Source organism: Paenibacillus alkalitolerans, from assembly GCF_016482785.1.
GTDB lineage: Bacteria > Bacillota > Bacilli > Paenibacillales > YIM-B00363 > Paenibacillus_AE > Paenibacillus_AE alkalitolerans.
Map to the genome: position 1 here is coordinate 1 of NZ_JAEMXM010000003.1, position 115,343 is coordinate 115,343.

Sequence of the window (115,343 nt, forward strand, 5' to 3'; positions counted from 1 at the left end):
CTTTCACGGAGGTAACAGGGGTTCGAATCCCCTACGGGTCACCACTCAAGAATAATGCGTATTAATGTAGTGAATAATAATGGACGCTTAGCTCAGCTGGGAGAGCATCTGCCTTACAAGCAGAGGGTCGGCGGTTCGATCCCGTCAGCGTCCACCATCCTTATGACATGCTAAGCTAAGCGCCGCTGTAGCTCAATTGGTAGAGCAACTGACTTGTAATCAGTAGGTTGGGGGTTCAAGTCCTCTCGGCGGCACCATGTAATTATTGGGGATTAGCCAAGCGGTAAGGCAACGGACTTTGACTCCGTCATGCCTAGGTTCGAATCCTAGATCCCCAGCTTTTAAGAGCCATTAGCTCAGTCGGTAGAGCACCTGACTTTTAATCAGGGTGTCGAAGGTTCGAGTCCTTCATGGCTCACCATTTTGCGCGTATGGCGGAATTGGCAGACGCACCAGACTTAGGATCTGGCGGGAGACCGTGGGGGTTCAAGTCCCTCTACGCGCACCATATTTTCACTTGAATGGCAGTATAATTAAGTTGCAATCGTACTGTGGTTTTGGTAAACTAGTTTTTGTCTCCGCGGACGTGGCTCAGTGGTAGAGCATCGCCTTGCCAAGGCGAGGGTCGTGGGTTCGAATCCCATCGTCCGCTCCAAATATGTGCCCTTAGCTCAGCCGGATAGAGCGTTTGACTACGAATCAAAAGGTCGGGAGTTCGAATCTCTCAGGGCACGCCATTTTTCAAAAACTAAGTTATTTACCTGGCCCACAGGCCGTGTCATCGGGACGTAGCTCAGCTTGGTAGAGCACCTGGTTTGGGACCAGGGGGTCGCATGTTCGAATCGTGTCGTCCCGACCATGTATGCGGGTGTAGTTCAATGGTAGAACTCCAGCCTTCCAAGCTGGTAGCGTGGGTTCGATTCCCATCACCCGCTTAATAAGCAGAAAAGCCGAAACCCCTTGTCGGACAAGGGGTTTTTGTTTTGCCTGAATTTCCTCATCCTAGTCGGTTACGGCCCTAAATACCCTCATTGTTGACGACTTGTTGACAAAAGGCTTCTGTTAGGGTCAAATTTATCCAGCTTTGAGGCAGTTTCCTGCCTGATCTTCTTGGTAACATGGGCATAAAGATCGGCTGTCGTGGAATACTTAGTGTGACCTAATCGCTCCTGTACGGCTTTAAGGTCGGTTTCAGATTCAATTAACAATGTAGCCGCTGTATGCCTCAAATCGTGTAGGCGGGCCTTGGGCAATTTGTGCCGGGCTATGAATCGCCGCCAAGTGAGTGAAGGGGTATTGTGGAAAAACGGCTGCCCATCTCCGCCATGGAATACATATTGCCGGTCGCCGCCGCGCCAATTCTCCCCCAACTGTAATCGTTCCTCCAGCCACATGAACCGGTACCGACGCAATTCATCCATTAACCATCTAGGCATATCCACAATCCGTTCTGAACCTTCCGTCTTTGGGGCCTTCTCACATGCCTTGCCGTTTTGCGTAATCGATATGGATTTACGAATGCAAATTGTGGCGGCTTCAAAATCGACATCGGGCCATTCAAGGGCAACTAGCTCCCCGCGTCGGAATCCTCCGAGCATGGCGGCAAGGAAGAACATCCTCCACTTAGGGGGTTCGTGTTGCAGTGCAGCAATGACCTTCTGGGCGTCAGCCTCGTCGTAATACTGCGCCTTCTTACTCTCCACCTTCGGGCGTTCTGCCCCGTCAACAGGATTCGCCGCGTGTACCTTCCACTTAACCGCTTGATTAAATACACTTTTTAATACCTTGAATATGTACAGCTTTGTGCTCCCTGATAATTCTGACTTGTCCAGATCATCGAAGAAGGTTACGATGTGCATGGTCTTGATATCATGGAGAACGTAGTGCCCGAATGCCGGTAAAAGGGTACGGTCTAGATGATCGATGTAATTTCGATACGTGAGCGGGCTCATGATCTTCCTGCTGTATTTGGGTATCCACTCATTCCGGACGAACTGTTCGAATGTCATTTTAGCTGGCTTGACATATGTGCCAGCCTCCACCTCCATTTTGAAGCGCAACAATTCGTCATTAAGATGTTCCTTTAGTTTCTTTGGACTTTTCAGAATCCGGTCGTCCTCAACTCGGATTGTCTTAGTCCTTTTCTTACGCTTCTCGTTGGCGTCACTGCCAATTTCAACGACCAGTAACCATGAGCGCTCGCCGCGTTTTTGAATGCTTGGCATCTGATTCATTGCCTCCTTTGATTGTTGACGAGAAATTTTACGCATTCATTGAATCATTGGCGTTATATTTCTGTCAATTATTTCCATTTACAGCCTGCCGTCCTCCCTGTCGCGCAGATTGACGGTAAACGCCCTGTGTGATTTACTGGAATTGGGAAAATATGGTAACAGTGGAGGGCAGGGGAGATGGCTAAGTTGAAGTCAGCCGAAGAAGCATTCCGGGGAATGGTTAGGAACTTCATGACGCCGAAGGTTCTGGGATATTACGAGGCGGGGCTGTATGCCGCTGAGCTATCCGAGGGAACCGGCGTCGATGGAGAACCGATCTTTGGGGTCTCGGTCATGAGAAGGGATTTGGACAGGCGGGACAAAGAAACGGCCAGCCTTTCTAGGTTTTGCTGTACTCGGGAAGAGGCAGAGGAATACATAGAACAGCTTCGCCAGAGGGGAAAGCAATGGTGGAAGCTGATGGACATTCGTAGCAAGGCATAGGGGGAGGCCACTTTGGATACCCAAAGATTGATTGAACTGGCTCAAAGGAAGGGGCCAGAAGGTAAAGCAGCCGCCAATGAATTGCTGTACTACATAGCTGAAGAACACCGTGATCGCAAGCTACAGCGATACTTCGCACCCGGAATGTCCTACGCCGACCGCGATGATATTCGTCAGGTTTTCTTGATTGGCTGTTATCAGGCAATACTGGAGGCTCGTCTGGACATTGGCGACCCAATGGCTTTTATCCTCAACAAAGGGCTGTGGGCCGTGGCCGATGCAATCAGAAGGGAGGGCAAGAAGGAGTTACAACAAGAATGCTCAAATTGCCAGACCGTCAGCAGACCAAACCGAGTACGCGGCCAGTACGTTTGCCGCCGTTGTGGCTCTCAGGCCGGCCTACTGCGGAGGGTCATTCCTCACAGCGAAACAATCGAGGGCGCTGGCTGTCATCAGGAGGACAGACTGACAATTAAGGATTTCCGCGATCAACTCACCGGACGTAAACGAGATGTGTTCGATCTCATTATGCTGGGGTACGACCAGAATAACTGCCGGAACTTTCTTAAGGAAATCGGCCAGATACTCAACATATCCAGCGCCAATGTGAGCCTACGACTTAATCAAATTCGGGTGGCTTGGGTGCAATATCAGACTGCTGCTGGCTACTATTCCCCATGAGTCCTCCTCCAATATATAGAACGCCCCCAATAAACCTTAGCCGGTGGTTGGGGGCGTTCGCTTATGTCGGCGGCTGTCTCCGTTGGGTTTCCCTTGCGTTCTGGACCCTTCCCGAAACATCTAATAGCGGGGAAGACATCCAGAGGACGGGAGAGCCCATTCCGGGGCTCTTACGCCGCCTGCGATGCTGACATCATGGGCCCATGGGTAAATTAGGGTGCCGTCCCTGCGGAGTTTTACCGTGAATGCCTTGTATTTGAACTTGTGACCCGGCTTATTGCGCACAGTATTGACTATTATGCCTACTTCACGACGACCGCCCACTCTAACTACTGCCCAGCAACCAAACGGATTGTCTGGCTCGACTATTGTTGATTTCAACCGCCTCACCTCAGCTTCCCTTAGTTCCGCTAGCTCCTCTGCAATATTCTGCAGTGATTCGGACTTTCTCCCAAATTCCGTTAGGGTCTGTAGCGATTCGACCATTTCCTCCATTTCCTTTAGGTTTTGTGCAATAAAGTGTAGCACTTCGACCACTTCCTCAAGCATCTTTAGGTCCTTTTGTTGCATCTCATGTTCCTCCTTATGGTTTTGAAGTATTTTACCCACCCCATATATCGTCAGTAGCTTAAGCTGAGCCAAACCCCAAAAGGGAAAAATTTTTAGGTTCAAATCGGAAACACGAAAACACGCGGAAACAACCGATTGTTTCCGGCAAAATCCGCGTCGTGACGGGCCTGATTGCATACGGAAACAACGGTAACAACACTGGGAAGTTTAAGAAGACCTGATTGAATTTAGGCTACAGGGTGTTGCATCATGGCTGAGCTGATTGACTGTTTAAGGCAAGGGCACAATGAGAGGCCCGAACCTGACAGGAGGGGGTAACCTTGGAATATTGCAGCATCAAGGAAGCAGCCAGAAGAATCGGCATCAATCGCGTCACGTTGTACCGCTCATGGATAAACCGCGGATTGGTCAAAGTAGAGACGATAGCAGACCGACCAGCGATTAGTGCCGACGAGATCGAACGGATTAAAGCTATACGTGCCCAAAAGGCAGGTGGTGGCAATGACAAATGAACTTGACATACTGAGAAATGTACTTGGAGGGATTGAGTTTTTTAAAGCCTCGAATGACAAGCAGATCTATGCAAAGGTCAAAACGGTAAAAGGCTGTAAGACCCTTCCAATAAAGAGCGATGAATTTGGGTTTGAGGTTAAGGGGAAGTATTTTGAAATTGTTGGAAAGTTGCCACCGAAGATTCGGTTCGAGGAAGCAATAGAGGAAGTCACAGTCAAGGTAAGCCAGCAACATGAACTAACGGAAATGCACTTGAGAGTGGCCAGACATGATGACGCTGTTTATGTTGACCTTTCGAACGAAGGAAAAGCAGTCGAAATTACCGCGCATGACTGGAGAGTGGTGGGGCAAGCACCAGTCATATTCAAGACGCCATGCACGGCGAAATCGCTGCCAGAGCCGCAAAAAGGTGGCGACATCAGTCTTCTTCGTAAATACGTCAACATCAATGACTGGGATTTCATACTGTTAGTTGCATATCTGTTGGGTTCATTCCGACCAAGAGGGCCATACCCAATTTTGGTGTTGGAGGGACAACAGGGGTCGGCAAAATCCACGCTCTCACGGATAGTCAAAGATATTGTTGACCCGTCATTGGCACCGCTGCGATCATTGTACACCGATGAGAAGGAGATGCTCATCGCCCTTCAGAATTCGCACCTGCTAGTAATGGACAACTTGAGTGGGATGCCAGCCAAGATATCGGACATCGTTTGTCGGGTAAGTACAGGTGGCGCAATCTCTTCCCGGACCTTATACACGAATGCCGATGAATTTGTGCTTGATGCCATGAGACCCTTGGTGCTGAACGGTATCGACTCAATTGCCAAGCGCGGGGACCTAGCAAGCCGTTCGATTGTTCTTGAATTGCCAAAGATCGATAAGGATAAACGCAAGACCGAAGAGGAAATTTTCTCTGAGTTCTACCAAGACTTACCCCACATCTTAGGTGCGATCATGGATGGGATTTCATGCGCATTCAGAAATCGCGATCAAAAACCGATCATCGAGGGCAGGCTTGCGGACTTCGAGGCATGGGTGCAAGCTGGGATTGAGGGTTTGGGTCTCAGTAAGGAAGAGTTCATTGAGGCATATAGAGCCAACATGAAGCAAGTCACCTTAAGTAATGCTAATGAAAACCCGGTCGTCCAAGCAATCCTTGGCATACTCAGAACTGAATCAATCAATTCTGTGACAAAGGGTAAGAACTCGGTCGAGTGGAAAGGTACTGCCACCACCTTGATGAACAAGGCAAGAGAATGTTATAGCGACTACAAGGACGGAAGCCATGAGAGGTATAAGAACACTCGTTCAATATCATGGGCTGCATGGCAGGGCATCAAGGAATTGAGTAATCCAGCTGCATTCGGTAAGGCAATAAACAGGGCAGAATCCGAACTGGCAGAGTTAGGCATTACGATCGTGAAGAACCGAAAGAAGACTGGTGTGGAATATGTTATAAAATCCTCACTTGACGCCTTAATTGATATGAAATTTAAGGGTGGTGTAGGGGTGTAGGGTTGGTGTAGGGTTTCGAGACAAATCTACACCATTCACGAAACCTGTCGTGACGCCGTTCGTTGGGTGTTGGGTGTAGGGGTGTAGGGTTTTCTCATTCTCTAAAATAAAGAAAAAGAAAAAGAAAAAGAACGGATTAGCACCACTCAAACCCTACACCCCTACACCCAGATTTAAAGAAGCCCGTCGTGACGGGACCGAAGGCAAGTGTAGATTCGGTCCACTACCTACACCTTACTGTACACCCTACACCCAAACTCTATACACCTTGGCTGACGCAGACATACACAGATGCGCCTTTTGCGTTAACTATTTGGGTTGAAGCTGGAGGTGATCAGGGAATTGAACACAATGATAAGTACGGGAAAGGCGGCAGAACTGCTGGGATTGAGGCCGAGGACAATTCAGGCATGGTTGAAGTCGGGGAAATTGAAAGGCATCAAGCTTGGGTCGGTTTGGCGGATTCAGGTAGAAGAAGTCAACCGGCTGTTGTCGGCTGGAGGGTCCCCGAGTCCGAAATTAAACCGGATTCCGGAGCCGTTGTTGCGTTTGAAGTTAGAAGATGGCCGGGCGGTGTCTTTCGTGGAATCGACGGACGGATTCATACTGGTGGCGGTGGATGGTAAGCCCCGAGCAACGATTCAACCGGAGGAACTACCTGCACTGATTAGGTCACTAATTCAAAACAGCGGCTCTAATCGGGCTACAGCCGAACTGGCAACCGGGGTGTGATCGGATGAGGGAGACACGGGAACACATCGAAGCATTCGACTACTACTACAGCCTTGGTGAATCCCGGAGCCTTGGCAAGGTTGCGCAAAATTTCGGCAAGGCAGATTCAACAATCAAGCGGTGGTCATCCGAATTCGCATGGGCGGATAGGGTCCAGCAACGGGACCATGAGTTGGGTTCGGAGATAATTGCCCGGACGAATGAAGGCATACTCGGATTCCACGAGATGAACCGGGAGATAGCTACCAAACTGGTTCGTGACCTGCTTGCTCGAGTAAATGCAGGTAAGTTCAAGTTGAATTCGATTGCTGACTGGAAGCGTGTCGCGGAGATTGTGCAAATTAGTGGCGAACCCGAAGAGGGGGAAGACGGCGACAATATTAGATCGCTGGCCGCCGTCCTGAGGCAATCGGCTGAGTCTATTTTGAGACAGGGAAGCAACCAACAAAACCAATGGGGGATGGTATCGGATGAATCAGCACATGGCAGAGGTTAACGGATTGCTGGAGCAGTTGAATCAGGCAGCAGCAGCAAGGGTATCCAAAAATGTGAAGCTGCAAGACCGGTTGGACGGTGTGGCGCAGCATATCGCAGACTTGAAAAAGAAGCTAGACGCGGCGATTCTGGGCGATCAGGAAGAAGAGGAAAGTCGGTTAATGGTCGAGCTTCGTCAAGCGCAAGTACTGATGACCGATATTGAGGGCATCAACGAGCGGACGAAGGCAGCGAAGATCGAGCACGTTGTAAGCCCCAAGGCCCTGATAGCTGCCTTTGTAAAAGTCTATCAAGCAACTCGCGAGGACATGGATGCATCAATCCAGAGAGCAATGGAAGCCAAACAGGAATACGAGGCAGCTTTGGCTGATATGGAGGAAATCAGTAAACAGTACGGCCAAGAAGCTGGCCGAGTAGCCCATGCGATTCAGTTCCATTTCAATCAATCCATGACCGGCCAGCTTCCGAAGCTGAAACCGCCGAGCGATCCCTACCTTAGCCGTGAACATTACAACGAACGAGTCTAATAAACCAATCTAGGGGAATTCAAAATGCCAAGAATAACAATTAGCAGTGTCGCCAAAGTCGGAATGTCCAGATTTGCAACAGCGCCAGTCATGGTGGCCGCAGATGCCACAAACGGTATGGCCGTGGAGGCAGAATATGACGGGGCAATTCTGGTTGTCCAGAATGGAGCAGCTTCACCGGTCACGGTCAAAGTCCTGAGCAATTCGAAATTACCTGTTGACCCAGACCCAGCCGTACAGGCTTCTGCGGCTTGGCAGTTGGCCAACTTACACCGCAATTACGAGGTACCGGCTGGACAGTTAGCAGCAATCAAATTGGATGACTCGGCTAATTACCGGCAGGATGATGGGAAATTCCATCTGGATTTCTCCAGTTCGGCCAGCGTAACCGTGGGAGTAATTGATACAAGGATAGCTTAATTCAATAGCTATGCCTTAATGTTGAATTAAGACCAAAAGTAAACCGCCTTCTCAGGAAGGCGGTTAATGAACTATCGAACTTCGTTTTTATCACAGGTGAAATTGTATTTCTAACAAGCTGTTCGCCCTGTTTTGCACATCTTGATTCTCACGTACATCTATTAACCACACACTAATACTATCTCTAATATCTGAACAAAAAGTAGCAACATCAATTAGCAGGGTATTGTTTGATTTGCTGCAATGTATAGCGCCGCCTGTGACTACAAATCGAAAATCATCTAGGACATTTCTAGCTCTTTGATGCAAAATTGAGTTATTTCCTTCGTGTAGAAAGGAGCACCTTAATGCATAACAATCATTTCCATTTAGAAAGACGACCTCTCCATAATTCACACCAACCCGGTGTGTGTACTTTGGACTCACGTAATTATCAAACCACACGGCATAGCGCTGTTGTGAACCCTGAGTAGGCGACTCCAGTTTTCCACAAATATCCGGTAAAGTAAGCGCTAGAGCTAGAGCCGCATACCAGTTTTCTGTGGTAAGGGCTATATCGATAGCGTTCAGATAATTATTCATTTTTCTATTCAACATGGTATCATCTCCTCCTAAATGATAATTCCACATTCAGGAAGGAAGTCCTTTCCCGTGATTTTTATTTTCAGGCAAGCAATATTTTAACAACTTCCGATAGAGCATCGCCACCCAAAAACTCATACAATGCTGGGCCGACAACCATGCTACCGTAACGTGAATCTGGGCCGTAAACATTCGTGACGACCTATATGATACTGGCAGGAGGAATCTGGAGAATGGAAGAATGGAAGTGGATTGAGGGGTATGAAGGGCACTATGAGGTCAGCAATCATGGTCGGGTGAGAAGCTGGAAGAGTGGCAGGGCGAGGTTATTGAAGCCGGGACGTGATAAGGACGGCTACCCTAAGGTATCACTATCATTGAACGGCAAGCATAAGACCAAGAGGGTGCACCGCCTAGTGGCAGAGGCTTTCATACCGAATCCGGAAAATAAACCTGAAGTCAATCATAAAGACGGTGTCAAGACGAACAACCGGGCCGGCAACCTTGAATGGTCCACCCAGAGCGAGAATATTAGGCATGTATTCGACACCGGACTATACGACATTGAAAAAGCGGTGCAGAGGGCGTCTAAAGGTGGCCGGGCATCAGTTGCATCCGGTGCGACAGCCAAGAGTTTAGCATCTGCAACAGCTAAACTTAGCAAAGCTATCGCCCAGATTGACCCATTGACTGGTTTGACTGTGCGTCATTGGTTATCAATCAGAAAGGCAGCACGCGAGTTGCGTTTAGCACACGGTGATATCTCTCGGGTATGTCGTGGCAAGGGACGGACTGTTGGCGGATTCGAATGGCGCTTTGTTCAAGATTGACTGGCTCGGCCAATTTCCGGCAATTTTAAGATCAAAAGTAAACCTCCTTCTCAGGAAGGAGGTTAATTGTATTATCGTACCCGTCGTTGAGCGACTACATCTTTCAGCTATGAACGGTTCTCCGCGCTGTCTGTAACGGCAAGTTTTGATTTGAAAAGCCGCTCAAAATTGACCGGCTTTTCGATCTTATTCAGCTAGCTTAAAATCTTGACACCACAAGTAACCGCTCTTCGCATTTTGTTTCAAATCATTACTGAAAATTTCCACCGCTCTTGTACGTTCAATAGCACCATGATAGAAGGCAGTGGCTAAGTCAAGCATAAGAAGAGCACCTCTGACTCCACCTTCTTTATGATATTTTTTAAGGCGCGTCTTCCCTTTATCGTGTACTGCTCCTTGTATCAATGCTCTTCCTAATCGTTCCAACTCTGACCTAGAAACAGTGAAATATACATTTGATGGTAATTTATTCTCTTTATCTTTTTGTTTATTTTCAGTTTCATTCTTCTTGTTTCTCCGAGAGATACGGTTAATTATATCATCTAAAACAACAAAATCTTCATGGAGTAATTTATTCTGAGCTAGGATTTGGTTTGAGACAACAACGTTAACTCCCTCTTCAATATCCCTGATAGATATTTTCTTTTCATCTGCTGAGGCAGCCCCACCTACTCTTTGACACAAGTTATCGTAGGCATGTTTTAAAATTTCAATGTATCTTCTTACTATACCGTTGCTCAGATAAGCGGCTAGTATAAACGCTCTTTCATTTTCAAATATCTCCAAGTAAGAATTTGCATTGTATTGCTTCTCATGAATCTTTGAATACCTCTTTCCAGTAAGTTCTTGGAAAAATGGTAAGTATTCTTCCGATAATTCGTCTAAGTGCAGGTACTCCATTATGGCGTCATGACCACAATCAAAATTGAATGAATCTCCACGTAGTTTTGACGGGTAGTAAGTAACAGGTGTCGGATAAACCGTTGCACAGAAATAGGCTGTATTTTCAGTTGGATTTTGTGTGAAAGCTCCTCTGATAAGTTTAAGAAGTCGGAAGACCTCAATCTGAGCATCTTTTGAGACTTCAGAACATTCATCGAGCAATATTAGTGTGTATTTATGGTTTAGAATCTCTTTCAACTGATTAAAAAATTGAATGATAAATGAAGATGCATTTTCGTGGGCAAGGCTCCTCCCAACAAACTTCACTTCATTTTCTTCAATTGTTTTATACAAATCGTCAAATGTAAGCTGAAGGGGTTGAAGCGTAGCCCTACCCGAAATTTTCTGTTCAGTAGTTGCTGAATCTTTCTGCAAAAGATGCTCAGAGTTATATGTCAAACGATTTAGCAAGGCAGTATGAATGTTTTTAATCTCTGATAATATATTTTCAAAACTTGTATCACTTGATAAACCAAACATTTGAGAAATAAGTTTCATTGCTCTTGTAAACCCGTTAGAGGGTTTGACATCAATTTTATCCTTATTATTCTCAATAACTCCAACAGTAGTGACAACAATATTTGCATAAAGATGCATACGGAAGAGAGCCATATCTTTTTCGATCCATTCTGAAACTCCAGCCAAGGATACATAGACGGGAAGAACTTTATTTTTCTGATAATTGTCTAAACACCATTGATTTATCATTTTTAATATGTGCGTTTTGCCAGTTCCTCTAATACCTTCGATTAAATAATTTTGACCAGTATCACCAACAAATTTTTCAATTTTTATACCTTGATTTGCATGAGTCTCCGGAAAGAATCCACCAGCTTGAGCGTCATGGTTAAAGAATTCACTTTTAATTTTAATAACGGACATTAAGAGCACCTCACAATCTTATCGACAAAAGAATACTTTCTACACATAGGATAATAAACCCTTTTTTTACCACAAGGAAATGAACCATTTTTGAAACGTATATTATGTCCTTGAAGTTCCTGCCTGCGAGGGATCTACATCGACGGGTCGACTCCATCGTAAATCTGGGCTGTCAACATTCGTGACGACCCTTTACTGTGTAATCATAGGGAATTGTTGACAGGTTGTTGACCAATGGCGTCAACAATGGTACTATAGTACCAGACCCGAACGGTAGTCGCTCAGAGGTAAAAATGCTGAATTATCAAGGGTTTTCGGGTTTTTAGCGAGTGTAGTTCAATGGTAGAACTCCAGCCTTCCAAGCTGGTAGCGTGGGTTCGATTCCCATCACCCGCTCCATTATGTTTCGTGAGAAAAACTTCGTACATGCGAAGTTTTTCTCTTTTCTCCTCTTTGATTTACTTGCAGGACCCAATCCCATACCTTAGGCTGTCGATGCGTGTGTGAGCGCATCGGCGGCCTTTTTTAATTGAGTACGGTGCAGCGGTAATTTGTACCGCTGCATTCGACAAAACGTGCACAATGGAAGATTGGACACTTGTACAGAGGCAAATGTTGCCTCTAGAGAGCCGCGAAAATTATATTGTCTGCTGCAGCGGCACAAATTACCTCTGCATACGCGGCTAGCTAAGTGCGTGGCAGAGAATGCCGAGGTAGGCCAGTTCTCTACATGCTCATTGAGGCGGATAGGGCGGCAATGGCGCATTGGCAAGGTTCATTCTTACGTATTTCATTGCCGAGTACCCGCCGTTATGGTTACACTATACTTACCAAGCACCTCTCGGAGGAGAAGATCCACTTATGGCGGGAACATTTTCGAATCAATATCTTCAACAGCTTATTCACGATATACGTCCGTATACCAAGGAAGGAAAGGTCGCCGATTACATTCCGGAGCTGGCGTACGCCAACCCCCACGCGTTGGGCATCGCAGTGGCCGCTCCCGACGGAGCGCTGTGGGCGGAAGGCGACGTACACACACCATTCACTCTCCAAAGCATATCCAAAATTATTACTCTGATGGTGGCGCTGTCGGAATACGGCCCGGAACGCGTATTTCAGAAGGTCGGAATGGAGCCGAGCGTCGATCCGTTCAATTCCATTGTCAAGCTGGAGACCGTGGACCATAAGAAGCCGCTTAATCCGATGATCAACGCCGGCGCAATCGTCATTGCGTCGATGCTGCCCGGACGGACCAAAGAAGACCGGCTGCAGCGCATTGTCGACATGATTAGCGCCATTACAGGCAATGCGAATATACAATTGAACGAAAAGGTGTTCCTCTCCGAACGAAACACAGGCGACAGAAACCGGGCATTGGCTTATTTCATGAAAAGCACCGGCGTCATAGATCCCGATGTAAATGTTGAGGAAATGTTGGATTTGTACTTTCAGCTTTGTTCGCTTGAGGTCAGTTGCATCGATCTGGCGCGAATCGGACTGTTTTTCGCCCAGTGGGGCTTGCGCCGCAACGAGCAGGGTGAAGCCGTGCAGCTTGTGCAGCCGGATATCGTGCAAATCGTGACTACAATCATGGTTACATCCGGAATGTATAATCATTCGGGCGAATTTTTTCTGAAAGTGGGATTGCCCGCAAAGAGCGGCGTAAGCGGAGGGATCGTGTCGTTCGCACCCAATCGCTTCGGATTCGGCATATTCGGACCTGCGTTGGACTTTGCCGGAAACAGCGTTGCGGGTGTGCGGATGCTTCAGACGATATCCGGAAAGTTCCAGCTCCATTTGGTTTCCCCAAACTGTCCGCCTTGCAGCTGAAAAATTATTCCGTTTTTCAGAAAATACGAGATTTTCTAACGGTTATTTAGTACAATGAAAAGATATACAGACCGGCTGCATATGCCGGATTTAACGGGGTGAAACCAAGCGATGACAGAGACGACGACCGCTGTTGCAGCAGGACATCAACAGCATTCCAACCACCAATTGTTGCGCAGGGACGTACGCTTCCTCGGGAACATTCTCGGAGAAGTGTTGGTACATCAAGGCGGAAACGAACTGCTCGAAATCGTGGAGAAAATTCGCGAGATGAGCAAGACGCTTCGCGCATCTTACGTTCTTGAGATTCATGAAGAGTTTAAGTCCATTGTCGATACTCTTGATCCGAAAATAAGACTTCAAGTGATCCGCGCATTCGCGGTATATTTCCAGTTGGTCAATATCGCCGAACAAAACCACCGGATACGCCGCAAGCGCGATTACGAGCGGAGCGCGGCGGAGACCGTTCAGCCCGGTTCCATCGAAAGCGTCGTTCTTGAACTGAAAGAACGCGGCGTTTCGGCCGGAGACATCGAGCATATTTTAAGCGGAGTTTCCCTTGAGCTGGTCATGACGGCGCACCCTACGGAAGCGATGCGCCGCGCCATACTCGATATTCATAAGCGCATAGCCGACGATATGATGCAGCTGGACGACCCTACCCTAACGTATCGGGAGAGGGAGCGGCTGCGCCAGAGACTGCTGAATGAAGTGCTGACGCTATGGCAGACGAACGAGCTTCGCGACCGTAAACCTACCGTGATGGATGAAGTGCGCAACGGATTGTATTACTTCGACGAGACGCTGTTCGATGCGCTGCCCGACGTATACGACGAGCTGGAGCGGTGCCTGGAGAAATATTACCCGGAAGGCAATTGGCACGTTCCGACGTTCTTGCGCTTCGGCTCTTGGATCGGAGGAGACAGGGACGGAAACCCGTCGGTCAGATCGAACGTTACGTGGGACACGCTTGGCATGCATCGCCAATTGGCGCTTAAGAAGTATGAGGAGAAATTGAAAGAAGGCCTTAAATTGCTCAGCTTCAGCACGACATTGGTGGAGGTCACTCAAGAATTGCTTGACTCCATTGAAGCGGACCGCAGGCAATTAGAGCTGAAGTCTACAGACGCATGGCGCAACGACACCGAACCGTACCGAATTAAGCTGACATACATGTTGGAGCGCATCCAGAATACCCGGACCGGCGGAGCCGGCCTGCAAGCCCGATACGCTTCGCCTGAAGAATTCATTCGTGATTTATATATTATTGACCGGAGTTTGCGAAATCATTTCGCCGATTATTCCGCCGATTCGTTCATTCGGAAACTTATACGCCAAGCTGAGCTGTTCGGATTTTATCTTGCGGCGCTTGACGTGCGCCAGCACAGCAAAGAGCACGAAGCCGCCATGCAGGAAATCCTTAATAATATGGGAATAGCAGAAGATTATTCCAAGTTGACCGAGGATGAAAAGGTTCCGCTTCTTCACAAACTATTGGAAGATGCGCGGCCGCTTACTTCGCCATACGTGCAATACTCGGAGTCTACCGAAGAATGTTTGAACGTATACCGTACGATACAACGGGCGCAGCAGGAGTTCGGTCCGCGCTGCATCCGGAGTTACCTGATCAGCATGACTCAAGGCGCCAGCGACATACTTGAAGTGATGGTGCTCGGCAAAGAGGCGGGTTTGTTTAGAAGAAATGCCGACGGCACCGTTCACGCGGCGTTCCAGGCCGTTCCGTTGTTCGAGACGATCGAGGATCTGCACGCGGCCCCGGACATTATGCGCAAGCTGTTCGCAGTGCCTACGTACCGCCAGGCGGTGGACGTTCTGGACGGCATACAGGAGATCATGCTCGGCTACTCCGACAGCAACAAGGATGGCGGTATGCTGACGGCGAACTGGGAGCTTCGCTTAGCGCTCCAATCCATTACGAGCGCGGCAAGCGACTTCGGCGTGAAGCTGAAATTTTTCCACGGACGGGGCGGCGCTCTCGGACGGGGCGGCATGCCGTTGAACCGGAGTATCCTGGCGCAGCCTCCGCATACGCTCGGCGGCGGAATGAAGATTACGGAGCAAGGCGAAGTGCTGTCATCCCGCTACTCGCTGCAAGGTATCGCGTACCGAAGCCTCGAACAGGCGACTTCGGCGCTCCTGACGGCGGCGGTTCAGGCACGCAACCAGCAAAGCATGCCGGAAGAACGCCGTTACGAGCAGTTCATGAAGCTGATGTCGGAAGCGGCGCAGAAGAAATATCAGGATCTCGTATTCCGCGATCCGGATTTCCTTATGTTCTTCCGCGAATCGACGCCTCTGCCGGAAATCGGCGAGCTGAATATCGGATCGAGACCGTCCAAGCGGAAAAACAGCGACCGCTTTGAGGATCTTCGGGCGATTCCTTGGGTATTTGCGTGGACGCAAAGCCGTTACTTGTTCCCGGCGTGGTACGGAGCGGGGACAGGACTCCATACGTTCGCCCGGAGCAGACAGGACGGAATGAAGACGCTGCAGGAAATGTACGAGAACTGGTCTTTCTTTAAAGGACTTATCGACAATCTGCAGATGGCGCTCGCCAAGGCGGATCTGCTCATTTCGAAAGAATACGCAGGCATGATCCGGGACGAAACGGTGCGCAACCGCATATTCACCGAAATTGAGAACGAATATAAACTGACGTCTGATATTATTTTGCAAATTACGGGACAGACGGAAATTCTCGACAATGTGCCGATCATCCAAGAATCGATCCGCTTGCGCAATCCGTACGTGGATCCGCTCAGCTACTTTCAGGTCAAGCTGCTTACGGAATTGCGCTCCATTCGGGACCGCAACGAGGATAATCCGCAGCTGCTCCGGGAAGTGCTTCTGACCATTAACGGAATTGCCGCAGGCTTGCGCAATACCGGATGATAAATTTAATGATAAATGGATAATAACTCCTGCCGGGCATACCAACACCAGCGTATGAAGCGTTCCCGGCCTTTTTCTTTTGTCGCGAGGGGAGTGCTCGGCATTACATGGACATGCACAATATCGAAACGCGCTTGGCGAAGCTTGCGAAGACGGGCGACCGGGGCGCTTTCGCGGATATAGTGGAGCTATATAAAGATAAATTGTACCATCTGGCGTACCGAATGGTCGGAAACCGCCAGGAAGCCGAAGACATCGTGCAAGAAACATTCTTGCGCGTCTTTCGCAACCTCGATCGTTACGACGAGACGATGAAGTTTTCCACCTGGATTTACCGGATCGGGACCAATCTGTGTATAGACAAGCTGCGCAAACGGAAAGCTTCCTATTCTTTGGATGCCGACGTGGCGGACGGCGAAGGCACAGACTGGTACGCTATGCTTCCAAGCGACGAGCCGACACCGGAAGGCCGTGTTATGTTGTCGGAAACTCAGCGGCGCATACGCGAGGCCATTGATACGCTGCCCGAGAAATACAAATCCGTCGTTATATTGCGGTATCTGCACGACATGTCGCTGCAGGAAATCGGCGACGTGCTGGACATGCCCGTAACCACCGTAAAGACCAGAGTGCATCGGGGTCGTGAGTTTTTGCGTAAAAAAATGGAGCTGGAAGACATTCTATGAACGTAAAAATGAAACATCGCGCGAACTCGTACGTATTGTATATTCAGACGCATTCTTGTAAGGAGAAAGGAGTGGCTGGACGTGCAATGTAAAGAAGCCCTCCCGTTGATGCACGACTATTTGGACGGACAACTGAATGCCACACGGCAGCTTGAGCTTCGATATCATTTGCGCGATTGTCCTGCGTGCTCGAGCCGCTTTCGGGCGCTCGAGAAGACGGAAGCGCTTGTCAAGGTTTTGGAGCGTCCGCAGACGCCCGACGATTTAACGGCGAAGATTATGGCGAACCTTCCTCCCGCTCCGGTACGCCGCAGCTGGGTGAGTTGGGTGCGCCGCCATCCTGCGGCGACGGCCGCCGCCGCGTTCCTCATTGTGATGATCAGCAGCTTCTTATCGATGTGGAATCAGGGCACACAGCTGATCGTTAAGGGAGACGATCTGGACGGGGTGTTCATTGAAGGGCGCAACGTCATCGTTCCGGAAAATTCGACGATGAAAGGCAGTCTTGTGGTGGAGAACGGTACGGTGCAGGTTGACGGGGACGTGAAAGGAAATCTCACCGTCATAGACGGCAAAGCGGTACTCGCTTCAACCGCGCATATATCGGGGCAAGTGACCGAGGTGGACCGGGCGTTGGATTGGATTTGGTATAAATTCGGAGAATGGTACACATTGCTGGTCGGGCAGCCTCAACCGCAGAGCTAAGTTTTGGAAATGCAATTGATAGCGGAATATCGTGTGCATAAACTGCCCAGTAGTGGACACGATTTACAGGTTAGCGGAATTTCGTGTGCTTAATCGCCACTGTTCGAGGGAAATTCATAATTTCCGACCACTTTTAAGCACATAAAATTCCGCTAAATTATGCTCACCCCGAAACAAGTGAAAGTTTAAATACACGAATTTCCGTTAAACGTTTGGCACAAGACTCTGATGCGAATATGACCGGGACAAGGACTACGGCTCATCGCAAAACGAGTCTTTCTTTGCGTCACCAAAATGCCCCTTTGCCGTCCTGCGCATCCTTTACATGAATAGTGATATTCCTGACTTTGAGAAAAGTACGGCACACGGCCATTTTTTCCTGTTATATAGCGGAAAGTGTTTCTCCTTGGGGATGTTCCCCCTTTTGTGGTATGATGTTGTCAACTGCTTGTCTTGCACACGGGATACGTTCGGGGGGACGAAACCGGTGAACTTCTTTGAAGATTGGACTTGGACGACCGTTATTAAAGAAATTATAGACGTAACGATCGTCAGTTACATCATATATAAATTAATATTGCTTGTACGCGGCACCCGTGCGGTTCAATTGCTGAAGGGCATAGTCGTGCTTGTCGCGGTGTGGGCGGTCAGTTATATTTTCGGACTGCTGACACTCCAGTGGCTGATGAATCAGCTTTTTACGTTTGGGGTTCTGGCGGTGTTCATCATCTTCCAGCCGGAATTAAGACGCGCGTTGGAGCAGCTCGGCAGAGGCAAAATATTTACGATGCCCGCGACCGAAGAAGATCAAGCGATGAACGACCGCATCGAGCAGGTGATTCGCGCGCTGAACCATATGTCGTCCCGCCGGATCGGCGCGCTTATCGTGTTCGAACGCGAAACCGGCTTGTCCGAATATATCGAGTCGGGCATCAAGCTCGAGTCGCAGATCAGCACCGAGCTGTTTGTGAACATCTTTATTCCCAACACGCCGCTGCATGACGGAGCCGTCATTATTCGAGGCAACCAAATTATGGCCGCGGGCTGCTATTTGCCGCTGTCGGAAAATCCGTTCATCAGCAAGGAGCTAGGTACCCGGCACCGGGCCGCGATCGGCATGAGCGAAGTGTCCGACGCCATCACGGTAATCGTGTCGGAAGAGACCGGGCAAATTTCGCTTGCGATTCACGGGCAGATGGTGCGAGGAGTCGATCAAGAATCGCTCATATCGAAGCTGCATGAAGAGCTGAATCCCCGCTTAAAGAAGAAACCGCGCGAGCGCACGTCTTTCTTCACCAGATGGAGGGGGGATCAGCATGGATAGATGGCTCGGAAACGTGTACGTCATCCGCGTCGTCGCCGTGCTGCTGGCGGTGATGCTTTGGCTTATCGTCCGCTTCGATATGGATAATTCCGGGGCGGTAACGAAGCCCGCAACGGAATCCCTGAAATATACGGACGCAAGCATCAGCATTACCGGGTTGGATGAAAACCGGTATACGTTATTGTCGATCGAGCCGCAGAAGGTCAATCTGGAAGTGAGCGGCACGGCTTCGGCGCTGCGCAAAATAAATACGCGCGATTACAAAGTGGTGTTGGATTTGACCGGCGCCAAACCTGGTGAGCAGTTGATGCCGCTGAGTCACGCCGGCTTTCCGGGCGGTGTGGAGGTTAGCATCGATCCGCCGAATGTATACGTAACGCTTGAGGAGAAACAACGCAAGGAAATACCGGTAACTGTCAATATCACAGGCGAGCCGGCCGACGGATATAAAGCGGGAGAGCCTGTCGTGGAACCGAACCGGGTGAACGTGACGGTTTCAGGAAGCGTTGCGGAAGAGATTCGGTCCATCGTCGGGGTGGTCAGCGTAGCGGGGGCGACGGCAACCGTGAAAGATCAGGTAAGGCTTGTCGCTTTGGACGGGCAAGGACAGCCTGTGGACGTCGCGATTTCACCGCCGGTGGTCGATGTCGAAGTGCCGGTGACGAGTCCGTTCAAGACCGTTCCGCTGCAGATTAAATTGAACGGCGCTCCGCCTCCGGGGCTTGCGGTCGGCTCATTCGAGCAAAGCGCAGCGGAAGTGACCGTGTACGGCGCTGAATCGTTCTTGAATTCGCTCGAGTTTTACGACGGGCTGGCGGTCGATTTAGGCTCTTTGACGCAAACGACAGACTTCAATTTCGATATTCCGTTGAAGGACGGGGTCGAACGGGTGAGCCCGGATAGCGTAACCGCGAGAATCACGATCGTCAACGCAATGACCGCAACGGTGAAGGACATACCGCTAACGATTAACGGGAAGAGCGATGAGTATAGTTATAGGGTTATTTCTCCGGCGGATACTTCGTTTGACGTTTCCGTCGAAGCGGCGCCCGATATTGTGCAGAATTTATCATCGGACGATGTAAAGGCGATTGTGAACGTAAGCAATATGCCTCCCGGCACTCATGAGCTGCCGGTAGAATATAATTTGCCGTCGTTCGTTAAAACCGTACCGGGCAACGTGAACTATGTCACCGTGGAAATCGCGGCTAAAGCCGAGGACGCCGCCGCGGCTCCGGCTCCGGCAACGGATGGAAGCTCGGAAGAGAACCCGGTACCGCCCGAGCAGGCAAGCGAGGGTGAAGCTGCGGCGCCGGACGAGGCCGGCGGAGCCGGTACAGGCGCCGATCCGTCCTCCGCCGGAGGAAGTGACGATGCAGGAAATGCCGCCCAAGGGAATGAAGGCCAAGGGAATGGCGCCGGGGGGAATTAGCGGAGTAACATTTTGGCGGGGAATTGCGTTTTATAACATACCAGAAAAATTAACTTGAACAGTTACGCAACCAGATCATGAGTGGATGAAGGAGACGGGAACGGGTTATGGGGAAATATTTCGGAACAGACGGCGTACGCGGTGTCGCAAACAAAGAGCTGACGGCCGAGTTGGCGTACCGGATCGGACGCTGCGGCGGCTATGTGCTGACCCGGCAAAGCGGGCGTGGCGAACGTCCGGTGGTAGTGATCGGACGCGATACGCGAATTTCCGGACCGATGCTGGAATCGGCGTTGGTGGCGGGCTTGCTTTCGATCGGCGCGGATGTCGTTAGACTCGGAATCTTATCGACGCCCGGTGTGGCCTATTTGACAAGAAAATTAGGCGCGGATGCGGGCGTCATGATTTCCGCTTCGCATAACCCGGTGGAAGATAACGGGATTAAATTTTTCGGCTGCGACGGCTTTAAGCTAAGCGATGAGACGGAGCTGGAAATCGAGCGCTTGATGGACGCGGAAAGCGACGACCTGCCGCGTCCGGTCGGCAGCGGATTAGGGTTCGTCCGCGACGACGAAAAAGCGAAATGGGTGTACGCGGACTACTTGCGGTCGGTGACGCCGGTTCGTCTGGACGGCTTGAAGGTTGTCCTCGATTGCGCGCACGGAGCGGCGTATGAATTGGCGCCGCGCATATTTGCCGAGCTTGGCGCGGAGGTTGTAACGGTAGGAGCATCTCCCGATGGGCTTAACATTAACGAAGGTGTCGGTTCGACCCATACGGAGCTCATCCGGGCTGAAACGGTGCGCCATGGAGCGAATTTAGGGCTGTCGTTCGACGGCGACGCCGACCGGTTGATTGCCGTGGATGATAACGGTGACGAAGTGGACGGCGACTTTATCCTCTGCATCTGCGGTGATGCGATGCGGCGGGAAGGCCGTCTGAAAGCCGACACGGTCGTTACGACAGTGATGAGCAACATCGGCTTCTTTAAAGCGGCTCGCGAATTAGGGTTGAACACCGCTCAGACGGCCGTTGGCGACCGTTACGTGATGGAGGAGATGCGAAAGGGCGGTTACAACCTTGGCGGGGAGCAATCCGGCCACGTCATCTTCCTCGACTACAATACGACCGGCGACGGTATTCTTACTGCGCTGCAGTTGGCGAGCACGGTCGTAAAATCCGGGAAGCCGCTGAGCGAGCTGCGCGGAATTATGCAGAAGTTCCCTCAAGTTCTTGTGAACGTTCGAGTAGCCGACAAGAGCAAGTTTAAGGATAACACTGCGATTGAAGCGGCCGTCAAGGCGGTTGAAGATGAGTTCGGCGATAACGGCCGCGTGTTGGTGCGTCCGTCCGGTACGGAGTCGCTTATTCGCGTCATGGCCGAAGGTCCGGACAAAGACGTCATCGAAGCGCACGTTGCGCGCATCGCCGATGTCGTCCGGGCTGAGCTCGGGGCGGAGGATGCCGCTTCTTCCGCTGCCTCAGGGAATTGAAAATATTGAGTGAGGAGGCCGGCTCCGCGGTTGCAGCGCGGAAATCCGGCCTTTACGATTTGTGACATTGGAGCAAAACTACACGTTGGTCTTAGACCAATTTGTCCCATTTTGGCTGATCTCAGCAAATATAAGTTGCCATTGGGGGGCGAAATGAATAATATAGGGATATGACTTTGAGACAGAAAGAGAGGGCAGACGTTACTGCAGCATAAGCGCCAGAACTTGTGCGGCGCACGGAGCGAGGTTTCGTCAAGCGGGAGCTTGCGAAACGACGGGGGGCTTTTTAAGCCGCGGAAACCCGATATGTGCGAAGTGCGCGCCAAGTTGACGAGGTGGAGGTGTTCGAGGAACCGTTCGGCGGGGACCTCCCGGCAGCGCCGCTAGGCCGAGATTGGGCAATGAAAACGAGAGGGCGACCTCTCCGACAAATTTCCCAGAAGGCGGCATGATTTGTATTGTTTAAAGAGTACGGGATTCGAGCGTCTTTTTTTCATTGTACGATTATATGATTTTCACCTTGTTTTCTTTCGAGACATGGTTAGTTTCGTGTTGTCTCTTTTATCAAGTTTCGGCAACAGCCGAGGCTATGGTTTCATGCGCTATTTTTCCAAAATCTAATTATTTCGGAGGTTTTTTATAAATGTGCGGTATTGTTGGATATATTGGTCATAGAGATTCGCAAAATATATTGATTGAAGGCTTGAAGAAGCTGGAGTACCGCGGATACGATTCCGCCGGTATTGCAGTGTATACGGATAAAGGGCTGCAAGTGAAGAAAGCGAAAGGCCGCCTCGCTGTGTTGGAAGATCAGTTGACGGGCGCGCCGCTTAGCGGTTCGATCGGGATCGGGCATACGCGTTGGGCTACGCACGGCAAACCGTCCGACGTCAATTCCCACCCTCATACGAACGTTCAGAAGAAGATTTCCGTCGTGCATAACGGCATCATCGAGAACTACATCCAACTGAAAGAAGAGCTCATCGCGAAAGGCTACGTGTTCGAATCGGAGACGGACACGGAAGTGATCGCTCACCTGGTTTCCGATTTGTACGAGGGCGATATCGTTGCGGCTGTCCGCAAGGCGGTCAAGCGGATTCACGGCGCATACGGCTTGGGCGTGCTCGCCGAGAACGAGCCGGATAAATTGGTGGCGGTGCGCATGCATTCTCCGCTCATCATAGGAGTGGGAGAAAACGAGAACTTCATAGCGTCCGACATACCGGCGATTCTTGAATATACCCGCGAAGTATATATTTTGAACGACGGCGAGATGGCGGTGTTGACGAAGGACGGCGTCACGCTGACGGATTTGGAAGGCGGCCCGGTGTCCCGGGATACGTATCGCGTAGACTGGGATATGCAGACGGCGGAGAAGGGCGGCTTCGACCACTTCATGCTGAAGGAAATTTACGAGCAGCCGAAAGCATACCGCGACACAATGAATCCTCGCATTGACGGCGGGCGGGTCGTACTGCCCGAGGTAGGCATGACGGCAGACTACATTCGCGACATTCGCCGTGTGCACATCGTGGCGTGCGGTACGGCGTATCATGCGGGTCTTGTAGGGAAAACGGTAATCGAACGGTTAACGCGCATTCCGGTGGAGACGGATGTCGCTTCTGAATATAGATACCGCGATCCGATCATAAATAAGGATACGTTGGTTATCGTCGTATCCCAGTCGGGGGAGACGGCGGATACGTTGGCGGCTATGCGCGAAGCGAAGCGCCAAGGCGCACGCGTGCTCGCGATCACGAACGTAGTCGGCTCATCGGTGGCGCGCGATGCGGACGACGTGATCGTCACGCTGGCGGGTCCGGAGATTGCGGTCGCTTCCACGAAGGCGTACACTTCGCAGCTTATCGCGTTTTATCTTCTTGGGCTGTACTTTGCTCAAACGCTGGGTACGGTGGACGCCGGTACGGTTTCGGCAACGATCGATGCGATGGAGAAGCTGCCGGAGCAGGTGGAGCGGGTATTGGATCAAGCCGATGTGATCAAGCGCGTGTCGGAGCAAATCAAAGACGTTGACAATTTGTTCTACATCGGACGCGGCCTCGACTATACGGTTGTTCAGGAAGGATCCTTGAAGCTGAAGGAAATTTCGTATATTCATTCCGAAGCGTATGCGGCCGGCGAGTTGAAGCATGGTACGCTCGCGTTGATCACGGAAGGCGTGCCGGTGATCGCTCTTGCCACGCAAGAGGCGCTGTTCGAGAAGACGCTGAGCAACATCGTCGAAGTGAAAGCTCGCGGCGCCCGGGTGCTCGGCATCGCGAACGAAGGCGACGCGGAGATGGCGAAGTCGGTGGACGACGTGCTGTACATCCCGCGCACGCTGCCGCTGCTTACTCCGGCATTGTCGGTTGTGCCGCTGCAGCTGCTCGCGTACTACGTCTCGCTCGCCCGCGGCAACGACGTCGACAAGCCGCGCAACCTGGCGAAGAGCGTGACGGTGGAGTGAGGAGTTTGCGGGTAAACAAGGTTCTTGATAAATTACAATAAAGTTTTGTTCTAAACAATAAAGTGTTGTTCTGAGGAAAAAATTACAATAAAGTCTTGTTCTGAAGCGACAAAACATACTGAAGTGCTAATTGTCCCTAGAATGTCCCGATGATTGTTTCCATCGGGACATTTTTTTCACTCGAAAGGAGAGATGGCGTTGCAAGCAAGCTTAGGAGATCGTATCAGAGTCATTCGTAAAACAAACCAATTAAATCAAAATGAATTCTCAAACTTAATCGGAATTTCTCAAGCAACTCTAAGTGAACTGGAACAGGGCAAGTACAATCCATCTTTAGAAACAATTCTATCGAAAATGCTTATACTGCGACTTGATTACATGAATTATAATCATCGTGGTTCGTGAATGAAAACTCTTCCCTCTAAAAATCCTTTGAAAATATGGATCAACTGATCTAAAAATCTAAATCCTGTTGAATAGGTTTCATTCGGTGGTCCGTTTTGAATTTTTGCAAACCTATCACCCGGAAGTTCTGTGGTGGATATATTCCAAATCACCAAACAAAACATAACACAAACGAACCCAAGACGAACCCAGCAGAGAATTTTGTTTTGTTTGATGGGTAAAAGCATAATAATCATTGTGACAATCAGTAATATTCCTGATGTTACTTTATCACCGCCTAACAACACCACCCCACACAAGCCGGTAAGGATAATTCCAATCCACTTCATCGTTTTGTTTTTTAATAAATTTTTAGCTGCTTTTTTCAGTAGATACATAGCTATTCACTCCTTTATATTTGATGTACTCAGAATAGCAGTTGTTCCTTACGCCAATCTTACAAATCATATGATTGCGAAAAAAAATACCGACGGTTTTCGTCCGCCGGTAAAGTTGTATTTATATTTTTTCATCTTTCATTGCAATTAGGTAACTCCATCCAGAAGAGAACTCCCTCTGGCGTGTTTTCAAGTGAGTAGGCCACTTGGATAAGCTCCAGGGTTTTCCCCACAATGGTAAGGCCCAACCCGCTCCGGCTCTGGCTCCTGCTTCTTGCCTTGTCCACCCTGAAAAACGGTTCAAACAGTTTCGACAGGATTTCTACGCTAATATGCACCCCCGTATTCAGAACGCATAACCGTACCACATGATTTTCTCTATCTTCACTCCAAATCTGAATTTTCTCCTTTTCAGGGGTATTCTGCACAGCATTCATAATGACATTGGAAAGTGAGCGGCTGAGCATATTCCTGTCAGTATGGCAGACCAGCGAATCCGGCAAATCAACTGTTACGCTCAACTCCTTCGCGTCAATCAGCAACTGGTGGGAGCCCAGCACGGACTCTACGATAGACCGTACATTGAAGCTTTCGTATTGCAACGGTGTTTTCCCATCGGCTAAACGGACGATTTCCAGCATCTCTGATATAATTCTGCTTTGCGTATTCATTTTGTCAATGCATTTGCGCAGATATTTGGAGTGGTCTTTATAATCCCCGATGTTATCCAGCATTCCCTGTAACAATACCATTGCTGAGGCGACGGGTGTTTTGAGCTCGTGGGAGGCAGCCGAAAAGAAATACCGCTGGTTCTCCTCAATTTCCTTCACGCGTTCTATTTCTATTTTCAGCGAAGAATACATTTTGTATACATCATTTGTCAGCAACCCGATTTCGTCATTTCGTTCCTTCGGGATTGGCACGTTCTCCATTCTTGACATTTTTTCGGTAACCTCAGTGAGAGTTACTATCGGTTTTGTAATGTAGCGTGCAAAAACAAAGGAGACAAAGATGCTGATCAGCAGCATTACCAAAAGCGCTATAACAATTTTGCCTGCGAGAGAAAAATCTATGTCGTTCTCTGTCAACAGATTAATCACATATAGCGTCATACCGTTGGAAAGTGGAAAGGTTATATACTCGGGCATTATTTTCATTATTTCATCATTGTTTATCCCAGGATTCAAATTTGGTACATCTTGTTTTTGTACATCGTTACCCTCGTATTTGAACCATAAAACAGGCGTTTCGTACAGCAGCTCACCATCACTTTTCATGATATAAAATTGTAAATATATGTTCTGTTCGTGAAATACTTTGGCTAAAGCCTTGATTTCGGTTTCTGACTTTCCGTTAAGCTGCTCAACAAGCGGCCTGACATTGTTTGTGACAAACTGATTTCTTCCTTCTTCAAAGATATTTTCAAATTGCTGTGCGAATAAAAGTGCTGTCAGTCCGATGACCGCGATGAGAAAGGATAAGGTATATAGGAAAACTTTCCAGAAAATTCCAATCTTTTTTCTCTTCATATTGTGCCTACCTCCAGACTATAGCCCACTCCTTTGACGGTTCTTATGATATTGACGGGAAATTTATCGCGAAGCCGTTTGATATTAACATGTACAACCCCTTCCGTCATATCGGTATTGTAGCCCCAAATCCGTGTGAGCAGTGTTTCGTGTGGAATGATTTTCCCGTTGTTGTACGCCATAAGCATAAGGATTTCAAATTCTTTTGGTGTAAGCGGAATGTCCATCCCGTTATAATCAACTCTATAGAATTCTGGATATAATGTCAGACTTCCTATACGGATTTCTTTTTGCAGCACACCGCCCCGACGCAGCAGAGCCTCGATTCGTTTTAGCAGCACTTGCATGTCAAAAGGCTTTGTGACATAATCGTCTGCATCATTGGTAAATGCCCTTATTTCATTTTCAGTATCATCCAGCGCGGTCAGCATGAGTACAGGTGCGTCCTGGAGTTTTCTGAATTCCTTTAAAAGCTCATGCCCGTTCATTCCGGGAAGCATGATATCCAGAATTACAAGGTGGTAGTTTTTTTTATAAAAAAGATTTAGCGCGTCATCGCCGTTCGAGCAAGCATCCACCTTGTATCCAGCATCAAGCAGATATGCACTCACTGCTTCGCGGATATCTTCGTCATCTTCTACAATCAAGAGTTTAATATCCATATTGTCACCTCTAGATTACTGTAACTTATCAATCTTACATTTACATTACGTCAGGAAAATAGCTTCTTCGCTGTTACTAATTGAAACACCTGTCAATACTGGAATTTAAGAGACCAGTAGACGAGAGGTGTTTTCATATGTTTGCAGTAACTTTCACAGAAGGACAACTCGAAGAGCTCCTTCACATTCCGGAACCATGGTATATTGATTGGGTCAGTTTTAGTCTTGAGTTAAAACAACTGGATGTGTATGTAAAATTCCGTAAAAAGGGCTCTCTTTACCTGCTCGGATTGTGGAGCAACCCATCAGCCGGTGAAAGACATAGCAGATCGTGATCGTATATGGCGGCACCCTAACTTCTTTGAATATCCTTGTTATATCCATGCCGAACTTCCTCGGACGGATTGCGGAAATTGCAACCGGATGATGCGGGTGAATGTTCCGTGGGCGCTCGATAAACCCAAACACTACTTTACCCTCTACTTCGATGCGCTCATCATGAAGTTGGCCAAAGATATGCCTATGAATGCCGTAAGCCGCTTAGTGGGTGAGCATGATACAAGGCTATGGCGAATTCTCCATCATTATGTAGATAACGCGATCGCGGCACAAGACTTGTCCTACGTGACGAAGATTAATACGGATGAAACGTCAGCCAAGCGGGGCCATAATTACATTACGATCTTCATGGATCCCGAACAAAAGAACGTCATCTTCGTAACTAAAGGAAGAGACTCGGGCACTGGGCGGAATGCAAGAAACAGTTTGAAGCCCATGGTGGCAAGGTAGAGAATGTGACGGAGGTCTGCATGGATATGTCTCCGGCGTTCATTAAACACCGAAGAGAATTTCCCGAAGGGGCTGCGAATGAAGCAGTAGATGAAGTGCGCCGCAAGGAGCGCAAAAGCAGCGCATTATTGAAAGACACTCGTTACCGGTGGTTAAAGAATCCGGAGAACCTGACCGAATCTCAACAAGAAACCATCGCCAAACTGAAAGACTGCGATCTAGACACAGCCAAAGCCTACCGGATGAGATTGATCTTGCAAGAGGTCTACCGTTATCCAGCTTCGATTGCCCCAATGGTGCTTCAAGATTGGATTCAGTGGGGGTTGCGTTGCCGTTTGACTCCGATGGTAGAGGTCGCAAAAATGCTACAGAAGCATTATGACGGCGTCGTTCCCTGTATTCCCCTTCAATATCTTGTCCGATCTTACCTTTCCTCGATTTCTTTCTCTTGTTTCCCTTCAACCCTGTTCCCTTAATCCCTGCTTTCCCCCTGCCTCAGCGTCAACTATTTTGCTGTTGGGATTAGGGGGAAGGGAGGAGAAATCGCTGGGAATCGTTTCAAACCGTCGGACAGACTCCTAGAATAGAAAAATTTATTACAAAAATTCATTTAAGATAATCCATTTTATTAATAATTCATGTGAGTATACTTAGTTGCATGAGATACCCTTATAAGATCTTTATCGCAAATTATTCTTATTCAAAGAGGAATGATATTAATGAAAGCGGTTTTAGACAACTATAGAGACAATATCACAATAAAAAGAAAAAACAGTATCGTACATATCATAAAAAGAGATGCTCTATTATATTTACTCTTACTGCTGCCAATGGCGTACATCATCATATTTAAATATGCTCCAATATATGGTGTATTGATGGCTTTCCAGGATTATAACATTTTCGAGGGAATTAGCGGGAGCGAGTGGGTTGGGCTTGACGTCTTCAAATTCATTTTTGAGCAAAATAGCTTTTACCGTGCTCTTAAAAATACACTTGTTTTAAACTTTCTGGATTTGGTGGCGGGTTTCCCGGCACCAATAATTCTGGCAATTTTGTTGAATGAACTCCGGTATGTAAGATTTAAAAAAGCAACCCAAACTGTTCTATATTTACCGCACTTCTTATCCTGGGTCATTATTGGAGGCATGGCATACCTGATGTTTTCTTCAGGAGGTATGGCGAATACTGTCTTAACTAGCCTTGGTTTTGATAAAGTTGAGTTTCTTTCTCAAAATAGTAACTGGATAATAATGTATGTGGTTATTGGGATATGGCAAAATGCAGGATGGGGCACAATATTATATTTAGCGGCAATGACTGGAATAAATAAGGAGTTATACGAGGCTTCAGATATTGACGGGTGCAGCAGACTTCGTAAAATATGGCATATTACCTTGCCTGGAATTAAGGCTACAATTATGATTTTGCTTATCCTACAAATTGGAAGGATGGTCTCGATAGGGTTTGATCGGCCATATGTTTTGGGGAATTCACTGGTTAGTGAATACTCCGATGTAATCAGTACATATGTATACAGGATAGGAATTGGGTCTGGGGATTTTTCACAGGCAACAGCAGTTGGACTATTTCAATCTGTTGTAGGGTTGGTATTTTTAGTGGGAGCAAATTTTATTGCTAAAAAAATTGGTGAGCAGGGAATTTGGTGAGGAGTGTGAATTTGTTGAGTAGAACGCGAAGAACTAATTTAGTTGATATATCGATTATATTATTCATTACTGGAGTATCAATTACCTGTATTGTTCCATTTTTATATATGATTGCCCTTTCTTTAAGCTCAAATAGTGCAATTATTTCTCAGAAGGTTACTCTTTGGCCGGTAGACTTCACAATTGAAACATATAAAACTATCTTAAGCGATATAGACATGATTTATTCACTTGGGTACACGATTGTGCTTACTATTTTATACACAATAATAAGTATGTTTTTAACAATTTGTGCAGCGTATCCGCTTACAAAGAAGAGATTAAGAGGAAGAGACTTTATTTTGACAATCATGATAATAACCATGTATTTTAGCGGGGGTTTAATACCTGACTATATTCTGGTGAAAAACCTGCACTTGATAAATACGATGTGGAGCTTAATTTTGCCTGGCGCTTTGAGTGTTTTCAATTTGATAATACTAAAAACCTTTTTTGAATCACTTCCGGAAAGCTTGGAAGAATCCGCAGCTATAGATGGTTGTAATGACCTGGGGACACTTGTACGGATTGTTCTTCCGTTATCTTTGCCTTCTATAGCAACTTTAAGCCTCTTTTACGCGGTTGGTAGATGGAATGGTTTTCAGGATGCGCTTTTTTATGTGACAGAAAAGAATTTGTATCCGATTCAATTAAAACTGTACCAAATCATTACTGCAAATCAACTGCTAGATGGTGAAGGCAGCATTGGTGCCTTTATTGTTCCAGAGTCATTGAAAGCTGCAAGTGTAATGTTTGCAACAGTTCCTATATTACTTGTTTACCCCAAACTTCAAAAATACTTTGTTGATGGTGTAATGATGGGGGCAATTAAGGGATGAAGGAGCCCCGATCAAGGGATTAGAGCTTGGAGAGAGCTTTCACATATTGCTTGTCAATAAACTTGTCGGCTAGAAAGGGGTGGTATTTTACCAATCAGGAGGCGCTAGTACCAATGGCTATGACTTTTCGAAATGACTAAGTGAAAAGGTGAGGTTAAAAAATGAAAACTAAAAAAATGTTGTCTCTATTACTGGTTTTGACGCTAATAATGAGTGCATTGGCAGGATGCAGCGGCGATAAATCAACAGAAAGCAATACAAAAGAAAGCAATACAACGTCAACGGGAGATGCAACGCCTTCAGAACCGCCGGTTACATTAACGGTTGAAGTATTTGACAGAGGAATACAGGGACAGCCGGATTTGAACAATAATACTTGGACAAGGTATATCAATGATAATTTTGGGAAACAGAACAATGCTATTGTGAAATTTGTTACGGTACCCCGGTCGCAGGAAATTGACCAGCTCAATGTATTAATGGCAGCTGGTGAGGCGCCTGATCTCGCATTTACTTATGACAGCGCTACCGTATCGAGATATGCTAAAGTTAATGGCATTATGCAACTGGATGATTTATTGGCCGAGCATGGAAAGGAATTAACGAATTATCTGGGCGAGAAAGTTCTTTCTTATGGAGTTTTTGACGGAAAACAGATGGCAATACCTGCTAAAAGGACTGCACTAGCATGGACTGGTTCGTTTATTAGAAAGGATTGGCTCGATAAATTGGGGATGCCGCTTCCTACTACCCGAGATGAATTATATAATGCTTTAGTTGCATTCAGAGATAAAAATCCTGGAGGCGTAGATGGAGTTATCCCTTGGGGATTGGCAGCAACCGGTATGAACTATGGCACCGGTAATTTATTCGAATCATTCTGGGAGGAGCAGTCGGAGGAAGAATTCGTTACAGCTCCGAGTTGGCTAAGACCCGGAAACAAGGAAGCACTAAAGTTCCTCAACAAGCTCTATCATGAAAAATTAATCAGCCCTGATTTTGCTTTGGACAAAACAATGCAGCAAGCGGATGCTGACGTTACAAACGGTAAAGTCGGATTCTTCAGTGCAAACTGGGATTATGCATTTAGGCAAAATATTAGTGATCCGTTAAAAGCAAATGTGCCTGAAGCAAACTTTGTTCCGATTGACACTTTTATGAATTATGAAGGCAAATACAAGAAAATCGCGTACAACGAAAATGGAATTTTTGTTTTTATCCCCAAGAGCAGTAAAAATGCAGAACTAGCCATTAAATACCTGAACTGGATGTCCAGCCCCGAAGTGTTATTCTTCCTGCAATACGGTGAGGAAGGGGTTAATCACAAGATGGTTAATGGTATTCCGCAGGTTATCAATCAAACAGGGGACAATATGCATACCGTCTATCTGAATCTTGATTATACATTGGTTGTCAATGGTCCGGAGCTGGGAGACCCTGAGAAGAATATTAAGGCTTTAGCTTCAGTGTTTCCGGGATTGGAAGAGGTTGCAGAACAATCATACAAAATCAATACTACGGACGCTTACACAGAATACTTCTTCGATACGCCAAATGAGTCCAAAATTAAGTTTGGCAAAACACTTGGTGATTTGAGCAAACAAATGACTGATAAACTTATAGTCGTTAAGCCTTCAGAATTCGACAGTTTGTATGATAAGCTGGTTAAAGAGTATATGGCAGCAGGCGGACAGGCGGTTATGGATGAAAATGTGAAAATTTACAAGGCAATGCAAGCACAAAAGAAATAATAAATAAGTTATAATCAATTCATAAAGGCCGATGACATGTCATCGGTCTTTATGATGGAACGCCTAGCCGTCTTGTTAGGTAAAACAAAATCAGCTATCAAGGGGGTTACTTTTATGTATAGTGTGATTATTGTAGATGATGAACCGTGGGCGATAAAAGGAATACGGAATGCATTTAACTGGAATAAATACGGGTTCGAAATAACAGGCCAATTTACAAGCGCCCATAAGGCATTTGAGTTTATATGCGAGGAGTGTCCTGATCTGGTTATTACAGATATAAGAATGCCTGAAATTTCCGGCCTTGACCTTATCAGGATGACCAAAGAAAAGGAACTGGATGTTGAGTTTATTATTGTAAGCGGTTTCGCTGAGTTTGCGTATGCGCTGGAGGCCTTAAGGTATGGTGCGCTGGACTATTGCCTAAAGCCCATTGATATTGAGATGGCAGATCCATTAATAGAAAAGCTGGCATTGCATTTTTCCAAAAAGAGAAGTATTAGAAATAACCTTATATTAGAAGCTCTAACCTCAACTGATAAAAGTGAATTAAAACGATTAACTCACCTTTTTGATCATTCATCGGACTATTATTTTCGTGTAATTATAATTTATTCAAATAGTGAGAATAAGGATTATAATAATATAAAGTTTTTCGATACTAAAAATACATTGGAAGTTGAACTTGGCTCAAAAAAGACACTATATATTCTCAAAAGTGAAAAAAGAATTGATTTGGATGATGGATTTGATTTTGCAGTTTTTGCTGGTTCAGATATAAAAATAGTAGGAATTAGCAGAATTTCAAATAATTATGGAGATATCGCAAAACTTATCAAGGAATCGGATATCGCAGCATCAAAAATATTTTTATATGAAGAAAAAGGTATATTTGAATATGACCAAAAGCTTAATTTGGTCAAGCCGTTTATAGATGAAATAACTTCTATTATTCAAGAGAAAAGGTTTGAAGAAATGGATGACATAATGAAAAGACTTATGTATTTCTTCAAACATAATAACTTAGGTATGGGAGAGGTGGTTTATTTATGGAATCAAGTGGTCAGTGTACTGATTGGCACATATTACGAAGAGTTGAGAGACTTGGAACTTGATTTCCTAAATTATTCTGAACTGAAGGAGCGCTTTGAAAACTTTGAATCATTATGCAGCTTCTTATATGACATATTTACATACATTAAGCAACTGAGTTACCAGTCTATAAATGAAGGTGATATAAACTCTTGTTTTAAGCAGATGGTTAAATACATCGACAATAATTATCAGTACAAGCTATACCTTAAAGATTTATCCGTAAAATTTTTTATAAACCAAGTATATTGCTGCCAACTTTTTAAAAAAAAATTGGGTAAAACCTTTTCGGAATATGTAACTGAATTGAGGATAAAAAAAGCTCGCGAGCTATTGATAAGTACAGAATTGTCAGTTGAAGAAATTGCAACAAAAGTAGGATATATTGATTACTATTATTTCAATAAAGTATTTAAGAAACAATGTGGGATAACTCCTGCGAAATTCAGGAAAAGTTGATGTACGATCGGAGTGGGGAATTTGCAAATTGGTAGACTGAAACTAAAACATCAGATATTACTTATATTTCTATTTTCGGTTCTAATATTTACAACAATGGAGTTCTATTTCTATTATAGCTTTAATAATCTGACGCAGAATAGAGCTGCAAATTATGGAGATAAAATGATAGAACAATCACGCCAAAAGATAGATTCAGTTCTAAACGAGATAAAAATCAGTACAAACATAGCTGTTAATAATAAAATAATACAAGAATTTACCGTTGCAGATGATGATTATAAGAGGAGTTTTGAAATAGGCACTTATGTAATTGATTTAATGGAATATATGAGGTCCTTTAATTCTTATGTGAATGGAATCGTTATTAATGACAACCTAGGAAGACGAGTTTACAGTTTATCTCCTGCAAACGGTGATATTTTTTTTTTTAAATCAACATGATGAATTTATCAATAAATATAAAAATGATAGTGAGTCTGATAAAAAAGGAGAGTTTACAAACATATTAACAAACGAAAAAACAGGAAAGAAATATTTCTTTTACATAGCACCAATTATTGAATCTATTGGCGGGGTTAATTTTTCTCGAAAAACAGGCTATTTTTCAGTTATGGTTAATTCGGAAAAGATGCAAGAACTTGTTGAAAATACTGAATTGACGCCTAACTCTACTTTGTATATACTAAACAGCCGAAATGAGGTCATCGCATCAAATAATGCAAATTTCCGTGGCATTTTATTCAAGGATATACTTTCAGTAGATAGGAATAGTTATACCATTGGGGTAAAAACAAAAATAAATGGGGAAGACGTAATCGTTCAGGAAAAAGGCTTGGAGCAGGCGGATGGGTGGCGTATAGTAAGTATTATTCCGGTGCATGAACTGACAAATGACATGAATGCTATTAAAAATATTAGTATTGTAGCAGGAATTGGTATAATTCTAAGTATGATTATTCTGGGGTATTTTTTCTTAAATAGTCTGACTCGACCTGTGATGGGTCTTGTAGCAGATATGAGAAAAATTGGTGGAAGAGACATGGGCTTTAGGGTAAAGGTGCGCTCAACAAATGAAGTTGGCGTATTGGCATATGATATAAATAGCATGATTGACAAGATGGAAGAGATGACAAGAAGTATATTTAATACTCAGGCAAGATTATATGAGTCAGAGTTGAGCAAAAAGCAGGCTGAATTTTCTGCGTTACAAAGTCAAATAAACCCGCATTTCCTTTATAATACATTAAATTGCATAAGCAGTATCGGACTTGAATACGGCAGCAAGGAAATAGCGCAGATAACTTCATGTATGTCAAAGATATTTCGATATAGTATTAAAAAAGACGAACTTGTTTTGATAAGTGAAGAAATTGAGTGTATTAAGGCATATATGAAAATTATCTCGATTAGATATGAAGACAAGTTTTCTATGGAAGTAGATGTTGATGAAAAGCTATTGGAAATGAGAACACCTAAAATGATATTGCAGCCCATCGTTGAGAACTCCGTATATCATGGACTTGAAAGTATTGACGCAGGAGGACATCTTCGTGTGAGCGGTAAAATAGATGCTAATGGAGATGTATGTTTTCAAGTATCGGATTCTGGAAAAGGGATAGGTAAAGTTGAACTCGAAAGCATTAAAGCGAAACTGAATATGGAACATTCGGAGAGAGTGAAAGACAATTTTGATGGGAACAGTATCGGTCTTTCCAATATAGATAACAGGATAAAGCTGCTGTTTGGAGAAGGTTATGGGGTAGGGATAGAAAGTCAGATTGGTTTTGGAACTACAGTGATAGTTAAGATCCCATATATTTGAAGTATTCTATTATTCCCCATGGAGGTTAATTAAATTCCCTAAGGCAGCTGAACTATGTTTGAAGACACATGAAGTGGCGGTAAGAATTCAATAGATTTATGCTAGCATGCGGATATGTACAATGCAAAGCTTCGGTTTCCAGGACGAGATTTTCTGGTTGAATATTTCAGTGCGGTAGAGCCACTTGGTTAATTAGTGAGAGCCACTATGTTAACGAAAAAGAGCAAGCAAGTTAATAAGGAGAGCCATCAGAATATGAGGGCTCTCCCATTTACATTTTTCAACTTTCGTCTTCGTTAGTTCAACAGATCAAATGACTACTCGGGTACCTTCAATTTTATTAAATTGCACCTGCATCTCTTGCCGTATAGAACGACGGGTAAATCGGTCGATAATGTAATTCGTCTCTTATACGCGTAGTATCGACGATCATGTCCCATGGATTAAATTCCTGCTGCTGCGCTTCTGACGAAATTTCGCTATTATGAAGCTGAAACAACTCCGCAACGGAGATCGGTGCATCGTCAGCAACATTATAGATTCGGCCATCAATACCTGGTGTGGAAGCTGCGAGCATCAGGGCTTGACTTACGTCCGCATGGTGTACCATATGGATTCGTTTGGCTGGATTCCAATTACGAAAAAACGGCAGACTTTCCGTGATGTGGGGATCGCGCTCGCCATAAACAAATGGAAGCCGAACGATGCGCACTCCCAATCCCTGTTCGCGATGAAGCCGTAGCAGCGCCTCTTCGGCCTCAACTTTGCTTTGAGGATAAGGAAAAACGGGGCTGAGCTCGTCATCTTCACGGTTTGGTCTCGAACGGTCCACCGAACCGTACACGTTATTGGTACTGGAAAAAACAAACCTTGGCACATCCGTTTCTAACGCAGCACGAGCTAAAGCTATAGTACCATCGAAGTTTGCCGTTCTGGTGGTGTTCTCGTCTACACCACGGAACTGTGCTGCTAAGTGAACCACAACATCAGTGCCCCGGAGAGCGTCAACATAATTGTCCGGCTGCAAAAGATCGCCTTCAATTACTTCAGCGCCTTGCTGGTGTAGCCACTCTGCTTTTGCAGCGTCCCTTACCAACAGTTTAGCTTGATGACCGCGCTGTAACAAACGCGGAACAAAACGGCTTCCTACTTTACCTGTGGCTCCTGTTACAAAAACGTTCATTTTTCAAATCCTCCTAAGTTTTTTTAGACGCTACACTGGCAGTATAATAAAATGTGCAAGCAGCTTCCTTCCTGCGTTTATCGTATGATTGGAAGTGTCAGGATAAGGAGGGGCAATAATGGAAAATATTTCCTACAGAATGTTGTTAGGTGAATTTTTACGTTCGCGTCGAGAACGTCTTACTCCGGAAGATGTAGGGTTAGTATCCTATGGACGACGACGGACCCGGGGGCTTCGAAGGGAAGAAGTAGCCCAGCTTGCCCATATCGGAACATCATGGTATACCTCTCTGGAGCAAGGCAGAAGTGTCAATCCATCAGAGGATGTACTAAATAATATTGCAAAAGCGCTGCGATTGACTGAGGATGAACGTCACCATCTCCATCTTCTTGCAAGACCGGTACAACTGAAAAAGGTAGAAGATCAGCAATTAAATGTAGGTTTGGAACGGACGATAAGGGCGCTTGAACCGAATCCGGCATTTGTTATTGGGCGATATTGGGATTTGTTGTTATGGAACAAAGCAGCTGAGTTCATTTTCCGATTACCGTCATTTTCAAATCATATGCAGCATAGACCCAATTGGATGAGACATCTTTTGACGGACGCCAGGCTAGGATCGAACCTTAAGGAGTGGGAAGCACGAGCACTGATTGCACACTTTCGTGCGGATTACGCACACTTCCCTAATGATGCAAGGTTTAAGGAGCTTATTGAGGAATTAATGCAGATCAGTCAGCTGTTTCGCGAGATATGGCCGCTGCATGACGTTCAGGTCGTAATAGATCGCCACAAACGCAGGTACGATCCTCGTATCGGAGAGATTGAATTTGAACATGTGACCTTGCAACCGCCGGCCAATCCGGATCTGAAGATCATGATTTATACCGCTTCAACGGATACGGCTGCGCGTTTGCGAAGTTTAATGAGCACACGGGAGAATTGATAAGTCACTTGTGACTTACGTTAGGGACATCACTCAAGAACCGTGATTGCTATCCTCCCGTTAGTTTAGTCCCATTTTGGCTCTGTACATTAACATCGTGGCTCTATTTTATTAACGAAGTGGCTCTCACTCATTAACTTAATGGCTCTATGGGTCTGAAATATTCACTTTCCGAGTTTTTTACAAAGGGACAATAAAAAGGTTAAACATCAAGAAGAGTCCCGAATGTAAATTTGTATTGGGGCTCTTTCCTTTTTTGGAGGCTTGAATGGAAAACATCGGTGAGCGAGTTAGACAGATTATTAAGAAAGATACATAATATGAATCAACAAATGACTCCACAGTCGCTTTTCGAATGATTCAAAATGGAGGTATTCAGAAAATGGACATCAAAAGAATTGGTTCACAACCTTCCGGCAAAGGACCGTCCGAGTATTTTACCGGCACGGTACGCATTGATCCGCTGTTCGAGGCATCCCACCCTGCACGCGTGGTCGGAGCCAGTGTTACGTTCGAGCCCGGCGCTCGGACAGCATGGCACACCCACCCGCTTGGCCAGACCTTAATCGTGACGGCTGGCTGTGGCCGGGTACAACGCTGGGGTGGTCCGGTCGAGGAAATTCGTCCAGGTGACGTGATCTGGTTCGCACCGGGTGAGAAACATTGGCACGGCGCTACGCCGACCACGGCCATGACGCACATCGCCATTCAGGAACGTCTCGACGGCAAGACCGTTGACTGGATGGAAAAGGTCAGCGAAGAACAATACCAATCCTGATCGTGAAAACCACACGGCCACGAGTTCGTTGGTGTGGTTGGGCAGGATGGGGCAGAGTTGCATGAAATTTTAGAGAACCTAAATAACAAAGCAGCATGATAAAAGTACACCAGAGGGTCGCCTTATAAATTCCTCAATTGAGAAAATAAGCTTTTGCGCTGAATACAGTCATTCTTTTATAATAAATATATCCAGATTAAGGAGGGGAAAATATGGACGATGAGCCGGAGGAACCGGACGAACCGGGCAACAGCATTCATGCTGTAATGACGATTAGAGTCAGGTGCAATTTGAAAACAACCTATTATCGCAGGCTATAAATTCTCTCCATCGTTTTTTAATTTATCATCTTTTAAAAATGATGGAGGTTGAGAATAAGTTGTTAACAGCAATCATGGTTCTACTCGTACTTATCGTATTGAACGCCTTTTTCGCCGCTTCGGAAATCGCTTTGATCTCATTAAACGATAACAAGATCAAAGTAATGGCGGAAGCAGGGGACAAGAAGGCGAGGCTGCTGCATCATCTTCTGAGCGAACCGAGCCGTTTCCTAGCCACGATCCAAATCGGCATAACGCTTGCGGGTTTTTTGGCGAGCGCCTTTGCCGCCGAGAGTTTTTCCGGTCAATTGTCTGAATTTTTATACGCAGCCGGAGTACCTTTATCCAAAGAATGGCTTGAAAATATTTCGGTCATTGTCATCACATTGATCTTATCCTATTTTACATTGGTGCTTGGCGAACTTGTGCCCAAAAGACTCGCAATGCAAAAGGCCGAGCCCATATCCAGAATTGCTGCAGTCCCGTTAAATGCTTTGTCGATCGTTACATCTCCATTCGTGAAATTATTGACGTTATCGACCAACCTGTTGGTTAGATTATTCGGCGTAGATCCTCACGCGAAAGAAGAGGAGATAACGGAAGAAGAAATTCGGATGATGGTGGATGTAGGGAAGGAAAAAGGGACGATTCAAGAAGCTGAAAAGATGATGATCGACAATATATTCGATTTCGACAATAAGATTGTGTTCGACATTATGACGCATAGAACGCACGTCGTCGGTATTCCGATCCATGCCACTTTAAAGGAAATAACCGCGTTGATCAATGCGGAACAATATACAAGGTTTCCGGTTTATGAAGATCACATGGATAATATCGTCGGGATATTGCATGTAAAGGACCTGCTTCGATGTATGGAACGAAGCGATGAAGAGGTTTTCGATGTAATGAAATTGATCCGAGCGCCGTATCTGGTTCCATTCTCCAAGAAGACCGACGAGCTGTTCAAAGATTTGCAAAAGAACAAAGTTCATATGGCCGTTGTTATCGATGAGTACGGTGGAACAGCCGGTATCGTCACCATTGAAGATTTGCTGGAGGAAATCGTCGGAAGCATTCTTGACGAGCATGACGAGGAAGAGCGAGCGGTCGAAAAGCTCGATGAGAATACGTATCTGATGGAAGGAACAATGAGCCTTGACGAAGTCCAAGAATACTTGAAGATTGATTTGCCGACGGAAGAATACGACACACTAAGCGGCTTCATAATAAATCAGTTGGGAAGGATCCCAGGCATAAACGACCGTCCTTCCATTGAGTTCAATGGCGTTGTGTTTAAAGTTGAAGGAGCGAATGAGAAGCGTATCGAATTAGTAAAAGTGTCCAGGGCAGAATTATAATATCAATTAACACCCACCTCCATTTATCGGTTTCAGATGAGTGGAGGTTTTTCATTGTCTACATTGAGACGCAGCTTCATCCGAACATCCATCCATATGATACTTGCAAAATACAAATAAATACTGTATAACAAAGTAAGAGGTGAACCACAGTGGAAAGCGTCCGCGAATTACTTCAAATCATGACCCGACGTTTTGGGTTTCTGAATAAAAATTGCTGTTCGATCGGCGGCTTCGACATATCTTTAGTCCAAAGCCATATTCTTTACGAAATTGATCGTCAGCATAAACCGTCCATTCAGAAAGTAGCGGAGGCGTTGGGGACCGATATCACAACCTTTAGCCGACAAATCCAATCCTTGATCAAAATGAAGTTAGTGAAAAAAATTCCCGATCCGGACGACCGCAGGGTGTATATCCTTTCGTTAACGACGGAAGGAAAATATGTGGCCGCGACAATAGACCAGCAAATGAACGCGTATTTAGAGGAAGTTTTCTCGCACATGAACGATTTTGAAAAAGAGACCGTCATTCGCTCCATTCGACTCTTAAACCAAGCGATGGCGAAATCCAGCCCTTGTTGTTCTACCCCAATGGGGTAATTTTTATTCACGAATACTTGCAATTTACAAATAAAGTGGAGGGTCTTGAAATGAACGAGATGCTTGATGCCATTGTCATTGGAGGCGGTCAGGCGGGTGTAGCCTCCGGTTACCACTTAAAAAAGAAAGGACTTCAATTTTTAATTTTGGAGGCAAGCGACCAGTCAACCGGTTCGTGGTCAAGTTATTACGATAGTCTTAAACTGTTCTCGCCGGCTCGCTTCTCATCGATGCCCGGGTTGAAGTTCCCCGGCCAGCCAAATGGTTATCCCACGAGGGATGAAGTCATTCGTTATTTACAGGATTACCGGGCAAAGTTTCAATTGCCGGTTATGAGAAACCAGCGTGTGGAATCGGTTGAAATGGATGAGAGAGGTTTTACGACACGCACAACGGCAGGGGATACGTTTCGGTCCAGAACCGTTATTAATGCAACCGGTTGGTTTCATAATCCGTATACGCCGGCAATAACCGGACACGAGATGTTTCAAGGACGCACGCTCCACTCTTCCGAATACCGGAATCCGGAGCCATTTCGCAATCAGCGGGTAGTGGTGGTGGGGCGCGGGAATTCTGCCGTACAGATCGGCGTTGAGTTGGCCGAGGTAAGTAAGACTTCATTAGCGGTGTTGAAGCCGGTTCAATTTGTGAATCAGAAGTTATGGGGAAAGGATTTGCATTTTTGGGTCCGGCTGATCGGATTTGACACCTTCCCTTTTTGGAGATTCGGGAAGACTGCGCCGATTTCAAGTGCTGTAAACGATACGGGAAGGTACAAAGAGCGGGTAGCGGCCGGAAAGCCGGATCAACAGCCGATGTTCACGTCCTTTTATCAAGACGGCGTCATATGGCCGAACGCGACAAAAGAACCGGTAGATACAGTGATTTTCGCGACAGGCTACCGGCCTCATCTTCCTTACCTTCAAGCGATCGGTGCGTTAGATTCGCAAGGCAGGCCGCTGCATAGTGCAGGTATCAGCATCGTTCCAGGTCTTTATTATGTAGGGCTCGAAGGACAGCGTTCCTTTGCTTCCGCTACCTTAAGGGGGGTGGGGCCGGACGCCAAGTTTGTTGTGAAAAAGCTCTTGAAGCATCTTAAGCAGTGAGTAATCGTGTATGTGCAAATTATGATCTTTGGGAAAGAAGTGAGTACTATGAATGTTCTTGTGTTGATTGCTCACCCTCATCTAAAACAGTCGCGTGTGAACAGAAGGTGGAAGCAGGAACTTGAAGGCGTGCCGAACGTGACGATACATGACCTCTACGAGCAATATTCTGACGAAAGTATAGATATCAGACGCGAACAGGAGCTCTTGCTTTCACATGAAAGGATCGTGTTTCAGTTCCCGTTTTATTGGTACAGCACGCCTCCGCTCTTGAAAAAGTGGTTGGACGAAGTGTTTACCTACGGTTGGGCATATGGACCCGGAGATAAAGCACTGAGGGGCAAGGAACTCATGTTAGCTATATCGGTTGGCGGACCGGAGAATTCGTACCGCGTTGGCGGGTACAACCACTACACGATCAGTGAACTGACTCGACCGCTCCAAGCGACAGCGAATTTGACCGGTATGTATTTTCTTCCTCACTTTGTCCTGTATGGCGCTGTCTCTGCCGGTGAGGAAACCGTCAACCGCAGCGCTGCAGACTATGTGCAGTATATTAACACGCCGCAGGCGCGACGATATCGGATGGCTCCTTAATCAACCGGTATGTTGTGTTGCAGCATGCTGATAAAGATAATTAATATCACAAGGAGTGATCTAATATGAATCAAGTAAATAACGATCAAATTCGTCAAAATGTTCGCGGGCGATACAAAGAAATTGCTATACAGCCGGTAGAGAACAGTTCGTGCTGTACGCCGGTTTCAACTAATTCCAGTTGCTGCGAATCGCCGGTGGATTTCGGGGATATCTCTGCCAAGCTTGGTTACTCAAGCGAAGAATTAGCATCTGTTCCGGACGGCGCCAATCTTGGTCTCGGTTGCGGCAATCCGCAAGCGATCGCCAATCTGCAGCCGGGGGAAATCGTGCTCGATCTTGGCAGCGGCGGCGGCTTCGACTGTTTCTTAGCATCGCGCCAAGTAGGGGATACCGGCCGCGTGATTGGCGTCGATATGACGCCGGAAATGGTAAGCCGCGCGCGTTCGAACGCCATGAAAGGCGGGTTCGCCAACACCGAGTTTCGGTTAGGGGAAATTGAACATTTGCCGGTCGCCGATCAAACGGTAGATGTTATTATTTCGAACTGCGTGATCAACCTTTCGCCGGCAAAGCAGCAAGTGTTTGACGAAGCATTCCGGGTCCTGAGTCCTGGCGGCCGCTTGGCTATATCTGATATTGTTACCACAACGGAGCTTCCTGCGGAAATAAAGAATGACCTGGACGTTATGTATTCAAGTTGTATTTCGGGCGCTTCTTCCGTTGAAGAAGTTAAAGCTATGTTGACGAAAAGCGGATTTACGAATGTGGCGGTTGAGCCAAAGGATGAATCGAAAACATTTATCAAAGATTGGATACCGGGGACCGAAATACAAAACTACATCGTCTCAGCGGTGATTACAGGAATAAAACCGTAATCGCTGAAGAGATGCCAGATTGATCAGCTCCGTCTCGAGTGGGATGGAGCTTTTGTGATCGACTTTTTCCTTTACATATTCTTAACAATATAATCAATTGCTTATATAAATAAATTGTTATATTATCATGTTGATTAATAGTAAGAAAGGAGCGCTGTATCCTTATCATGATGAAGAAATCGGAGGAGGACGTGCAATTATTAGAGGGGATGTCTTCTTTGGATAATGTAATCGAGATGGCCGAGAAGCTTAAACTTTTGGGCGATAAAACAAGATTAACGATGCTCATCCTCATGAAATCAAGGGATTTATGTGTTTGTGAATTCGTGGAAATATTAAATATGTCACAGCCAGGCGTCAGCCAGCACCTTAGAAAGCTGAAATCCCTCGGGTTAGTCAACGAAACAAGAAAAAGCCAGTGGGTATATTATTCCCTTAATGTTGAAGATAAGCCCTATATTAAGGCGGTCCTTGACCATGCACCCGATTTGAGTACATTGTTAAAGACCATGGAGGAAAGAGGACGCCCGGTTTGTGACTAGTACTGGAGGTTCGTTATGTCGCCTGATATCATCGCGGCCGTTGTTATTTTTCTGCTCACGTTAACGTTCGTCATATGGCAGCCAAGAGGACTAAATATTGGTTGGTCGGCTACGGGCGGAGCTGTCTTGGCTTTATCGTTCGGTGTAGTAAATTTTGATGATGTCATCACGGTAACCGGTATAGTCTGGAACGCGACGCTTGCGTTTGTTGCGATCATTTTGATCTCTCTCATATTGGACGAAATCGGTTTTTTCGAGTGGTCCGCGCTGCATATGGCTCGGCTTGCCAAAGGGAACGGCAACTTAATGTTTGTTTACGTCGTTTTGCTGGGAGCGGCTGTCGCAGCGTTGTTTGCAAATGACGGAGCCGCATTAATTCTTACTCCCATCGTACTGGCAATGGTGCGGGCTTTAAAGTTTCCCGACGCCATGGTATTACCGTTCATAATGGCCAGCGGATTTATTGCGGATACGACATCGCTGCCTCTGGTTGTCAGCAACCTTGTGAACATCGTCTCTGCGGATTATTTTGACATTGGTTTCGTGGAATATGCTTCAAGAATGATTGTTCCGAATTTCTTCTCATTATTTGCAAGTATTATGGTTCTTTATTTGTTCTTTAGGAAAAGCATTCCGAACAACTACAATATGGCGCAATTAAAGCAACCTAAAGACGCGGTTAAAGATCCTGCGCTGTTTAAGATGTCGTGGTTCATATTGGCGATACTTCTGATCGCTTATTTAACCAGCGAATTTGCACGCATTCCGGTTTCTTTCGTCGCCGGCGCCGTTGCAATCATTTTTATATTGGCAGCGAGAAGAAGTCCGGCAATCCAAACCAAGAAGCTTATTTTTGGCGCGCCGTGGGCGGTTGTCGTATTTTCCATCGGGATGTATGTCGTTGTTTACGGTTTGCGAAATGTCGGGTTGACGGACATGCTTGGCGAAGCGATTCAAGTCGTTGCCGATCAAGGATTGTTTGCGGCAACAATCGGGATGGGGTTCTTGGCGGCGATCCTCTCCTCGATTATGAATAATATGCCTACGGTTATGATCGATGCAATCGCAATCAAAAGCACGGCAACCGAAGGGGTTATTAGGGAGAGTCTCGTTTATGCAAATGTGATCGGCTCCGATCTCGGGCCTAAAATTACGCCGATCGGTTCTCTGGCCACGCTGCTGTGGCTGCACGTTTTGTCTAAAAAAGACGTCAAGATCACATGGGGATACTATTTCAAGATTGGCGTCATTTTAACGATTCCAACGCTGTTTATTACACTTATAGGGCTTTATTTATGGCTTTACTTTATCAATGCATTCAATACAAGTATCTGGCTGTCCATCGCCGTCATTGCTTTGGTGCTGCTCCTTATGATTGTTATTGTTAGAAGTATTCAGGTTTACAGACAGGCTAAACGAGGACAGGAAACGGGATAATCCCGAATCAGCAAGGTTTTTTAGGTTATACAGCATACGAAAGAGGAGAGGTTAACGTGGAGAAAAAACCTTTAGTTTACTTTTTGTGTACAGGAAATTCTTGCAGAAGCCAAATCGCCGACGGGTTCTTGAAGGCGTTGGGCGGGGACAAGTTTGAGGTGAAAAGCGCCGGCCTTGAAGCTCACGGATTAAACCCAAGAGCCGTACAAGTGATGAAAGAAACAGGTGTTGATATTAGCGGCCATACGTCGGACGTTATTGACCCGGAGATTCTCAATAAAGCCGATTATGTCATTACCCTTTGCGGTCATGCAGACGAGCATTGCCCTGTTATCAGCAACAAAAATGTCGTCAAATGGCACTGGGGCTTCGAAGATCCCGCCAAGGCGACAGGCAGCGAAGAGGAAATCATGGCTAAGTTCCGTGAAGTAAGGGACAGCATTAAAGAGCGGATATCCGCTTTTGTCAGGGAAGGGAAATAAGCGGAATGAACGGCGAAAAACAGTATCAGGCGTTAGTTGGAGAACAGATTTTCTTTGGCGGAGCGAATGACGTTGAACAAATGATCAAAGACGACAACTGCGAAATTATCGTAGATCTTAGGGCCGAAGCGGAGCAATGCGCCTATCCGGCCGGCGGCGTTCAATGGATCAAAATCCCGATCGGGGACGATTCCGGCGAAAACTTGGATGAGTTATTCAAAGATGCGGTAGATGCAATAACGACAGCTTACTCCGATAACAAGAAGGTCGGCTTTCATTGCGGCGGAGGAAAGGGCCGCACCGGCGCTGTCGCGATTGCAACGCTGTTGGCTCTGGGGTTAGCTTCCAATGTGGAAGAAGCCGAACAAAAGGTAAAGGAGATCCGCCCGGTTGTAAACGTAAAACCTTTCCAAAAAGAAGCGCTGTTACGCTTGGCGTGCTCAATTATCTTGGCTTCTAGGTGAATGACACGGAACAAGTGTTGGCCATGGGAGAACAAAGGTGACACGTAGTTGTCCGCAAGAAACTATTATGACTCCTATGAAAAATGCTATGCGGTTGCTTCGGCAACCGTTTATTTGTTTTTTTGGGTCATATTTTCGTTATGTTTAAAAACTGATGAAAATTATCATTGACTTGGAGTTAACTCCAAGTTGTAAACTCCTTAGAGAGGAGGATCATACAAGGGGACGCCACCTTTCAAAAATAGAGCGAAGGAGTAGAGAAAAAACATGTGTGAGACCCATGTTCTAAGTGTATCAAGCGCAAAAGCGCCGTTTGAAAAGACCACTATTGAGCGTAGAGAATTACGAGCGGACGACGTCTTAATCGATATTAAGTTTTGCGGTATTTGCCACTCCGACATTCACAATGCTTACGATGAATGGGGAGGCGGAATGTTCCCGATGGTTCCCGGTCACGAAATGGCCGGAGTCGTAAGAGCAGTCGGACCGGAAGTTACGAGATTTGCCGTTGGCGATCGCGTAGGTGTCGGATGCTTTGTCGACTCCTGCGGACAATGCGAATACTGCCTCCGCGGCGAGGAGCAATTTTGTACGAAAGGCGTTGTTTTATCCTATAATTCCTTAGATTACGACGGCAATCCGACATACGGAGGATACAGCCAAAAAATCGTTGTAAAGGAAGATTTCGTGGTCCGTATTCCGGACGCTCTGGATTTGGATGTTGCAAGTCCGTTATTATGTGCCGGCATCACCACATACTCTCCTTTGAAAAAATGGAACGCCGGCGAAGGGAAGAAGGTTGCCGTTGTGGGGATGGGAGGACTTGGCCACCTGGCGGTCCAATATGCGCATGCTTTGGGTGCTGAAGTAACGGTCATGAGTCAGTCTTTGAAAAAGAAAGACGAAGCCCTGAGTTTGGGCGCAGATCACTACTTTGCAACCAGTGATGCCGCTACATTTACCAAGTTGGCTAATAGTTTCGACCTCATCTTAAACACCGTGTCTGCAAATCTCGATGTTGATGCGTATTTATCCTTGCTTCGTGTAGATGGAACGCTTGTAAATGTCGGTGCGCCAGGCCAGTCGGATAAATACAATGTATTCTCCTTAATCATGCATCGGCGCAGCATTGCAGGTTCACTCGTTGGCGGAATCCGGGAAACGCAAGAGATGCTCGATTTCTCCGCTCGCCACGGCATTGCCCCTAAAATTGAGGTAATCCGTGCCGACGAAGTAGATAAAGCGTATGAGCGTGTTCTCCGCAGTGATGTGCGTTATCGATTCGTTATTGACATGTCGACATTGTAACTTGTAAAGACGCTTTCTATGGTCTTGAATCGGCTCTGATGGAAGGATGGGTTAGCCAATTCAATTGGTTGACCCATCTTTTGATCAAATTGACAATTATATCGTGGATTTGAGGAGGTGAAGGCGCATGGCGACGACGATTACTGAAATAAGCGAAAAGTTTGATATTCCACAGGATACACTCCGCTATTATGAACGTATCGGACTGATTCCTCGTGTAAACCGCAATAAAAGCGGGATCAGGGATTATACGGAAGAAGATTGCAGGTGGGTCGAATTTATCAAATGTATGCGAAATTCCGGTCTTCCAATTGAAGTGCTGATTGAGTATGTCGGGCTGTTTCAACAGGGCGATGAAACCATTGAGGCAAGAAAAGAGCTCTTAATCGGGCAGCGGAAGCAGCTTACAAAAAGAGTGGAGGATATGAAGAGAACGTTGGAACGCCTGGATTACAAAATTGCAAGTTATGAACAGTCAGTAGTTGAAACAGAAAAAGCATTAAGAAGACCAGGGGATTAGTTGAGGAGTATTAACAACGTGGAGCGTTATCTGCCGGATGCGGTTCAAGAATCTTTTTCCCGATACGTCCAACGCAAAACCAGCATAGCGGCAAAGCCCGCCGCAGTGAATCCCGCACAAATTAGAAAAAGCGTTCTCGGCCCGACCGTTTCATAAAGATATCCGCCAAGAGCGCCCGCGATCGCCATGGCAAGCGCGCCTTGGACAGCGCATACATCGTCTGACCGCTCGCCCGCAACGACCGGTCCGTCAAATATTCCACAAGCTGTGCGGCGGTATAAATATAAAACCCGAACGAAACGCTGTGCAGCAGTTGAATCAGGATGATATGGAACGGCGCGGTCGCAAAGCTCATCAGCAGCCAACGCACCGCAAATACCCCGGTCGCGGCAAGTAGCAGGTTAATCATCGATGCCCCATTCGGCTTCGAGAAGCGGTCCAGCAGCAAAAACAACGGCACCTCAAGAATGGCCGCCACAAACATCGACCAACCGATGCTCGTCTCCGTTCCTCCTAAATCCTCCACAAACAAAGATAAATATTGCGCGTTAATCGCATTCGGAATAAAGATGAACAAGCTAGCCAGCAAAAACAGGGCGAACTTGCCTTGCAGCAGTACGCCAGCCGATTCCCGAAACGTGATCGGCTGCATCCGTTTCTTGGCTTTGGCCGGAGGCCGGTGCAGCATCAGCCCGAGTCCGAAGGCGACCAGCATCGCCGTCCCATACACCCATCCAAGCCGACCGATACCCAGCGATTCAATGACCGGACCGGCCGCAAGAACGATCACCGCGTAGCCTAAAGATCCCCAGAGCCGGAAAGATCCGAATCGAAGCTCCGTATTTTCGATTGTCTGGAATACCTGTGAATTGTTAATCGGATTGATTGCGGTATTAAAAAAATAATAGAGCATCATTCCGATAAAAACGAGATAAAACGTCTTGACGTGGTATAGAAACTGGCTGGCAAGAAACGCACCCGCTATGAGAATGAGCAGCGTGAGCTTAATGTTTTGCAGCCTGTCGCTGAAAAAGCCCCACAACGGATTGGAGAATATCGCCACGATCGGTCCAATCGTCAGCAGCACGCCGATTTCGGTCGGCGAGAAGCCGTTGTGCTGCAAATAAAGCGGCAGGAACGGCAGGAACAGCGCAATCGTGCCGTACATGAAAAACATAAAAAGCTTTAACCGAAAATAGATGAACCGCTCCGACGACACCTTCATGATGACAGCTCCCGATGAAACATGATACTACTGGTCTATCATAATTCTAGCGGATTGACAATGCATGAACGGACTGGAACGGCGCATTTTCATATCTCCCACAACCTCTTCCAATGGTTAAACAAACCAATGACAAAATTGCCGGGTTTGAATAAGTTTAAAGGCTTCTTATAATCCTTCAACAATACGTTTCGCACGGGTCGATACTTCGCGCAGCAGCTCTTCCTCGTCGATCGTAATCAGCTGCCGATGCTTCATTAATACTTTACCGTTGACGATCGTTGTGTCCACATCCGCTCCGTTGACGGAATAGGCGAGCAGCGAATGAATATCGTGGACCGGCTGCAAATGGGGTTTTCTCATGTCGATTAGAATGATATCCGCCTTTTTGCCGGGTTCAAGCGTTCCAACCTCCGAATCGATAGTTAGCAGCTTGGCGCTCTCTATCGTTGCCATTCGGAGCACTTGTTCGGCGGGAAGCCTTTCGGGATCGCCGTAGTCCAATTTTTGCAGCCATGTCGCCGCCTTTATTTCTTCAAACATGTCCAACGTAGTCGCGCTTCCGGCACCGTCCGTTCCTATTCCTACCGTGATTCCTTGTTTCATCATTTCGGTAACAGGGGCAATTCCGCATCCGAGTTTCACATTGCTGACAGGGTTATGGCATACCCCGCCGCGCATGCCTTTCAATACCCTGATATCCCGCCGGTTCAAATGAACGCTGTGCGCCAACAAAACATGAGTCCGTTCAAACAAACCGAGATCATACAAGTATTCGGTCGGTGTCTGATTGTAAGTCTCTCTTATTTTGATTACTTCCTCTTTGGTTTCCGCTAGATGTGTGTGCAGGGGGATTTGTCTTTTTTGCGCCAGCAGCACGACCTCCTCCAACCCTTGGGGCGGGCATGTATAAGGGGAGTGGGGTCCCAGCATGGTCGTAATTCTGCCGTCGGCTTTGCCGGACCAACGGTCAATAAGGTCAAGCGCTTCTGTCATCCGTTTGCCGCCGTCATTTTGTAAAAACACCAATCCCCTCGTTAACGAGGCCCGCATCCCGACTTCCTCGACAACCTTCGCAATTTCATTCATGTGGATGTACATATCCGCAAATGCAGTGGTCCCCGATTTGATCATCTCCGCCATCGCAAGCTTTGCGCCCCAATAAATATCTTCAGGCGTCATTCTGGCTTCTGCGGGGAGCATCTTTCTTTCCAGCCAATCCATAAGCTTGAGATCATCCGAAAATCCGCGCAGCAAGCTCATCGGCGAGTGTTGATGCGCGTTGATCAATCCGGGCATCGCTGTCATGCCTTCGCCGTGAATGATTTCGTCGAAGTCGGCATTAATTTGGGGTTGAATATCCGCAATGCGATCCCCGTCAATGAAAATGTCTCCGACGAAGGGAGCCTCACCGTTCATTGTTACAATCATGGCGCCTTTAATTAAGATTGTCATATTAGTCCTCCAACTTTTATTTTGCTCATATGATAAACCTTCTCGTTACGTCAAGGTCAATGCATGAATGGCTGCTTGTTCGTATGATTGAAGCATCTTCCCTGAAATGATGGGATAAGATGGAATGTTGTGGTATATATAGTGCATGGCATTCGTTTATACTGTAACCAATGTCCGAAAGAGGTGCAGGCGTGAAGAAATCATCTGTTTTACCGGAAAATAAACCGATACAAAACGGCCGCCTCCTGAGTAGTGACAATCTGGGATGGGATCAAATTTCACTCTCCAAGTGGCAAGGGGTTGCCCCTCAGGAAGCTTTTGAGTCATCGTTATCCAAGCATCTGATTGTCATTCATACCACCCCCGGCCCGGTCAAGGTGTTTGAACGAGGTGACGGATTAAATGAAGAGGGGATCGCCCGCCCCGGGGACATCAACCTTTTCTCCGCAGGAGAGATGAGCTATTGCCGCTGGGAGGCCGATCTTTCTTTTCTTCGTTTGGAACTCGATCCCGCATTCGTGAAACAAGTTGCCCAGCAATCCGATTTCATGACCTCCGGCGGAAATATTGTACTGAACCATAAGCTCCGTATTAATGACCCTAAGCTGTTTCATTTAAGCCAATGGCTGCTCGATGAGCTTCAAAGCGACGGAGCAGGCGGCAAGCTTTATATCGACTCGCTGATCAATCTCCTGACGGTCCATCTTCTGCAAAGTTATACTTCCGCCTCAAAGAAAAAGCCGGCCGTACCCAGTAAATTGACGGAACAGCAGGTCTCGCGGGCCATCGAATATATGCACGCCAATATAGAGCGGGAAATATCATTGGAGGAGCTCGCGGCCGTAACGAATATGAGTCAATCATATTTGAGCCGTCTTTTTAAACAAGCTACGGGACTCAGTCCGCATCAGTACTTCATCAATATCCGCATTGATAAAGCAAAATCCCTCATTCAGAGCCGCAACTTTACGATGGCGGAAATCTCCGCCGCTCTCGGGTTTACGGACCAAAGTCATATGAACCGGCATTTCAAGCGAATCACCGGTTTGTCCCCCAGAGAGTTTCTTCTCACACGTTCAAGCTTGATTCACGGGAGTGAACTGAATGAACAATGAAAAATTGATTCAAAAGTTTGATAAACAAGCAAAAGTGTACGAAATGAGAAGGAGAAAGCAGTCGGAAAAGAAGTGGCGTGAAAAACTAATCCGCAGCGCAAGAGGAACGGTTCTGGAAGTCGGGGTCGGCGCTGGAGCGAATTTTCAATTTTATTCTCAAGACGTAGAAGTAACGGCAGTCGATTTCAGTAAGGAAATGCTAAGTAAAGCAGAGGAAGCGGTTGTTGAAAGCGGTGTTCGAGCGAAATTCATTCACTCTGACATTGAATCGCTTTCGTTTCCGGACGACGCATTTGACACCGTTGTATCCACATTGACTCTATGCGGATACCAGGATCAAGGTATTGACGTCATTCAATAAATGGTGCAAGCGTGACGGTTTGATTCTTCTAATGGAACACGGACTTAGTTCAAATCGATTCGTCGGTTATTTACAAACGGCGATCGATCCTGTTTTTATTAAAGTTTCCGGCTGTCATCTGAACCGCGATTTGACTCAAATTTTTCAACAGTCCAATATTCGAATTAACAAAGTGGAGCATTATCTGCTTGATGCGGTTCAATTGGTATGGGCTGCGCCGAATAAAGATGTTGGTGGAGAGTATAATCCAGAAGAAACTGTGCGGCAGGAAGAGGGCGTACGGGGACAATAGCGAAATTGTATCATGAAGCCAAATTGAATAAGGAGAATCGTAATTCATGGAAACCAACCGGCAAGCGGGGGCTCGCAGCGGTATGACAAGCAAGCCCGGTGCGCTTATGGAAGTCCTCGGCGTATCGACGAAACTCGGATTAACTTCATTCGGGGGGCCGATCGCCCACCTCGGCTATTTTCACGACGAATACATTCGCCGCCGCAAGTGGATGGATGAGCGCAGTTACGCCGATTTGGTGGCATTGTGCCAGTTTCTGCCCGGACCGGCCAGCAGCCAGGTCGGTATCGGCATCGGCGTCATTCGTGCAGGTCTGCTAGGCGGTTTGATTGCATGGCTCGGCTTTACGCTGCCCTCTGTCATTGCGCTGGTTCTATTCGCCTTATTGCTTCAAGGCTTTGATATTGGCGGCGCAGGATGGATTCACGGGCTTAAAATCGTCGCCGTAGCGATTGTCGCTCATGCGATTCTTGGTATGGGACAGAAACTGACACCTGACCGGAACCGGGCGACCATCGCGATTATTGCGGCATCCGTCACCCTTTTGTGGCAGACGGCGTTCAGTCAGGTGCTGTTGATCATTGCGGCGGGTATAATCGGACTTTGGATGTACCGAAAAACGGCAATTCCGGAAGCTCCCAACTTGCCGGTGCCTGTAAGCCGTGGTCTTGCTGTCATTTGTCTAGTTCTCTTTTTTGGTTTATTGATCGCGCTGCCTCTGCTCCGACAGTTTTTCGCCGGTGGTTGGCTGCCGTTATTCGACAGCTTTTATCGTGCAGGTTCTCTTGTATTCGGAGGGGGTCACGTTGTACTCCCCTTGCTTGAAAGGGAATCGGTGCCCGCCGGATGGGTGAGCAGCCAGGACTTCCTCGCCGGCTACGGCGCAACGCAAGCGGTTCCCGGACCGTTATTCACCTTTGCCGCATACTTAGGGGCGATGGCAAACGGAATTTCTGGGGCTTTAATCGCGACCGGGGCTATTTTTCTGCCCGCATTCTTGTTAATCATAGGAGCTCTTCCGTTTTGGAATTCCCTACGTAAAAGTCCGAAGGTACAGGGCGCTTTGATCGGCATCAATGCAGCGGTTGTGGGCATCCTTCTCGCCGCGCTGTATAATCCGTTGTGGACTACTGCGATTTTGACTCCCGCTGATTTTGCGTTGGCTGCGATTTTGTTTATTTTGCTGGTCTTCTGGAAAGTGCCGCCTTGGGTAGTTGTTTTGTCAGGAGCAATAGGAGGAACTCTTGTTTCTTATTTGTAAAGCTGCGCTTCAAACTTCACACCAGCCACTTTGATGCCCAAGCATAGATTTCCCTAATGATCGGTTCAACTTCTCTGCCTTTTTCCGTCATTTGATATTCTACTCTGGGAGGAACTTCAGCATAAATCGTCCGGGTCACCATTCCGGCGGCTTCGAGCTCCTTTAACCGCTCGGAGAGAAGGCGGCCGCTGGCATCGGTATCATCTTCAAGCTGATAAAAACGTTTGGGACCGGAAAGAAGATGATACAAAATAATAATTACCCATTTCTTGCCCAATATCTCCATTGCTTCGGTCACGAGGCATTTTTTTTGTTCATTCATATGGATCCCTCTAATCTGTTAAGGTACTTATTATTATAACATAAAGAAATGACTTGAAATAATAAAGTTACTATTATATAGTTTTATTACAAATAGTAAGTGAAGTGAAGCCGGATTTCCCTCCGAGTGATCTTTTTTTGTTTTATTACTTACTTTTAATAATATAGTTGTATTTAATCACTTTTGAAAGCGGGGTAATAACATGGTTCCAGCTTTATTTATCGGTCACGGTTCGCCAATGCTGGCCCTTTCAATTGTCGGTGAATCCGATTTTGCCGCCCAAGGAACAATATAACATCGGCATGGCGCTGCAAGGGCTTGGTGCGGAAAACATTCTGGTCATCGGAAGCGGGACTACGGTGCACAATCTTCGTTGGTTTTTCCCTGATGCCGCGGAACCAAAACCTGAAGCGCTACAATTTGATGATTGGATCATTGACAAAGTGCAAAGCCGGGATATCGATTCGTTGGATCGTTATGTGGAGTCGGCGCCTCATGCGCGGTTGGCGGTTCCGAGGGCGGAACATTTCGCACCGCTCTTTCTGGCCATGGGCAGTGGAGAAGGGGAGAAAACTCCTGTTGTCATTCATCGCTCATATGAATTTGGCACATTGAGCAATTTGTGTTTCGAATTTTAATTGAGGTGACAGAACTATGCCCGCTACAAAAATTTTCGACCCGCAAGTCGTATCGCTATTGCAAGAGAAAGTGCAATTGATCCAAACCGGCGAGGGAGCAATATATCTTGTCGGACCCATTAATTTACCGGTTAACCTGATGGGGGAAACCGTCGAGTTCAGGTGGTATTGCTGGCTTAATTGCAGCGAAGTGACGGACGATATGGAGCGTATTATCGCCAAGCTGTCTTCCGCCAATTTAGCCGAATTTCAACAATCGAGCGTACTGGTCCATGGGGATTTCCGAAACGTCGATCACGCATTGATCCGGTTCCACTCCATCTGTCACACCGGAGATATTTTCGGCAGCAAACGCTGCGATTGCGGATATCAGTTGAAACAGTCAATGAAGCATATTGCCGAACACGGCCATGGCGCTCTGTTTTATTTGGCCAATCATGAAGGCAGGGGCATCGGGTTGTTCAGTAAAGCGATGGCTTATATTCTACAGGAGAACGGATACGATACCGTGGATGCCAACCATAAGCTTGGGTTTGTCGATGATGCGCGCGATTACAGCGATGCGATAGAAGTGCTGAAAGCGCTCCGGACCAAGCCTGTAACGCTCATTACGAACAACCCGAGAAAGCTGGAGGCGTTAAAAGCGGCAGGCATGGACGTCGAGGACCGGGTGCAGCTTTGGGGAGATGTCTCCGAATACAACGAGAAATATTTGAAGACGAAAATTGAGCGGTCCGGACACTTGAATGAAGGCGAAGGCTGCTGCCACAACGATTGATTCCTTAGACGGACTACGGTCCAGACGCAACCGAATTATGGTATAGTGTTCATAGTTCGCAAGGAAAAGGAGTCAACACGGTATGACGAAACGATTGATTTTGGCGGAAAAGCCTTCGGTCGCGCGGGATCTGGCGCGTGTGCTCAAATGCGGTAAAAAAGGGGACGGGTTTCTGGAGGGGGCGAACGACATCGTCACCTGGGCGTTAGGTCACTTGGTGACGCTGGCGGATCCCGAATCCTATGACGATAAATATAAAACGTGGCGACTGGAAGACCTGCCGATGCTGCCGGAGCGTCTGCAACTGACGGTCATCCGACAGTCGAGCAAGCAGTTCGCCGCGGTGAAGTCGCAGCTAGTCCGAAAAGACGTGAGCGAAATTGTGATTGCGACGGACGCCGGCCGAGAGGGAGAGCTGGTCGCGCGCTGGATTATCGAGAAGGCGAACGTCCATAAGCCGATCAAGCGGCTGTGGATTTCTTCCGTCACGGACAAAGCAATTCAGGACGGATTCCGCCAACTAAAGCCAGGGAAGGACTACGAGAATTTATATTATTCCGCAGTCGCACGTTCGGAAGCCGATTGGTACGTCGGACTCAATGCAAGTCGGGCGCTGTCGACGAAATTCAACGCGCAGCTCAACTGCGGTCGCGTTCAGACGCCTGTGGTGGCGATCATCGCGCAGCGGGAAGACGAGATTAACCATTTTCAACCGAAAACGTATTACGGCATCGAAGCGCACACGAATGAGAAGCTGGTCTTAACGTGGCAGGACGGCAATGGGAGCAGCCGTAGCTTCGATGCGGAACGCGTGGCGGCGATCGTGAACAAGCTCGGTCGCCAGAATGCGGTCGTGACGCAGATTGACCGGAAGCCGAAGAAGGCGTACGCGCCGTCTCTGTACGATCTGACGGAGCTGCAGCGCGACGGCAATAAGCAGTTCGGCTTTTCCGCGAAGGATACCCTTAGCATTATGCAGAAGCTGTACGAGCAGCATAAGGCGGTCACCTATCCCCGTACGGATTCGCGGTATTTGTCTTCGGATATGGTCAATACGATTCCGGATCGTCTCCGAGGCTGCGGCGTCGGTCCGTACCGCGCGCTGGCGGCGAAGGTGTTGAAAAAGGGGATCCCGGCTTCCGCCGCGTTCGTCGACGACAGTAAGGTAAGCGACCATCATGCGATCGTACCGACGGAGGAGTCGGTGAATTTGTCCGCGCTCAACGATAAGGAGCGGAAGATCTACGACCTGATCGTGCGGCGGTTCCTGGCCGTGTTATATCCGCCGTTCGAGTACGAGCAGCTGACCGTGCACGCGGCGATCGGCGGCGAGGCGTTCGTGGCGCGGGGGAAGACGGTGCTGCAGGCGGGCTGGAAGGAAGCGTACGACCATTCGTTCAACGAAGAGGAGGCGCCGGACGACATCCGGGAGCAGCTCCTTCCGCGAATCGAGAAGGGTCACACACTGGCGATCCGGCTGATCGCCCAGACGTCGGGGCAGACGAAGCCGCCAGCGCGATTTAATGAAGCGACGTTGCTTTCAGCGATGGAAAACCCGGCGCCTTTCCTGGCGGCGGACCAACGACAGCTGAGCGATACGCTCAAGTCGACGGGCGGCCTCGGGACGGTTGCGACGCGCGCGGATATCATCGAGAAGCTGTTCAACTCGTTCCTCATCGAGAAGCGCGGAGGCAAGGACATCTACCTCACATCGAAGGGAAAGCAGCTCTTGGAGCTCGTCCCGGCCGACTTGAAATCTCCGGCGCTGACGGGAGAATGGGAGAGGAAGCTGGAGCGAATCGCGAAGGGGCAACTGAAGAAGGACCTTTTCATAGCTGAGATCAAGCAGTATACGAGAACGGTCGTTTCCGAAATCAAGGGCAGCGACAAGACATACAAGCACGAGAATCTGACCCGAAAGGCTTGCCCGGACTGCGGGAAAGCGATGCTAGAGGTGAACGGGAAGAAGGGGAAGATGCTCGTCTGCCAGGACCGCGAATGCGGACACCGGAAAAACATCTCGCTCGTAACGAACGCCCGTTGTCCGCAATGCAGGAAGAAGCTGGAGCTTCGCGGCGAGGGAGAGGGGCAAATTTTCGTCTGTGCGTGCGGCTATCGCGAGAAGCTGTCGGCGTTCCAAGCGCGGCGCGAGAAGGAAACGGGCGGCGGCAAGATGGATAAGCGGTCGGTGCAAAAATTCCTGCAGACGCAGCGGCAGGAGGAGCCGATCAATAATGCGCTTGCGGAAGCTTTGAAAAAGTTGCAGCTTGGCGGGGACGATGGGGGCAAATAAGCGGGAGACCAGAAGCCAACTAGATTCAGTGTATTCACGAAAAAGTATAATTTTAGGTCATGTACAATTATTTAAATCTATAAATAATAGTGATACACTATGATAGGGTTAATCCAGAGAAAGTTGTGTGACTAGGTCGCGCCTTGGCTTGCTGTAGCGCCTAAGCAGGAGCGCCTACATCCTTTCTGCAATTCTTAGGGTATAAGGACGGTAAAAATGAGCAACGGACAAACTAGAACAGACGTTATCTTAATTGGTGCCGGAATCATGAGCGCGACTTTGGGGTCATTGCTGAAACAATTAGTACCGGACTGGGAAATTACAGTCTTTGAGAGGCTCGCAAACGCAGGAGAGGAAAGCTCTAACGAATGGAATAATGCGGGAACGGGGCATGCGGCACTGTGCGAGCTTAACTACACCGTCGAACAACCGGACGGATCCATAGATATTAGCAAAGCTATAAAAATTAATGAAGAGTATCAGATTTCAAAGCAGTTTTGGTCTTATCTTATAAACAGCAATCTGATACGTAATCCGCGGGACTTTATCGTGTCATTGCCTCATATGAGTTTTGTACAAGGGGAACAAAATGTAACGTTTTTAAAGAAACGTTTCGAAGCGCTATCTGACAATCCTTTGTTTCAAGGTATGGAATTTTCCGATGACCCGGGAAAACTGATGGAATGGATTCCGCTTATGATGAAAGAACGCACATTGAATGAACCTATAGCGGCAACAAGAATCGAATGTGGAACCGATGTCAACTTTGGCGCTTTAACGCGTATATTGTTTGACCACTTAAAGAGTAAAAACGTCGATATAAAATTCAAACATAATGTTGATGATATTAAACGTACCAGCGACGGCTCGTGGGAATTGAAAGTGCGGAATGTCGATAGCGGTACCGTCGAACGGCATACTGCAAAATTCGTCTTTATCGGCGGCGGGGGAGGAAGCCTGCATTTGCTGCAAAAATCCGGTATTCCTGAAGGAAAAGGTATTGGAGGATTTCCGGTAAGCGGAATATTTATGGTGTGTACCAATCCCGATGTTGTGGCGCAGCATCATGCAAAAGTATACGGCAAAGCTAAGGTTGGCGCTCCGCCAATGTCTGTTCCGCATCTTGACACAAGATATATCGATAATAAAAAATCGTTGCTCTTTGGACCGTTTGCCGGCTTCTCGCCAAAGTTCTTAAAAACCGGTTCAATGTTCGATTTAGTAACTTCCGTAAAACCGAATAATGTCTTAACTATGTTGGCAGCAGGCGCAAAAGAGATGTCATTGACAAAATACCTGATCCAGCAAGTTATGTTATCGAAAGAGCAGCGCATGGAAGAGTTACGCGAGTTTATCCCGAACGCCAAAAATGAGGATTGGGATTTAGTGGTAGCTGGGCAACGTGTGCAGGTTATCAAAGATACTCCTGCCGGCAAAGGAACGCTTCAATTTGGTACGGAAGTTATTAGTGCCGCTGACGGGTCGATAGCTGCATTGCTCGGCGCTTCTCCGGGTGCTTCTACCGCCGTTTCCGTCATGCTTGAGTTAATAAAAAAATGTTTTCCGCAACATATAAAAGCGTGGGAACCGAAAATAAAAGAAATGATTCCTTCTTATGGCGTGTCACTGTTGAAAAACCCGGACCTTATCCGCGAAATTCATGCTTCAACAGCGCGGACGCTTGATCTAAGCGAAAACTTGCAGTTACAGATAGCACGCCGAACCGTATCATAACCAGTTCCGGAAGCGGATCGGGAGTTCGGAATAAATTAATAAAACAGCGGCAGTCTAAGACTTATTATGCGTCTTAGGCAGCCGCTGTTCGCGTTTCATGTCCCGACGAGTTTCAATGTTCTGGAAGTAACGATTGCCGCTGCCCAATATGACTGTTAAATGGCGTGCCGTAACTTATTCGTAATAAGTATCGTCTAATCTTCTGTAAGTAAATGGAGATGCGTGAGTGGGAGAGAGGAGACCTTTTTCATGAGAAAGTTAATAGTTTTTTTGCTGCTAGCAATATGTTTCGTTTATGCAATTCCTTCAACCTATGCTGCTGACGTGGGAAAGAAGCCGCTAAACGAAGTGTTCGACCGGATGGTGATCGTTCCGTACGACTTTCAGGGTAAGGCATTTGTAAACGGGCAAAAGTCCGATGTTTACGAAGGTTATCGGATGTATGACAGAAACGGGCGCGTCTTGGTCCCGATCCGGTTAATGGGTTATCTCGCAGCTCAGGTTGGTACTAACTATTGGGATGTGAGCTGGAACCAGCAGAAGCCGGATGAAGTGCTCTTAACGAGCCAAGCATTACATAAGACAATCAAATTTACCGTTAACAGCAAAACGATGCTGGTCAACAAGCAGCCCGTTGCTTTGGATGTGCCGCCGCAGCAAATAAACGGCCGAATCGTACTGCCACTGAGAAGTGCGGCATTAGCTTTGGAGAAAAAAATCGATTGGTTGGACGGATTGATTCTAATCGGTGACGAGTCCGTAGATTTACAGCATCCGCAGACATTGGCCATCAAGGATAAAATCAAAAAAGAGCTGACAGACACCCGCAAACGGATTGACTATGAGAAAGCGGCAAACCCAATTGCGAAATACGGTAATTCCGTTTATTACGTCAAGAGCGTTTATACGGATAGAGAAGTAATAGAGGAGCTCTATAGGAAAGAAGACGGGAAGAAGGAAGTTAAAGTACAAGTGTCGGGGAAGCCGCTGCTTCACTCCGCAAAGGTCATTGGCGATGAGCTTTATTACGTTTCAATTGTGAATAACATAAGCGAACTTTATGCATTCAGCTTTGCCGAGACTAAATCCAGGAAAATTTGTACGATTACAGAGTGGAAACCGGCAGACGGATGGTTGGATGACATTATGGAAATCGATAACGAGCTGTATATCAACCTGCACACCGGCGATTTAACAATGGGTGGCGAGACGTTATACAAGGTTGAAAACGGTGCTCTCAAGAAGGTACTGTCGGCAAAGAGTCTCATCAAGTTTGCGAAGGACCGGGACAATATTTACTTTACGGACTTCAGGTTCATGAGCGGTCCTGCTAATAACTTATTCCTGGTCGACAACACATCAGGGAAAGATACGATGATCGGAGAAGACAGCTTTGCGTATGGGGTTAGCCGCACATTCACTGAAAATGGCGGAGTTAGTTACGGAGTGAGCGAAGCATTGTACATCAAAGACGGTTACCTCTACACGTTAGGGTATAAAGAAAGCGATCCTGAGGATAAAAGCTCCGTGTACAAAATCAATCTTGCGGATCGGACGCAGGTCAAGCTGACTTCTCCGGCCAAAGATTTCTGGATGGTCGATAACCAAATTTATTATATCGATTCGAGCTCGGGTTACTTGCACCGGGTGGATTTGGATGGAGGAAACAATCAGGTTCTGGTTGAAAGAAATGTGCTGCATGCTCAATTCCATGGCGGAAATGTTTACTACACGGCGAATGTAAGCGGCACCTCTTCCAATTTAGGACAGTTGTATCGGTATAATATCGCGAATAAGCAGGAAGTTAAGCTGGGCGGTAATTCGATCAATTCGTTCTATGTGGGGGAAGCCGGCGTTTATTTTATATCCAACGGATATGAACCGGGGGTGTTTAAGGCTGATGCGGACGGTCGCATTGTTTCCTTAATGAAGGATAATGTGAATAACGCGGTTTTAACCGATGCCGGAATGGTATACACGCTGACTTATAAGGAAGGAGTATATTCAGGCAAGTAAATTCCGAGAAACACAAACAGAGGGGCCTCAATGACTCTCGGGACGATAGACGAAACCCGCTTGTTGCAATGCCTGTGCCGATACATACATTGGTTTCCCCCGATGCAGTCATAAGGATGGCGATTGGGTGTCGCATTAATTCAAAGGGGCTAACCGTAAGTCAATTGACATACGGAATAGCCCTTTGAGTTCAGGAATTAATTGCCTCGAATTTGGCGCCACATGGTGACCATATCGATCCAACCGCGGTGTTCCGCAATCTTGCCGTCGACGACACGATATTGTCGGTAAAGTGTGACATCAATCGTATTGCCCGTCGGCGCAGTCCCAAAGAACATGCCTTGATGCGTGCCTTTCACGGTCATTCTCACGAGCACCTTGTCTCCTTGGCCGATGATCTCTTCCACTGTGTAACGTTTATCGGGAAATGCCGCCAAAATGTTCCCGGCAAATAGTTTCAGACCCTCCTTAGATTGATAAGCGAGCTCTTGATAATCGTCCGACAGAAAGCGATCCACGCATTCCAATTCGCTATTATTCCAAAAAGCCTCAATAAACGCGGTTACCGTTTCAATATTGTTCTCTTCCAATGTTTTCATAGCTAATTACATCTCCTTTATTGTTTGTTGGTTACTTGGCTTGAATTTGCGGCAAAAGCGTCGCCGTGTCGAACCAGCCGCGATGTTCGGTGATCTTTCCTTCGACGACGCGGAATTCCCGGAACTGCGTGACCTTGACCGCTTTGTTCGTAGCTGCATTTCCAGCAAAATTGCCCGTATGCGTACCCGTCATGAAAATTCTTGCGATGACCTTCTCTCCTTGGACTAGGATTTCATCCAGCGTATAATGCCGATCCGTAAACGCCTGCGCGATTTGCGTGGCAAAGAATTGATCGGTCTTCTCCAAAATGCTTTGATTCGCAATGTCCTCGATAAACGCGGTCACCGTCTCTACATTTTTCTGTTCTAACGTATTCATAGCTGGACATCTCCTTTTAAATTGTTTTGTTTAAACCGGTTATACTTGGGCAAACCAATTTAGATTTTATCTATGAACAGGGACAATGGGATACAATCGGCTAATGCTTTGAAGCCCTCATCGCTAGGATGAAGATGATCGCCGAAATCATAGGCGGCAAGCAGTTGTTGGGGATGCCCGATAACCAATAATAGGAATGAATCTTTTTGCGAAAAAAATCCGCGCCGCTGTCGTCCGTACGGTTCCCCTCGGAAACATAAGTGGATTGAGGAGGGGAAAAATGCCATGTAGAGGCTCGAGTCGATTCAGGAACGTAAACGCTAATCGCAACGTCAGATTGTTCATTAACTTCAAGGTCGACAGGATCGGTATAGATTGCTTCTCCCGCAGGAATGGCGACGGTTGATTGACCGTTCAAGGTTACATGCCGGCTCGTTCCGGGAACGGTTCGCCCGTCTATCGCGGATAAAGCTGCGGACACTTTGCCGAAAATCACATGCTCAGAACCGTAAAGATTGGAAAACTTTAATCGGATCTTGGAACCGTAGGCATGCGGATGTACAACCATTCGAATGGTTTGATCCTCGAATCGGTCTTTCGCAAATTTTCCGTCATAATACGTTTGGCTTGCGAACCAAGAACCCATCCAATTGCCGTCAGCTTGCTTCTGTTCATTCATTTCCAAGATGAAACACCTCCTTCGGATATACGTTACTGTTAAGTAACATGATGATAAAAAAAAGAGACTTGATCTGTTAGTTTGCTGCCGCGGTTGTTGCGGTAAGCTTCCGGGTCAGCTCCACGAAACCGTCGACTGCATCTCGAACCCTTTTTCTCATCCCCTCGTCTAACGGAGCGCCGTCGGGATCGAATGTATTGGATCCATATCCGATCGAAATCCACTCCGGACAGTTAATCCCATGCAAATTACGCACAATCGTCTGCAGGTGAGAGAGAGAGCTTACTCCGAGCGGACCGCCTGCGGAGCTTACGGAAAGCACCGTCTTACCCGCAACCTGGCCTGCAGTTATATAGTCCAGGGCATTTTTAAGAGCTCCGGATATGGAACCATGGTATTCCGGAGTAGCAAGGATCAAACCGTCACCGTCTGCGATTGCTTCCAATACACGTTGGACGTTCGGATGAAAATCCCAGTTATCGGGTGAAAAAAGCGGCAGCGGCAGCTCCGATAAATCGACAAATGCGACCGAAATGTGCTGGGCTTCTAAAAGGTTTTCGATGTACTTGAGAAGCTGCGTGCTCGTTGCGTTTGCGCGGTTGCTGCCCGCGATCAATGTTATTTTCATACTCAACATCACCTTTCGTACTTATTATGGATGGTTGTGGATGGACGGTTCTGTATGCCGCCGGCTGACAAACGAAACCGTTTGTGTTAACATGTTACTATATTGTCACTTATGTTAATCTCATAATACGTTACCATACAGTCACACGTCAAGCGGTTTAAAACAATTTTTTTATTTGGGTTGCGCAGAAGGAGGTGTTTCAGTTGGACAATGAAATATTTAAGGCGCTCGCGGATCCGAGCCGCCGCAAGCTGTTGGATCTGCTTCACGCATCGGACGGGCGAACGCTGAACGATTTGTGCGCTCCGCTCGACATGTCGAGATTCGGTGTCATGAAGCATCTGAATATACTGGAGGAAGCCGGGCTCATTTCCACGAGAAAAATTGGCCGGGAAAAGCTGCATTATTTGAACGCGGTACCCATTCGTCAAATATACGACCGATGGGTGAGCAAGTACGCCGAACCGTGGGCGATCGGATTAACATCCTTGCAAAATGAATTGGAGCGTGAAACGAAGATGGAAAACAAACCCCGGAATGTAAACCGGATTGCCATTAAAACTAAACCCGAACAAGTGTGGCAAGCCTTGACGGATCCGGCCAAGACGTCGAAGTTTTGGTTCAATTGCGCCATCCGGTCCACCTGGGAAGCCGGAGCTCCGTTCGAGCTTTGGAGCGGGGAAAAGAAGAAAGCGGAAGGGATTATTCTCGACATCGACCCTCCGAACAAGCTGGTGATGAGCTGGCGCTTCCACTCGCTTCCGGGCACGGAGAGCGACACCACGTCGCGCATTACATGGGAGATCGCATCTCACGACGAGTTTCAAGGTGTGACCCTCGTAACCGTCGTGCACGATGAATTCGAACAGGCTGCAAACACCGCGAAAATTCTTGAGAACGGTTTGCCGATTGTGCTTTCGGGCATGAAGACGTTGCTTGAGACCGGGTCGGTGCTCGTTGGCGATTAGATTGAACATGTCGCACGCGTCCCTTCCGTGTGAGGTGCTGTTTTTTTTACGGGGTAATCCCTGGTTTGAGTAAATAGAGTCAATTATTGAGCTTATTAATAGACATAGGGTCAACTTTTGACCTTATTTTCCCCGGGGTCACTGGTGTAGAGTTTGTAAAAAAGGAGCGCTGCGGATGTATAGGGTCAATTATTGAGCTTATTAAGAAACGTAGGGTCAACTTTTGACCTTATTTTCCCTGTGGTCACAGGTGTAGAGTCGGGAAAATGGATCGCTGCGGATATATAGGGTCAATTATTGAGCTTATTGATAACCATAGGATCAACTATTGACCTTATTACAAATCTGTCTATTTTAGGTCATGGTTGCTTTAATGAACATCGCTTTAATAGTTACTAAGTTTCCATTTGAGTATATATGCGCGGTTGTGGTACCTTTATAAGGGAAACTTATTGAAGGCGGGGAGTGCGATGACAAACTTATATATCTCGAAACTCCGCGTCTTCAAAGCAGTACTGGGATTGATTATTTTCTTATTCCTATCTTTATCCCCGGTGTTGTTGCAGGATGCAAACGCTCTTGAAACAACGGAAAAGTTGGAAATCAGACATCCCGGGTCAGAAGTTGTAGGCATTAAAAATGTTCTTTCGCTTCAAAAGCTTCTCCCTCTGCCGATACTTCAGTTTATATTTTACATTGTTCCTCTTGCCACGATCGTCCGAGTCATTCGTCTATCGAGGCTGCAGTATCCCGCCGTCTTTTTGCTTCGTATGAAACAATTCCTGTTGCCAATCAAGTTCACTTCCATATTTCTAGGCTGTCCCGCCGCATACGCATAATGAATTAATACACATGCGGAAGGGGCATTCCATTGTATTTCAATAAAAGAATAATGGCATTCCTGCTGACGGTATCCGTCTCGTTCGTCTTTATGGCGATGACGAGTCCGGACATCGTTAAGGGCGTTCGTTTGGGACTTGACCTTAAGGGCGGTTTTGAAGTTCTGTACAAGGCTGAGCCCTTATCGGAAGACGGCCAAGTAACGGGGGACTCGTTGCGTCAAACTGCCAGAAGCCTGGAACAACGCATTGATGCGTTAGGAACGACTGAACCGGAAATATTGCCCGAGGGCGAGGACCGGATTCGTGTAAGAATCGCAGGGGTTGAGGATGAATCGAGCATCCGCGAGCTTCTGAAGAAGCCGGCGGTTTTAACTTTCAAAGGGCCGGACGGCTCCATCAAGCTTCAAGGCAACGACTTTGTCGAAGGAGCGGCCGAGGTTGGGTTCAGTCAAACCCAGCAGCCGATTATACAAATCGAAGTCAAGGACAAAGAAAAGCTGAAGCAAGTTTCAGAAGAGCTTCTTTATCAGCCTTTGGCCATTTATTTGGATGATCAGATGATATCGGCTCCTGTCGTTCAAGGCATCTTTACGGACGGGCGCGCGACGATTTCCGGTTCCTACAGCTATGAAGAAGCGAAAGAGCTCGCCGATATCATTAATCTGGGTGCGCTGCCGCTCAAACTAACCGAAATATACACGCAGTCGGTGGGAGCGTCCCTCGGACAGCAGTCTTTGGAACAAACGATGCAAGCCGGGATCGTCGCCTCCATCTTCATCCTCTTGTTTATGGTGGCTCTTTATCGCATACCCGGGATTGTTGCCGGCTTTACGCTGATCACTTATACATGGTCGTTGCTGCTCGTATTTTATTGGCTGCAGGCAACGCTGACGCTGCCCGGCATTGCCGCGTTTATTCTTGGAATCGGCATGGCCGTAGACGCAAACATTATTACGTACGAACGACTGAAGGATGAAATCCGGACGGGAAAGAGCTTATTGTCCTCTTTGCGGTCGGGCTCCAAGCATTCGATCCGGACGATTATCGATTCGAATTTTACTACAGTCATTGCGGCAGCTGTGCTGTTCTCCATCGGAACAGGAGCCATTAAGGGTTTTGCGCTTACCTTGATGCTCAGTATCGGATTAAGTGTTTTGACGAATGTGTTTCTATCGCAATGGTTGCTGCAGCTGCTGATCAAATCCAATGCGTTTCGGAATCCGGGGTATTTTGGGGTTAAAGATACGGAGATCGCCGACATTCGCGAGGCGCCGCCGGCCGCGAACCGTGTGTTCCAGCGTTGGAACTTCGTACAGAAACGCAAGGTGTTCTTTGCGATTTCAATTCTCGTCACCTCGATAGGCACAGGAAGCTTGCTGATTCAAGGCATGAATCCGGGTGTCGATTTCAAAGCGGGCACTAGTTTGGATATTTCCGTCAACGAACCGGTAGGCAAAGCTCAGGCCGAAGAGATTGTCCGAAGCGCCGGATTCGAGCCGTCAAGCGTTACCATTGGAGGAGCCGATCAAGATCGCGTCAGTATGCGTTTCGACAAAATCCTTAGTGCGGATGCGAATGAAACGGAGCTTGTGATCGGTGCTTTCAAGCAGCAATTTGGCGATGAAGTGTCCTACGAAGAAAACACGGTAGATCCGTCGATGGCGCGGGAGTTGGCGTATAAAGCGCTAATGGCAGTCGGAGCGGCAAGTATAGGAATCGTGATTTACGTCACGGTTCGATTTGAGTGGCGCTTTGCCCTTGCCGCGATTCTGGCGCTCGTCCATAACGCTTTCTTCGTGATCAGCTTGTTCTCGATTTTCCGACTGGAAGTCAACTTGCCGTTCATCGCGGCGATCTTGACGATCATCGGGTATTCCATCAACGATACGATCGTAATCTTCGACCGTATCCGGGAGAACTTGCGGTTTGCGAAGCTCAAGAGCTTCGACGATCTTAGCGAATTGGTGAACCGAAGCATTCATCAAACGTTAGTCCGGTCGGTCAATACCGGGATTACGGTTTTGTTTGCGACAATCGCCCTGCTAATTTGGGGAAGCCCGTCCATCGGACTGTTTTCCTTCGCAATGGCGATCGGGCTGCTGATTGGGATGTATTCCTCTATCTGCATTGCAAGTCAAATATGGGTTCAGTTCAAGAAAAGGTCCATGCGGCTGGAAGCGTAATATAGGCCGGTTCATGGAACTCTCGAATCCTTTTTGACGTGCGTATGTTGAATAGGTAAGGTAAAGAATATAACCCAAGAACAATGGAGGATTATTTGCATGAACATAAGAGAAACGGATTTGCCGGGGATCGGGAAGAAGTATCAAATGGAGAGCCGCAGCGGCGATAGATTTGTCGTGATTATACATGACGACGGCAGGCGGGAGATGTACCACTTCGAGCATGACGATCCGGACGACAGCATCTCGATGATTACGTTGGATGACGACGAAGCGCGCCAAGTGGCCGGTATTATCGGCGGCATGAACTATAAGCCGAAAGCTTTGGAAACGATCGAAGTCGCTTTGGATGAATTGATCATCGAGTGGTATAAGATCGAACATCACGCGAAATCGATCGGCAAAACGATCGGCGAGCTGCAGGTTCGCCAAAAGACGGGAGCTTCCATTATTGCTATCGTAAATAAAGACAGCTCCAAAGTGATCAACCCGGGACCCGAGCATATCATTAGCGCCGAATCTACACTTATTGTCGCTGGAGAACGCAGAAACTTAAAGCGGCTAAAAGAGATTTTACAGAATGGCGGTGACTGATCGGCATGGATCATGTAGTGCTGGAGATCGGTCTCGCCGTCGCGTTGATCGCGATAGCCGGCTTGATATCGTCGAAGCTGCGATTCTCGGTCATCCCTTTCTACATCTTGATGGGAATGGTTGTAGGTCCGCATGCGCCGAAGATATGGCACTTCGATTTTCGATTTATTGAAAGTGCTGATTTAATCGAATTCATGGGGAGAATCGGGGTACTGTTCCTACTTTTCTACCTGGGGCTCGAGTTTTCCGTTGGCCGGATGATTAAGTCGGGCCGCTCCATCGCCGTCGGCGGAACCATTTATATATTAATCAACTTTACGTTAGGGCTAATATTCGGATTTGCTGCGGGCTTTCCGCTTAAGGAAACATTGGTGATTGCGGGAATCACCACTATTTCGTCGAGCGCTATTGTCGCAAAGGTGTTAATCGACCTGAAACGTTCCGCGAATCCGGAAACGGAAATGATCCTCGGGATCATTATGTTCGAAGACGTGTTTTTAGCGGTATACATTTCGATCCTCTCCGGGATTGTCCTCTCCGGTTCGACTTCCTTAGGAGGCGTCATGCTTTCCGCGCTGATTGCATTAGGCTTTATGCTGCTGATATTGATCGTGGGGCGGAAGGCGGTACCCTTATTAAACAAGGCATTAAACATTAGATCGAACGAACTTTTTTCCCTTGTTGTATTTGGAGGACTGTTCTTGGTCGCCGGTTTTTCCGAGACGATTCACGTTGCTGAGGCGATCGGCGCACTATTGGTCGGTTTGGTTTTGGCCGAGACGGAGCACATGAAACGGATCGAGCATCTCATCTTGCCGTTCCGCGATTTCTTCGGCGCCATCTTCTTCTTCAGCTTCGGGCTGACGATTGATCCACTGCAGCTTCTGGATGCCGTATGGTTGTCCCTGTGCGCCGTAGTGATTACACTCATTGGAAACTTCGTTGCCGGGATGCTCGCGGGCCGGAGCGCCGGCTTGTCCCACAAGGCATCGTCCAATATCGGGCTTACGATTGTATCCCGCGGGGAGTTTTCCATCATTATGGCGAACCTCGGAAAGGCGGGCGGTCTGATGGCGATTCTTCAACCTTTTGCCGCTTTGTATGTATTGATCTTGGCGATTCTCGGACCGATCCTTGCCAAAGAATCCAAACAGGTATACAAGCTGTTGGACAAAGTGTTTAAATTTAAAGCGAAGCCGAATCAGCCGGGCCAAGCCTGATAACAACCGGCGGCGAGATGCTAATCATTAGTCTCTCGCCGGTTTACGAAAGGAGGAAGCGAGCATGTTCCCTTGGAATACAGGGACGGAGTCCGTATCTTTTCTCACCTGGGAGTTTTGGCAAAAGTATGGTGTCGCGATTTTTGATAAACTAGTAGTCATAGTCTCCATTATTGCTGTAACATGGTTGGCTTTGAAAGTGCGTAAAATTTTAATATCGCGTATATTTTTGATTACTCGCCTGGATGTGAAGCAGAGAGATACGTTAGAGTCCTTATTGTTATCGTTCACGAGATATGTTTTCGTTATCATTGCATTACTTATGTGTCTTAGCAATTTGGGCGTCGAGGTCGGGCCGATCATCGCCGGCGCCGGCGTCATCGGTCTTGCCGTCGGGTTCGGAGCGCAAACTTTAGTGAAAGACTTGATCACCGGGTTCTTCATCATCTTCGAAGATCAGTTCTCCGTGGGCGATTACGTCACGATCAATAACGGGGAAATCAACGGTACGGTCGTTTCGGTAGGTCTTCGCGCAACGAAAATCAGAACGTGGGCCCAGCATGTCGTTGTCATTCAAAACTCGGAAATCCGCATCAGCCAAAACTACAACCGCGAAAAGATGAGAGCGATCGTCAATGTTACCGTGCCGTACGAGACGGATCCCGCCGATGTCGAGAGGGCTGTCCATTCCGTATCGCAATATATGGTGCAGCACATGAAGCATCTGTTTCTTCTGGACGACAAGGGCGAGGTCATCGAGCCGCCTCAGCTGTACGGAATCACCGATGTTGAAAATAACGCCCTCGGAGCCAAATATACGGCGGTCGCTCTCGTGAAAGACGTTCACTATTTTACAGCGTGCAAAGAAATGCGAAGGCTGCTGGTGGAGGAATTAAAGTCGGGCGGGGTGCATATCTCTTATCCGCGCAGGGTGGAGCGAAAAGATGCGGAAGTGCTGTACAATGCGTAAATTGTAAATAAGGAGAGAGTGTCCAATGAATGTGGAACTAGGGAATCTGCCATTACCGCCGAAAGAACATTCGAAGTTATCGACTGCAACCCTGCTGAGACGAATCTTTTTCTTAACGCTTGGCGCTGCTTTCATGGCTGTAGGACTGGAAATTTTCCTCGTGCCGAATCATATCATTGACGGCGGTATTGTAGGCATCTCCATCTTGGTTTCTCATCTTAGTCAAGTACCGCTAGGGGTCTACTTGATGCTATTCAACCTTCCGTTTTTATTTTTGGGTTATAAACAAATCGGTAAGACATTCTCCATATCCACCCTATATGCAGTCGCAATCATGTCGGTCGGAACTTGGCTGCTGCACCCGGTTCCGCCGATCACCATCGACCCGTTGCTGGCGGCGGTTTTCGGCGGAATTATTTTGGGAGTCGGTGTGGGGATGGTGATCCGTTCGGGAGGCTCGCTCGACGGAACGGAAATCGTCGCCATCTTATTCTCGAAGAAATCCGCATTTTCGGTTGGAGAAATCGTCATGTTTTTCAACATCTTTATTTTGGCAAGCGCAGGTTTCGTATTCGGTTGGGACCGGGCAATGTACTCGCTGATCGCATACTTCATTGCGTTCAAGATGATCGATGTGACGATCGAAGGCTTTGACGAGTCAAAGGCAGTATGGATTATTAGCGAATTTAGCGAGACGATCGGCGATGACATTATGCACCGTTTAGGACGCGGAGTGACGTATTTGAACGGCGAGGGCGGCTTCACGGGGGGAGCGAAGAAGGTCATCTTCTGTGTAATCACCCGATTGGAAGAAGCAAAGTTAAAGACGATCGTCGAGAATAGGGATTCTTCCGCATTCCTGGCCATCGGCAATATCCATGACGTAAAAGGCGGCAGATTTAAGAAGAAGGACATCCATTAGTGAGCTGTCAGTACCTGGGACGGAAAGGCAACATTTATCTCAAATAGGGACCCCAGACCCCCATCAACAGTCGGGAGTAGTATTCAAGTTATGCTATATCGAAACACGTGGGCCGTCATATTCAAGTAATCTTCCGCCTACCGGTTCAAGCACATAATCGGCAATAGATATTGCTTGATTTGGATGAGGTGCGGGTGTCGTATAAAAGCGGATGACTTCTTGCCCCAAATCAGGGTTGTGAATAGAGATATGCTTAATGAGCCGCGACTGCTTTTCAGACCAAAGCCCCTGAAAATAGCAATAGGCTTCTAAGCTTAGTGATACAAGCGACGAAGCAAGCATGCGGGATTCAGGGGAATCAGGCGGGGATCCTTCAAGGTCACGAATTAAATCCGACAGCCGGATACGCCAGTTATTTTGTTTCAGAGAATCTGGAGGTACCGGTCCGGCATCGTAAAGTTGTTTTGCTAGTGCGGATAATTCACATATTTTACCGTTCCAGTCCAATAATGCCGTGCCGGTTGAGAAGGCTTTAACAAATATTGAGTTGCGATTTTCCAGACTTGTACGGCAAAGTTGTTCAGGCAGGAAATATACTTCCACTTCTATACCTTTAACTATTCGTCTATAATTCCATGACTCATTGCCTTCAACAATTGCAAATAAGTCTATATCAGAAGAAGGCGTTGAATCTCCTTGTTGTACGGAGCCAAAGAAAAGGATGCATGTTACTTCAGGCATGGATTTCAATTCGGCAACAACAATCTCCAATGCATCTTTATAGTCGTCATTCATGCTAAGTCCTCCCCTGCATTATCCCCCATGAATCTTCTTCACTTGTCTTTATGCGTGATTCTCATCGAAAAATATTGTTTCACACACGGAATTTTCAGTCAATTATTGCTGCCTTTTTCAGAGAGGGTGTTTGACTGGATTGTTCCTCCCATAACTCCCGGTAGATGCCGGGCCGCGTTAGTAAGTCGGCGTGAGTTCCGCTGTCTGCAATGCGCCCCTCGTCCAATACCAATATTTGATCCGACCTGCGAGCCGCTTCCAGACGATGCGTGATGAAGAGAAAGGTGGTTCCTTTGCGCTCGCGAACGAGCCGGTCCAATAGTCTTCGTTCGGTGCCCTGATCGAGCGAAGAGGTGGCCTCGTCCAAGATAAGAATCGCAGGGTTTCTGAGCAAGGCGCGAGCGATACTTATGCGCTGCCGTTCACCGCCGGATATTTGCAGTGCCTGTTCCCCGACTCGCGTATGCAAGCCGTCGCGAAGCCGTGAAATCCAATGCTCCAGCTCTGCGATGCGGACAGCTTCCCGCACAGCTTCAGGCCCGGCGTTCTCGGATCCGTAAACGATATTATCCAGAATCGTTCCGCTCCGCAGCATCACATCCTGTGTAACGCACAGCATATGGCGCCTTAACCATGCGGAATCGATCTCCGTCAATGGAATGCCGTTCAGGCTAATACTTCCGGAAGCAGGCTTCCGCAGTCCGAGCAGCAAGTCCGCAAGAGTCGATTTCCCCGAACCGCGATGTCCGACGAGAGACACTACGGACCCGGGAGGAAGACGAAGATCAATATTGTCCAGTACAATCCGATTATCATGCCGGGAGGAGATCCCGGTTGCCTCGACGGTGATCGGCCCCTCCGGGACCAGACCCTTGTGCGCGTTAACCTCGGCTGGGAACGAAATTTCCGCGATGCGATCTATCGAAGGCAATAGTTTTATGGCGGATAAAGCCCTCTCGATAAGAGAAATTCCAAAAGGACGCAGCCAGTTATAGACGGCGACAAAGGCCACCAGCGAACCGACGGTCATGGATCCCCCCAGCACGAACCATCCTCCGGCCGTGTACATCAAGACGAGCGAAATTGCATTCAAAGCCGCATGAATGAGCCGAACCCGGTGATCCGCGAGAACTCCGTAGCGCGTATGCTCCCACTCCTTACTCAGACATTCTTTTACCTGGCCCAGCGCTTTCGCCTCAAGTCCTTCCGCCTTAATGAAGGCGGCTCCGGATACAAGCTCTCTCACAGTTTCCGCAACGATAGAGTTATGCCGCGCCGTGTCCGCCGCCTTTTTCTTGACCTGTCCGCCTAGTCTTGACATCAATAAAGCTTGTCCGAGCCACAGTGCTAGCACAACACAAGCCAACGCGGGCTGCAGAACGAGCAAAATGATCGATCCCGCTACAATCGTCACTACGTGAAAAAGCATAAACCCGATTTGTCCATTCACCGTATCCGTAATAAATCGGGTGTCATCCAGCATGCGTGTCGTCAGATCGCCGATTTTGGTCTCACGCAACCACTCGAGCGGCCGATGCTGCAGCCCGTTATATAACTCCGCCCGGCCCTCAGCGGACAATCGAAGCATAAACCGTCCCCACATATTTTCCAAAACAATCATCATGCTTCCGGTGATCGGAGCGGCAACCATACAAATCGAGACGATTATAAGCAAAGTCATATTCCGCTGCGGCAGCACGCTCTCAAGCACGTATTTGGACATGAACGGAGGCAGCATATGGAGGAAGCTGCCGATAATATTTTTCATGACGATCAGCAATAAGTTGAGCCGATACGGCGCAAAATGCTTTCTCACATAAGCTTTAAAAACTTGACGTTTAGCGGATGCCGGGAGTGTGCCCATGTTCATCTGGATTGTCTCCTTTAGGGTGATTCAATGGCCGCTGCAACCTCTTGAACGGCATGATTATCCTCCTGCCGCCAAAGCAATGCATATAAGCCTTTCTTGCGAAGAAGCTCCTCGTGAGTGCCTTCCTCTACGAGTTCGCCTTGCTCTAATACGAGAATGCGGTCTGCCAAGGCGGCGCCTCGCAAGCGATGTGTGACGCTAATCCGGGTAATGCCCCGGGCGTGCTCGTTTAGAGCTTGAAGCACGCGTGTCTCGGACTTCTGATCCAGCGAGGCGGTCGCTTCGTCGAGCAGCAGCAGATCAGGCCGCTTCACCATCGTGCGCACCAGTCCGATCAGCTGCCGCTGCCCGCCGGAAAGCCGTTCGCCATTGGATCCGATATTGGAGTCGTAACCGGACGGAAGCTGCGACACAATATCATCCGCTCCGAACGCCTTCATCCACAAATCGAGCGTTTCGCGGTCCGCTTCTCCAAGGTATGTCAGAATGCGGTACAAACTCTCGCGGAACGAAATGCTTTCCTGCATGACATAACCGAACCGATTTCGAAGATTCGTTGCATCCAACTCCCGAATCGGAACACCTCCGATGAGGATTTCGCCCGCCGTCGGCTCTTGAAGCCGGAGGAGGAGCTTGAGCAGCGTGCTCTTTCCGGCTCCGCTCGGTCCGACGATCGCTATATGCTCCCCCGGTTCGATCGTAAAGTTGAGGTTGTATAAAACCTCACCGCGTTCTCCGGCACAGTGTACGCCGTTGAAAGTAATCGGCTGTCCGCGGTAATTGTTCAGATTGCGCAGGCCGCTCCGCTTCCCCGGCTCAACCGGCAAACGGAGGTATTCCATTATGCCTTCGATTCGCACTTTGATATCGGCGAAGCTTACGTACAGTCCGAAGAACGAACGCACCGGCGCGTTTACTGCCGGGATGAAGGCGATAATCGTCACCAGTTGTCCGATGGAAGCTTGTCCGGTGATCATCTGCCACCCGGCGAAGATGAAAACAAGAGCGGGCGCCAGCGAGTCCGGAATACGCGGGAAAGTTCTATACAGGCTGTCGACGATACTGTCCTGATATTTGAGATCGGCCCATTTGCTCTGCTCGGATGTTACGGTTTCGAATTCCTTGCGTTCGGTCCCGAACAGCTTGATCTGCTTCACGGATTCCAGCTTCTCAAGCAAGCTTTGCCGGAGAGCGGCGTCATGAACGGCCAATTGTTTCCGAACTGTTCCGCGTTTCCGGCCGTAGATATGGACAGGTATAAATAATATAACGAAGGCACATAGAAGGATGATCGCGAGCAGCCAATTCCAACTGATTATTACCGTCATTGCTATGCAGGCCAGCAGCACTTCTTGCGCGAAGGCCGGAACAGTAGATAAGCCGAATTTCTGTATGACCTTCGTATCTTGTGTGCATCGCTGGAGGAGTTCCCCTCGCGACGTCTTTGTGAAGAAACCGGAAGAGGTGTTAAGCGCGGAGGCCAACGTCTCTTCCGTAAGCGCGTAGGACAGCGCGACCATGGTCTTTGATGATACATAAATGCGAACCGCTATACACAGCTCCGACAGGAGCATGGTTCCGAGCAGAAGGGCGGAAATCCGGGCCATGCCGTCTCCACCATGGAGCGCTATAGCATCAATCATTTTTCCGATCAACAGAGGTGCGGAAGCTCCGCATACGGCGGCTGCCACGGTTAACAGCGTAATAAGCAGGAACGCCCCTTTGGAGCGGACCAGCTGTCTGATAAAGAATACGATCCAGCCCGGTATCCTGAACAATGTGAAAATTCCCCCAGCAAATAAAGTGGTATTATCGTAGCAGTCGCTTTTCGGGGAGGTCAAACGGCAAAAACACATGTTCGGTATTTTGGGTTGTCCGGCCGTTCTTTGGTTGCAAGCATTTTCTGAAAATGAATTCTTGCTCGCGAATCCGTAAATTTGTCAAATTAAGTGCGTAAACAGTCAGTCATGCACGACAAAGGTTTCAACAAGCCCCAGACGGTCCAAGCGTTCGAAGAATGGCAGAGTCCGGACGGCCGCACCTACAAACGTTTCAAAGGTATGGGTGATAGTGGATTGACCATAGCTTTCAAACAACGCCACAAAATAAAACGGCCGCCGGCTCTCAAAGCCAGACGGCCGCCCCCATATTTCCTTACTTGACCTCGTTCAGATGCTCTTCCAGACGGTCCCAAGTTTCGGTGATGCCCTGCAGCATGCCCATGTCCATGACAGTCTTGACGGCTTCCGCCGACACATATTCCGCACGGTTCACGAGCTTCGTTTTGCCGCCCAGTTCGATGAATTCCAGTGTGACCTCGGTCGACGGAAATTCTTCGTTTTCATTTCCTTCGGCGTCCGAGAAGTAATCGGTGTAAGCGATCTTCTCCGGTTCGGCGATTTCCTTATAGACCCCTTTGCCCCAAGATTCCATACCGTAAAATTGGCCTTGGTTCTGATCGACGCACTTCATGCAGTAGTGCCAAACGCCGCCCGGCCGGAAATCGATGCTGCAGACCGGAAGCTCCCAGCCTCTCGGCCCCCACCAGCGCTTGAGATGCTCGGGCTCCTTAAACATCTTGAACACGAGATCGCGCGGCGCATCGAAAACGCGCTCCAGTACCAGCACATTATCATTCTCTACTCTCGAAACCATTGCGTTGTTAGACATATGTAATTCCTCCTCATTATTTTGAATTATCCTATGATTTTTCCTTGTTCTGCAGGTCCAGCAAGTAATCTTCCAGATTGTCGAATCTGTCTTCGATGGCGAGCCGGAAGGACTTCACCCAAGAATCCAGCGCGTGGAAGGGCTCGGGCCGGAGCTTGTAGATCCGGCGGTTGGCTTCGGCCTTCACTTCCAAAATCCCGTTGTCGCTAAGCACCTTCAAATGCTTCGAGGCTTGGGGCTGGCGAAGCCCCAGCCGGTCGGCGATTTCCCCCACAGTCAGGGGACCGTCGCGCAAGAGTTCGACGATATCCATACGATTCGGTTCGGCCAAAGCGCTTAGCGTCGTCGTGTCCAAGCCCGGATTCTTCCCTGACATGTCGCTCACCTCGTTAAGTGACGGTCACTCGGTATAAGCTCATCTCCTTCTTCACTATGGTCATTTTCTTGTCGAATTTAATATACATCATAAGGAATATTCTTGTCAAGGAATATTTGTAAAGTTCCACAACTATTTGCTCGTCAACATCATGATTTGATTTTGGTATCAAAAATTGACGAAAAAATCCATATGTGCAAAGATCGTTTCAGGTGAAATTTACGACAAATAAATTAACAGGAGATTTCCCAAAATGACTGACGCAAATACCCAATCCTCCAGAGGAGGGAATCGTTCGGGCGCCGGCCGTAAAGCAATAGGGACCACTCGCAAAATATCATTAACATTACCGAAAGAGTGCTGGGCGGAGATCGATAGGCGCTGCCAAAACGGCAACTACTCCGTCTCCGAAATTTTGCGCGCAATCATCGAAGATAACTTCAGAGATGTTGACATCTTATAATACTTCTGTTGGAGGGACGATTATGAAAGCGGATTCAGTCATTTTCGATGATAGTGTATGGCGATATTTTGAGGGAAAATCGACAGTCGGCAAGCTGTTTTTCTTTATAAGAAAAAGATGGCTCCAATATATCGGTCTCTTTATCGTGCTGGCGCTTGGTATCGTTCTCGATCTTAGTCTCGCATGGTACTTGATGAGAACAACGGACGCCGCCGTTCTTAAGGAGCAGCAGTTATTCCTTCAACTAATAGTGGTCGGCTTATGCATATTGCTGTTATCAGTTACCGTAAACTTTTTTGACTCTTATCTTAAATCAAAGGTTGCTAATTCGATCCGTAACGAATTGAGAGTAATGACCTTTTACCGCATGCTTCGCCTTCCGTCAATCCGCTTCGACCAGTCGCATTCCGGAGAACTCGTTTCCCATCTTACGAGCGATAATCAGGCCATTGGCCAAGCTTTGGGTAATACGTTTATGATGCTCATCCGAAGTCCGTTAATGGCTATTTTTTCATTTGTATACTTACTTTATATTTACTGGCCGTTGGCAATTGTTTGCGGACTGATCGGACCGCTTACCTTATTTGTCAGATGAAACAAACATACTCTGTTTCGGGACATAAACAAACTAGGTTTGAATTTCAGACACAAACATACTTTGTTTCGCATAAGGACATCTCATCTCAGATAATTGCTCATTTGAAACTGCTGCCCATTGATGAAACTCAACTTCTGAACTTTCTGGTCGTTGATAAAATTTACCATTTGGAAGAGCTGAGCAATTATCCATTATTTAGAGATTCGATTTCATCCAATATTTCATCAGGAAGCGGCTCATTCATCAATATTCTTAGTATTCTTTTATTTGATCCTACTTTCTTTAAATATGAAAGCAGCAAGTCTGCCTTCTCTTTCCTGTTCATTAGGGCATAAGCAACATACCAGGCTTCAGGGCTCCCAACTTGAATACCGTTCCATCGGGAAACTGGGATAGATGGTATTATGCAAAGACCTTTGCTGCTGTATATTGCAAATCGCCCCATTATTTCCACTTGGGGGTTATTATTATGTATCAATAACTTATACTTGGATGCATATGGAAAATCGCCACTCACTATTTCTTTTACTTCGAAGTTTTGCAAAATCTCCAGGACTATCTCTTTGGGTGCTTCAGTCATAACGTCCCAGTCACGAACCTTGTTGGTTAAACCTAAGCTATGAAGTAAACCACTACCACCTAATGTGTACCCAATGTCATATTGCTCAAATTTTTCAACCACAGCAGCTAAATTTTTAATATCTGGCATCATTGTTGTGTCCTCCTAAACCTTAAAGGCGTTTTTTTGCTCTTGGTAGTAAATAGTTAGTATCCTAATACATGATAAAAACTTATGTTTTTTATGACCGTGCCTGATTCGTGTCATTACTCCTACAAAATAATAAAAGTATTCAGTCTAGTGACCGAATACTTTGCCCAGGCGTACGGCTATGATAATATGCGCTCCCTCGTGGTACTCCACGTTTACGCCAGTCACACATACCAGGTTATTCGCAGTTAATTTACCACAAATTTCTGACTATTTCAATAATTATTTGAGGATCGGCTATTTGGATATATGGAGATCACGAAATACCTTACGACTGTCCAAGACTCAGGCAAGCAGATCGGCAATGGAAGACCAGACAAATTCATTCCTTCACGTCCTGAAGGTTCAGATACACCTTTAGCTAAACGGGGAGTGAAGCTGTCCGGCGGGCAAAAGCAGAGAATTGCGATTGCTCGCGCCCTGCTTCGGGATGCGCCTATACTGCTGCTTGACGAAGCAACCGCGGCTTTGGACAACGAGTCGGAAAAGCTGGTCCAAAGCGCGCTGGAGAAACTTATGGCAGGGCGGACCACATTTGTCATTGCGCATCGATTGTCAACAATCCGGCGGGCCGATTGTATCATCGTAATGGATAACGGGCGGTTAGTGGAAGCGGGTACGCATGATGAATTATTATCCAGGCGGGAGCTGTACAGCCGCCTGTACAACTTGCAGTTTAAACCGGCGCAGGATCAACTTGATGTTGTTTAAACTCCTCTACCGAACCTCAGTGCGGAGCATCTGGACGAAACGTTCGGCCGCAAGCGGCAGATCCATGCCGCGGCGGACAGCGAGGCCGATGCTCCGAGGGGGGAGCGCTTCTTGCAGCCGAAGCTCGATAAGCTTGCCGCTCCGGAGCTGCTCCTTCACGAAGGAGCGGGTAATGAAAGCAGCTCCGTAGTTCAGGCCCGCGAACTCCGCGAGAAGGTCGACGCTTCCCAGTTCTATATCCGGCTTGACGATAAGACTTCTTGCGGCGAACCACTGCTCGACGAAAACCCGCGTCCTGCTTCCAGGAGACATCATCAGCAGAGGCAGTCCCGCCAGCTCCCTCGCCGATAAAGGACGATTTGCCAGCTCCAGATAGGCCTCTCCAACGACAAAGCAATCCTCTAACACCGCTAGAGTCTGTATATCCAGCTGAGAGTCGTCAAGCGGCATGTGCACGATGGCGCAGTCGATCCCGCCTTCTTTCAGGCGCTGCGCAATCTCGGGCGATTTGCCATGTGAAAGACGGATACGGATGCCGGGGTACTCGGCATGAAATAAGTTCAAATACGGCAGCAAAAGATGCTTGATCAACGAATCGCTCGCACCGATTCGAATTTCTCCAGCGGTTAACCGCTTCAAGTTGTATACATGGTTCTGACCGGCATCCAATAGAGAGAAAGATTGTTCCACATACGAAAGCAGCGCGCGCCCTTCCTCCGTCAATTCCACTCCTTTCGACAACCGGTGAAACAGCTTGACTCCCAACGCTTCTTCCATCTGCTTAATCGCATAACTTACCGATGGCTGCGTAATATGCAGCTCTTGCGCCGCTTTCGTCAAATTCCCGTTACGGGCGGTTTGCAAAAATATGCGGTACCATTCAAGGTTTATCATATGATATAGAACACCTCTATAACAAGATTAAAAAATCGCGATTTCACTTATTTCAACACTCTCATTATAATCGGGGTAAATCCATCGATCAAACGGAGTGATGAATAAAGTGGAACCCATACAGCACACACCGGATAAAGAGGCACGCTCTCCTTGGGCAGCGAACACCGATAAATTACTTTTGAAAATCAATCCGCCAAGAACGCCGGTACAAGGCACGATCCGGCTGCCTGGCAGCAAAAGCTTGACGAACCGCGCGTTGATCATTGCTGCATTAGCGGAGGGGACGTCGCGGATAGAGGGGATTTTGAAAAGCGACGATTCTTATTGGTGCATTGACAGTTTAACGAGGCTTGGCGTTAAGGTGGACATCGAGGGGGAGACTGCGCATGTTGAAGGCTGCGGAGGCTCTTGGCCGAACCGGTCGGGTGAATTATACGCCGGCGCCGCCGGTACGGTTGCGCGCTTTCTGCCAGGGGCTCTGGCGGCAGGAACAGGCAATTGGACAGTCAGAGGAAGTAAGCGCCTAAGCGAAAGACCGCTGGCTCCATTGCTCGATGCGCTGTCGAAGCTCGGCGCGCAAATTACGAGGAAGGAAGCGGGGCGGAGCCTGCCATTTACAATGGAAGCGAAAGGGCTTAAAGGAGGAGAAGCAGTGCTGCCGGGCTCCGCCTCAAGCCAGTTTATCAGCGGGTTGCTGCTGGCCGCACCTTACGCGAAAGATCCGGTTACCGTGCGCATTGACGGTGAAGTCGTGCAGCGGGATTATGTGGGGATGACGATCGATATGATGGGCGCGTTCGGTATTGCCCCGAGAGTATCTGACAACGGTCAAAGCATTATCGTCCCGACAGGGAAGTATCAAGCCCGATCGATCGCGCTCGAGCCGGATGTTTCCACTTGCTGCTACTTCTTGGCGGCCGCCGCCCTGACGGGCGGGAGTATACGGATCGAAGGAATTTCCGCCCCAACAACCCGCCAACCGGATATTGAAATCTTGGACGTGCTCGAACGTATGGGGTGTACCGTCAATCGAGGGGAAAATTATGTCGAGGTGCAGGGAGTAAACATGCGGTTAAAGGGCGGCTTAACAATTAATATGAACAGGTGGTCCGACCAGACACTGACCATAGCCGCTATGGCTGCGTTCGCGGACGGTCCGGTTACGCTGACGGATGCCGAGCATATCAGGCATCATGAATGCGACCGGATCGCCGCCATCTGCATGGAGCTTCGGAAGCTTGGCATCCGCGCAGACGAACATCATGACGGGTTAACCGTTTACCCGGGCCAACCGGCGCCGGCACTGCTGGATTCCCATGACGACCACCGCATGGCAATGGCGCTTTCTTTAATCGGCCTGAAGTCCGAAGGTATCCGCATTATGGATCCGGGCTGCGTATCCAAGACGTGTCCGGACTATTTCGAGCGGATGTCCGCGCTGGGGGTACAAATCGAATACTGAGCGGAGCAGGAGGTTTAACAAACACAATGGCAGGAAATACATTCGGTGAAGCATTCAAGATTACGACCTTCGGCGAATCGCACGGAGCGGCGGTCGGTGTCATCGTGGACGGAGTGACGCCAGGAGTCGAAATTAGCGAACAGTACATTCAGATTCAGATGGACCGGAGAAAACCGGGTCAATCCTCCGTCACTTCGCCGCGCAAGGAGCATGACGTCGTCCATATTCTTTCGGGAGTGTTTGAGGGAAAAACTACGGGTACGCCGCTTTTTGTAATATTGCATAATCACGATATGAGGCCGGAAGCGTACAGCGAGATCCAACATAGTTTTCGCCCTGGACATGCGGATTTTACGTATTTACAGAAGTACGGGATCCGCGACCATCGGGGCAGCGGAAGGGCATCCGGGAGAGAGACGGCGGGCAGAGTGGCGGGAGGCGCTGTCGCCCGTAAGCTGTTGGAGAGAAGAGGCGTGCAGGTACTGGCATATACGAAAGAAATCGGGGGAATTTCATGCAGGACTCTCGATGAGCAAGCGATCGAGCAAAATGCTGTCCGCGCATGCGACCCTGACGCCGCAACCGAAATGATCAAGAGGGTGGAGCAATTGGCGGCGGCCGGCGACAGCTGCGGAGGCGTCGTGGAGTGCCGAGTCCGCGGAGTTATTCCGGGTCTTGGCGAGCCGGTATTCGATAAATTGGATGCAGATCTGGCCAGGGCAATGCTTTCAATCGGCGCGGTGAAAGGCATAGAATTCGGCGCCGGTTTTGCCGCCGCTTCCATGCTTGGCAGCGAACACAACGACGAGATGAACTCCGCCGGATTTCTGAGCAACCATTCCGGAGGAATTATCGGAGGGATAAGCACCGGGCAGGAGATTATATTCCGGGTTGCAGTTAAGCCCACATCTTCTATATCCGTCCCACAGAGGACCGTTAGCATCAGCGGCGAAGAACGCCAAATCAAGACGGAAGGCAGGCACGATCCTTGTATTTGCCCGAGAATCGTGCCGGTCGTCGAAGCGATGGCCTGTTTGGTGCTGGAGGATCAGTTCAAGCGGCAAGCCGCCATGTTGGGGTGATCGTTTACGCGGTGAATTCGTTCTCGTTGGCATCGTCATCGAAAGCGCCGCGTGATTCACCTTCATTTAATTTCTGAGTTCAAGCTCTTCCACCCGGTTAATTGTTTCATCAAGCGATCGTTCCAAGCCTTCGTTGCGCCTTTCCAATCGCCTGAAATTGGTGTTTGTTTCTTTGCGGAAAGCGTACATCTCGTCTCTAAAAGAGTACATCTCGTCTCTAAAAGAGTACATCTCGTCTCTGAAAGCGTGCATCTCTTTTTTAAACTCCTTCAGATCTTGTGATAATTCCTCAATTTTTGCATTGTTACCCGCCTGCATTTGAATCAATTGTGAGACCATTTCATGTATCTGGTTCAGTTGTTCACTCACCGTTCGATCCCCACCCTTACAATTAGAATACGACTGGTGCATTACTAAATCGAATGTTTCGCGTAATATTTAGTATAGCATAATTATGGGCGAACGTACATTCCTATCTTAAGCGTAATATGCATCAACATTCCGTTTGGTGCCGATATAACCTTTGCTTGCAAAAGCTTGCTTATCATTTCGGGCGGTGAGAGAATGGAAGGGACACAGTATTGCGGACTGCACAACTCACCTCCCGAAGGAGCGCAAGCAATGAAAAAGCCGCACCCGAACACCCGATCGGTATTGATCGTAAATCGAATAACGGCGCTGTCTATACAAACAGTAACACTCGTTGCCGTTTGTTTTGGCATCGACTATTGGAAATCCGGGTGGAATGTTTGGGGAACGTGGTTCCTCTGGGGCTTCATGCTTCTTGCGTTATATTTCATTTGCCGCTGCGTTGTAATCATCGTGGAATATCGGCATGCTTACTATTCGTTCAGCGAACAGCAGATTTATATCCAGAAAGGCGGCTGGAGCACGAGGATTGACTGTGTGCCGGTTAAGAAAGTTCAGCATATCGCCGTTTCGCAATCGTGGAGCTCCCGGCTTTTCTCGCTGTACAGTATCACTTTCTACACTGCGGGTTCAACGCATTGGATCGGATATATTGCCAAACCCGAAGCCGACGAAATCAAGCGTTGTGTGTTTGACGTAATTGAAAAGTACGAAGCAGAACGAGGTTTTCGACTTGCATAAATCCTTAATGAGAGATCACGTTATCGAATTGGTCTATGATAATTACAGGAGAATAAAGCATACGATCATCCCGATGGGATTTTCGGCCGTCGCCCTTGCAGGGTTTGGGTACGATACGATCGTATGGATTTTGGTCGTCCTCACTTGTACCTCTTCTGCAGCCTATTCCATTCTTAAGTGGCGGAACAAAACTTTCGATCTCACAAGCGAACGCATTATTGTTAGTGAAGGGGTGTTTTCAAAGCGTCAAAATGATATTCCTATTGCGAATGTCAGCGGTATCCGTATTCAAGATTCGATCCTGAAGCGTCTTGTGGGAGTGAAGGAGCTGCAGATTGAAATCATCGGAGGAAATCAAGAATCTTTCGTTCTTTCCGCCGAGCAAATTCATTGGATTCAGCTGAACATATTTTCATCTATCCCGGCGCAAGAAACATCCCCTCCGTCCGGCAGTTCATTTCAGTTTGCTCACTATTTACTGCTTTCACTGCGAAAAAGCATTTTCCTTCCGGCCCTTATCTCATCGTTTACGTTATTCGAGCTTGCTTTCCAGTATTTCTATAGAGACGGCGGCGATCGAAGGGGTGTTGCGGACATTTTGAACAAATATTCGAGTAGCTGGTGGCCGGAATCGTTACCGGCGATCATCGATGCGGCGGGCATTATTGTTGGAGTGACGATATTTCTTTCCGTACCGGCGTCCCTAGCGATCGCTTACCTCAAATATTCGAAATTCTCAGTTAAGCAAAAGACGAATCATCTGCAAGTTGTATCCGGACTTTTCTCGCGAAAGATTGTCAACATCCCATACAGCCATATTCGTTCAGTACGGATTTGCTCTTCTTGGCTGGAGCTGCGGCTCGGATTTGTTCGGGTCTGCGCCGATACGGTAGGATTCGGGAAAAATTCCGAGGGGGCAACCGTCGAATTGTTTCCATTGATCCGCGCGGCTCGGTTAACGGACATTCTGAACATGTATTTGCCTGCATTTCAGTTTCCGGAGATTCGACATCGGGCGAAAGCAGGCAGTCTCGTCTATTATCTCGCAAACCGCGCAACCATTATTTCGGCCGCCTGCAGTATGTTTTTGACGATTATATTCCCTTGGAGCGCCCTTGCATGGATCATCGTCGTTTATTTCGTGTTTGCTGGGTTTATGCGTCACCGGTACGCAGGGCTTACCTTTGAAGGTAAATATATGGTTTTGTCACAGTGGCGCGCATTGATGAAAGAAACCGTCATTTTCCATATGCAGAGCGTGCAGTCCCTGATGTACAGCCAGACTTACTGGCAGCGCCGGGGAGAGTGCGCTACCTATACTTTTTCCGTGTATTCCGAACAGTTAACCGAATGTTACTCATGCAAGCACATGGATGGACGGTTGAAAAAAGACTGGTTGAAAGCCGGTGACAAAAATGTTACCTCAGACTCAAACTGTGAAACTTTCTGAGCGGATATTGCGTTTTAATGATGAATGAATGTTTTAGGAGGACTGCCAGTATTTTTATACTCCAGAAGAAGAAGCTATTAATAATTTGTTCCGTCATTGTTGTTATGCTTGTGGCAGGGATCGCTTTTCGCAATGCTATCGCAGCATCGCTATTTCGCACCGTTGTAGCACCGAAAATTAACGAGGAGCTTGCCGAAACCTACGTACCGATTGTTGAAGAAGTTCAGCCCCCGGAAAAAGCGGTCAAACAAGAACCTTTTACATTTCTCATCCTTGGGGTCGACCAGCGCAATAAGGAAACAGGCAGATCGGACACAATGATATTCGGATTATTTAAGCCGGATACAAATATATTAAAACTTATTTCAATTCCAAGAGATTCTTATATTTTTCTGCCTGTGGAGGACTCTTACGATAAAGCAAGCCATGCTTTTGCATACGGCGGAGCGAATAGTGCCGTCAGGGCGGTCGAGCATCTGCTTGATGAGCCGGTGGACTATTACATGTCTATTAATTTCCAAGGCGTGGTGCGGCTTATCGACAGCATCGGCGGCATAGAGCTGGATATTAGTAAGGATCTTGTTAACGATGATCCTTCGCATGAACATTTTGTAGTGAAAGCCAATCAAGATGTTTATTCAGGCGTTGACGCATTGAACTTCTTACGGTTTAGAGAAGATGCCGGCGGCGATATTAGCCGTGCCTCAAGAAACCAGGAATTTGTTGAGGCGTTTGTCAAAAAAGCAGGCAGCTTAGATAACATAACGAAATTAAACGAACTCCTCACGATCGTCGGCGATAATCTGCAAACGAATATGCCTCCGTCACAGCTAACGGAGTTTATCGCCAGCTTTATCGAGAAAGAAGAAAAGAACATAGCGATCAACTCAGTCACGCTTAACGGTAAGGGTGCAAGGCTGGGAGACCAGAGACTATACTATTTAAAGCTGGATGAGACTCAATTAGAGGAGATTAAAAAGCAAATTGACAGCGATATGGGAAATGTTGTGGCAGCGGCAGCGGCTATCGATTGACATGACCGAAAACTAGTCGGTGGAAGTATGCTTAACAATCAGGAAAGGCGACAATACGAGCATTGAAACTATAAACTTTATAATCTCCATTATTCGATGAAAACCTTAAAATATTCCGGTCTTCGGGCATGCCGTTGAAATAAGCGCCGATGCAGCCCGTCGTGCACTTGTGTCCGGAAATCAAAATATTCACTTGACTCGCGCCATATTCAGCTTCAAGCTCTTGCATGAAAGCAAAAACTCTTTTTACATAGCTTTGGGCGTCTTCAACGCCTCTATAAACTCGCGGATCCGGAATTCCTCCGGCCAACTTCGCTTCGCCTTTCATTAATCCGTCGGCTTCGCCTAAATCAAATACGTCGAGTCTCTCATCAATCGTCGCTTTCATGCCCGTTGCGATCTCTGCTGTTTGTACGGCTCTTTCTTGCGGAGAGGAAAATATATAGTCAAAATGTATGTCCATAAGTTTATCTCTTAAACTTTCCGCCTGCTTTATCCCATTCTCATTTAGCGGCAAACCCCGTCTCCCTTGTAGTCTTCCTTCTTTGTTCAAATCCGTTTGACCGTGCCTGATTACATAAATCATTCGCCGCACCTCCGGTGTCATCAATCATAGTTAGTTTGAGTTTAACATTTTTTGGTTGTGGTATGATTGTGTAAAGTTGGATGTTGCGGAGGTTATTTTGTGGAAAGGTTTTTATATCATTATTTTGATGAATCAACCGGACCTTTTCGAAATTTATCCGAGTTAGAGCCGACAGAAGCTGAAGAAATTCTCAAAGAGATTCGAGACCGGAAAAAAGGATTCGCAAGCAAAAGATCCGAGGACTATTTGACAATTAGACGAAGTCTCGAAATAAAAGCCAGAGAGTTATTTATTTTAAAAGGCGGCAAGCCCGTCCGGAGCTATCCCCATTATATGACTCTTGGACAATGTCCGTGGCTGCTAGAATGGTACGAGCGGGGGAAACAGGTTCGCATCCCGATTGAACAATTTCATCCGGATACTATCAGCTTCACATATGGGGACTTGTTTCCGACGATGAGGTACCAAGATGGGAGGATGTATCGAGATCAGGTTTACACTTTGGGTGAGATATATCGGGTGATCGAACAATTCGGTTTGCCGCAAGAGTGGAATCCTCATGGAGATCTAGGCCCTGAGAGGTACATAGAAGCTCAAGTTTGGGATGATAAACCGTTGATAGGTTGTGAACCATGAGAAATAAAAATCCGAATTTATTAAAAGAGCACACGGCGATCGTCAACCGGGTGATTGACTATATAGATCAACATCTGGAAAGCGAGTTGTCGCTGGAACTATTGGCATCGAAAGTATCCGTTTCTCCCTCCTATTTGCACAGGATGTTTGCCAAAGTGACGGGAGAAAATTTGAATCCTCATATCGTAAGGACCCGAATTTTAAGAGCCTCGCATCAATTAGTCTATTCCCCCGGAGTTACAATTACTGATATTGCCCATCAATGCGGTTTTTCTTCGTTATCCGATTTTTCAAGAGTGTTCAAGAAGCTTGCGGGAAGCAGTCCCGAAACGTTTCGCGAGAAGCAAAAGCATATTAATCGCAAGAATTGTCAAATAGACAGCAAGGAATGGGAAAGCTATTTTGTGCAATATCCGTATAATGAGGGACATAATGACCGTTTGGCGAATCACCGGCTGCGAGTTTCGATACGGGAGTTTCCCAAGAAGGATATCTACTATATACGGCATCATGGGAAACGGCATTATGCTTTGCTCGACGAGGATGTTCAACAGAGCTTCGGGGATTTGAGCAACATGGCGTTTCGCAACGGGCTGTGGAGCAGCGGAACATACTTGTTGGGGATTCCACGGTATCCGCTTTTCGATTTTCCGTTTTTCGAGCTCGGATACGATGCATGCGTAACCGCGCCGAAGAAGGTCGACGTTTCCGAGGAAATCGGATTTCGAACGCTGCCGGGCGGAACGTACGCCGTGCTCCGATTGGAGGAAGACGCTCGTTTCGTCGAACCTTTCGTCCGCTGCATGCTGAACTGTTGGCTGCCCGACAGCGGGTACATGTACGACTCCCGGTCTGCAATGATGATCAGTTATAACAATCCTTCCATTCATCCCGAACGGAAATGGGTTGTGGACATATGCTTGCCCATCGTATGAAGGAGGAGTTACATGCTAAAAGCAAAGATGAAAGAGTACCGGCCCGTGTTGATCTCCAGGGATCGGGAGAAAGCTTTCGAGTACTACAAGAAGCTCGGCTTTGAGTGCAACCATTATACGGGATTTATGGACCGGGACGAGCTAAAGATTACGCTTCATCAACTTGAGGACGATACGAAGCCGATCGCGCCTAATAACACGATCGACGGGTGGTCGTGGGACTTATATGTGTTCGTCGACGATGCCGACGCTCTTTACCGGGAGTTTGTGGAGTGCGGTGCAATTATTCATTACCCGCCTAAGGATCCTATCGAATATCGAATGAGAGAGTTTGCAATTCGGGATCTGGACGGTTATATTATTGCGTTTGCTTCACCGAGGATATAAAAAGTGAATGCCGTAATAAATCGATTCGAATACAAGTGGAAATTGATCGTGTCATTCGAGGCGAATATTGGCAATCGCCGCAAGCTCCTAACGGTGTATTAATTGTATGCCATGGATTCAGGGCGCATAAAGATGCGTTGATGTTCCCTTATATCTCGCAGCAATTTCACCACTGTTATTAATAATATTGAAAGGGAGTAGTAAAATGAGCGAAATAACCGTAAGTCCGATTAAAAACAAGCTGGGGACTGTCTTTATTCCGGTTCGTGATATTGAAAGGTCGCGCGATTGGTACTGCAATTTACTTGGAATATCGAAGGATGAGTGCAAGATCATGCACGGCCACCTTTGCCCTCTTCCGATGCAGGGGACTGCAGGAATCATCTTGGACACGATGCCCATGTGGGGCGGCAATGAACCGGGAGGCGCCCCGAACATTCGGGTTCCGGCGGTCATGCTGCTTACGGACGATCTGCAAGCTTCCTATCAATTTGTAAAGGATAATGATGTAACGATGGTCACGGAAATCGAATTCGACCACTGGTTTGTCATTAAGGATCCCGATGAAAATTTGCTGATGATTTGCCGGGGCTGACTCTTTCGTTTGGTTGATATTTGAGAAAAAAGGACACAACGGTCATCTCCGGAGGTGGTAAAATTATGAAGTGAAGGGGAGGGAGTATCAGATGGACTCGAGTGTCAAGCATTATCGAAACTCCGATGGCTATAAGCCGGCTGCCGTTCCGAAAGCGTTGAAAGTTATTAAAGGGTACAAGTAGGAGAATGCGGTTCAAAGCGCGGATAGTTTCTTACACGTACGGACTGCGACGCTCGGGTCTTTCAATCTGGTTGATGAATCCAGTATGAATCAGTATTTGGTAATTCTGCCCGGACTGCGGCCGATGGTGGCCGTTGAAGTCGATGAGCCGCGCGATGTGCCGGAAGGGATGTCGTCGTATGTTATCCCTGAAGAGGAATACGTTGTCTTTAGTTTTGAGAAGAAGTACATAGGTGAGTTCTGGAACACGATTTATACGGAAGAAAACCAGCTAGAGTACAATATTGATCTGGCGAAACCTAGATTTGAAGTTTTTGCATCGCAACTTGATGCGGCTGGAATGGTCGAACGGTATATTCCGACAAAAAATTGAGTCAGTCGGACATGATAGCCCATGAAGTGTGCGGACACTGCATGGGCTATTTTATTATCATCGCCGTCTTGTTTCATTGTGAAACACGGTGATGCACGAATGAACCACGTTGTGCCGGATTGAAACAAGAGGCGGGAAGATGGGCTGTCTTGTTTCATTGTGAAACACGGTGGTTCACGGATGAACCACGTTGTGCCGGAGTGAAACAAGAGGCGGGAAGATGGGCTGTCTTGTTTCATTGTGAAACACGGTGGTTCACGAATGAACCACGTTGTGCCGAAGTGAAACAAGGGCGGGACCCAGGTCGTCAAATGAGTTGGTCAGGCCCTGAATTCCCCGAATCTTTCAGTCCTCCTGGCGGGCGGGTGCTCCCGGAATGTCACGGGACGTCCACGTACCGTCCAAATTCCGGCGGTAGCCATCTTCATAGTGACGTCCTTTATCGGTGGCACTATGAAGAGCCTCATCCGATATTACAGCGCTCCAACCGGCGCCGTGCAGCTGAATTTCGCCGAAATCCGAATAATACATGACATCCTTAGTGTCCTGGCGGTCGGGCCAGGCCTCTATGTCCAAAATAGTTACGGGCTCACCCCTATCGGCCAGGATCTGTGAGGTGAGGTCGGGGCCGCTCGGTTTCCCGATAAGGTTTCCTGCCTCCACCGACATGGAATGAGTTCCCATACGGAGCGTTCCCTTCCCGGACACAATGAGGTAATATTCATCGACCGCAGAGTGGCTATGAAGACGGGTAGATGCCTTTCCTGTCTCGACGGTCATGAGCATTACATGCAACCGCCCCAAACCGAGATGAGGAAAAAAGATACGATAGTCTCTAGAACCATGTCGAAGAGCCCCCACGGCTTGGTCCAACGGGCCGGCAGCTGACTTCTCGTAGATTGACACTACCGGTGGAAGCCAAAGATTGTCTCCGACGGGCTCCCCCGCGTCCGACACCCGATAAACCTCGTCATCCCAAAACGACGCAATTCGGGCCACGTATTCTTCCGCAGCCGGCGTAAGAGGCGGGACGAGAAACCAGACAGGGTCCGCCCGGTCAATCCGCATTCGCCCCGCCATGGTGCCGAGGCTTTCCCAGGCCCATGCAGTTAATCTGGAGAGCGTCATGTCCGGAAATCCTGCGGGAATATCCCCGATATGCTGAGGCAAGAAGAGCTTCCAAGCCACGTCCCACCGCAGCGAATCGACGGGTACCTCGACCGGTGCATCGAGGTTAACTGTCTTCAAATAGATAGCCATCGGCTGTCCCTCTCTTTCCTGTTTTACGTTTAAAACTTAATAAAGAGTCTCCTTTTTTTAAACACTTGTTTCTCATAGATTATATATTAAATTCTGAATTTATTAAGCGATCAAGGAGTCGGAAAATTCGTTATAATTGTTTATTCCCTTGTAGTTGTGCCGAACGGGGGGGTAAGTTGATTCTATATCTTGTGCGAGGTGACACGGTATGACTGTGCGATTACGGTTTCGGCCATATGCGGACGAATCGGACTACACGGCCCTTCGCAGTATCATTATTCGAAAATTTGCCGATCCCAAGCGGAGGTTTTATCCGAGTCCCGGCGATCTGGACTACAATCGTTCTTTCGGTGGAGATGCCTTTCTTGAGAAGTTGACGATATGCGAAACTCAAGGCGGAGTAGTGATCGGCGCTGTTTGGCCCGGCCATTATCGGATCTTATACTGCGTCACTGATCTGGAGCACGCGGATCTGGAAGATGAAATATTTGACTGGGCGGAGCGGCGATATAGCGGTCCCTCGCTGGGAGACCGCGCCGGGGAGGAGGTTTACATTTGGGGCTATCCGGAAGATACGGTTCGTTCCAAAATCTTGAGAGACAGGGGATACACCCGGCACACATGGTATATGTATTCCGGCGTCATCGACCTTAAGTCTGCAATACCGGAACCGCAAATCCCGAATGGTTACACAGTGCGCCCTATTCAGCCAGCCGATTTGCCGCAAAAAGTTGCCGTTATGAGCGGATCGGCCGGACTGACCGAACCGAACACGGAAATATACAACCGATTGATGACAAGTCCTACATATGAACAAGAATTAGACTTAATTGTCGTTGATGAAAACGATCAGGTTGCGGGATTCGCGAACGTTTGGCAAGACAAGCAGAATAATATCGCAATTATTGAGCCGTTCGGAACCGCAGAGGCGCATAGGAGAAAGGGATTGGCCACGAACCTTCTGTACGATATTATGCACCGTTTGAAGGGAAGGGGATCAGACAAGCTGTACATAAATCATGGGGGAATGTGGACATTAGATACTGCACCCGACGATGCTATGCGTGTTTATAATAAAGTCGGTTTTCAAGAGTTGGGAAAAATGTTCGTATGGTGCAAACCGTGCTCGCATCATGATGCCCAAGAAAATACCGAAGCAGACACTTGAAACCTGCCTGCCCGCTTTCTTAAGCGGACCAGTGCGGCGGGCGAGTGAGCGACGGAGGCAGCTTTGTACGGTGATCTCCTTTGGCGGCGTTGATCTGGAACTGGGTGAGGAAGATACTTTCGCTAAGGTCCACGCCTCTGATATCCGCGTCCCGGAAATCAGCCCCAATTAGGTCGGCCGCTCTAAGGTCCGCGCCACTAAGATCAGCGGCGATAAGGCAGGCTCCTCTTAAATTTGCCCCTCTAAGATCCGCCCCTCTCAGTTTTGCGCCAATAAGTTCTGCGTTTCGGCCGAACGTCTTCCGCCGGCTAACGGGAACCTTCATCGAGCGAAGCGCTTCTCCACGCACGAGTTCACTGGCTTGCAGCAGCAGTGTATTCACATTTGCCCGATGCGCCGCCACGTCCAGTTTCATGATGGAATCGGCATCGAGATGAGAAAGGCGTTCCGTCTCGTCGAGCGCCATGCGAAGCTCATTGCGAATCGGTCAAATAGAGGAGCTCATGGAGCTGCCGCATAAGCGGGAACACTTCAAACATTTGCTTAGCCGATCCTTGCACTTGCCGCCAGTCGTGACCGCCGAAGGTAATTTGGGACCTTCTGCCCGGCGCCGAAGCAGTCATAAACAGTACAGCCTCGAAAGCCCCGCTGTCTGAGGCTGTTGTGAATGCCGCAGCGAAAGTCCGATTGCAGATTTTCGCAAGGCTTACCGGCATCTTTGTCGATGGCGAAGTCTGCAGAGGCCGCGAAGGGCAGCGCGACACAGCACAAGCCGAAGCAGTTCTCGCAGTCGGCCTGCAGACGGAGCCGGCGATTGTCTGGAGAAGTTAGGTACCCATTATTCTCGAACATTGTGTCTGCTCCCTCCCGCTTCATTATATTTCCATAGTTTAATAGTCTAATTAGTTTCATTTCTACAATCTTCATATAGTATTACTGAATCTTCTCATCGTCAATCTTGATCGAACCTTTGACGCAATTTAATCGCGGTCACGAAATATTGTTTTCCACGTACGACATAATAATCTATACTATTATTAATTTCCAGCATTTGGTGGCAGGGAAATTTAGCTGAGATTATAAGCTTTTATTGGAGGATCGTCTTTGTCGGGTATGGAGTACATAAAAGCCAGAGAAGTTGTTTTAGGAATCCCGGTTGAAGATTATGAAGGATCAATTCAATGGTATGTCAATGTTCTGGGTTGTGAACTTATCTTCAAAATGGGTATCGCTCAATTAAGATTACCCTCAGGGCAAAAGGTATTATTATATAAGCCGGAAAATGACGACCAATTCACCGATAATACATGTACCGCCGAAAAGATTTATCAGCCTGAACATCCGGCGGCATATGGAGTAATATGTGTATTGATTATTTTTCCGCCAATCCTCACGCGAAATGTAGACGGTTCTCTTAAACGTATGCTAACATTACCGTACGACATTATATCAAAACGAAGTTTTATAATATAGCACAAGGTGGAAGCGGCATGCCGATCATTCAAGCCCTGGACCGGGCGTTGCGCATTCTCGATCTGTTTGACGAGCAGAACGGGGAACTGAAAATTACGGATATCAGCCAACGGATGCAGCTGCACAAGAGCACGGTGCATTCGCTCATCAAGACTATGCAAGCGCACGGTTACATCGAACAAAACGAAGAAAACGGCAAATACCGCCTCGGCATGAAGTTAGTCGAGAAGGGACATATCCTGCTGCAGGGCATCGACCTGCGCGCGATTGCGCGTCCGCATCTGCAGTCGTTGTCCGACGCAACCGGCCAAACGACCCATCTCGTCATCTTGGACGGCAAGGAAGGCGTATACATTGATAAAGTGGAAGGGGTCCACGCGGCAATACGGTATTCGAGAATCGGCCGCAGGGTGCCCCTGCACAGCTCGGCCTGCGGTAAAGTGCTGGCCGCCTATCGCACGGAAGAAGAGCATTCCAAGCTGTTGGCGGACTATTCGTTCGAGCAGCGAACGGATCGGACGATTTCGGATAAGGATGCATTCCTGGCCGAAGTCAAGGAAGTGAGGCAAACCGGGGCCGCATACGACCGGGAGGAGAACGAACCCGGCGTTCGGTGCGCGGCGGCTCCGATTTTCGACCATACAGGTAAAGTCGCTGCGGCCATGAGCATTTCCACCATCGTGTCCCGCGTCGGAGACGAAGAACTCGCCGAGCTTGTTCTAAAGTTGAAGCGGGAGACAGAGGCGATTTCCAGGAAGTTGGGATGGAAAGGCTGATCGCCGGTTCGGCGTTTTTCCGTTGCGGTAGAGGGTGTGCCGCCCTTTTGTCGAATGATGACAGAACGGCGTTTTATAATATCAAACGATTGGAGATGTAGTCATTGAGAATTATTCGTTATCGTGAGAATGCTTCGGTTCGTCTGGCGGCCGTGACGGACAAGGACGAAGCGTACCCGCTGGGGGACACTGATTTCCTAACATTGCTACATCGGGCGCAGCGGCTTGAGACAACGCCCGCTACACTCGTCCGGAAAGAAATCGACGGCGCCGCTCCGTTGGAAGGCGATTGGCGGGAGCTGCCGTTGTTGACGCCGCTCGACGCAGCGGAGGTTTGGGCGGCAGGGGTTACATACTTACGAAGCAAAGAAGCTCGCAATTACGAAGCGACGGCAGGCAAGCTGGACGCCACGACGTTCTACGACAAGGTGTATGACGCGGAGCGGCCGGAGCTGTTCATGAAATCGACCGCCGCCCGAACAGTAGGCCCCGGCGATACGGTTTGCCTGAGGGGCGACTCGAACTGGCAGGTGCCGGAGCCGGAGCTCGGACTCGTACTGGACTCCGAGGGCCGCATCGTCGGGTATACGATCGGCAACGACATGAGCTGCCGCGATATAGAAGGAGAAAACCCGTTGTACTTGCCTCAGGCGAAAATTTGGAAGCAGTCGTGCTCCATTGGTCCTGCGGTCCGGCTGTCGGAGACGGTCGATAATCCGTACGACTTCCGCATCTCTTGCCGCATCTATCGCGGCGGCGTGCTGGCGGTCGACGAATCGGCCACAACCGGATTGCTGAAGCGGAAGCTGGAGGAGCTCGTGGCATATTTGAAACGGGATAACGTCATCTTTGACGGAACGGTGCTGCTTACGGGCACCTGTATCGTGCCGCCGAATTTTTTCACGCTGCGGCCGGGGGACAAAATCGAGATAGAAATTAGCGGCATCGGGACCTTAACCAATATCGCGGTGAAGGCGTAATTTCACCGCTGCCGAAAGGAGAGCGAATATGAGTTATCAAGCAAATGCAGTCAATGTGCCGATTATCGACAATTACATCAACGGGGAATGGAAGCCGGCAGCCGACGGGTCTACGTTTGCCAGTATAAACCCGGCGAACTTCCGGGAGGTTGTCGGACACGTGCCGGATTCGTCGCCGGCGGAACTGGAGGAGGCCGTTGCGGCCGCCGATGAGGCGAGAACGGCGTGGCGGAAGCGCTCGGGCGCCCAACGAGGGGATTTGCTGTACCGGGCAGCGGCGCTGATGGAAGAGCGGGCCGACGATATCGGGCGCACCATGACTCGCGAAATGGGCAAAACGTTCCCCGAAGCGAAAGGGGAAACGCTGCGCGGGGCGGCTATCCTGCGTTACTATGCCGGGGAAGGCATGCGCAAGGTCGGCGACGTCATAACGTCGACCGACGCGGAGGCGCTTATGTTCACCACCCGCGCGCCGCTCGGCGTCGTAGGGGTGATCTCGCCGTGGAATTTCCCCGTTGCGATTCCGGTATGGAAGATCGCGCCCGCCCTCGTCTACGGCAATACGGTCGTCTGGAAGCCGGCGACGGAGACGTCCGTCACCGCGTCGAAAGTGATGCAGTGCTTCCACGATGCGGGCTTCCCGGCGGGCGTCGCCAACATGATCATCGGGAGCGGCCGCACGATCGGGCAGGGCATCGCTTCGCACCCCGGCATACACGGCATTACGTTCACGGGCTCCAATGCGGTCGGCAAGCAGGTCGGGCAAGCGGCTCTGGCGCGCGGCGCGAAGTATCAGCTGGAGATGGGCGGGAAAAATCCGATCATCGTCGCCGAGGACGCCGATCTCGACCTCGCGGTGGAAGCTGCCGTCAGCGGCGGCATCCGGTCGACAGGGCAGAAGTGTACGGCTACCAGCCGGGTCATCGTCGAACGCGAGGTGATGGAGGAGTTCAAGGCAAAGCTGCTTGAGAAAGTGAAGACGCTCAAAGTCGGCGACGGACTCGAGCCGTCGACATGGCTCGGACCGTGTGCGAACAAGAGCCAATGGGAGACGGTGCAGTCGTATATTCGCCGGGGCGTCGAGGAAGGCGCGCGGTTGCTGTACGGCGGCATGAAGCCGAAAGATCCTGCATTGGCGGACGGGTATTTCGTGATACCCGCCGTGTTCGATGAAGTGACGTCGAAGATGGCCGTCGCGCAGGAGGAAATCTTCGGTCCGGTGTTAACGCTTATTGCGGCGGACAGTATGAAAGAGGCGATCGAGCTGGCCAACGACACCGAATTCGGGCTTAGCGCATCGATATATACGCGGGATATCGGCAATGTGCTGAGCTTCATCCACGAGATGGATGCGGGCCTCGTGCGCGTCAACGCCGAGACGGCGGGCGTCGAGCTTCAGGCTCCGTTCGGAGGCATGAAGCAATCGAGCTCGCATTCGCGGGAACAGGGGCAAGCCGCCATTGAATTTTTTACTTCTATCAAGACGGTGTTTATCAAATCGTAAATCTGGCGCCGGGAGGAGTGACGGATGGGGATGACTTCGGGATTGGAACACATCATGGGGGATGACGCGGGAGCGTATTTCCGGGTGACGACCCATGCACCGGGCCCGCAAGGGTCGCTGCCGCTTACGCCCGACCTGTTGCGCCATGCGCCGAGCGGAGATTTGTTCGGCTTGTCGCAAAATGTGGGCATGGGGTGGAGTCCGTCTCGTTTGAACGGGAAGCAGGTGCTGCTGCTAGGGACGCTCGGGGGAATCCGCAACGAAGACGGCACGCCCGCAGCGCTCGGTTTCCATACGGGCCATTGGGAAATAGGCCTGCTAATGAGGGAGGCCGCCGAAGAAATCGCATCGGCGGGCGGCGTTCCGTTCGCCGGATATGTGAGCGATCCTTGCGACGGACGCTCTCAAGGAACGGCCGGCATGTTCGACTCGCTGCCGTACCGCAACGACGCTGCGGTTGTGCTGCGCAGACTCGTCCGGTCGCTGCCGACACGTTCGGCTGCGATTGGCGTCGCGACCTGCGACAAGGGGCTGCCGGCCATGATGATCGCGCTTGCCGCGATGCGCCGCCTGCCTGTCGCGATCGTGCCCGGCGGCGTCACTTTGCCTCCGACGCGAGGGGAGGACGCCGGCAAGATCCAGACGATCGGCGCCCGTTACGCGAATGGCGAGCTCAGCTTGGAGGAGGCGGCGGATTTGGGCTGCCGCGCCTGCGCGACGCCGGGCGGCGGCTGCCAGTTCCTTGGCACGGCCGGGACGGCGCAAGTCGTTGCAGAGGCTCTTGGTCTGACCGTGCCGCATGCGGCGTTGGCGCCTTCCGGCCAGCAGGTCTGGACGGCGCTGGCGCGGCAGACGGCGCGAGCGGCTCTCCACATGGCGGAGACGGGGTTGACGGGGAGCGCTATCGTAACCGACGCCGCTATCCGCAACGCGATGGTGCTTCACGCCGCGTTCGGGGGTTCGACGAACTTGCTTCTCCACATTCCGGCGATCGCGCATGCGGCGGGACTTCGCGTGCCGGACGTATCGGATTGGACGGAAGTTAACCGCGCCGTGCCGCGGCTAGTCAGCGTGCTGCCCAACGGGCCGGTGCCGCACCCGACCGTCCGGGTGTTTCTGGCCGGAGGCGTGCCCGAGGTGATGCTGCATTTGCGGAAGCTCGGCCTGCTGGACGAGAAAGCGCTTACTGTTACAGGAGCGACGATCGGCGAAACGTTGGACTGGTGGGAGTCGTCCGAGCGGCGGCAGCTTATGCGGCGGCACTTGGCGGAGACCGACAGCATCGACCCGGATACGGTCATTTATTCACCGGAGCGGGCGAAAGCTGCCGGTCTCGCTTCGACGGTTACATTCCCGAGAGGCAATATCGCGCCGGAAGGCTCCGTCATCAAGTCGGCGGCGATCGATCCCGGCAAGCTGGACGAAAACGGCGTCTTCCGCCACGTCGGCCGGGCGAAGGTATTTACGTCGGAGCGTGAGGCGATGAAAGCGATCAAGACCGGCGTCATCACGTCAGGCGACGTGCTCGCGCTGATCGGACGCGGGCCGTCCGGGACGGGGATGGAGGAGACGTATCAGTTGACATCGGCGCTGAAGCACCTGTCGTTCGGCAAGCACGTGTCGCTGTTGACGGACGCCCGGTTTTCAGGAGTGTCGACCGGCGCGTGCATCGGACACATCGGACCTGAGGCGCTTTCCGGCGGTCCGGTCGGCAAGCTGCGCAACGGAGACTGGATCGATATCCGCATCGATACCGTCCGGTTGGAGGGCGCGGTCGATATGGTCGGCGGCGGCGAACGTCCGGGAACGCCAGAGGACGGAACTGCCGAGCTGAACGCCCGCGCACCGCATCCCGGCTTGGCCCAGGATCCCGATTTGCCTGACGACACCCGCTTGTGGGCCGCGCTACAGGCCGCGAGCGGGGGCACTTGGAGAGGCTGCGTATACGACGTCGACACGATTATAAAGCTGCTTGAAGCGGGAAAGCGAGCAATAGAAGAGTCGCACGAGGAACCGGTGTGATATTGGCCGGTAAGGATTACAATCGGTTTATGCCGGCTGTAACCCTTCTTGCACCCGCAATGTTCCTCACTGCAGCTCCGCAATCACGCTTTCCACAAATTTGGCTGTCTTCTCGACCGTTTGCTCGGAAAAATCAAATTCGACCCCGGTGTCACGATAGATTTGCGCGATGGACTGATTGAAGTCGCTGCCTGCCCCCTGTTTGAACAAAGCGGTCGCTTTCGCCGGGTCTTCCCGGTATATTTGCAGAAGCTGCAGCGCCCCCAGCTCCGACATTGCATATTCGATTTTGTAAAAAGGATACGCGAAATAGTGAATGCTTCCAATCCAGCCGGCGCCGATCTCCGATTCAAGACCCATGATATCCACCGGACGGAGCATGAATCGCTTGTTGATTTCGAGGAACTTCGCATCCCGTTCTTCGGCAGAGTGATTCGGGTTCGTGTACATCCAGTGTTGAAACAAGTCGCCTGCCACAGGGTTAATGAGCACGTTGAACGTGCGGCGAAGCTCTTCACGCTGCGCGTTCTTGAACTCTTGATCGTCGGTATAGAATACATTGAGTTTGTCCAGCAGCAGCAGCTCCATCGCGTGGGAGTAAAGCTCGGCAACCTCTTCCCGGTGATTATGAGCTTGGATGCCGCTTTCCGTGTCAAACTGGAGATACTCGTTCACGGCATGGCCCATTTCGTGGATAAGCGCTATGACGGCGACAAACGACGGACTGAATTTGGAGAACACAAATACGTTTTTTGATGCCGGCAGGCTGTCGCAAAACGCGCCGGGGCGCTTGCCTTGACGGCACTCCACATCAAGCAGCCCGTTCGCCCGCATGAACCGGAATTTTTCCTGAAAATAAGTGTCGGTCATGCCGAGCATCAAATCCACACCGTCCAGCAGCTCGGTGACTGTGCGAAACGGCTCACCCTGCAGCGTGCACGGACCGGTGTCCCACGGACGGTACGAGTCTATGCCCAGCCCCGTCCGGAACACTTCGGCCAGACGTTCCCATGCCGGCACAACGTGCTTCTCAACGGACGTGTGGAAGTCATAGCAGTCCTGAATGCTATATTCCCGATTCTTCAACGTGAATATGTAGTCCCGGTAATTGCCGAAGCCGGCATTCAACGCCATCCGGTGCCGCAGCCGTACCAGTTCATTCATGATATCGTCGATCTCCGGTTTAACCCGGCCGCGCGCCTCGGCCAGTGCACGCCACGCCCGTTCACGCACGGTCCGATCCGGAATATCCGCTTGTGCCTGCACCAACGGGTAAGGTTTCGTTTCGCCGTCCCATTCGACGGTCAAAACGCCCATAATTTCGTTGTATCTAGTAACCAGTTCTTGTTCCCTCACCGTCAGCGGAATGTTCTCTTCGCGAAACAGCTCCACCTTCGCTCGCCGCACTTTCCGCATCAAGCCGTGTTTCTTGTCCTCTAGTTGCTCAATGAACGGAGAGCCGCAGAACTTCTTGTCAAACTCCGCCACATACTTCGTCAGAAGCGGCTGCACGACGGTTTGGCCGTGCAAATGGATGTCTCGCTTGCCGGCATTCGCCGTGTCCCTGTCGAAGTCGATTCGGTGGCCGGTCATCGCTTCGGTAATCTCGTCCCGGAGCTTTCTCTCCTCGGCGAGCCATTCTTCCAATGCAGCCGCTGACGTAACTTCCTGCTGCAATAGCGCATTCAGCCTGGCTTCGAGCGCCACCGTGTCTTCGAGATTGATAGTGTCGGAATAATACTTTGCGGACGTTGACGATTCGGACATTCGCATACCTCCCCATGGACTCGTTCGGGCTAACGACCATTATGGCAATAGTCTGTTTATGACCGGCTGTCGGTTTGCGATAATTTCGGCGAAATATGTTAGTACGCAACAAGTATGGCAATCCGGTGCGTGTAATCTGCTGTCGGAAAGGCCGTTTATAAACATTGTATTGCCATAATACTGTACTAGCGGGAAAACTTTTATCAGATTATGGGAAAATGTTGCCAAAACCGTACAAAGAGCTGCTCAAAAGTAATCGAGACGGTCGATGACGCGTAGGGGCAGTTTATCGGGAGGCTCAACAAACACTGCAGAAAAAAATTTATAGTAATTAACTAAACTACATTCAACTTAAATTGAATATTTCGCGATATTTTCTGCGAACATTAGCACTTGCATTAAAGTTGTAAAATGGCGGTGTAAGCAAATGGAAACGGGTAAATTTAAAGATTCGAAAATCAGCAAATCGATATCGGAGCTTGCGAGTCACAAAACATTGGCCTTGTGGGCAGCCGACTGCGCGGAACGTGTGCTCCGATATTTCGAAGAAAAGCATCCGGACGACCGTCGGCCTCGGGAAGCTATCGACGCGGGACGAGCTTGGGTACGCGGCCGGCAGCTGCGGCGATTGCTCGAATATAAGGACAATCACTAATCGCGGTACAGCTCCCGGTCCGCCATAAGCTCCAACACTTTACAGAGCTCAACCAACCGGTGAACCCCGCGAAACTGCTGGCGGTTGCGCTCATTTATGCTGTGAACCGCTTTTTCCGCCGCCTTTTTCGCTTGTTCGATGCTTTGGTTTTCTACAGCTTGTACGATCTCCTTCATGATCTTTAAGAAATAGACGGTGCTCCGCAATGTGCGGATGAGCAATATCTTGCGCACGTGCGTCGGCGTGAACAGCCGGTACCCATTCTCCGGGTCTCGCTCCGGCGTAATCAAGCCTTCCTTCTCCCAATGGCGGATGGCGGACGTGGCGACGCCGGCAAATTCGGCAACTTCGCCGATGGTCATACGGTTTTTCAGCTTCTTATTCGCAACGTGAGGCTGATCGAAGTTTTGCAGCAGCTCGAGCGTCTGGTCCGCGGCGGCCTTTTCATGCTGAAGGTCCGCCTGTTCCTTGTTTACAAGCCAGAAAGCGGCGTCAATATCCGCGTTCTGGATGTTTCGAAGCACCTCGCAGGTGAGCCCCACGCCAAAACCGGGAAACATGGCGCGCAGGCAGCGGAAATAAGCCAAGTGCACCTTCGTATAAAGACGGTACCCGTTTGCGCCGCGGGCGGGAGCGGGGACCACTCCCCAAGACTCATAATGACGCAACGCGCTGGTGCTGATATTGAGCTCTCTCGCAATCTCAATCGGCTTATAGTAACGCATCCCCGTCCTCCCCCCTTGGTATGAGCGATTCCACTATACCAAATATTTTGGGCGAAAGGGAGTGACACCGGCTAGGCCGATAATTGCGTCGAACGTGCGTAACGGCGGTACAAGTACGAGCAGCCGATCGATGCCAAAACGACGATCGTCAACCCCCAATATATATTCCCGTATGCGGCGGTAAGCGGAAGCTGTTTCTGCCAAACCAGAGCGCTGGCCGTCGCGGCGACCCCGAATGCTCCGCTGAAGAACTGAAGAAGCTGGAACAGCCCCATGCCCGATCCGATTTGCGGCTTGGGCAGAATGCGGGACATTTCGTTGGAGATGCTGCTCATCAGGCATGTAAAACTGACGCTCATAAGCATGTAAATGAACATGACGGCGATATGCGACGATCCGGCGAACAGCGCGAACAATACAACGGACGTCAGCAGCAGCAGGGGGACGTAGCGGATGAGAGATTCGTTGCCGTAACGGTCAATGATCTTGCCGACTCTGCGGGAAATGAGCATCGCCAACAAAGAACCAGGAAATATGATAAGTCCCGACACGCTCGCACTCAGTCCGAACTGGTGAACCAGAATTTGCGGCATGAGGAATAGTGTGGCAAAGCTGCATAGATACGAGGCGATTCCGACAGCGCCAAGCGTCAAATAAGACCGGTTTAGGAACAGAGCGGGCTGCACGAAGGGGTCGGCCGCGCGGCGAATCCGAAACACGAACAGAACAAGCGCCGCCAATCCGACCGCCAACGCCGCCCAGGATTGATTGGTCAAGAACAGAAGCAGCCCGGTCGTCCCGACGCCTGCGAACAACGCTCCCGCGGTGTCGAATGAGCCTTCGGACGGCGACTCTTTCGGAACAAGAGCAGAGAAGAAAGGAATTAAGATCAGCGTGACCGCTGTCACGATAAATAAGTAATGCCAGCCCAAGTACTCCACGATAGCTCCGCCGGCCACGGGGCCCAGACCGAGCCCGAGCGAAGCGGCCGACATGACGGTTGCCGTCGCTTTCCCCCGGCGCTCAAGAGGCACGTAGCGGGTTATCAGCACAAGGGAAAGTGCCGGAATGGCGCCCGCACCCGAGGCCTGCAGAATTCGGGAGGCTAACAGCGGCACGAAGCTGTTGCTGAAAAATCCGGCGACGGAGGCGGCGCCAAGCGAGATGAGCCCGATAATGAACAGCCGGCGGATCGGAACGAAATCGGACAGCCTGCTGTATGTAATGGACGAGATCGCGAATACGATGGAATAGCCCGTTACGATCCAAGAAACGGATGCCGCCGATACGCCGAAATCGCTCGATACGAAAGGCAGCGCCAAATTAAACATCATCGTGTTCATGATAACCAATACGATGGAGACTCCCAGCAGGACGGTCACGAGACCTTCCCGGGATAAAGTTTGTTTCGTTTCGCTAACTTTCGGATAGGATAGAGTTGACATCCGTATTCCCGCCCTTTTGTTCTGTTGTTCGAATGTATTCGAACAATAGAAATATATCATGCATTATGGTAATATTCAATTATAAGTTTCGCGGTACGAAGGGGGATTTCACGTGAAAATTTTGCACCATCCGGACCGGGAGGAAATCCATTTGTCCTCCGTTCTTTATGCCTTAAGCGATCCGTTACGCCTTCATCTTGTGGCTACATTATATAAAGAAGGCGAGAGGGCATGCGGTGACATCGAGGTTCCCGTCGTCAAATCGACATTGTCCCATCATGCCCGAACGCTGCGGGAATCGGGCGTCATATACGTCCGTGCGCAAGGCACACAGCGTATCCTGTCCGTCCGGACGGAGGATTTGAACGCCCGCTTCCCAGGACTGCTTGAGTCGGTCCTGCACGCTTATGAAATCTCGGGCGACACAAGCGAGATTTTCTCTTGCGCCGATATGAAAAAATAGCCTCCGCCATTATTGACAATTGCAACTGTAACAAATATAATAACAGTAAGCATTCGGGAAAAGGGATGAATAACCGGTGAACAGCGAATTTACGATTGCAGTGCACAGCTTGGTTTTTCTCGCCTATAGACCGGATCGGATGGCTACAAGCGAGATGATTGCTCTGAACGTCAACACGCATCCGTCGCGAGTGCGCAAGATTATGAGCTGTTTGCGGAAGCAGGGCTTTGTCCGGACGAAGGAAGGAATTGGCGGAGGTTTTATTTTCAACCGCAGTCCGGATCAGGTTACGCTGGCTGAAATATACCGCGCAACTTCCATTGGCTCCATTAAACCGGCCTGGTGTTCCGGCAATGAGGACGAGGATTGCATGGTCGCGTGCAACATGGCGGAGGTTATGGATCAAGTATTCAGTGAAGCGGAACAACAGCTGATTGCATACTTCGAGCGGATAACGGTCGCAGACGTGCTGAGACGTGTACAAACCGCACAGCAGTTCAAAAACTAATTTTTGGGTAAACTGTTATTAAAATAGTGTCAGATGAATATTGCGCGTTTCAAATAATAAGGAGGGTGAACGGGAATGGAACGAATGTATTATGAACCGGTAAGAGACGGCGATTGGGTCAGCGGCACATCCGATATGGATGAAATATTTATCGGATATGTCGAGTCGATGGATGCCGGCGGCATGTTGACGGTTAGAGTGACTCAATGCGACCGGGAAGAAGCCGTAGGTATGTTAATTGAAACGAAGCTTTCCAAAGTGAAGAAATTGCCGCTTCACACGCCGACGAATCCGGAGGAATTGCGCAGTTTGATCGATCTCGCGCTGATGACGCACGATAAGGCGTGGTTTGAAGAGTTAAGGGCGATGCAAGCGATGTATTCTTTCAAGGCAACAGGTAGCGCCGGAAGAGGAAACAATGAAAAAGGAGAGGACCACAGATGGCGATTGTCAATATAACGGATAACCAATTTAAAGACACGATCAAAGAAGGGTTGGTGCTGGTCGATTTTTGGGCGCCTTGGTGCGGACCTTGCAAAATGATTGCGCCGGTACTTGAGGAGTTAAGCGATAAAATGGGAGGCGCAGTCACCATCGCCAAAATCAATGTGGACGACAATCCGCAAACGGCGGGCGAGTACGGAGTGATGAGCATACCGACCTTGATGTTGTTCAAGGAAGGCGAAGCGAAAGATACTTATGTCGGGTTTCGTTCGTTGGGTCAGCTGGAGGCTGAAGTTAAGCGATATTTATAATTAATGGTGTAATTAGTTTAGCCGGCGTAATTTACGCCGGCTTTATGTTGTGTAAATGCCTTGAAAGCAAGGGACCCGAGTGCTCAGTGAAAGTTAATGCAAGCTATGTATTCATATAAGGTACGATCAAAGAAGGTTTGGAGCTGGGAGCCGGCGTAACTATTTACGCCGGTTTTCTTTCTTTTGAAATTACGGCTAAACTTTCGGTATTTATTAGAGCCAGGGCATGAATAGAAAGTTTGACATTCATGGATTACGAATGTAGTATTATTAAGTGGATTACATAAGTAATCAATTCATGAAAGAGGAGGTAGGCGTAGGGGCAATTATGAAGAGAACGCTTCATAGCGACGACCCTCAACAAGAGATTGTCAAACGGCGGCAGTATACGTTTCGCATCAATCTTTTCTTCTTCGGCATTTTCGGTTTATTTTCCGTGCTGGTCATGAAGCTGGCGTTCATTCAATTCGTAGAAGGGGAAGAATTGTCTGCCCTTGAATCGCAACGGACCAAGAGGGCTGTTTCGATTCCGCCGATTCGCGGCAACATCTATGACCGGAACGGGTATCCGATCGCCTATTCCACGTCCACACAATCTTTGTATTTCCGGATGGAGCCTGGCACGGAAAGGGAAGATCTGATCGCGTTGGCGGAGAAGATCACCGAATTATTCGCCAAATACGGTGATCCTACGTTGGACCAGATGACGGTGTCCGACGTATTTGACGCAATGGATGTCGGCTACGATATTGATGGCAATGACAAAGTTTATTTGAACCGGATGTTCGAACCGCGCCGTGTAAAGGGTGGCTTAACGGATAAAGAGATCTCTTATGTAATGAGCCATCCGGAGCTGTTTCCCGGCGTCGAGGTCGTCGAGGAGAGCGTCCGCCACTACGATTCCAATACGATCGCCGCCCAATTGGTCGGTTATTTGAAGCCGTTCTCCACGGCAAACAATCAAAAGGAAGGCCAGTACTTGGATATTTACCGTGACAAAACGTATACCTCAGGCTACTTGCGTATGGAAGAGGTCGGCTTTGACGGACTGGAGTTTATGTATCAGACGGAGCTTCGGGGCATTCGTAACGTGATCGTGATAGCGTCGATGCCGGATTACGATCCGAATGTCTGGTCCGGAGGCATCTCAACGGAGCTTTACAATCAAATCCAGCCTTATTATCAGAACGGCGCAGCTTCTTTATTCCGTTGGAAACTCGCGAGTTTGTCTTGATTCCTGCACCAAAAGTGAAATGGGGACTGTATTTTGAATATTACACTTCAAGCAAACAAGTTAAAAATTGCCGTATTGATCACTTTGATCGTTATTCTGCCGCTAACCGGCTGCGCAAAGACCGAAGTGCCAACGGCTGCTGTCGAGAACGAAAAGAATTTGCCGTCAGCCGAACCGGCACCGGCCGAAGGCCGAGTCTTGCTCGAACACGTCGTGAATGAGGCGATCCGGCCTGTCATAGATCAGAACAAAGTGCCGGGTATGGCCGTGGCGGTCACGGTCCAGGGGAAGCGATATTTCTTTAACTACGGTATTGCTTCAAAGGAGAACGGGCAAAAGGTTACCGAGGATACGATTTTCGAGATCGGCTCGATCAGCAAGACCTTCACCGCAACCCTCGCGTCCTACGCGCAGGCGCTTGGAACTCTGTCTCTCTCCGACAATGCGAGCAAATATCTGCCTGCGCTCGCCGGCAGCAGCTTCGACAGGATCAGCCTTCTTGATCTCGGTACCTATACGGTGGGCGGTTTACCCTTGCAGTTTCCAGACGATGTCACCGATCAGGAAACGATGATTGCCTATTTCAAAAACTGGAGACCGGCCTACGCCGCCGGCACGTATCGGCTCTATTCGAATCAGAGCATCGGCTTATTCGGCTATCTGGCTGCCAGAAGCATGGACGAGCCTTTCGATGATCTGATGGAAGAAAAGCTCTTCCCGATGCTCGGCCTCTCGCGCACTTACATCAGGGTTCCCCAGGACCGGATGGGCGACTACGCTTACGGCTATTCGAAAGACAACAAGCCTATTCGGGTGTCGCCGGGCGTTCTAGACTCGGAAAGCTATGGCGTAAAGACGACCGCGGCCGACATGATCCGTTTCGTCGAGGCAAACATGAATGGCTCGGAACTAGACGAAACGCTGCGACGCGCGATCACCGCAACGCACACCGGATACTTCAAGGTCGGCGACATGATGCAGGGGCTTGGATGGGAAATGTACGACTATCCGACGGATCTTGACCGGCTGCTTGCGGGGAATTCCCCCGAGGTGATGTTCAAGGCGAATGAAGTAAGCAGACTTGCTCCGCCACTGTTGCCGCCCCAGGAAGGTGTGCTGATCAACAAAACCGGCTCCACGAACGGTTTCGGCGCCTATGTTGCCTTTGTCCCCGCCAAAGGCATCGGCATCGTGATACTGGCGAACAAGAACTATCCCATCCCGGCGCGTGTGAAGGCCGCATACCAGATATTGACGGCGCTGGACAGCCAGTTCGGCTTGACGAGCGCCCGCTGAGAAGTTTTCCTTTCCAGCGACGGCAAGCCTTTCATTGTTCCTTATACATGTCAAGATAAGAGGTAGGATATGAATAACGTTCGTTCTTTAATCTCCATTTTACTATTGCTAATTGTTCTGGCGGGTTGCAAAGAGGAGATTCCACCGGAAGACGTGTTCGAGAGCTATATCGGATATTGGCAGCAGGGACGCTATGAGCAAATGTACGAGCTGATTTCAGAAACCGCTAAAGATGCGTTGTCAAAGGAAGAGTTCGTCAATCGCTATCGTTCCATTTACGAGGGAATCGAAATGAGCAACCTCTACGTTGCCGCTGTTCCTCAAGACGAAGAAGCAGCAGGCGACGCACCGACCGTCAAAACATTCCCTTATCGACTTGTGATGGACTCCGCGGCAGGGCCCATAGCTGTCGACGGCGCCATGCAAATCGTAAAAAATAAAGAAACAAATCATGAATGGAAGGTTGAATGGAAGCCCTCCTTGCTATTCCCGTCGATGGATGAAGGGGATAAGGTGAACGTTCGTACGCTGAAGGCGGAAAGGGGGGTCATCTATGACCGGGTTGGCCGGGAACTTGCCGCGAACGGAAGCATTGAAGTTGTAGGGATCGTTCCGGGCGAGCTGGGGCAGGCCGGGGAGGAAACGATCGCCGAACTCGCGGAGAGGCTTTCGGTTCCGATATCGTTTATTCAGGAAAAACTCGCGGCTCCATGGGTCAAGGATGATCTTTTCGTGCCCATCGTCAATGTGACGGGAGATCGGGTTAAACTTGATTTCAGCGATTTGCAGGGGGTAACGAAAAGAGACAAAAGCGCAAGGATATACCCATACGGAGAAGCCGCCGCCCACTTGACCGGATATATTCGGCAAGTCACTGCCGAAGATATGGAGAAGCATCCGGAAAAACGGTTGGCTCCCGCCGACGTGATCGGGAAAGCCGGAATGGAACAGATTTACGACGATCGGTTAAGAGGACGGGACGGTGTCCATATCACGATCGTTAATGCGGACGGAGTGGTGAAAGAAACGCTTGCAAAGGTCGATCCGGTCGACGGAGAGGACATCCATGTGACGATCGACGCGCTGCTTCAGGAATCGATGTATCGATCGCTGGACGGAGACGCCGGCACGGGAGCGGCCATTCAACCTCGGACGGGCGAGATTTTAGCGTTAGTCAGCAGTCCGGCCTATGATCCGAACCTGTTTATTCAAGGCTTGTCCGAGGAACAATGGAATTCGTGGAACGAAGACCCCAACAACCCGCTGTTAAATCGATTTACCAAACTGTACGCGCCCGGCTCCGTTTTTAAACCGATTACCGCTTCCATAGGATTGCAGCTTGGGGTAAGCTCGGTCGATGAGATCAAAACCATCGGGGGATTACGGTGGGCGAAAGACGAAAGCTGGGGCAATTATTACGTGAAACGGCTGAGGGATGTTCCCGAAGAGAGCCTAACGGACGCTATCGTAAACTCGGACAATATTTATTTGGCTCAAGAGGCAATCGAGATCGGTGCGGACAATTTCATCAGGGAGGCGGAGAAATTCGGGTTTGGAAAACCCTTGCCGATTTCGTACCCGTTTCCGCAAGCCAGTTTATCGAACGACGGAATAACGAATGAAATCCTGTTGGCCGATTCCTCCTACGGACAGGGAGAAGTCGTTATGAGTCCGCTGCACCTGGCCTTATCCTATACCCCGTTTATCAATGAAGGGGAACTGATAACGCCCGTATTGGAACTTACGGACGACGAGGAGCTTCGGGAAGAGCCTTGGGGGGACCCGGTTCTGGCACCGGAAACAGCCGCAGCGGTAAACAGGATGCTGCTTGAGGTTGTCGAAAATCCGACGGGCACCGGACACGGGGCGTATATAAAAGACCGCAGGATAGCGGGGAAAACCGGTACGGCGGAGTTAAAAAGAAGCAAAGAGGAGAAAGGGCAAGAGAACGGTTGGTTCGTCGTTTATGATGCGGAACGATTCGAACTATTGATGGCCGTTATGATCGAGGATGTGCAGAATCGTGGCGGAAGCGCTTATGTCGTACGCAAAACGGCACCTGTTCTCCGAGAGTATATGGAGAGCCGGAATTGACACGTTTGGTTTGATAAATCTTCAATGACATGCGATATTTAGTAGTACCTCAATAAAGGTTGAAGGGGGACACTGAGCATGATTTTTTCAATGTTTGTTACGAGCCTCATCGTTTCTTTTGTTTCCGCAGCCGGAATTATGCTGATAAAAGCAATCTTTCGAAAGCAGCTTACTGCGAAATGGCACTATAATATATGGTTTTTATTGTTGATTGCATTAACAATCCCTCTGCTCCCGAGTCATTTATTTCATTTCGGAACTTTTTTTGCCGGCTTCGATGGGAGTCTGAACCATGAAATAGGTGTTTCTGCAACCGCCCCAGGGAATCAAGTACCCGAAAATGATGATTGGCTGCAGGATTTTACGATTTCCGTAAATCGCGCAGCTCCGCCGTTACTTCAGAACATTACAGCAGCATTTTGGTTAGCCGGGATGCTCGCTTTTGCTATTGTAACCATCCACTCTTGGCTCCAAATCAAGGATATGAAAAATAAGTCCCATCGCGTAACGAATAAAGAAGTTTTAGACTTGTTAGAGCGGTGCAAACAGCAGCTGCATATCGATAAAGATTTGGTTGTCTTGGAGTCGCCGCTTGTAAAATCTCCGATGATTGTTAGTTTGTTCAAGACTTATCTTGTGTTTCCGGCCCGATTCTCCGACTGGCTTTCTTTAGATGAAATCAAATATATTGTCCTGCATGAACTGACTCACTTAAAAAATAAGGATAACATCACGAATTATTGGATCGTGGCGTTTCAATTGATCTACTGGTTCAACCCGCTCATATGGATTGCGTTTGCAAAAATGAGACTGGATCGTGAAATCGCCTGTGATATCGCGGTACTGCAATCATTGGATGATCGCTGCCGTGTCGAATACGGCAATACGATTATCAACTTTGCGGACAGAGCGTCACGGTCCGCGAAGTTCGCTTTGGCAAGTCAACTCGTCAGTCCGACAAGTCAAATCAAGAAACGCATCGAAACGATTGCAAGCTTTCAGGCGGAATCAAAGCGGCAGAAGATCAAGAGCATTGCCGTAGTTTTGCTTGCAGGCCTCTTGGTTTTAAGTCAGATTCCGGTCGTCTCCGCGATGGCCCGGGAAGATCAAAGCTATTCCTTTACTGGAGAGCGTGTCCTTTACGAGAATCTAAGCGCCTATTTTTCCGGTTATGAGGGAGCTTTCGTATTATACGACATGCAAGCCGATCAATATCGTATCTACAACGAACGGAAAAGCACCCAGAGGGTGTCCCCGAATTCCACTTACAAAATTTATAGCGCTTTGTTTGGTCTGGAGTCCAACGTCATTTCGGGCAAACATTCGACAATCGAATGGAACGGTGAAACGTATCCATATGACGAATGGAACAAGGACCATAATTTGTTTACGGCGATGAAGAGCTCCGTGAATTGGTATTTCCAAGCGATGGAGAGCAGGATGGAACGCAGGGATTTGCAGGCATATCTAAAACAAATTCATTATGGGAATGCCGATATTTCCGGTGGACCGGAGCCCTTTTGGATGGAATCTTCATTAAGAATATCCCCGGTTGAACAGGTGCAATTACTGAGGGCATTGTATACAAACCAATTCGGATTCGAGGAACAACATATCCGGACCGTGAAGGATGCGATCAAATTGGAAGAAAAGGATGGAGCGCTTCTTTCCGGCAAGACCGGTACAGGCGCTGTAAATCATAAAAATACGAACGGTTGGTTTATCGGGTATGTAGAGAACAAGGGGAACACCTATTTCTTTGCAACGAACATCCGGAATGAAGATCGCGCGAACGGGAGTAAGGCTGCCGATATTACATTAAAGATTTTGAGGGATAAGAGGATATATTGACATTGGGGAGTGATGGGGATGTCAAAACAAGTGCCGAGAATATCGGAAGCGGAATGGGAAGTTATGAACGTGCTTTGGGAAAAGGCACCGCGAACGGCTAGCGAAGTTATTCACGTTTTGCAGGAAAAAACGGATTGGAAGCCCAAAACGATCCGTACTCTGTTGGATCGTCTGGTCAAAAAACGGGTAGTTGGAGTCAACCAGGAACAAAAAGTGTACACCTTCATTCCGCTATACACGCAAAACGAATGTCAACACGCTGAGGCTCAGTCTTTTCTAAAACGAATTTATGGAGGGACGATGAAACCGATGCTCGTTCAGTTTTTCGAAGAGCAATCGTTAACGGAGGAGGAGATCAAAGAGCTGCGCGCGATTTTGAATGAGAAATCCGAAAAGCATAACAAATAAGGTTGGGCGGGTGAATGCGGACTGACGATTGAAGAAACGGAAAAAAAAGAAGACCGTGAGTATCGCGGCCATGATCTTGGCGAACTGGGTGAAGCGGCTGAGATCACAAGCGAAAAACTGGAGGCAGCGGTTAAAGCGTTGGAAGCAAAGCTGCAAGAGAAGCCAACGGACAAGCCCCTAACTAAAAGGGCAGTACGCCAACTCCGCGGCCTTACGAGCTTTCGAACAAGCCAGGACAACGGCCACAATAACACAGGGTAGAGGATAGATGAAAAAAGGGCCCAAATAGCAACGAAGATCATGCCGATGTTTCGAAGGCCGTAATACTCCGTTGTAGTGATCTTGAACCTTCCAGCAGTTCCAATCCCAAGGATGCGATTACGGACAAAATCATTGAAGTAAGCTACAAGGCTATGTGTTTGACTACCGTCAAAAACATCCACCACCGTATTAAATTTATTTACCGTAATTTTGAAGACCGTCTTGTATTGATTCTAATCTCGTGAGATGCGGCTTAAATTGATTTAGAAAACCTTTTTTGGCTACAGTCTCCATATCATTCCAACCATAATACCGGTCGTAATATTCCTGAAACGAAGCAAATGTCTTCTCCATGGAACGCAGTTCTTCTGCGAGTAAAGCTAGCGTATCCTTCGTATTTTGGCTGATCAGTTTCGGCTTTGCTTTCCAGTACCGGCCGCTGACGAAGTACATAACGTTCCCTACCTCAGTGCGAAAGTGTAACATATACACATCCTCTTGCTCTTGCTGCGCGGTCAAGTCAATGAAACCTTCCGACGTCCCAGGCTTCTCAAGGTTGGTATAGCTGTCGCTGAACGTGATTAAAAGAGAAATATGTTTATCCAAGGCGTCCGCTTGTATTTTGCCCTTTCAATGATTACTTGTATTTTCGCAGGGTCCTCATCATCGCTCACCGCGCTAAGCTCCTCCAACGTTTCCGCAAGCGGAAGAAAAGATGGCGTCTGATCTAAGAAGCTGAAAAAAGCCAAGTCATTTTTCGCTTCGTACTTCGATGATAATACATTGAACCTATGATTAGCTTCGTTGATCTTGTCGCGGTAAATGAGGGTAACCGTTAAAATAATAGCCGCACTAATCCATATAATCCTCTTTGCTGTCATCTTGATGCTCCTTATTCTATTTGCTTCCTATTGTAATATATCTCTCCTTGGGCGAAGTCAGGGCGATTATGGAAGTTTTGCACCTTTTCAATGATATTTTGCTTCCGGCGATACCGGTCAAAAAACCGTGATCCGCTGCCGTCATGCGATACCACACACCTCGCGCCGGCAGATAGGGGATTTTCAAGTACTTATTGGATTGATTCTCCCGGCTGGCAGCACAGATAAGGGTTTCCGGAGTACCTATTTCCTCGCATTCGCGGGCAAACATCCCTTTTTCACTCATATAAGTACCTGAGAATCCCCTATGCTGTTGCGCTCTTGCAGGTTTAGGCGAAAATAAGTACGCCAAAATCCCTTATTTGTATCCGGGCACCATCAAGCGCATCAAGACAACCCTCTCTTCCGCCGCGGAGGCTTCGCCACGAATGCCAGCACCGCGCCGCCGGCCCAAATAAGAGCGGAAAATATAAGCACGCCTGTGTAGTTACCGAACCGGTCGTACGCCCACCCGAATTGTACCGGTCCCAACGCGGAGCCGATCACTCCCGCGGTGTGCGTAACCCCTTGAATACTCCCTAAATATTTCCTCCCGTAGTAATTCGGCCAAATCACACCCAACGGGACGTTCATGAAACCTTGGGAAATGCCCCAAGCGACGGCGAAAACAATGACTGCCGCATGAGAATGAGCGAAAATCAGTATTACGGGGACAACCATGTTCATCGCAAAAGTGACGCTTAACATCCGGTGCGCTTTCACCCGTTCCACAATAAAACCCGACAACAGAGAGCAGCCGAAGCTGACGAGCGGGATCAAGCTTAAGACGAACGCCGTGGTGACCCGGTCGATTCCCTGATCGGACAGTATGGGGAAGATTAGAAAAATTATGCCGGTGTTAATCATAGCCGGAATTGCGCCGCATATCATAACAAACCAGAACGCTCTAGTCCTTAACGCTTCCGACAACGTCCAGGAGTCTTCGAGCGACGGCGCGTGTTCATCGTCCGGCCGCCCGGTTTCGGCTTTCATTCCGTCCGGCAATAAGCCGGCGTCTTCAGGCTGATTGCGCACGAAATAGTATGCAATCGGCACAAAAATAAAAAGTGCGGTCCCCAAGACGCGCCATGCATTCTGC

At 48.6% G+C, this 115,343-nt stretch carries 110 protein-coding genes, 10 tRNA genes, 5 pseudogenes and 1 riboswitch (1 of these 126 running past the window's edge); of the genes and pseudogenes, 93 read left to right on the forward strand and 32 right to left on the reverse strand.

Annotated elements, in window-relative coordinates:
• Positions 1 to 81: 81 nt before the first annotated feature.
• From JET16_RS06585 to JET16_RS06625, 9 genes are all read left to right on the forward strand, one after another.
• A tRNA-Val gene (locus JET16_RS06585) sits at positions 82 to 157 on the forward strand.
• A gap of 24 nt (positions 158 to 181) precedes the next feature.
• Positions 182 to 257 (forward strand) — tRNA-Thr (locus JET16_RS06590).
• 9 nt (positions 258 to 266) lie between these two features.
• Positions 267 to 338, forward strand: a tRNA-Gln gene (locus JET16_RS06595).
• Positions 339 to 345: 7 nt separating this feature from the next.
• Positions 346 to 421: transfer RNA gene (locus JET16_RS06600), tRNA-Lys, on the forward strand.
• A gap of 4 nt (positions 422 to 425) precedes the next feature.
• Positions 426 to 508: transfer RNA gene (locus JET16_RS06605), tRNA-Leu, on the forward strand.
• Positions 509 to 580: 72 nt separating this feature from the next.
• A tRNA-Gly gene (locus JET16_RS06610) sits at positions 581 to 655 on the forward strand.
• A gap of 5 nt (positions 656 to 660) precedes the next feature.
• A tRNA-Arg gene (locus tag JET16_RS06615) sits at positions 661 to 737 on the forward strand.
• 45 nt (positions 738 to 782) lie between these two features.
• Positions 783 to 859, forward strand: a tRNA-Pro gene (locus JET16_RS06620).
• 5 nt (positions 860 to 864) lie between these two features.
• Positions 865 to 935, forward strand: a tRNA-Gly gene (locus JET16_RS06625).
• A 93-nt stretch (positions 936 to 1,028) separates the two neighbouring features.
• Here JET16_RS06625 and JET16_RS06630 read toward each other — a convergent pair.
• The gene (locus JET16_RS06630) at positions 1,029 to 2,225 is read right to left on the reverse strand and encodes a tyrosine-type recombinase/integrase (RefSeq protein ID WP_199615042.1); all 1,197 of its coding nucleotides are present in this window, start codon (positions 2,223 to 2,225) and stop codon (positions 1,029 to 1,031) included.
• A gap of 186 nt (positions 2,226 to 2,411) precedes the next feature.
• On the opposite strand from JET16_RS06630, the gene JET16_RS06635 reads away from it, so the two are divergent.
• Together JET16_RS06635 and JET16_RS06640 are read left to right on the forward strand one after the other, a co-directional pair.
• Positions 2,412 to 2,717: a hypothetical protein gene (locus JET16_RS06635; protein WP_199615043.1), complete on the forward strand. Its 306-nt coding sequence runs from the start codon at positions 2,412 to 2,414 to the stop codon at positions 2,715 to 2,717.
• Between the two features lie 12 nt (positions 2,718 to 2,729).
• Positions 2,730 to 3,398: a hypothetical protein gene (locus JET16_RS06640; RefSeq protein WP_199615044.1), complete on the forward strand. Its 669-nt coding sequence runs from the start codon at positions 2,730 to 2,732 to the stop codon at positions 3,396 to 3,398.
• Positions 3,399 to 3,518: 120 nt separating this feature from the next.
• Here JET16_RS06640 and JET16_RS06645 read toward each other — a convergent pair whose 3' ends face one another.
• Positions 3,519 to 3,968 (reverse strand): hypothetical protein, encoded by a 450-nt coding sequence (locus JET16_RS06645; RefSeq protein ID WP_199615045.1) that lies wholly within the window; start codon positions 3,966 to 3,968, stop codon positions 3,519 to 3,521.
• A 320-nt stretch (positions 3,969 to 4,288) separates the two neighbouring features.
• On the opposite strand from JET16_RS06645, the gene JET16_RS06650 reads away from it, so the two are divergent.
• The 6 genes from JET16_RS06650 to JET16_RS06675 all read left to right on the forward strand — a co-directional run bounded on the left by JET16_RS06650 (position 4,289) and on the right by JET16_RS06675 (position 8,173).
• The gene (locus JET16_RS06650) at positions 4,289 to 4,480 is read left to right on the forward strand and encodes a MerR family transcriptional regulator (protein WP_199615046.1); all 192 of its coding nucleotides are present in this window, start codon (positions 4,289 to 4,291) and stop codon (positions 4,478 to 4,480) included.
• A complete protein-coding gene (locus tag JET16_RS06655) occupies positions 4,470 to 5,999 on the forward strand; it encodes a hypothetical protein (protein ID WP_199615047.1) in 1,530 nt (509 codons plus the stop codon). Before JET16_RS06650 ends, JET16_RS06655 begins: the two co-directional genes overlap by 11 nt.
• 351 nt (positions 6,000 to 6,350) lie before the next feature.
• Entirely contained in the window at positions 6,351 to 6,731 is a 381-nt protein-coding gene (locus JET16_RS06660) for a helix-turn-helix domain-containing protein (RefSeq protein WP_233531234.1), read from the forward strand.
• A gap of 4 nt (positions 6,732 to 6,735) precedes the next feature.
• Positions 6,736 to 7,227, forward strand: coding sequence for a hypothetical protein (locus tag JET16_RS06665; RefSeq protein WP_199615049.1), 492 nt, complete (start codon positions 6,736 to 6,738; stop codon positions 7,225 to 7,227).
• Positions 7,202 to 7,753 carry a hypothetical protein gene (locus JET16_RS06670; protein ID WP_199615050.1) on the forward strand — a complete coding sequence of 184 codons (552 nt, stop codon included), beginning with the start codon at positions 7,202 to 7,204 and terminating at the stop codon, positions 7,751 to 7,753. Before JET16_RS06665 ends, JET16_RS06670 begins: the two co-directional genes overlap by 26 nt.
• Positions 7,754 to 7,777: 24 nt before the next feature.
• The gene (locus tag JET16_RS06675; protein WP_199615051.1) at positions 7,778 to 8,173 is read left to right on the forward strand and encodes a hypothetical protein; all 396 of its coding nucleotides are present in this window, start codon (positions 7,778 to 7,780) and stop codon (positions 8,171 to 8,173) included.
• 90 nt (positions 8,174 to 8,263) lie between these two features.
• On the opposite strand, the gene JET16_RS06680 is transcribed toward JET16_RS06675, so the two are convergent.
• Entirely contained in the window at positions 8,264 to 8,770 is a 507-nt protein-coding gene (locus JET16_RS06680) for a hypothetical protein (protein WP_199615052.1), read from the reverse strand.
• A 218-nt stretch (positions 8,771 to 8,988) separates the two neighbouring features.
• Between JET16_RS06680 and JET16_RS06685 the strand changes: the two genes are divergently transcribed.
• Positions 8,989 to 9,585 (forward strand): NUMOD4 motif-containing HNH endonuclease, encoded by a 597-nt coding sequence (locus JET16_RS06685; protein WP_199615053.1) that lies wholly within the window; start codon positions 8,989 to 8,991, stop codon positions 9,583 to 9,585.
• Between the two features lie 186 nt (positions 9,586 to 9,771).
• Here the strand turns inward: JET16_RS06685 and JET16_RS06690 are convergent, their stop codons facing one another.
• Positions 9,772 to 11,409 carry a hypothetical protein gene (locus JET16_RS06690; protein WP_199615054.1) on the reverse strand — a complete coding sequence of 546 codons (1,638 nt, stop codon included), beginning with the start codon at positions 11,407 to 11,409 and terminating at the stop codon, positions 9,772 to 9,774.
• A 325-nt stretch (positions 11,410 to 11,734) separates the two neighbouring features.
• Here JET16_RS06690 and JET16_RS06695 point away from each other — a divergent pair.
• The 10 genes from JET16_RS06695 to JET16_RS06740 all read left to right on the forward strand — a co-directional run bounded on the left by JET16_RS06695 (position 11,735) and on the right by JET16_RS06740 (position 24,667).
• Positions 11,735 to 11,808: transfer RNA gene (locus JET16_RS06695), tRNA-Gly, on the forward strand.
• Between the two features lie 462 nt (positions 11,809 to 12,270).
• Positions 12,271 to 13,242, forward strand: coding sequence for a glutaminase A (gene glsA / locus JET16_RS06700; RefSeq protein WP_199615055.1), 972 nt, complete (start codon positions 12,271 to 12,273; stop codon positions 13,240 to 13,242).
• A gap of 111 nt (positions 13,243 to 13,353) precedes the next feature.
• Entirely contained in the window at positions 13,354 to 16,155 is a 2,802-nt protein-coding gene (ppc, locus tag JET16_RS06705) for a phosphoenolpyruvate carboxylase (protein WP_199615056.1), read from the forward strand.
• A 113-nt stretch (positions 16,156 to 16,268) separates the two neighbouring features.
• Positions 16,269 to 16,841 (forward strand): RNA polymerase sigma factor SigW, encoded by a 573-nt coding sequence (gene sigW / locus JET16_RS06710; protein ID WP_199615366.1) that lies wholly within the window; start codon positions 16,269 to 16,271, stop codon positions 16,839 to 16,841.
• Between the two features lie 81 nt (positions 16,842 to 16,922).
• The gene (locus JET16_RS06715; protein ID WP_199615057.1) at positions 16,923 to 17,546 is read left to right on the forward strand and encodes a zf-HC2 domain-containing protein; all 624 of its coding nucleotides are present in this window, start codon (positions 16,923 to 16,925) and stop codon (positions 17,544 to 17,546) included.
• 487 nt (positions 17,547 to 18,033) lie between these two features.
• Positions 18,034 to 18,870 carry a diadenylate cyclase CdaA gene (gene cdaA, locus JET16_RS06720; protein WP_325176625.1) on the forward strand — a complete coding sequence of 279 codons (837 nt, stop codon included), beginning with the start codon at positions 18,034 to 18,036 and terminating at the stop codon, positions 18,868 to 18,870.
• Positions 18,863 to 20,302 (forward strand): CdaR family protein, encoded by a 1,440-nt coding sequence (locus JET16_RS06725; RefSeq protein ID WP_199615059.1) that lies wholly within the window; start codon positions 18,863 to 18,865, stop codon positions 20,300 to 20,302. Before cdaA ends, JET16_RS06725 begins: the two co-directional genes overlap by 8 nt.
• A 107-nt stretch (positions 20,303 to 20,409) precedes the next feature.
• A complete protein-coding gene (glmM, locus tag JET16_RS06730; RefSeq protein ID WP_199615060.1) occupies positions 20,410 to 21,795 on the forward strand; it encodes a phosphoglucosamine mutase in 1,386 nt (461 codons plus the stop codon).
• Positions 21,796 to 22,438: 643 nt separating this feature from the next.
• The gene (glmS, locus tag JET16_RS06735) at positions 22,439 to 24,262 is read left to right on the forward strand and encodes a glutamine--fructose-6-phosphate transaminase (isomerizing) (protein WP_199615061.1); all 1,824 of its coding nucleotides are present in this window, start codon (positions 22,439 to 22,441) and stop codon (positions 24,260 to 24,262) included.
• 192 nt (positions 24,263 to 24,454) lie between these two features.
• Positions 24,455 to 24,667: a helix-turn-helix domain-containing protein gene (locus JET16_RS06740; RefSeq protein ID WP_199615062.1), complete on the forward strand. Its 213-nt coding sequence runs from the start codon at positions 24,455 to 24,457 to the stop codon at positions 24,665 to 24,667.
• Here the strand turns inward: JET16_RS06740 and JET16_RS06745 are convergent.
• From JET16_RS06745 to JET16_RS06755, 3 genes are all read right to left on the reverse strand, one after another.
• Positions 24,652 to 25,044 (reverse strand): hypothetical protein, encoded by a 393-nt coding sequence (locus JET16_RS06745; RefSeq protein WP_199615063.1) that lies wholly within the window; start codon positions 25,042 to 25,044, stop codon positions 24,652 to 24,654. The two genes, JET16_RS06740 and JET16_RS06745, sit on opposite strands and share 16 nt — an antisense overlap.
• A gap of 131 nt (positions 25,045 to 25,175) precedes the next feature.
• Positions 25,176 to 26,573 (reverse strand): sensor histidine kinase, encoded by a 1,398-nt coding sequence (locus JET16_RS06750; protein WP_199615064.1) that lies wholly within the window; start codon positions 26,571 to 26,573, stop codon positions 25,176 to 25,178.
• Positions 26,570 to 27,235 carry a response regulator transcription factor gene (locus JET16_RS06755; RefSeq protein ID WP_199615065.1) on the reverse strand — a complete coding sequence of 222 codons (666 nt, stop codon included), beginning with the start codon at positions 27,233 to 27,235 and terminating at the stop codon, positions 26,570 to 26,572. Before JET16_RS06755 ends, JET16_RS06750 begins: the two co-directional genes overlap by 4 nt.
• A 137-nt stretch (positions 27,236 to 27,372) precedes the next feature.
• Between JET16_RS06755 and JET16_RS31235 the strand changes: the two are divergent.
• The 7 genes and pseudogenes from JET16_RS31235 to JET16_RS30765 all read left to right on the forward strand — a co-directional run.
• Positions 27,373 to 28,416, forward strand: a pseudogene (locus JET16_RS31235) (ISL3 family transposase); the annotation flags it as partial.
• 327 nt (positions 28,417 to 28,743) lie between these two features.
• A complete protein-coding gene (locus JET16_RS06765; protein WP_199615066.1) occupies positions 28,744 to 29,694 on the forward strand; it encodes an ABC transporter permease in 951 nt (316 codons plus the stop codon).
• Between the two features lie 14 nt (positions 29,695 to 29,708).
• Entirely contained in the window at positions 29,709 to 30,572 is an 864-nt protein-coding gene (locus tag JET16_RS06770) for a carbohydrate ABC transporter permease (RefSeq protein ID WP_233531185.1), read from the forward strand.
• A 161-nt stretch (positions 30,573 to 30,733) separates the two neighbouring features.
• On the forward strand, positions 30,734 to 32,323 hold the full coding sequence (locus JET16_RS06775) for an extracellular solute-binding protein (protein ID WP_199615067.1): 1,590 nt from the start codon (positions 30,734 to 30,736) through the stop codon (positions 32,321 to 32,323).
• 114 nt (positions 32,324 to 32,437) lie between these two features.
• The gene (locus tag JET16_RS06780) at positions 32,438 to 33,874 is read left to right on the forward strand and encodes a response regulator transcription factor (RefSeq protein ID WP_199615068.1); all 1,437 of its coding nucleotides are present in this window, start codon (positions 32,438 to 32,440) and stop codon (positions 33,872 to 33,874) included.
• A gap of 165 nt (positions 33,875 to 34,039) precedes the next feature.
• Positions 34,040 to 34,318 (forward strand): hypothetical protein, encoded by a 279-nt coding sequence (locus JET16_RS29980; protein ID WP_233531186.1) that lies wholly within the window; start codon positions 34,040 to 34,042, stop codon positions 34,316 to 34,318.
• Positions 34,290 to 35,699: a sensor histidine kinase gene (locus JET16_RS30765; RefSeq protein WP_325176626.1), complete on the forward strand. Its 1,410-nt coding sequence runs from the start codon at positions 34,290 to 34,292 to the stop codon at positions 35,697 to 35,699. The genes JET16_RS29980 and JET16_RS30765 overlap by 29 nt, the downstream gene beginning before the upstream one ends.
• A 340-nt stretch (positions 35,700 to 36,039) precedes the next feature.
• Here the strand turns inward: JET16_RS30765 and JET16_RS06790 are convergent, their stop codons facing one another.
• The gene (locus JET16_RS06790; RefSeq protein WP_199615069.1) at positions 36,040 to 36,882 is read right to left on the reverse strand and encodes an NAD-dependent epimerase/dehydratase family protein; all 843 of its coding nucleotides are present in this window, start codon (positions 36,880 to 36,882) and stop codon (positions 36,040 to 36,042) included.
• A gap of 118 nt (positions 36,883 to 37,000) precedes the next feature.
• Between JET16_RS06790 and JET16_RS06795 the strand changes: the two genes are divergently transcribed.
• The 13 genes from JET16_RS06795 to JET16_RS06855 all read left to right on the forward strand — a co-directional run bounded on the left by JET16_RS06795 (position 37,001) and on the right by JET16_RS06855 (position 48,223).
• The gene (locus JET16_RS06795; RefSeq protein WP_199615070.1) at positions 37,001 to 37,828 is read left to right on the forward strand and encodes a helix-turn-helix transcriptional regulator; all 828 of its coding nucleotides are present in this window, start codon (positions 37,001 to 37,003) and stop codon (positions 37,826 to 37,828) included.
• 382 nt (positions 37,829 to 38,210) lie between these two features.
• The gene (locus JET16_RS06800; RefSeq protein ID WP_199615071.1) at positions 38,211 to 38,606 is read left to right on the forward strand and encodes a (R)-mandelonitrile lyase; all 396 of its coding nucleotides are present in this window, start codon (positions 38,211 to 38,213) and stop codon (positions 38,604 to 38,606) included.
• 379 nt (positions 38,607 to 38,985) lie between these two features.
• The gene (locus tag JET16_RS06805; protein WP_199615072.1) at positions 38,986 to 40,287 is read left to right on the forward strand and encodes a hemolysin family protein; all 1,302 of its coding nucleotides are present in this window, start codon (positions 38,986 to 38,988) and stop codon (positions 40,285 to 40,287) included.
• A gap of 152 nt (positions 40,288 to 40,439) precedes the next feature.
• Positions 40,440 to 40,889, forward strand: coding sequence for a MarR family winged helix-turn-helix transcriptional regulator (locus tag JET16_RS06810; protein ID WP_199615073.1), 450 nt, complete (start codon positions 40,440 to 40,442; stop codon positions 40,887 to 40,889).
• 50 nt (positions 40,890 to 40,939) lie between these two features.
• Entirely contained in the window at positions 40,940 to 41,995 is a 1,056-nt protein-coding gene (locus tag JET16_RS06815) for a flavin-containing monooxygenase (RefSeq protein ID WP_199615074.1), read from the forward strand.
• A gap of 48 nt (positions 41,996 to 42,043) precedes the next feature.
• On the forward strand, positions 42,044 to 42,592 hold the full coding sequence (locus JET16_RS06820; RefSeq protein WP_199615075.1) for an NAD(P)H-dependent oxidoreductase: 549 nt from the start codon (positions 42,044 to 42,046) through the stop codon (positions 42,590 to 42,592).
• A gap of 65 nt (positions 42,593 to 42,657) precedes the next feature.
• Entirely contained in the window at positions 42,658 to 43,470 is an 813-nt protein-coding gene (locus tag JET16_RS06825; protein ID WP_199615076.1) for an arsenite methyltransferase, read from the forward strand.
• A 218-nt stretch (positions 43,471 to 43,688) separates the two neighbouring features.
• A complete protein-coding gene (locus tag JET16_RS06830) occupies positions 43,689 to 44,012 on the forward strand; it encodes an ArsR/SmtB family transcription factor (RefSeq protein WP_199615368.1) in 324 nt (107 codons plus the stop codon).
• A gap of 15 nt (positions 44,013 to 44,027) precedes the next feature.
• Positions 44,028 to 45,449 (forward strand): arsenic transporter, encoded by a 1,422-nt coding sequence (locus JET16_RS06835; RefSeq protein ID WP_233531187.1) that lies wholly within the window; start codon positions 44,028 to 44,030, stop codon positions 45,447 to 45,449.
• 56 nt (positions 45,450 to 45,505) lie between these two features.
• Complete coding sequence (gene arsC, locus JET16_RS06840; protein ID WP_199615077.1) at positions 45,506 to 45,931, forward strand: arsenate reductase (thioredoxin); 426 nt, start codon at positions 45,506 to 45,508, stop codon at positions 45,929 to 45,931.
• Positions 45,932 to 45,936: 5 nt separating this feature from the next.
• Positions 45,937 to 46,395 carry a protein-tyrosine phosphatase family protein gene (locus tag JET16_RS06845; protein WP_199615078.1) on the forward strand — a complete coding sequence of 153 codons (459 nt, stop codon included), beginning with the start codon at positions 45,937 to 45,939 and terminating at the stop codon, positions 46,393 to 46,395.
• Positions 46,396 to 46,662: 267 nt separating this feature from the next.
• Positions 46,663 to 47,703, forward strand: coding sequence for an NAD(P)-dependent alcohol dehydrogenase (locus JET16_RS06850; protein ID WP_199615079.1), 1,041 nt, complete (start codon positions 46,663 to 46,665; stop codon positions 47,701 to 47,703).
• 127 nt (positions 47,704 to 47,830) lie between these two features.
• Positions 47,831 to 48,223, forward strand: coding sequence for a MerR family transcriptional regulator (locus tag JET16_RS06855; protein WP_199615080.1), 393 nt, complete (start codon positions 47,831 to 47,833; stop codon positions 48,221 to 48,223).
• 121 nt (positions 48,224 to 48,344) lie between these two features.
• Here the strand turns inward: JET16_RS06855 and JET16_RS06860 are convergent, their stop codons facing one another.
• A complete protein-coding gene (locus JET16_RS06860) occupies positions 48,345 to 49,448 on the reverse strand; it encodes an MFS transporter (RefSeq protein ID WP_199615081.1) in 1,104 nt (367 codons plus the stop codon).
• A 168-nt stretch (positions 49,449 to 49,616) separates the two neighbouring features.
• A complete protein-coding gene (locus JET16_RS06865; protein WP_199615082.1) occupies positions 49,617 to 50,903 on the reverse strand; it encodes an amidohydrolase in 1,287 nt (428 codons plus the stop codon).
• Between the two features lie 191 nt (positions 50,904 to 51,094).
• Here JET16_RS06865 and JET16_RS06870 point away from each other — a divergent pair, with 191 nt between their 5' ends.
• From JET16_RS06870 to JET16_RS06880, 4 genes are read left to right on the forward strand one after another with little or no spacing between them, the layout of a single operon-like run.
• Positions 51,095 to 52,018 (forward strand): AraC family transcriptional regulator, encoded by a 924-nt coding sequence (locus JET16_RS06870; protein ID WP_325176627.1) that lies wholly within the window; start codon positions 51,095 to 51,097, stop codon positions 52,016 to 52,018.
• The gene (locus JET16_RS29990) at positions 52,008 to 52,379 is read left to right on the forward strand and encodes a class I SAM-dependent methyltransferase (protein WP_233531188.1); all 372 of its coding nucleotides are present in this window, start codon (positions 52,008 to 52,010) and stop codon (positions 52,377 to 52,379) included. The genes JET16_RS06870 and JET16_RS29990 overlap by 11 nt, the downstream gene beginning before the upstream one ends.
• Positions 52,363 to 52,671 (forward strand): hypothetical protein, encoded by a 309-nt coding sequence (locus tag JET16_RS29995; protein WP_233531189.1) that lies wholly within the window; start codon positions 52,363 to 52,365, stop codon positions 52,669 to 52,671. The genes JET16_RS29990 and JET16_RS29995 overlap by 17 nt, the downstream gene beginning before the upstream one ends.
• A gap of 46 nt (positions 52,672 to 52,717) precedes the next feature.
• Positions 52,718 to 53,932, forward strand: a complete 1,215-nt coding sequence (locus JET16_RS06880; protein ID WP_407673101.1) for a chromate transporter — start codon at positions 52,718 to 52,720, stop codon at positions 53,930 to 53,932.
• A gap of 16 nt (positions 53,933 to 53,948) precedes the next feature.
• Here JET16_RS06880 and JET16_RS06885 read toward each other — a convergent pair whose 3' ends face one another.
• The gene (locus JET16_RS06885) at positions 53,949 to 54,254 is read right to left on the reverse strand and encodes a winged helix-turn-helix transcriptional regulator (protein WP_199615084.1); all 306 of its coding nucleotides are present in this window, start codon (positions 54,252 to 54,254) and stop codon (positions 53,949 to 53,951) included.
• A 251-nt stretch (positions 54,255 to 54,505) separates the two neighbouring features.
• Here JET16_RS06885 and JET16_RS06890 point away from each other — a divergent pair.
• The 5 genes and pseudogenes from JET16_RS06890 to JET16_RS06910 all read left to right on the forward strand — a co-directional run.
• Positions 54,506 to 54,892, forward strand: a pseudogene (locus JET16_RS06890) (DODA-type extradiol aromatic ring-opening family dioxygenase); the annotation flags it as partial.
• A gap of 16 nt (positions 54,893 to 54,908) precedes the next feature.
• Positions 54,909 to 55,670, forward strand: coding sequence for a GTP cyclohydrolase II (locus JET16_RS06895; RefSeq protein ID WP_199615086.1), 762 nt, complete (start codon positions 54,909 to 54,911; stop codon positions 55,668 to 55,670).
• A gap of 82 nt (positions 55,671 to 55,752) precedes the next feature.
• A complete protein-coding gene (locus tag JET16_RS06900; protein WP_199615087.1) occupies positions 55,753 to 57,963 on the forward strand; it encodes a DNA topoisomerase III in 2,211 nt (736 codons plus the stop codon).
• Between the two features lie 216 nt (positions 57,964 to 58,179).
• Positions 58,180 to 59,697, forward strand: coding sequence for a malate:quinone oxidoreductase (locus JET16_RS06905; protein ID WP_199615088.1), 1,518 nt, complete (start codon positions 58,180 to 58,182; stop codon positions 59,695 to 59,697).
• A 249-nt stretch (positions 59,698 to 59,946) separates the two neighbouring features.
• Positions 59,947 to 61,713, forward strand: coding sequence for a DUF5050 domain-containing protein (locus JET16_RS06910; protein ID WP_199615089.1), 1,767 nt, complete (start codon positions 59,947 to 59,949; stop codon positions 61,711 to 61,713).
• A 197-nt stretch (positions 61,714 to 61,910) separates the two neighbouring features.
• Here JET16_RS06910 and JET16_RS06915 read toward each other — a convergent pair whose 3' ends face one another.
• The 4 genes from JET16_RS06915 to JET16_RS06930 all read right to left on the reverse strand — a co-directional run bounded on the left by JET16_RS06915 (position 61,911) and on the right by JET16_RS06930 (position 63,998).
• Positions 61,911 to 62,312, reverse strand: coding sequence for an ester cyclase (locus JET16_RS06915; protein ID WP_199615090.1), 402 nt, complete (start codon positions 62,310 to 62,312; stop codon positions 61,911 to 61,913).
• A gap of 31 nt (positions 62,313 to 62,343) precedes the next feature.
• Positions 62,344 to 62,691 (reverse strand): ester cyclase, encoded by a 348-nt coding sequence (locus tag JET16_RS06920; protein WP_199615091.1) that lies wholly within the window; start codon positions 62,689 to 62,691, stop codon positions 62,344 to 62,346.
• A 100-nt stretch (positions 62,692 to 62,791) separates the two neighbouring features.
• Positions 62,792 to 63,376 carry a hypothetical protein gene (locus JET16_RS06925; protein WP_199615092.1) on the reverse strand — a complete coding sequence of 195 codons (585 nt, stop codon included), beginning with the start codon at positions 63,374 to 63,376 and terminating at the stop codon, positions 62,792 to 62,794.
• A 70-nt stretch (positions 63,377 to 63,446) separates the two neighbouring features.
• Positions 63,447 to 63,998: an NADPH-dependent FMN reductase gene (locus JET16_RS06930; protein ID WP_199615093.1), complete on the reverse strand. Its 552-nt coding sequence runs from the start codon at positions 63,996 to 63,998 to the stop codon at positions 63,447 to 63,449.
• 203 nt (positions 63,999 to 64,201) lie between these two features.
• Here JET16_RS06930 and JET16_RS06935 point away from each other — a divergent pair, with 203 nt between their 5' ends.
• The 7 genes from JET16_RS06935 (at position 64,202) to JET16_RS06965 (ending at position 71,697) form a co-directional block, all read left to right on the forward strand.
• On the forward strand, positions 64,202 to 64,966 hold the full coding sequence (locus JET16_RS06935) for an ArsR/SmtB family transcription factor (protein ID WP_199615094.1): 765 nt from the start codon (positions 64,202 to 64,204) through the stop codon (positions 64,964 to 64,966).
• Positions 64,967 to 65,436: 470 nt separating this feature from the next.
• Positions 65,437 to 65,805, forward strand: coding sequence for a hypothetical protein (locus JET16_RS06940; protein ID WP_199615095.1), 369 nt, complete (start codon positions 65,437 to 65,439; stop codon positions 65,803 to 65,805).
• 32 nt (positions 65,806 to 65,837) lie between these two features.
• The gene (gene secD / locus JET16_RS06945) at positions 65,838 to 67,991 is read left to right on the forward strand and encodes a protein translocase subunit SecD (protein WP_233531190.1); all 2,154 of its coding nucleotides are present in this window, start codon (positions 65,838 to 65,840) and stop codon (positions 67,989 to 67,991) included.
• A 99-nt stretch (positions 67,992 to 68,090) separates the two neighbouring features.
• Positions 68,091 to 68,585, forward strand: a complete 495-nt coding sequence (locus JET16_RS06950; protein WP_199615096.1) for a cation:proton antiporter regulatory subunit — start codon at positions 68,091 to 68,093, stop codon at positions 68,583 to 68,585.
• A 5-nt stretch (positions 68,586 to 68,590) separates the two neighbouring features.
• Positions 68,591 to 69,805, forward strand: coding sequence for a cation:proton antiporter (locus JET16_RS06955; protein WP_199615097.1), 1,215 nt, complete (start codon positions 68,591 to 68,593; stop codon positions 69,803 to 69,805).
• Between the two features lie 64 nt (positions 69,806 to 69,869).
• Positions 69,870 to 70,775: a mechanosensitive ion channel family protein gene (locus tag JET16_RS06960; protein WP_199615098.1), complete on the forward strand. Its 906-nt coding sequence runs from the start codon at positions 69,870 to 69,872 to the stop codon at positions 70,773 to 70,775.
• Positions 70,776 to 70,800: 25 nt separating this feature from the next.
• On the forward strand, positions 70,801 to 71,697 hold the full coding sequence (locus JET16_RS06965) for a YitT family protein (RefSeq protein WP_199615099.1): 897 nt from the start codon (positions 70,801 to 70,803) through the stop codon (positions 71,695 to 71,697).
• A 93-nt stretch (positions 71,698 to 71,790) separates the two neighbouring features.
• Here JET16_RS06965 and JET16_RS06970 read toward each other — a convergent pair whose 3' ends face one another.
• From JET16_RS06970 to JET16_RS06990, 5 genes are all read right to left on the reverse strand, one after another.
• Positions 71,791 to 72,492, reverse strand: a complete 702-nt coding sequence (locus tag JET16_RS06970) for a nucleotidyltransferase domain-containing protein (RefSeq protein ID WP_199615100.1) — start codon at positions 72,490 to 72,492, stop codon at positions 71,791 to 71,793.
• A 94-nt stretch (positions 72,493 to 72,586) separates the two neighbouring features.
• A complete protein-coding gene (locus JET16_RS06975; RefSeq protein ID WP_199615101.1) occupies positions 72,587 to 74,362 on the reverse strand; it encodes an ABC transporter ATP-binding protein in 1,776 nt (591 codons plus the stop codon).
• A 14-nt stretch (positions 74,363 to 74,376) separates the two neighbouring features.
• Positions 74,377 to 76,140 (reverse strand): ABC transporter ATP-binding protein, encoded by a 1,764-nt coding sequence (locus JET16_RS06980; RefSeq protein WP_199615102.1) that lies wholly within the window; start codon positions 76,138 to 76,140, stop codon positions 74,377 to 74,379.
• A gap of 376 nt (positions 76,141 to 76,516) precedes the next feature.
• Entirely contained in the window at positions 76,517 to 77,032 is a 516-nt protein-coding gene (locus JET16_RS06985) for an SRPBCC domain-containing protein (RefSeq protein ID WP_199615103.1), read from the reverse strand.
• Positions 77,033 to 77,063: 31 nt separating this feature from the next.
• Positions 77,064 to 77,408, reverse strand: coding sequence for an ArsR/SmtB family transcription factor (locus JET16_RS06990; protein WP_199615104.1), 345 nt, complete (start codon positions 77,406 to 77,408; stop codon positions 77,064 to 77,066).
• A 485-nt stretch (positions 77,409 to 77,893) separates the two neighbouring features.
• On the opposite strand from JET16_RS06990, the gene JET16_RS06995 reads away from it, so the two are divergent.
• Positions 77,894 to 78,466, forward strand: coding sequence for an ABC transporter transmembrane domain-containing protein (locus JET16_RS06995; protein ID WP_199615105.1), 573 nt, complete (start codon positions 77,894 to 77,896; stop codon positions 78,464 to 78,466).
• A 187-nt stretch (positions 78,467 to 78,653) separates the two neighbouring features.
• Here the strand turns inward: JET16_RS06995 and JET16_RS07000 are convergent, their stop codons facing one another.
• Entirely contained in the window at positions 78,654 to 79,181 is a 528-nt protein-coding gene (locus tag JET16_RS07000) for a hypothetical protein (protein ID WP_199615106.1), read from the reverse strand.
• Positions 79,182 to 79,336: 155 nt separating this feature from the next.
• Positions 79,337 to 79,416, reverse strand: a riboswitch (ZMP/ZTP riboswitch).
• Positions 79,417 to 79,556: 140 nt separating this feature from the next.
• Between JET16_RS07000 and JET16_RS07005 the strand changes: the two are divergent.
• Positions 79,557 to 79,949: pseudogene (locus JET16_RS07005) on the forward strand (ATP-binding cassette domain-containing protein); the annotation flags it as partial.
• Between the two features lie 6 nt (positions 79,950 to 79,955).
• Here the strand turns inward: JET16_RS07005 and JET16_RS07010 are convergent.
• The gene (locus JET16_RS07010; protein WP_199615108.1) at positions 79,956 to 80,843 is read right to left on the reverse strand and encodes a LysR family transcriptional regulator; all 888 of its coding nucleotides are present in this window, start codon (positions 80,841 to 80,843) and stop codon (positions 79,956 to 79,958) included.
• Positions 80,844 to 80,952: 109 nt separating this feature from the next.
• Here JET16_RS07010 and aroA point away from each other — a divergent pair, with 109 nt between their 5' ends.
• Positions 80,953 to 82,308, forward strand: a complete 1,356-nt coding sequence (aroA, locus tag JET16_RS07015) for a 3-phosphoshikimate 1-carboxyvinyltransferase (RefSeq protein WP_325176628.1) — start codon at positions 80,953 to 80,955, stop codon at positions 82,306 to 82,308.
• Positions 82,309 to 82,334: 26 nt separating this feature from the next.
• Positions 82,335 to 83,390, forward strand: a complete 1,056-nt coding sequence (aroC, locus tag JET16_RS07020; RefSeq protein WP_199615110.1) for a chorismate synthase — start codon at positions 82,335 to 82,337, stop codon at positions 83,388 to 83,390.
• Between the two features lie 66 nt (positions 83,391 to 83,456).
• Here the strand turns inward: aroC and JET16_RS07025 are convergent, their stop codons facing one another.
• Positions 83,457 to 83,759 carry a hypothetical protein gene (locus tag JET16_RS07025; RefSeq protein ID WP_199615111.1) on the reverse strand — a complete coding sequence of 101 codons (303 nt, stop codon included), beginning with the start codon at positions 83,757 to 83,759 and terminating at the stop codon, positions 83,457 to 83,459.
• Positions 83,760 to 84,011: 252 nt separating this feature from the next.
• Here JET16_RS07025 and JET16_RS07030 point away from each other — a divergent pair, with 252 nt between their 5' ends.
• Genes JET16_RS07030 through JET16_RS07040 form a run of 3 tightly spaced genes read left to right on the forward strand, consistent with a single transcriptional unit; the run spans position 84,012 to position 86,984 of the window.
• Entirely contained in the window at positions 84,012 to 84,500 is a 489-nt protein-coding gene (locus JET16_RS07030) for a PH domain-containing protein (RefSeq protein WP_199615112.1), read from the forward strand.
• Positions 84,493 to 85,950 carry a PH domain-containing protein gene (locus JET16_RS07035; RefSeq protein WP_199615113.1) on the forward strand — a complete coding sequence of 486 codons (1,458 nt, stop codon included), beginning with the start codon at positions 84,493 to 84,495 and terminating at the stop codon, positions 85,948 to 85,950. The genes JET16_RS07030 and JET16_RS07035 overlap by 8 nt, the downstream gene beginning before the upstream one ends.
• A gap of 17 nt (positions 85,951 to 85,967) precedes the next feature.
• Positions 85,968 to 86,984: an LCP family protein gene (locus JET16_RS07040; RefSeq protein ID WP_199615114.1), complete on the forward strand. Its 1,017-nt coding sequence runs from the start codon at positions 85,968 to 85,970 to the stop codon at positions 86,982 to 86,984.
• A 31-nt stretch (positions 86,985 to 87,015) separates the two neighbouring features.
• On the opposite strand, the gene JET16_RS07045 is transcribed toward JET16_RS07040, so the two are convergent.
• Positions 87,016 to 87,570 (reverse strand): histidine phosphatase family protein, encoded by a 555-nt coding sequence (locus JET16_RS07045; RefSeq protein WP_199615115.1) that lies wholly within the window; start codon positions 87,568 to 87,570, stop codon positions 87,016 to 87,018.
• A gap of 99 nt (positions 87,571 to 87,669) precedes the next feature.
• Between JET16_RS07045 and JET16_RS07050 the strand changes: the two genes are divergently transcribed.
• The 5 genes from JET16_RS07050 to JET16_RS07070 all read left to right on the forward strand — a co-directional run bounded on the left by JET16_RS07050 (position 87,670) and on the right by JET16_RS07070 (position 90,679).
• Entirely contained in the window at positions 87,670 to 88,206 is a 537-nt protein-coding gene (locus JET16_RS07050; RefSeq protein ID WP_199615116.1) for a hypothetical protein, read from the forward strand.
• Complete coding sequence (locus tag JET16_RS07055; RefSeq protein WP_199615117.1) at positions 88,203 to 89,141, forward strand: AraC family transcriptional regulator; 939 nt, start codon at positions 88,203 to 88,205, stop codon at positions 89,139 to 89,141. Before JET16_RS07050 ends, JET16_RS07055 begins: the two co-directional genes overlap by 4 nt.
• Before the next feature lie 12 nt (positions 89,142 to 89,153).
• Complete coding sequence (locus JET16_RS07060; protein WP_199615118.1) at positions 89,154 to 89,528, forward strand: VOC family protein; 375 nt, start codon at positions 89,154 to 89,156, stop codon at positions 89,526 to 89,528.
• 205 nt (positions 89,529 to 89,733) lie between these two features.
• Positions 89,734 to 90,123 carry a VOC family protein gene (locus JET16_RS07065; protein WP_199615119.1) on the forward strand — a complete coding sequence of 130 codons (390 nt, stop codon included), beginning with the start codon at positions 89,734 to 89,736 and terminating at the stop codon, positions 90,121 to 90,123.
• A gap of 268 nt (positions 90,124 to 90,391) precedes the next feature.
• Positions 90,392 to 90,679, forward strand: coding sequence for a GyrI-like domain-containing protein (locus JET16_RS07070; RefSeq protein WP_199615120.1), 288 nt, complete (start codon positions 90,392 to 90,394; stop codon positions 90,677 to 90,679).
• 345 nt (positions 90,680 to 91,024) lie between these two features.
• Here the strand turns inward: JET16_RS07070 and JET16_RS07075 are convergent, their stop codons facing one another.
• Positions 91,025 to 91,939, reverse strand: coding sequence for a cupin domain-containing protein (locus tag JET16_RS07075; protein WP_199615121.1), 915 nt, complete (start codon positions 91,937 to 91,939; stop codon positions 91,025 to 91,027).
• A gap of 208 nt (positions 91,940 to 92,147) precedes the next feature.
• Between JET16_RS07075 and JET16_RS07080 the strand changes: the two genes are divergently transcribed.
• Positions 92,148 to 93,107, forward strand: coding sequence for a GNAT family N-acetyltransferase (locus tag JET16_RS07080; protein WP_233531193.1), 960 nt, complete (start codon positions 92,148 to 92,150; stop codon positions 93,105 to 93,107).
• Positions 93,108 to 93,126: 19 nt separating this feature from the next.
• Here JET16_RS07080 and JET16_RS07085 read toward each other — a convergent pair.
• Positions 93,127 to 93,959, reverse strand: a pseudogene (locus JET16_RS07085) (pentapeptide repeat-containing protein).
• 252 nt (positions 93,960 to 94,211) lie between these two features.
• Here JET16_RS07085 and JET16_RS07090 point away from each other — a divergent pair.
• From JET16_RS07090 to JET16_RS07110, 5 genes are all read left to right on the forward strand, one after another.
• The gene (locus JET16_RS07090) at positions 94,212 to 94,580 is read left to right on the forward strand and encodes a VOC family protein (RefSeq protein ID WP_199615122.1); all 369 of its coding nucleotides are present in this window, start codon (positions 94,212 to 94,214) and stop codon (positions 94,578 to 94,580) included.
• Between the two features lie 17 nt (positions 94,581 to 94,597).
• Positions 94,598 to 95,356, forward strand: coding sequence for an IclR family transcriptional regulator (locus JET16_RS07095; protein ID WP_199615123.1), 759 nt, complete (start codon positions 94,598 to 94,600; stop codon positions 95,354 to 95,356).
• Between the two features lie 104 nt (positions 95,357 to 95,460).
• The gene (locus JET16_RS07100) at positions 95,461 to 96,336 is read left to right on the forward strand and encodes a fumarylacetoacetate hydrolase family protein (protein WP_199615124.1); all 876 of its coding nucleotides are present in this window, start codon (positions 95,461 to 95,463) and stop codon (positions 96,334 to 96,336) included.
• 28 nt (positions 96,337 to 96,364) lie between these two features.
• Positions 96,365 to 97,840 (forward strand): alpha-ketoglutaric semialdehyde dehydrogenase GucD, encoded by a 1,476-nt coding sequence (gene gucD, locus JET16_RS07105; RefSeq protein ID WP_199615125.1) that lies wholly within the window; start codon positions 96,365 to 96,367, stop codon positions 97,838 to 97,840.
• Between the two features lie 30 nt (positions 97,841 to 97,870).
• Positions 97,871 to 99,862: a YjhG/YagF family D-xylonate dehydratase gene (locus JET16_RS07110; protein ID WP_199615373.1), complete on the forward strand. Its 1,992-nt coding sequence runs from the start codon at positions 97,871 to 97,873 to the stop codon at positions 99,860 to 99,862.
• Between the two features lie 66 nt (positions 99,863 to 99,928).
• On the opposite strand, the gene JET16_RS07115 is transcribed toward JET16_RS07110, so the two are convergent.
• On the reverse strand, positions 99,929 to 101,629 hold the full coding sequence (locus JET16_RS07115) for a M3 family oligoendopeptidase (RefSeq protein WP_199615126.1): 1,701 nt from the start codon (positions 101,627 to 101,629) through the stop codon (positions 99,929 to 99,931).
• A gap of 427 nt (positions 101,630 to 102,056) precedes the next feature.
• Here JET16_RS07115 and JET16_RS07120 point away from each other — a divergent pair, with 427 nt between their 5' ends.
• Entirely contained in the window at positions 102,057 to 102,284 is a 228-nt protein-coding gene (locus JET16_RS07120) for a putative immunity protein (RefSeq protein WP_199615127.1), read from the forward strand.
• On the opposite strand, the gene JET16_RS07125 is transcribed toward JET16_RS07120, so the two are convergent.
• Positions 102,281 to 103,009, reverse strand: coding sequence for a TioE family transcriptional regulator (locus JET16_RS07125; protein ID WP_199615128.1), 729 nt, complete (start codon positions 103,007 to 103,009; stop codon positions 102,281 to 102,283). The two genes, JET16_RS07120 and JET16_RS07125, sit on opposite strands and share 4 nt — an antisense overlap.
• A gap of 71 nt (positions 103,010 to 103,080) precedes the next feature.
• Positions 103,081 to 104,454: an MFS transporter gene (locus tag JET16_RS07130; RefSeq protein WP_199615129.1), complete on the reverse strand. Its 1,374-nt coding sequence runs from the start codon at positions 104,452 to 104,454 to the stop codon at positions 103,081 to 103,083.
• A gap of 112 nt (positions 104,455 to 104,566) precedes the next feature.
• Here JET16_RS07130 and JET16_RS07135 point away from each other — a divergent pair, with 112 nt between their 5' ends.
• From JET16_RS07135 to JET16_RS07180, 10 genes and pseudogenes are all read left to right on the forward strand, one after another.
• A complete protein-coding gene (locus JET16_RS07135; protein WP_199615130.1) occupies positions 104,567 to 104,917 on the forward strand; it encodes an ArsR/SmtB family transcription factor in 351 nt (116 codons plus the stop codon).
• Positions 104,918 to 104,993: 76 nt separating this feature from the next.
• Positions 104,994 to 105,425, forward strand: a complete 432-nt coding sequence (locus JET16_RS07140) for an RrF2 family transcriptional regulator (protein ID WP_199615131.1) — start codon at positions 104,994 to 104,996, stop codon at positions 105,423 to 105,425.
• A gap of 75 nt (positions 105,426 to 105,500) precedes the next feature.
• The gene (locus tag JET16_RS07145; RefSeq protein WP_199615132.1) at positions 105,501 to 105,884 is read left to right on the forward strand and encodes an IDEAL domain-containing protein; all 384 of its coding nucleotides are present in this window, start codon (positions 105,501 to 105,503) and stop codon (positions 105,882 to 105,884) included.
• The gene (gene trxA / locus JET16_RS07150; protein WP_199615133.1) at positions 105,866 to 106,180 is read left to right on the forward strand and encodes a thioredoxin; all 315 of its coding nucleotides are present in this window, start codon (positions 105,866 to 105,868) and stop codon (positions 106,178 to 106,180) included. Before JET16_RS07145 ends, trxA begins: the two co-directional genes overlap by 19 nt.
• A gap of 328 nt (positions 106,181 to 106,508) precedes the next feature.
• On the forward strand, positions 106,509 to 107,414 hold the full coding sequence (locus JET16_RS07155; protein WP_199615134.1) for a penicillin-binding protein 2: 906 nt from the start codon (positions 106,509 to 106,511) through the stop codon (positions 107,412 to 107,414).
• A 201-nt stretch (positions 107,415 to 107,615) separates the two neighbouring features.
• Positions 107,616 to 108,710 (forward strand): annotated as a pseudogene (ampC, locus tag JET16_RS07160) (class C beta-lactamase); the annotation flags it as partial.
• 69 nt (positions 108,711 to 108,779) lie between these two features.
• Entirely contained in the window at positions 108,780 to 110,804 is a 2,025-nt protein-coding gene (locus tag JET16_RS07165; protein ID WP_199615136.1) for a penicillin-binding transpeptidase domain-containing protein, read from the forward strand.
• A 78-nt stretch (positions 110,805 to 110,882) separates the two neighbouring features.
• Positions 110,883 to 112,655 carry a BlaR1 family beta-lactam sensor/signal transducer gene (locus JET16_RS07170; RefSeq protein WP_199615137.1) on the forward strand — a complete coding sequence of 591 codons (1,773 nt, stop codon included), beginning with the start codon at positions 110,883 to 110,885 and terminating at the stop codon, positions 112,653 to 112,655.
• An 18-nt stretch (positions 112,656 to 112,673) separates the two neighbouring features.
• On the forward strand, positions 112,674 to 113,063 hold the full coding sequence (blaI, locus tag JET16_RS07175; RefSeq protein WP_199615138.1) for a penicillinase repressor BlaI: 390 nt from the start codon (positions 112,674 to 112,676) through the stop codon (positions 113,061 to 113,063).
• Between the two features lie 28 nt (positions 113,064 to 113,091).
• Positions 113,092 to 113,244, forward strand: a complete 153-nt coding sequence (locus JET16_RS07180) for a hypothetical protein (RefSeq protein WP_199615139.1) — start codon at positions 113,092 to 113,094, stop codon at positions 113,242 to 113,244.
• A 275-nt stretch (positions 113,245 to 113,519) separates the two neighbouring features.
• Here JET16_RS07180 and JET16_RS07185 read toward each other — a convergent pair whose 3' ends face one another.
• The 3 genes from JET16_RS07185 to JET16_RS07195 form a co-directional block, all read right to left on the reverse strand.
• Positions 113,520 to 113,930 carry a hypothetical protein gene (locus JET16_RS07185; RefSeq protein ID WP_199615140.1) on the reverse strand — a complete coding sequence of 137 codons (411 nt, stop codon included), beginning with the start codon at positions 113,928 to 113,930 and terminating at the stop codon, positions 113,520 to 113,522.
• A complete protein-coding gene (locus JET16_RS07190) occupies positions 113,906 to 114,205 on the reverse strand; it encodes a hypothetical protein (RefSeq protein ID WP_199615141.1) in 300 nt (99 codons plus the stop codon). The genes JET16_RS07185 and JET16_RS07190 overlap by 25 nt, the downstream gene beginning before the upstream one ends.
• 387 nt (positions 114,206 to 114,592) lie before the next feature.
• Positions 114,593 to 115,343, reverse strand: partial view of an MFS transporter gene (locus JET16_RS07195; RefSeq protein WP_199615142.1) — the 3' portion only. The gene runs 533 nt beyond the window's last position; the window shows 751 of its 1,284 coding nt (coding positions 534-1,284); its start codon lies off the right edge, out of view; the stop codon is at positions 114,593 to 114,595.

What these genes read in the sequence shown, in the direction of transcription:
- JET16_RS07040 (WP_199615114.1), top strand. Translation starts at nt 85,968, where the DNA reads ATGATGAATGAATGTTTTAGGAGGACTGCCAGTATTTTTATACTCCAG.
- JET16_RS06765 (WP_199615066.1), top strand. Translation starts at nt 28,744, where the DNA reads ATGAAAGCGGTTTTAGACAACTATAGAGACAATATCACAATAAAAAGA.
- JET16_RS07070 (WP_199615120.1), top strand. Translation starts at nt 90,392, where the DNA reads ATGAATCAGTATTTGGTAATTCTGCCCGGACTGCGGCCGATGGTGGCC.
- gucD (WP_199615125.1), top strand. Translation starts at nt 96,365, where the DNA reads ATGAGTTATCAAGCAAATGCAGTCAATGTGCCGATTATCGACAATTAC.
- JET16_RS06790 (WP_199615069.1), bottom strand. Translation starts at nt 36,882, where the DNA reads ATGAACGTTTTTGTAACAGGAGCCACAGGTAAAGTAGGAAGCCGTTTT.
- JET16_RS06900 (WP_199615087.1), top strand. Translation starts at nt 55,753, where the DNA reads ATGACGAAACGATTGATTTTGGCGGAAAAGCCTTCGGTCGCGCGGGAT.
- JET16_RS07120 (WP_199615127.1), top strand. Translation starts at nt 102,057, where the DNA reads ATGGAAACGGGTAAATTTAAAGATTCGAAAATCAGCAAATCGATATCG.
- JET16_RS07010 (WP_199615108.1), bottom strand. Translation starts at nt 80,843, where the DNA reads ATGATAAACCTTGAATGGTACCGCATATTTTTGCAAACCGCCCGTAAC.
- JET16_RS06845 (WP_199615078.1), top strand. Translation starts at nt 45,937, where the DNA reads ATGAACGGCGAAAAACAGTATCAGGCGTTAGTTGGAGAACAGATTTTC.
- JET16_RS06955 (WP_199615097.1), top strand. Translation starts at nt 68,591, where the DNA reads ATGGATCATGTAGTGCTGGAGATCGGTCTCGCCGTCGCGTTGATCGCG.
- glsA (WP_199615055.1), top strand. Translation starts at nt 12,271, where the DNA reads ATGGCGGGAACATTTTCGAATCAATATCTTCAACAGCTTATTCACGAT.
- JET16_RS06630 (WP_199615042.1), bottom strand. Translation starts at nt 2,225, where the DNA reads ATGCCAAGCATTCAAAAACGCGGCGAGCGCTCATGGTTACTGGTCGTT.
- JET16_RS06920 (WP_199615091.1), bottom strand. Translation starts at nt 62,691, where the DNA reads ATGAATACGTTAGAACAGAAAAATGTAGAGACGGTGACCGCGTTTATC.
- JET16_RS07065 (WP_199615119.1), top strand. Translation starts at nt 89,734, where the DNA reads ATGAGCGAAATAACCGTAAGTCCGATTAAAAACAAGCTGGGGACTGTC.
- JET16_RS07130 (WP_199615129.1), bottom strand. Translation starts at nt 104,454, where the DNA reads ATGTCAACTCTATCCTATCCGAAAGTTAGCGAAACGAAACAAACTTTA.
- JET16_RS06690 (WP_199615054.1), bottom strand. Translation starts at nt 11,409, where the DNA reads ATGTCCGTTATTAAAATTAAAAGTGAATTCTTTAACCATGACGCTCAA.
- JET16_RS07095 (WP_199615123.1), top strand. Translation starts at nt 94,598, where the DNA reads ATGCCGATCATTCAAGCCCTGGACCGGGCGTTGCGCATTCTCGATCTG.
- JET16_RS07030 (WP_199615112.1), top strand. Translation starts at nt 84,012, where the DNA reads ATGAAAAAGCCGCACCCGAACACCCGATCGGTATTGATCGTAAATCGA.
- JET16_RS06750 (WP_199615064.1), bottom strand. Translation starts at nt 26,573, where the DNA reads ATGAAGAGAAAAAAGATTGGAATTTTCTGGAAAGTTTTCCTATATACC.
- JET16_RS06835 (WP_233531187.1), top strand. Translation starts at nt 44,028, where the DNA reads ATGTCGCCTGATATCATCGCGGCCGTTGTTATTTTTCTGCTCACGTTA.
- JET16_RS07045 (WP_199615115.1), bottom strand. Translation starts at nt 87,570, where the DNA reads ATGATTTATGTAATCAGGCACGGTCAAACGGATTTGAACAAAGAAGGA.
- JET16_RS07000 (WP_199615106.1), bottom strand. Translation starts at nt 79,181, where the DNA reads ATGATGCCAGATATTAAAAATTTAGCTGCTGTGGTTGAAAAATTTGAG.
- JET16_RS06990 (WP_199615104.1), bottom strand. Translation starts at nt 77,408, where the DNA reads ATGTCAGGGAAGAATCCGGGCTTGGACACGACGACGCTAAGCGCTTTG.
- JET16_RS06740 (WP_199615062.1), top strand. Translation starts at nt 24,455, where the DNA reads ATGGCGTTGCAAGCAAGCTTAGGAGATCGTATCAGAGTCATTCGTAAA.
- JET16_RS06950 (WP_199615096.1), top strand. Translation starts at nt 68,091, where the DNA reads ATGAACATAAGAGAAACGGATTTGCCGGGGATCGGGAAGAAGTATCAA.
- JET16_RS07060 (WP_199615118.1), top strand. Translation starts at nt 89,154, where the DNA reads ATGCTAAAAGCAAAGATGAAAGAGTACCGGCCCGTGTTGATCTCCAGG.
- trxA (WP_199615133.1), top strand. Translation starts at nt 105,866, where the DNA reads ATGGCGATTGTCAATATAACGGATAACCAATTTAAAGACACGATCAAA.
- JET16_RS06800 (WP_199615071.1), top strand. Translation starts at nt 38,211, where the DNA reads ATGGACATCAAAAGAATTGGTTCACAACCTTCCGGCAAAGGACCGTCC.
- JET16_RS06775 (WP_199615067.1), top strand. Translation starts at nt 30,734, where the DNA reads ATGAAAACTAAAAAAATGTTGTCTCTATTACTGGTTTTGACGCTAATA.
- JET16_RS06655 (WP_199615047.1), top strand. Translation starts at nt 4,470, where the DNA reads ATGACAAATGAACTTGACATACTGAGAAATGTACTTGGAGGGATTGAG.
- JET16_RS07125 (WP_199615128.1), bottom strand. Translation starts at nt 103,009, where the DNA reads ATGCGTTACTATAAGCCGATTGAGATTGCGAGAGAGCTCAATATCAGC.
- JET16_RS06635 (WP_199615043.1), top strand. Translation starts at nt 2,412, where the DNA reads ATGGCTAAGTTGAAGTCAGCCGAAGAAGCATTCCGGGGAATGGTTAGG.
- JET16_RS06725 (WP_199615059.1), top strand. Translation starts at nt 18,863, where the DNA reads ATGGATAGATGGCTCGGAAACGTGTACGTCATCCGCGTCGTCGCCGTG.
- JET16_RS06915 (WP_199615090.1), bottom strand. Translation starts at nt 62,312, where the DNA reads ATGAAAACATTGGAAGAGAACAATATTGAAACGGTAACCGCGTTTATT.
- blaI (WP_199615138.1), top strand. Translation starts at nt 112,674, where the DNA reads ATGTCAAAACAAGTGCCGAGAATATCGGAAGCGGAATGGGAAGTTATG.
- JET16_RS06685 (WP_199615053.1), top strand. Translation starts at nt 8,989, where the DNA reads ATGGAAGAATGGAAGTGGATTGAGGGGTATGAAGGGCACTATGAGGTC.
- aroC (WP_199615110.1), top strand. Translation starts at nt 82,335, where the DNA reads ATGGCAGGAAATACATTCGGTGAAGCATTCAAGATTACGACCTTCGGC.
- JET16_RS06755 (WP_199615065.1), bottom strand. Translation starts at nt 27,235, where the DNA reads ATGGATATTAAACTCTTGATTGTAGAAGATGACGAAGATATCCGCGAA.
- JET16_RS07055 (WP_199615117.1), top strand. Translation starts at nt 88,203, where the DNA reads ATGAGAAATAAAAATCCGAATTTATTAAAAGAGCACACGGCGATCGTC.
- JET16_RS06905 (WP_199615088.1), top strand. Translation starts at nt 58,180, where the DNA reads ATGAGCAACGGACAAACTAGAACAGACGTTATCTTAATTGGTGCCGGA.
- JET16_RS07165 (WP_199615136.1), top strand. Translation starts at nt 108,780, where the DNA reads ATGAATAACGTTCGTTCTTTAATCTCCATTTTACTATTGCTAATTGTT.
- JET16_RS06975 (WP_199615101.1), bottom strand. Translation starts at nt 74,362, where the DNA reads ATGAACATGGGCACACTCCCGGCATCCGCTAAACGTCAAGTTTTTAAA.
- JET16_RS06910 (WP_199615089.1), top strand. Translation starts at nt 59,947, where the DNA reads ATGAGAAAGTTAATAGTTTTTTTGCTGCTAGCAATATGTTTCGTTTAT.
- JET16_RS06820 (WP_199615075.1), top strand. Translation starts at nt 42,044, where the DNA reads ATGAATGTTCTTGTGTTGATTGCTCACCCTCATCTAAAACAGTCGCGT.
- JET16_RS06885 (WP_199615084.1), bottom strand. Translation starts at nt 54,254, where the DNA reads ATGAATGAACAAAAAAAATGCCTCGTGACCGAAGCAATGGAGATATTG.
- JET16_RS29980 (WP_233531186.1), top strand. Translation starts at nt 34,040, where the DNA reads ATGATAGAACAATCACGCCAAAAGATAGATTCAGTTCTAAACGAGATA.
- JET16_RS06895 (WP_199615086.1), top strand. Translation starts at nt 54,909, where the DNA reads ATGCCCGCTACAAAAATTTTCGACCCGCAAGTCGTATCGCTATTGCAA.
- JET16_RS07170 (WP_199615137.1), top strand. Translation starts at nt 110,883, where the DNA reads ATGATTTTTTCAATGTTTGTTACGAGCCTCATCGTTTCTTTTGTTTCC.
- JET16_RS06780 (WP_199615068.1), top strand. Translation starts at nt 32,438, where the DNA reads ATGTATAGTGTGATTATTGTAGATGATGAACCGTGGGCGATAAAAGGA.
- JET16_RS06645 (WP_199615045.1), bottom strand. Translation starts at nt 3,968, where the DNA reads ATGCAACAAAAGGACCTAAAGATGCTTGAGGAAGTGGTCGAAGTGCTA.
- JET16_RS29990 (WP_233531188.1), top strand. Translation starts at nt 52,008, where the DNA reads ATGAACAATGAAAAATTGATTCAAAAGTTTGATAAACAAGCAAAAGTG.
- JET16_RS07190 (WP_199615141.1), bottom strand. Translation starts at nt 114,205, where the DNA reads ATGACAGCAAAGAGGATTATATGGATTAGTGCGGCTATTATTTTAACG.
- JET16_RS06970 (WP_199615100.1), bottom strand. Translation starts at nt 72,492, where the DNA reads ATGAATGACGACTATAAAGATGCATTGGAGATTGTTGTTGCCGAATTG.
- JET16_RS06965 (WP_199615099.1), top strand. Translation starts at nt 70,801, where the DNA reads ATGAATGTGGAACTAGGGAATCTGCCATTACCGCCGAAAGAACATTCG.
- JET16_RS06680 (WP_199615052.1), bottom strand. Translation starts at nt 8,770, where the DNA reads ATGTTGAATAGAAAAATGAATAATTATCTGAACGCTATCGATATAGCC.
- JET16_RS06940 (WP_199615095.1), top strand. Translation starts at nt 65,437, where the DNA reads ATGACAAACTTATATATCTCGAAACTCCGCGTCTTCAAAGCAGTACTG.
- JET16_RS06815 (WP_199615074.1), top strand. Translation starts at nt 40,940, where the DNA reads ATGAACGAGATGCTTGATGCCATTGTCATTGGAGGCGGTCAGGCGGGT.
- JET16_RS06795 (WP_199615070.1), top strand. Translation starts at nt 37,001, where the DNA reads ATGGAAAATATTTCCTACAGAATGTTGTTAGGTGAATTTTTACGTTCG.
- JET16_RS07080 (WP_233531193.1), top strand. Translation starts at nt 92,148, where the DNA reads ATGACTGTGCGATTACGGTTTCGGCCATATGCGGACGAATCGGACTAC.
- JET16_RS06960 (WP_199615098.1), top strand. Translation starts at nt 69,870, where the DNA reads ATGTTCCCTTGGAATACAGGGACGGAGTCCGTATCTTTTCTCACCTGG.
- JET16_RS07110 (WP_199615373.1), top strand. Translation starts at nt 97,871, where the DNA reads ATGACTTCGGGATTGGAACACATCATGGGGGATGACGCGGGAGCGTAT.
- JET16_RS07075 (WP_199615121.1), bottom strand. Translation starts at nt 91,939, where the DNA reads ATGGCTATCTATTTGAAGACAGTTAACCTCGATGCACCGGTCGAGGTA.
- glmS (WP_199615061.1), top strand. Translation starts at nt 22,439, where the DNA reads ATGTGCGGTATTGTTGGATATATTGGTCATAGAGATTCGCAAAATATA.
- JET16_RS07115 (WP_199615126.1), bottom strand. Translation starts at nt 101,629, where the DNA reads ATGTCCGAATCGTCAACGTCCGCAAAGTATTATTCCGACACTATCAAT.
- JET16_RS06850 (WP_199615079.1), top strand. Translation starts at nt 46,663, where the DNA reads ATGTGTGAGACCCATGTTCTAAGTGTATCAAGCGCAAAAGCGCCGTTT.
- JET16_RS06985 (WP_199615103.1), bottom strand. Translation starts at nt 77,032, where the DNA reads ATGTCTAACAACGCAATGGTTTCGAGAGTAGAGAATGATAATGTGCTG.
- JET16_RS06860 (WP_199615081.1), bottom strand. Translation starts at nt 49,448, where the DNA reads ATGAAGGTGTCGTCGGAGCGGTTCATCTATTTTCGGTTAAAGCTTTTT.
- JET16_RS06660 (WP_233531234.1), top strand. Translation starts at nt 6,351, where the DNA reads ATGATAAGTACGGGAAAGGCGGCAGAACTGCTGGGATTGAGGCCGAGG.
- JET16_RS06995 (WP_199615105.1), top strand. Translation starts at nt 77,894, where the DNA reads ATGAAAGCGGATTCAGTCATTTTCGATGATAGTGTATGGCGATATTTT.
- JET16_RS06745 (WP_199615063.1), bottom strand. Translation starts at nt 25,044, where the DNA reads ATGTATCTACTGAAAAAAGCAGCTAAAAATTTATTAAAAAACAAAACG.
- JET16_RS06865 (WP_199615082.1), bottom strand. Translation starts at nt 50,903, where the DNA reads ATGACAATCTTAATTAAAGGCGCCATGATTGTAACAATGAACGGTGAG.
- JET16_RS06670 (WP_199615050.1), top strand. Translation starts at nt 7,202, where the DNA reads ATGAATCAGCACATGGCAGAGGTTAACGGATTGCTGGAGCAGTTGAAT.
- JET16_RS06855 (WP_199615080.1), top strand. Translation starts at nt 47,831, where the DNA reads ATGGCGACGACGATTACTGAAATAAGCGAAAAGTTTGATATTCCACAG.
- sigW (WP_199615366.1), top strand. Translation starts at nt 16,269, where the DNA reads ATGCACAATATCGAAACGCGCTTGGCGAAGCTTGCGAAGACGGGCGAC.
- JET16_RS06665 (WP_199615049.1), top strand. Translation starts at nt 6,736, where the DNA reads ATGAGGGAGACACGGGAACACATCGAAGCATTCGACTACTACTACAGC.
- JET16_RS07155 (WP_199615134.1), top strand. Translation starts at nt 106,509, where the DNA reads ATGAAGAGAACGCTTCATAGCGACGACCCTCAACAAGAGATTGTCAAA.
- JET16_RS06880 (WP_407673101.1), top strand. Translation starts at nt 52,718, where the DNA reads ATGGAAACCAACCGGCAAGCGGGGGCTCGCAGCGGTATGACAAGCAAG.
- glmM (WP_199615060.1), top strand. Translation starts at nt 20,410, where the DNA reads ATGGGGAAATATTTCGGAACAGACGGCGTACGCGGTGTCGCAAACAAA.
- JET16_RS06930 (WP_199615093.1), bottom strand. Translation starts at nt 63,998, where the DNA reads ATGAAAATAACATTGATCGCGGGCAGCAACCGCGCAAACGCAACGAGC.
- JET16_RS07145 (WP_199615132.1), top strand. Translation starts at nt 105,501, where the DNA reads ATGGAACGAATGTATTATGAACCGGTAAGAGACGGCGATTGGGTCAGC.
- ppc (WP_199615056.1), top strand. Translation starts at nt 13,354, where the DNA reads ATGACAGAGACGACGACCGCTGTTGCAGCAGGACATCAACAGCATTCC.
- JET16_RS06825 (WP_199615076.1), top strand. Translation starts at nt 42,658, where the DNA reads ATGAATCAAGTAAATAACGATCAAATTCGTCAAAATGTTCGCGGGCGA.
- JET16_RS06675 (WP_199615051.1), top strand. Translation starts at nt 7,778, where the DNA reads ATGCCAAGAATAACAATTAGCAGTGTCGCCAAAGTCGGAATGTCCAGA.